Below are 115,343 nucleotides of genomic sequence, written 5' to 3'. Positions count from 1 at the left end.
CCACCGGCGACGAGCACGACGGCGGCCGCCGACAACACCCAGCCCCGGCCCTTGCGGCCGCTCTGGCCGCCCGAGTCGACCGAGGAGGTCTGCGCGGCGGCAGGCAACTGCGACTGTGCCTGCGGCTGCGACCAGGGAGGCGGAGCGCCGTACGGACCCGGCGTGGCCCCTGGCCCCATCACGAAGGGCCCGGGCTGCGCGGCGTGGGACGGGGAGGTGGGGGAGTAGGCCGCGGGGTACCCGTAGCCGCCGGAGCCGGCAGGTCCGAAGCCGCCGGAACCCACGGAACCGTCGGTGCTGGAGCCGACGGGCCCGAAGCCCTCGGGTCCCGCGGACCCGGCAGCGCTGGAGCCGACGGGCCCGTAACCGCCGGACCCCGCGGACCCGTAACCGCCGGAACCCACAGGCCCGAAACCGCCGGAAGCGTGAGCGCCCGGAGCCGCCCCAGCCCGGGCCTGATCGGCGCCTTCGGCCCGAGCCGCGATCCCCGCCGCCAGCTCGCCCGGCAGCCACGCGCCGGACGTGAACCGTGCTTCGTCACCGCGGTTCGTCTGGATCGTCGACACGGAGCGTATGACCTCCTCGACGGAAGGCCGCTCGGCGGCGGGCTTGCGCAGACACCGGGCCACCAACTCCCGTATCTCCATGGGCACGCGGCTGAGGTCGGGCTCCTCGTGCACCACCCGGTAGAGCACCGCGTGCGGGTCGCCCTCCCCGAAGGCCGCGACGCCGGTCGCCGCGAACACAGCGGTCTGCCCGAGGGCGAACACGTCGGCCGAGGCGAGGGCCTCACCGCCGAGCACCTGCTCCGGCGCCATGTAGGCGATGGTGCCGAGGGCCGTACCGCTCTGCGTCACCGACGTGGTGTCCGCGGCCCGCGCGACACCGAAGTCGATGACCCGTGGGCCGTCCGCGGCGAGCAGCACGTTCGACGGCTTGAGGTCCCGGTGCACGATGCCCTCGCGGTGCACCGCCTGCAGGGCCTCCGCGACACCGGCGATCAGCCGCAGCACGGTGTCGACAGGCAGCGGCCCATGGTCGCGCACCGCGTCGGCGAGGGACGGCCCCGGCACATAGGCGGTCGCGCACCACGGCATGGATCCCTCGGTGTCGCTGTCCACGACCGGAGCCGTGTAGAGCCCGTGCACCCGGCTCGCGGAGGCCACCTCAGCCCGGAACCGCTTGCGGAACTCGGGGTTCTCGGCCAGCTCAGGGCGGATCACCTTGACCGCGACGGCCCGCCCGCCCGGCGTGTGCGAGAGGTAGACACGCCCCATGCCGCCGGCACCGAGCCGTGCCACCAGCCGGTAGCCGCCGACGACTTGAGGATCACCGTCCTCCAGTGGCTGGAAACTCCCCGTATCGGGCCCACCGTTGCTCAACACGCGCCACTCCACCCCGTGATCTGCTCTCTGATGCCCCATTGCATCACGGGCCCCTCGTGTCCCGCCCGCTGGTGGAGTACTCGTGGAACTTGCTCAGACCCGGACCGCCCCGCCTTCGACGGGATTGTTAGCCTTGACCGTGATCGATTTCCTCATACACGGTCGAGTACGCGGCCGAGGCTCGCGATGAGCGTCGTCGACTCCTTCCCGCTCGGTGCCGCGACCACGCTCGCCGAACTCGCCCGGGACCCGCATCCGCGGCTGGCACTGCTCCGCGCGCAGGAGCCCGTCTCCTGGCTGCCCGAGCTGAACGGCTGGCTGGTGACCCGCCGCGACCTCGCGCTGAGCGTGATGCGGGACGCCGAGACCTTCACCGTCGACGACCCCCGGTTCTCCACCGCACAGGTCGTCGGCCCGAGCATGCTGTCCCTGGACGGTGACCGGCACGCCCGCCACCGCGAGCCCTTCACCGCTCCCTTCCGCCCTCGGGAAGTGCGTGAGGGCTTCGCCTCGTTCATCGAGCAGGAGACCGACCGGCTCATCACCGCACTGGAACCCGCGGGCGCCGTCGAACTGCGACGTGCCTTCGCCGGCCCGCTGGCGGTCGCCGTCGTGACCGAGGCGCTCGGGCTCGTCGGCACCACCGCGGCCACGGTGCTCGCCTGGTACGACTCCATCGTGGGCGCGGTGTCGGACATCACCGCCGGACACGAGGCGGGACCGGCCGGCCCGGCGGCGTACGCGCAGTTGCGCGCCGCGGTGGAAGCCACGGTCGCGGACCGGGGCGCCGACTCGCTCCTCGGTTCCGCCGCCGGGCGGCTGACGCTGCCGGAGGTGGCGTCCAATGCCGCGGTGCTGATGTTCGGCGGCATCGAGACCACCGAGGCGATGATCACCAACGCGCTGCTGCACCTGCTGCAACGCCCTGACCAACTCGCCCTTGTCCGGGCCGACTTCGGCCTGCTGGACGGCGCGATCGAGGAATCCCTGCGTCTCGAACCCGGTGCGGCGGTCGTGGACCGCTACGCCACCAGTGACACCGCCCTCGGCCCGGCCACGATCCGCCGAGGCGAATTGGTCACGGTCTCCCTGACGGGCGCCAACCGTGACCCGGCCGTCTTCCCCGACCCGGACCGGTTCGATGTCCGCCGCGAGAACGCGCGCCTCCAACTGGCCTTCGCACACGGCCCGCACTACTGCCTCGCCGCGCACCTCGCCCGTCTGGAGACCCGCATCGCCCTGCAGCACCTGCTCGAACGCCTCCCGGCCCTGCGCCTGGACCCGGAGCGCCCCGCCGCCGCGCAGGGACTGGTCTTCCGCAAGCCCCCAACCCTGCATGTGCTGTGGGACAGTCCCGCCTGACCGGCGGACGGTGTCATGAGAACAGGGCGTCCAGGTCCGGCTTCTTGTCGCCGAAGATCCCGTCCTGCTCACCAAGGGAGGCCAGCTTCTCCAGAGAGGGCATGTCGACCTGCGTCGGCCAGTCGGGCAGCGTCAGCTTCTCCATCACCCCGCTGTCGATCTTGGTGTAGACGGTGAGGATCTGGCGCGCCTCCTCCGGGTGTTCGGAGGCGTACTCCAGCGACTCGGTCATCGCCTCGGTGAACTTCTTCACCAGGTCGGGGTTCTCCTTGGTCAGCCTGGTCGTGGTGAAGTACGTCGCGAGAGTGAGCCGGGGGTCGGTCTCGGCGAACGGCGCCGCCACGACGCGCGCACCCTGGGACTTGGCGATCGTCTGCGCCGGTTCGCCCATCCAGGCGGCGTCCACCCGACCGCCGTCCAAAGCGGCCGGCATCTGGTCGAACGGGATCTCCACGAACTTGACCTTCGAGGCGTCGCCGCCGTCCTTGCGTACCGACTCGCGCACCGTGGTGTCCCCGATGTTCTTCAGGGTGTTCACCGCCACCGTCTTCCCCGCGAGGTCCTTGGCCGACCTGATGGGGCTGTCCTTCCTGACGGCGACACCGGTGACGTCGGTCGTGGTGTTTCCGGTGGTGGTAGCCCCGTTGACGACCGACTTGACCGGCACTCCCTGGGTCTGAGCGAGCATCAACGACGTGGTGTTGCTGAACCCGAACTGGAACTGTCCGCTCACCACACCCGGAATGATCGCGGCACCGCCCTGGGCGCTTTCCATCTTCAGCTCGATGCCGCGGCTGCTGAAGAAGCCCTTCTTCTGGCCCAGGTAGAGCGGCGCCACATCGACGATCGGGATGATGCCGACCTTGACCTGTGCCGTCTTGTTCCCGCCCGAGGACGACGAGCCGACGGTCCCGGCGGACGAGGATCCGCATCCGGCCGCACAGACGACCGTCAACACTGCTGTGGCAAGCCCGAGAATGCGCCTTTGCATGGGGCCTCTCCTGACAGAACGAGGATGAGTGTGTGCGTTTCGCGCGCCAATACGTAGGGAGATCAAGGGATTTGAGCGGAGTTGCTGGGCTCGTGTGGGCTGACGCCTCCCACGGCGCCCCCAAGGGGCGGTCGGATGGAAGGCCGGAGGTGCGACGGAGTGATTGCCTGCGGTGGTCGCCCGAGCGGCTCGCTGATCGCGACGACCCATGTTGTGCAGCTAGTTGACGGCAGTAACGTACACGCCTACTTTCGCGGTGTCATGCCCCTGGGACGCAACGGCTGCCCTGCCAAGGGGCGTTGATGCCGGCCCGGCCCCGCTGCCCCGACCAGTGACGCGCAGGGCGGCCGTATCCTCAACGGCGTGGACGAGAGGTGGCCGACGTGGACGACAGGTACCCCATGGCCTGGCCGGATTCCCCGGGTGGCACCCCATTGCGCCCTCAGTCGCTGATGCTCGCCTTCTTCGGCGACCATGTTCTGGGCGAGCACCCGCTGTGCGTGTACTCGGGCAGCATCATCGACGTCCTCGGCCGCGCCGGTGTCGGCGAGCAGGCCGTCCGCTCCACCCTGACCCGCATGGTCAACCGCGGCCTGCTGCAACGGCAGCGCCAGGGGCGCAAGATGTACTTCGGCCTGACCCCGCACGCGACGCAGATCCTCCACGACGGGGGCAAGCGCATCTGGAGGACCAGCGCCGTCAACGACGACTGGGACGGCACCTGGACCCTGCTCGGGTTCTCCCTCCCCGAGTCGTGGCAGCGCCAGCGCCACGACCTGCGCTCCCGGCTCAACTGGTCCGGCTTCGGGCCCCTTTACAGCGGGCTGTGGATCGCTCCCGGTGACGTCGACATCACCGACATCGTCGGCGAGCTCGGTCTCGCCGCCCACGTGAAGATCTTCCATGCCCGTGCCGACGATGCCACCGACATCGACCTGATGATCCGCGACGCCTGGGACCTGGAAAGCATCGCCGCCCGCTACATCACCTTCGACAAGAGGTGGAGCGCCTACCTCGGGAACGGCTCGGGCGACCCGATCGCGACCCGTCTCAGGCTGGTCGCCGAGTGGCTGGGCACCATTCGCACGGACCCGCGCCTTCCGGCCCGGCACCTACCGCCCGACTGGCCCGCCCGTCCGGCGGAGGAGACCTTCAGGCGCGTCGCGGCCGAAACCGGGGCCCCTGCCCTCCAGATGGCGGCCGAACTCCTGGAGACGACACCGCTAGGGACTTCCTGAACCGTCTGGAGTCGGGTCGATGCTTCGCGCGGCCTCACCTCGCCGTCTCTCAGGCCGTCGACCGCCGGACATGATGGGATGTGGGGATCAGGCTGGTGTAAGAGGTCCGGGGTTTTGGGGTGGGGGCACTATGAGGCTTGTGCCTGGGCTGTCCGGCGGCGTCGGCGAAGGTGTGGGGGCGGCGGCCGGCAGCCGGGCGCCGGACGCTCCGCGGGGGCCGAGCGCCCATGCCCATCTTCTGTTCGTGCTCGGTGAGTACGCCTTGGATGAAGGCACCGGCGCCTGGACACAGACCATCGTGGACGCTCTCGGCCTGGTCGGATTCGAGGAGAAGGCCGCCCGGAAGGCCTTGTCCCGCAGCGCCGCCGACGGTGTGGTGGTCTCGCGGCGAGTCGGCAGGCGGGCGCGCTGGCAGCTCACCCCGAGCGGCCGGGAGACCCTGCTTGCCGCCCAGGAGCGGCTGTTCGCGCCCGGCCCGGAGCGCGACTGGGACGGCGAGTGGCTGCTCTTGCTGACGAGCGTTCCGGAGAGCGACCGGCGACTGCGGCATCGCCTGCGAACGTCCCTGGGCTGGGCCGGTTTCGGCTCCTACGGGCCCGGCCTGTGGATCAGCCCGCACCCTTCGCGCGCGGACGAGGCCCGCGAGGTCGTGCGCTCCCTGGGCGACCAGGTGGAAGGCACCCTGCTGCACGCACGCCTCGACGACTCCGCCGAACGGCACCGGCTGGTCGCCCAGGCCTGGGACATCGCGGAACTGGACGCCCGGTACCGGGCCTTCATCGAACGCTTCGCCGCAGGCCGGCCGCACTCGCCGGGCGAAGCGCTCACCGAGCTGTTGCACCTCAACTACCAGTGGCGGCGCCTGCTGCTCGCCGACCCGGGGCTGCCGCCGACCCTGCTGCCGCCGGACTGGAGCGGCGAGCGGGCCCGCCGCCTGCTCCTGGACCGCCGCGCCAACTGGCGTGAAATCGGGCGTACTTGGTGGGAGCAGCGGGAGGCCGCGTCGGGCGTGGCTCAACCACAGGAGTAAATGCGACACAACCTTGACCTCACATCCACAGCAGTGTCCAATGTGCCTCGCCGCACTGTGGCCCCTTCCCCCTTCCCCTTTGTGCGGCGAGAGGCGGTACTCCACGTGAACCGCACCAGAGAGGCGTTACGAAGGCGCCGGACGACCGTGGTCGCGGCGCTCCTGCTGACACTGATCGGCCTGAGTCCCGGCACCGACTCCACGGCCGCCGCCGCGGAGGCACGGCGGGCGAACGGCGGCCCCATTCCGCCGGTGACGGACTGCGCCGATCTCGCCACTGACGGCACGACCGAAAGCGACCTGGCGGCCGTCCCGGACGCACCCACCCGGATCACCTCCGCCACAGTGGTCGAGGCCACCGCGACCGTACCGGCGTACTGCTTCGTCAAGGGCTACGTCGCCCCCCAGGTCAACTTCGAGCTCAAGCTGCCGCTCAGCACCTGGGAGGGCCGCTACCTGCAACAAGGCTGCGGCGGGCTCTGCGGATACATTTCCGCGACCACCTTCCCGACCGCGCCGGACCCGGCCTGCGAGGCCCAGGCCGGCGGGGACTTCGCGCTCGCCGCGACCGACGACGGCCACACCTCACCGGGCCCCTTCAGCGCCGAGGGGTGGGGTCAGGACCAGCAATTGCGGATCGACTTCGGGTACCGGGCGGTCCACGTGGTCTCCGTCGCAGCCGAGGCGATCATGAAGGAGTACTACGGGACGCCCCCGAGGTACTCGTACTTCAACGGCTGTTCGGACGGCGGCCGCGAGGGACTGATGGAGGCCCAGCGCTACCCGGAGGACTTCGACGGGATCATCGCCGGTGCCCCGGCCGCCTACATGCCCTTCCTCGCGAGCGAACACACCGCCTGGGTCGCCCGTGCCAACACCGGCGCAGACGGGCGGCCCGTCCTCACCGCGGACAAGCTCCCGGGTCTGCACTCCGCCGTCCTCACCGCCTGTGACGGCGACGACGGCCTGGTCGACGGCCAGATCGACGACCCGCGCACCTGCGACTTCGACCCCGCGTCGACACAGTGCCCCACCGGCGTCGACCGGGCGGACTGCCTCACCCCCGCCCAGGTCACGGCTACCCGGAAGCTGTACGCGCCGCCGACGGACGAGAACGGCCGACTGCTCTACCCCGGCCGCGAGGAGCCGGGCTCGGAGATCTCCTGGGCCGGCCCGCCGATCCCGTGGATCACCGCGCCCCCGGGCGTCCCCACCTTCGCCCCCGTCACCGCGGACAACTACCTGCGCTACCTGGCATTCCCGGTCGGCACGCCCGGTGTGCCGCTGGCGGACTGGGAGTTCACATCGCAGAACTTCGCCAAGCTGCTGCCGGAGCAGCGCACCATCGCCGCGCTCGACCCCGATCTGAGTGAGTTCCGCGACGCCGGCGGCAAGTTGATCCTCTATCACGGGTGGGCCGACACCCTGATCCCGCCGACCGGCACCACTAACTACTACCGGGCCGTCCAGGACAGCATGGGCGGACCGGCGGCCACCAACCGCTTCGCCCGCCTGTTCATGTTCCCCGGCCTCTACCACTGCACGGGGGGCGGGCCTGGACCCGACAACTCCGACCTGGTCCACCAACTGGTCGGGTGGACCGAGCGAGGGGCGGCACCGCAGAAGATCATCGCCACCCAGACCGACGCCAACGGCAATGCCACCCGCACCCGGCCCGTGTACCCCTATCCCACCGTCGCCAGGTACAAGGGCACCGGCAGCATCGACGAAGCCGCCAACTTCGCCCCGGCGCCTCCGGCCGGCCGACCCGACGACCACGTCGACTGGCTCGGCAGCGACCTGCTGAACTAGCCTTCCCGACCCGGTCGGGAAGCTATAGATCGAGCGTCAGCACCGGCGAGGCCGACCGGCTCACGCAGATCATCATGGTGGTGGCGGTGGGGCGTTCGGACGGGTCGATCACCGTGTCGCGGTGGTCGACCCGTCCGGCAGCCACCGGCGTCTCGCAGCTGCCGCAGTAGCCCTCCTCGCAGGAGTAGGGCACGTCCGGCAGTTTCTCCCGGACGACCTCCAGCACGGAGCGGTCGGCGGGCACTGTCATCCGTAGTCCCGAACGGCTGAGCACCACCTCGAACTCACCGCTCTGCGCGCCGAGTTGATCCGGTGGCCCGGAGGCGGCGGTGAAGCGTTCAAGGTGCGGGGTCCGGGGCGGGCCGAACGTGCGGCACAGGGCCGTCACCGCGTCGAGCATCGGCTGCGGGCCGCACGCGTAGACGGCGTGAGCCGGCGGGGCGGCCGAGATCTCGGCCGCCAGGTCCGGCAGACCTGCCTCGTCCTGTGGCACGAGCAGCACCCGGTCCCCGCCCAGCGCCGCCAACTCCTCCGCGTACGCCAGACGTGACCGGTCACGGGCGCCCAGGACCAACCGCCAGGGCAGGCCGCGGGCGGTGAGCTCCCGGGCCATCGGCAGCAGCGGCGTGACGCCGATGCCGCCTGCCAGCAGCAGATAGCCCGCCGCGGGGATCAGGGGGAAGCGATTGACCGGCCCGGTGACCTCCAACTCCCGCCCCACGAGCGCGGTTTCGTGGATCTCCCGCGACCCGCCGCGCCCTTCGGGCACCCGATGCACGGCGACCGTCCACGCCTCGTTGTCCGCCGTTTCTCCGCACAGCGAGTAGGCCCGCCGCAGCCCCGAGGGCAGGGTCAGCTCCACATGGGCACCGGGCTCCCAGGGCGGCAGGGCGCCGCCGCGGGGCCGCGTCAGCCGCAGTTCCAACACGTCCTGGGCGACCCAGCGGGCCTGCCGGACCAGCAGACGATGAGTGGCCGACGCCGTCATGGGCCCTCCGTAGGTGTCAGAAGACACGGAAGTACTCCCGCTGCTCCCAGTCGGTGACCTCCTGGCCGAAGCGGGCGAGCTCGGCACGCTTGATGCTCGCGTAGTACGCCACGAAGTCCTTGCCGAGCCGGTCCGCCAGCGCCTGGTCCGCCTCCAGCGCGTCGAGGGCCTCGCCCAGCGAACGCGGCAACGGTTCGGCCCGGGTGGCGTACGGCTCGTCGGCCGCCGGGCCGGGGTCGAGATCGCCGGCCACACCGTCGAGCCCGGCGGCGAGTTGGGAGGCGAGATAGAGGTACGGATTGGCGGCTGGCTCCCCGATCCGGTTCTCCAGCCGTGTCGCTGACGGACCGTCACCGACCACGCGCACCATCGCCCCGCGGTTGTCGCGCCCCCACACCGCGCGGTCCGGGGCCAGCGACATCGAGCGGAACCGCTTGAAGCCGTTGAGGGTCGGCGTGGAGAACGCGCTCGTGGCCCGCGCGTGCCGGAGCAGCCCGCCCAGGAAGGCGGTCCCGTACGGCGACAGCGGCGGGCCCGACTCCGAACTGCCCGGGTCCTCGGGGGCGAAGAGCGCGACGCCGTCCCGCAGCACGCTCTGGTGCAGATGCCAGCCGCTGGAGAAGACCCCGGGCAGATGGGGGCGGCACATGAAGGTGGCGTGGTGGCCGTGGCGGGCGGCGACCTGCTTGACGGCGCTGCGCAGCAGCACCATCGCGTCGGCCGTGCCCAGCCCGTCAGCCGGCTGAAGCGTCAACTCGACCTGGCTCGGACCGAATTCGACCTCCATGCTGCGCAGCGGCAGCCCCAGGCCCTCGATGTTCGAGCGCAGGACGTCGAGAATGGGGTCGAGTTCGTCGTACCGCAGCTCGCTGAGGTACTGGTAGCCGTGATTGAGCATGCCGACCTCGGGCGCGGCGCCGGGCTGGCCGAGATCTCCGGGACCCAGGCGGGGGTCGTCGAGCCGGAAGAGGTGGAACTCCACCTCCAGACCGGTGCGGTAGGTCAGCCCGTCTGCCTGGTGGAGGACCGAGCGCAGCAGCCCGCGGGTGCACAGCGGGACCGGCCCTCCGGAGGTGAAGCGCAGGTCGCACAGCAGCCAGCCCGTCCCCGGCGACCACGGCAGCATCCGGAAGGTGAGCGGGTCGGGCACCATCACCATGTCGGCGGCGCCGCGCAGTTCGGGAAGTCCGAGCGGCGTCTCCTTGGTGAACAGCGGGAACACCGTCCGCCCGGAGGTGTCCTTGGCGAGGAGCGACGAGGCGATGCCGGTGCCCTCGCGCAGCACGTTGGGCAGTTCGCCGACGGTGACGGTCTTGCCGCGCAGCAGACCGTGCTGATCGGCGAAGACCACCCGTACCACCGTCATTCCGCCGGACTCGGCGCGAGCGAGTATCTCGCCCGCCGCAGCGGTCTGTTCGGCGCTCCACAGGCCATGGCGTTCGACGAATCCCATGCCGTTCAGCCGTCCGTTCCCAGCGGGTGCGCCCAACTGCTTTCAGCGCGCTGTTTGGCGGTGACGGTCGTCCAGTGCTCCTGCCAGCCGTCGGTGGGGCCGATGCCGTCGAGGGTGACCGGACCCTGGATCCGCCCGGCCTGCTCTGGGGGCTGCACCAGAGGCGGGTCTTCGCCGCGTTCGACGGCGGAGACGGCCTCGCCGAGCATCCGGCGGTACATCACGATGACCTTGTCGGAGCGGCCCAGGTGTTCGCGGGTGCGGTCCTGGATCGCGCCCTGCCCCTCCACCGCCCACTGGTCGTGCACGTTGATGTCGGTGCCGAGACCGGTGTACGTGGTCGTCCGCTGTTCCGCCGGGTCGTAGCCGTAGTTGTTCGCGCGGCCGAAACGCGGCCGGTAGTCGGGCAGGGTGACCGCGCCCACCCGCTGGCGGCGCATCTCCTCCTGGTCCACCGGACCGCCGACGCTGGTGAACAGCGCGTACCAGTAGCAGGAGGTGTCGTCGATCGGTACGTGCCACTGGGTGATCGCCGTCTCCGCGTCGAGCGGGATGTGGAAGGCGTGCGGGAACACCTGGTGGGTGATGCGGACATGGGTGCGGCTGCCGTCCATCGGCCGGCCCTGGGTGTCGGTGCCGTCGAGGGTGCGCAGGGCGGTGATGCGGATGCCGTACGGGGTGCGGACGGCGTCGATGTCGGGCCGGCCGTACTCGCGCAGAATCTTCGTCATCGGCAGGTCGGTGCCCTGCGAGGCGGCGCGGAACTGCTTGCCGTAACTGTCCTCGGGGTCCTCGTCCTGGAAGAACCGGTGGAGGTAGGAGGCGTGCGCAGGGTCGATACCGACCTCCAGGGCCTGGAGCCAGTTGCACTCGAGGAGGCCCTTCCAGGCGAAGGCGTGGTCGGCGGGCGCCCGGAAGCAGTCCAGGGCGGGCAGTTCGGGAGGTTCGCCGGGACCGAGGTAGCCCCAGATGATGCCGTTGATCTCACGCACCGGGTAACTGCCCAGCCGGACACGGGACTTGAGCGGGCTGCCCAGGGGCTCGGCGGGCGTGTCCAGGCAGGAGCCGTCGCGGCCGAAGAGCCAGCCGTGGAAGCAGCAGCGCAGCCCGCCGTCCTCCAGCCGGCCGAGCGCCAGATCGGCGCCGCGATGCGGGCAGCCGCGGTCGACCAGCCCGAGTTCACCGCTGTCGTCGCGGAACAGGACCAGGTCCTGGCCCATGACCTTGGGCGCCACCAGGGGCCGTACGCCGTCCAGTTCCTCGGTCAGGGCGATGGGCTGCCAGTAGCGGCGCATCCAGTCGCCGGCCGGGGTGCCGGGCCCGGTCCGGGTGAGCCGTACGTTCTCTTCCTCGCGCATGGGATGCCTTTCTGTCGCTGGGAGGATCCGGTGTTCAGCCGCAGCAGTGGTCCGGCTCCGCGGGCCCCGGCGCATGGCAGGAGACCGGTGCCGGCACGTCCAGCGCCGGATTGCGGTCGAAGAACCCGTCGGGCTCAAGTCGCAGCCGTGCCCTGGCCACCGGCATCACCGGCCACTCCTCGGGACGCGGGAAGTGGTGCGAGCCGACCGTGGCCCACAGCACCAGGTCCGTGCCGTCCAACGACCGGTTCTCCTCCTGCCACTTGTGCACACCGTCCGCGCCCGGCTCGGCCTGGTTGGGGTACTCCCCGGCGACGAACCGCCGGTCCGGGTCGTAGGCGGTCGCCCACAACTGCCGCCCCACGAACGGGGCTCGGCGGGCGCACACGCTGTCCTCGCGCACCGGCAGCACCGCCGTGTTCTCCAAGTGCACCCGGTAGGCGGTCGGTTCCCCCATCCGGTTGCGCGCCTCGGTGCTCTCCACGCGCCAGTGCAGCGCGCGCGACGGATCGGTGCGCCGGCCGCCCTCCGCCTCGCTGAGGATCGGACGCAGCACGGTCCGGGCGGCGTTGCCGTACGGGTCGAGCTCAGGGTCGGTCTCGTGCTCGGCGGTGACCTCGACGAGCCGGTTGCGGGGGCCGTCCACCGCCATGTCGAGGCGGACGCTGAAGAAGTGCTGGTGGTTGGTGACCGCGACGTTCGGGGCGACCCGCCGTGCGTACGGAGTCTCCTCGCCCTCGACCACACCGGTGGCGGAGAGGATGCCGGTCATCTTGATCTCCAGCATCACCGAACCGTCCTGGTACAGCGACCAGTAGAAGCCGTAGTCGTAGTTGGCGACCGTGGCGAACGCCGAGATGATCAGGCGGCGGGAGCGGCGTACCTCGGTGCGGCCGGTGCGGCCGTCGTGGTGCTTCCACAGGATGCCGTCGTCCTCCTCGTGCACGCAGACGGCGTTCGGGATGAGCCGGGGGACGCCGTCGCCGCCGAGCACCGCGGCGTCGAAGTACTGGATGACGCCCAGACAGTCGCAGCCGAGGGCAAGGGAGTTGGTGAGCGGGCCCGCGCCGTACTCGCCCCAGTCGAAGAAGTTCTTGCGGTACTGCGTGGAGGCGGTGTCGAAGTAGGGGACGTACATCTCGTTGACGGCGGCACGCCGGATCACCTGGCGCGGGCCCTTCCCGGCCGCGTCGAAGGTCAGGTCGTGCAGTACGAGGCCTTCGCGGTGGCTGAAGCCGACCCGCACCGACCAGCCCTGCCAGTCGATCCGCTGACCGGTGACGGTGAAGCTCGGCCCTTGCGGCTGGACGACCTCCAGCGGCTTCAGGCCCGCCCGCTCGGGCACCACTCCCGCGGCGAACACCCCGGACTCCTCCGACAGCGGGACCACGCCGTGGTCCTCGATGTGCAGGATCTCCATGGTCTCCATGTCGATGATCGGCACCACGCCCTGCACCGGGCGGGCGTATCCGTTGTCGTTCTCGGAGGTGCGGTGCCAGACGCTGCCCCAGGTCAGCCTGCGGCCGGCGTACTCGGGCGGTTCGAAACCGCCGATCGACTCCGGGTCAACCATCACCAGCGACACGTCGTGGATGCCGCGCAGGGCGAGGGCCTCCCGGAAGCGCGGGTCCGCCCGGCAGGCGGCCGCGGCCTGCCGGGCCTCCTCGGAGGAACAGCCCGGACTGCGCACGTCGAGCTCGAACCAAGTGGTGCTCCGCGCCTTGTCGCCGAGTTCGAGGCCGACCTCGTAGGCGATGCGCGCAGAGGGGCAGATCACGACCGCACGGGCGCGCCGGGCCTCGCCGGGGGCGGCGACGCGGGCGTGGTCCTCGTCGAGGGTCACGCCCCAGAAGCGCGCGTCCTCGGTGACCCGGGCGTCGGCCCGCAACACCTTTGCCGCGGTGGCCAGTTCGGCGGTGGTGAGAGGGTCCAGCGGGTGTGGTGCCTCGGCGGGTACGGGTTCGGGGGCGAGGGTGCTCACAGGGTGTTTCCTTCCAGGAGATGGAGCTCGGTTCCGCCGTCGGCGCGCGGATCGGCGGCACCGTCGAGGCGGCCGTCGGCGGTCAGCCGTACGGCCTGGGTGTGACCGGCCAGATCGGTGCGGCCGGGCGCGATCACGACCGGCACCGCCGACGGGAACGCGGTCGTGGCGGCCGGCACTGACCCGGGCTCGGCCAGCAGGGTCCCCGTCTCGTGGCCGATGTCGCGGGCGCCGGTCACCCAGCGCGGGCGGTCGAGGACGGCGGCCGGGTCGGCGTCGGGATCCATCAGGTCGGGCACGGTCTGGGCGAGGATCTGCGGCTGGGCCCGGCCGCCCTGGCAGCCGGCGGCAAGGAGCAGGCCGGCGGACCGGCCGAGGACGGGGCAGAGCGTGTGCGGGGGCCGCAGCCCCGGCCCGATGAGGGCCGGATGGCCGGGCAGCAGGCTGAACGCCGAACCCCGGTTGTGCAGCACGATGCCCGTGCCCGGATCGCAGATGCCGGAGCCGAAGGTCTGGTAGACGCTCTGGATCAGGGAGACGGCCAGCCCGGTCGAGTCCACGGCGGTGATCGCGACGGTGTCCCCGGCCGGCCGGAACGGCGGCTTCGGCGGCAGCGCACCCGCGAGCGGAGCCGGGTGGAGAAGCCCGTCCAGGTCGGGCGTGCCGCCGCGGGGATCGCCCAGCAGCAGGTCACGGGCCGCCGAGGCGTCCTGGCAGCGGGCCACCAGAACACCGGTCCGCTCCGGGTCGGGGAGCTTCGCGGCGGCGTTCGCGGCCTCCAGTACGGCCAGCAGGCTCGCGCCCTGGCTCGGCGGGGGCGTGGCCCACCAACGGGTACCGGCCACGTCGAGCACCAACGCCTCGACGCTCTCCGCGCGGTGGGCCGCCAGGTCGCTCGCGGTCAGCGGACTGCCGGCCCGGCGCAGCCCGTCCACCAGCGCCTCGGCGACCGCTCCCCGGTAGAAGGACGACGGATCGTCCGCGAGTGCTCGCAGTACGGTGGCCAGGCGCGGTTGCGGGAAGGGATCACCCTCGTCGAGCGGCGCCCCGCCGGGGCCGGTCAGCAGCGCGTCGAGCCCGGGATCCTCGCCGATCCGCGAGGCCCGCTCGCGCACGGCGCGCGCCAGACCCGCCGAGACGGTGGCACCGTCGTCCGCCAGTGCGGCGGCGTCCCGCAGTGCCGCGGCCAGGGCGCCCGGTGTGCCGTACGCCCCGGCGAGCGCGGTCCAGCCCGCCACCACGCCCGGCACGGTCACTGTCTGCGCGCCCTGCGCGGGCATCCGTCCGTCAGCCGCGCGCAGCGCCTCGACGTCCACGTCCTGTGCGGCGGCCCCGGCCGACAGCACCGCCCGCACGCCCCCGTCGGGGGAGTGGACGAGGGCGATCAGATCGCCGCCCAGGGAGCACTGGTGGGGGTAGACGACGGTGAGTGCGGCGGCCGCCGCCAGTGCCGCGTCCACCGCGTTGCCGCCCCGCCGCGCCGCCTGCCGGGCGGCCGTCAGCGCCGCCGGGTGCGGTGCGGCCACGATCAGCCCGGAGCGGGTGGTCACGCCTCGTCCCTCGGCAGGAGCACGGTGCGCGAGGGGGCGGCCTCGGCGCCCTGCAGCGGCAGGGGGAGGGAGAGCATGTCGTACACCCCGGCCGGTGTGTGCAGCAGGTCGACCACTTCAAGGATCAACACGTCCGCGCCGCACAGCAGTTGGTGGGTCTCCCAGTGGGTGGTGTAGGCCACTGCCTCTATGCTCAGGTAGTCGATGCCGGCGGTGCGCACCCCGGCCTCGATGAGGCGTTCAGCGCCGTCCGGGGCCAGCCCGACCCACTGCCGGGCCTTCCACGGACTGCGGAGTACGCCCTCGGAGTTGCTGGTGCGCAGCAGCACCCGCTCCTCGTCGCCGAGACCGGCCGCGTCGAGGTCGGCTGCGGTGATCTGCTCCTTCACATGGGTGAGGTCAAGCACCCGTGCGGTGCCGTTGAGCGCGGAAAGGTCGAGCCGGTCGACCGTCTTCCCGCCGTCGATGAAGTGGGCGGGGGCGTCGATGTGGGTGCCCGTGTGGGCGCCGATGCGCCAGCGGCTCACGTTGGAGGGATCGCCCGCGGTGCGGGACTCGACGATCTCCACCTCGGGGCGGCGGCCCCAGTGCAGCATGCCGGGGTGGATCGGGACCGACACGTCGATGGCCTTGGCGAAGTCAAGAGTCATGCATTGCTCCCATTGGATGCGGATATCATGGAAGTGGATCCAAAATTGAACGGCTATTGAACGGCTGAGGATGCCGGCGGCCGCGTGGCAAACTGCTCCACCACCGCGCACCCGCCGACCGACCCCGAGAAGGGCTTGACCGACTCCGATGACGCCCCAGACTGACGACGGCCCCCTCGTCGACGACATCGCGGCCCGAATCCGCGCGCGGATCATGAACGGCGAGCTGGCGATCGGCAAACCGCTGCGCCAGGCGGCGCTGGCCACCGAGTTCGGGGTCAGCCGCACCCCGGTGCGCGAGGCGCTGCGTCAGCTGCAGAACGGCGGGCTGATCGAGATGCAGCCCAATCGCGGCGCGGTGGTCCGGGTGCCCGCTCCGTGGGAGGTGCGCCAGGCCTACGAGGTGCGCGCCGAGCTGGAGGCACTGGCGGCCCGGCGTGCCGCATCCCGCATGACGGAGCGTCAGCTCACCGCGCTGCGCGAGCACAACGCCGTCCTGCGCGAGGCCGCCGAGCGGGCCGCCGGTGAGCAGACAGCCGGCGGCAGCCCCGCCACCACGGCCGCCAACGACTGCTTCCACACGGTCGTCTGCGAGGCGGCCGACAACCCCTGGCTCAGCCGGATGATCGACCGGATCAACGAGACCTTCCCGCGCAACGTGTCCTCGCTCGCCCTCGCCGGCGACGAGCGCCACCGCCAGCTGAACATCCGTGAACACGAGGCGCTCATCGACGCGTTGACCGCCCACGACGCCGACCGCGCCCAGGAGGTCATGCGCGAGCACGTCATCAACGCCGGGGAGCATCTGACGGCCTGGTACGAGCGCCGCTCCCAGACCGTCTTCCACGGCTGAGTGGATTCCGGGTGCCCCCCCGGCGGTGTCCTTCACCGGGCGCTCCCGGGAAACAGCCGGGCCGGGGACAGGAAGTCCAGGTCCGGGCGAGCGGTCCCGCACACGAGATCGGCCAGCGCCTCGCCGAGCGCGGGACCGAACTTGAAACCGTGTCCCGAGCAGGCCGACGCCACCAACACCTGGGGCACGCCCGGTACCTCGCCGACCACGAAACGCCGGTCGGCCGTCATCGTGTAGAGACAGGTCAGGCTCTCGGTCACCGGACCGGCGCCGGGCAGCACCTGTGCCACCGCCTCGGTGAGCAGGGCGAGTTCGGCCCCCGTCGCGGGCGGGCGGGCCGCGTCCGGATCCCAGTCCGGGCCGCCGTCCAGGCCCGCCTTGAGGCCGCGGCCGTCGGCTGCCGGGAAGCCGTACAGCAGCCCTTGGGGCAGATCCACCGAGAAGCTGCCCAGACCGGCCCTGCCCAGCGGACCCGCAGCGTCGGCCGCGAAGTAGGCGTTGACGATACGAGTGACCGTCAGATGCGGGGCCAGCGACGGGACTTGGGTCGCCGTCCAGGGTCCTGTGCACAGCACCAGACGCCGGGTACGCAGCACACTGTCGGCGGTGCGCACCACGACCTGGTCGCCGTCGGGCTCCCAGCCGATGACCTGGGTGCCGTCCAGGACGGCGGCTCCTGACCGTTCGGCCAGGGCGAGTTGGGCCCGCAGGGTCTCCTGTACGTCGATGATCCCGGCCCGCGGATCGTGCACCGCACCGAACCCGGCGGGCAGCCGCAGCCCCGGGAAGATCCGTGCCGCCTCCTCCGGACCGACCTGCCGGCAGCCGGGGCCGCGCAGCGGATCGGGGCGGTCCAGCGGCGCCGCGTACAACCCCCCGGTGATGTCGACCAGTTGGGTCCTCGCGGCCTTCTCCAGTTCCTCCCAGGCCTGGTACGCGGTGTCCACCAGACCGTCCCAGTCGGGGTGCGGATAGGCGCGCCGGATCATCCGGGTTGCCCCGTGAGAGGAGCCCAGGTCGTGGCCCAGGGCGTACTGCTCCAGGCCCAGGACGTCGAGTCCGCGCGCCGCCAGTCGGTGCAAGGTGGCACCGCCGTGCACGCCGAGTCCGACCACGATCGCGTCACGGAGCCGGGATTCGGGGCGCCCCGAACGGGGCGCGGTGGCGGGAGACGCCGTTGCGGAACCGGTGGCGGAAGGGCTGCCCTGCGAGGCCGTGCCGCCGTGCGCACGGCTGATCTCGTGCACCGCCTCCACCAGCGCGTCCAGGTCCGCGTCGTCGTTGTAGACGTGCACCGAGGCCCGTACCACCTTGGTCAGGCCCCGGGGGTCCATGTCCCAGCGACCGTGTGCCGCCGGTACGGCGATCAAATGGACCCGGCGGCGGGCGAGTTCGCGCTGCACGTCGGTGGGGTCGAGCCCGTCGACCACGAAGGTGACGATGGCGCCTCCCGCGGCCGGCGGGTCGGTGACGTGGACACCCGGCAGCGCGGCGAGGCGTTCCCGGAGTGCCCCGGCGACCGTCGCCAGGTGCCGGGCGACGGTGTCGACGCCCAGGGCGCTCAGATCGGCCAGCGCGGCACCCAGGCCGAGGCGCAGGGCGTGCGCGGCCTCCCACAGCTCGAACCGCTTGGCGTCCGGCACCAGTTCCCAGCTGCGTTCGGCGAGCCACCGGGCACCCCGGACATCGGGAGCCTCGGGGGCGAGCCGGTCCAGGAGGGGACGGCGGACGGCGAGCACCCCGGTGCCGCGCGGAGCGCGCAGGAACTTGCGGCCGGTCCCGACGAGCAGGTCGCAGCCGAGGGCGCCCATGTCGACCGGCAGCTGACCGAGCGACTGCGTCGCGTCCAGCAGGAAGGGCACTCCGTGGACCTGGGTCAACGCACCGATTCCGGCGGCCGGTTCGACGAGACCGGAGGAGGTGGGCACATGGGCCGCGGTCACCAGGGCGGCGGGACCGGTGCGCAGCGCCGTCTCCAGGGCCTCCAGATCCACCGCGCCGTCCGGGCCGTTGGGCAGCAGCTCGACCCGTACACCGTGGTCGCGTTCGGCCGACAGCAGGTGCAGTGCGCTGCTGACATAGCTGGAGCGGGCGGCCAGCACCCGGTCCCCGGGGCGGAGCCGCAGCGCCGACACCGCTCGCTGCCAGCCTGCCGTCGCGCTCTCGACGAGGGCGACCTCCTCCGGCCGTGCGCCGAGGAGTTCGGCGACACGCGCGTAGACGGCGGCCAGGGCGGGAGCGGCGTGCTGGGCGGCCTCGTAGCCCCCGGACAGGCTCTCCGCCCTGAGGTGGTCGATGACCGCCTCGACCGTGCCGGTGGCGAGCAGGGCCGCGCCGGCGGCGTTGAAGTGGTGGCCGGTGAAGGAGCCCGGCGTGCGGGTGCGTTCGGCCGCGACGTCCAACGGGCGGGCCGCCGGAAGGGGCGCTGGCGCCGGGTGCGAGGAGGGGGTCCGGGTCGTCACGGGGGCGCTCACAGGGCGATGGTGATGCTCTTGAGCTCGGTGAACCCGTCGACGGCGGCGTCGCCGAGGTCCCTGCCGAGGCCTGACTGCTTCATCCCGCCGAAGGCCACGGCGGGGTCGAACTCGTTGTAGGTGTTCACCCATACGGTCCCGGCCTCCAGCGCGGCTGCGATGCGGTGGGCGCGCGCCAGACTGCCGGTCCACACACCGGCGGCGAGCCCGTACTCGGTGTCGTTGGCCAGCGCGATCGCCTCCTCCTCGCTGTCGAAGGGGATGACCGTGGCGACCGGGCCGAAGATCTCCTCCCGGGCGATCCGCATGTCGGGGGCGACCCCGGTGAACACCGTCGGCCGCACGAACCAGCCGGGACCGGGGAGTGGGTCGCCGCCGACGGCCACCTCGGCGCCCTCGGCGCGGCCCAGTTCGACATAGCCGGTGACCCGGTCGTACTGCTCCTGGGACACCAGCGGACCGATGTTGATGCCGCCCTCGAGACCCGGGCCGATCCGCAGCGCCTCCACCGCGGGAACCAGCCGGTCGAGCAGCTCCTTCACGACCGTGCGCTCCACCAGCAGCCTGCTCCCCGCCGTGCACATCTGCCCGGAGTGCCCGAACACCGCGCGTACCGCGGCCGGGACCACCGCGTCCAGATCGGCGTCCGCGAAAACGATGTTGGGCGACTTGCCGCCCAGTTCGAGGGTGAGCCGCTTCACCGAGGGAGCCGCCGCGGCCATGATCAGCCGCCCGACCTCGGTGGACCCGGTGAAGGACACCTTGGCGACATCGGGATGCGCGACCAGCTCCGCACCCGTACGCCCGTCACCGGTCACGACGTTGACCACCCCCTCGGGCACGCCGGCCTCAAGGCAGAGCGCGGCCAGCCGCAGAGCGGTGAGCGGGGTCTGCTCGGCCGGCTTGACCACGACCGTGCAGCCGGCGGCCAGGGCGGGGGCGACCTTCCACGCCGCGATCATGAAGGGGAAGTTCCACGGCAGGACGGCGGCGACCACGCCGACCGGCTCACGCACGCTGTACACGTGCCGGTCCGCGGCGGTGGCGTGCACGGTGCCCGTCAGCCGGGTCGGGGTGGCGGCGAAATGGCGGATGGCCTGCAGGCCCAGCTCCACATCGCCGCGCGCCCGCTCGATGGCCTTGCCGTTGTCCAGCGTGTCCAGGACCGCCAGCTGCTCGGCGTCACGCTCCACCAGGTCGGCGAGGCGCAGTAGCACGTCACGGCGCTGCCGGGGCGGCAGCCCGCGCCAGCGGCGGTCGCGATGCGCGGCGGTGGCGGCGGCGACCGCCGCGGACACCTCCTGGGGTCCGGCCTGGGCGATGGTGGTGAGCTGCTTCCGGGTGGCGGGGTCGAGCACCGGGATGCGCTCCCGCGCGCTGCCCGTGGTCCACTCGCCGCCGATGAGCATGGGCTCGCAGTCCGGCAGGTCGGGGAGCGTGATGCTGGGGTCCAAGATGTTCTCCTTCTGGGTCGGATCGCCGCCCTGCGCCGGGGAGTTGAGCCGCACCGTCCCGCCCGGCGCCGTGGACTCGAGCCGTGGCGTCGCGCCCGGCGCCGTGGACTCGGCTGTCGTTTCCGGTGCCGCCGTCACGCGTGCCGACCGGGACGGTGGGCCGGGTCCGGCCACGGCTCGCGGACCGCCGCGGAGACGGCCCGGGCGGTGGTGAGGACGCAGCGGTCGAACTCCGCCTCGCCGTGCTTCGCGTCGGCGTCGGTCACGTCCCGGCCCCACACCCCGGTCTCGCTCACCTGGTCCATCCGGTAGTCCCAGAAGGAGTCCACGTCGACATGCGAGGTGGCCCGGTCCATCCGGACCAGCTCCGGCGCCAGATGCAGCATCACGGAGGTCTCGAAGAAGTTGGCGTGCATCAACGCCCGCCCGTAGGTGACGTGTCCGTCGACCTCGGGCCCCGGATACATCGTCACGTACCCCAACGCCCTGACCCTGGCGTCTCGGTGACGGACCCTCAGTTTCTCGGCGGAGACATCGAGCGCGCCGTTGTTCCAGATGTGTCCGTTGAGCAGGATGAACTGCCGTACCCCGGAGGCGTACAAGGAGTCGATGACGTCCTCCACCACGGCGATCATGGTCTCCGGGCGCAGCGCCACCGTCCCGGCGAAGCCGCCGTGGGACGCGGAAACCCCGAAGCTCAGGGGCGGCAGGACGGGCACGCCGGTCAGGGCGGAGACCCCCAGGGCGACGGCCTCACCGATCCGGGTGTCCACCGAGAGCGGAAGATGGGGGCCGTGCTGCTCGGTGGCGCCGACGGGGATGATGACGGCGTCCTGGGCGGCGGCGGTGGACTCGGCCTCCTGCCAGGTCAGCTCCTCCCACAGCACCGGGGAGCCGGTTCCGCCGAACCGGGCGGTGAGTTCGGGGACGTCGAGGCCAGTGGGTACGGTGCGTCCGTACGGCCCGGGAATGGTGGCGGGCATGGTTCTCCTCTGCTGGGGGCCGGTGGCGCTCACCACTGGCGACGGCTCTTCTCGGGCAGCAGGTCAAGGGCGCGCAGCGGGACGGGTTCGTCGTCACCGACCGTGGTGACCCACACGGTGGCGTCCGGGCAGTAGTCGCTGATCAGCTCGCGGCACACCCCGCACGGGGCGATGATCCGGAACCGGCCCGCCGGCTTGATCTGCACCGAGACCACCGAGGTGACGCTCAACGGCTCCCCGGCGGGCAGGGCGCCCCGGGCGGTTCCCATGGCCACCCCTTCGGCACAGATCGAACTGCGGCGGCAGGAGCCCTCCACATGGACACCGGTGTGCACCTTCCCGTCCGCCGTACGCAGCGCGGTCGCCACCTCATGACGGCCCGACTGCCAGACCCGGGTCAGCAACTCCTGGGCGGTGGCGAGGAGTTCGGCGTCCGCCGCGCTCATCGACAGCGGAGCGGCCACAGGCCGGACGTCCGTGGCGCTCATGCCGGCAGGCCAAGGAGCCGGGCCATGTTGCCGCCCTCGATCAGCGCCCGGTCCTTCTCGTCCTCGACCGCCTTCGCGATCTTCATGCGCTCCAGGTCGAAGTCCGAACCGGGCCACTCACTGCCCATCAGGATCTTCTCGGGCCCAAGGCGCGCGTAGGCGCGCTTCACATCGCTCATCAGGGTCGCCGACGTCTCCAGGTACACGTGCGGCTGCCGCTCGGCCACGATGATCGCCTCCGGCACGTTCCACACCGCCCCCATGTGCGCGATGACGGTGGGCACCTCCGGGTGGTCCCGGGCGATCTCCTCGATGGCCAGCGGCGCGCAGAACGCGTCGTCGAGCGCGTTGATCAGGACCAGCAGTCCGCGCCGGGCACAGGCCTCGAACACCGGATCCAGGAGCCCGTGGTCGGCGACGTGGTAGCCGTGCAGACTCGGGTGCAGCTTCAGCCCCACCAGGCCCGCGTCGGCCATCCGGTCGATCTCGTCGAGCGCGTCGTCGGCCTGCGGCATCACCTGCCCGAAGCCGAAGAACCGGTCCGGGTACGCGGCCACCAGCGAGGCGATGAAGTCGTTCTCGATGCGCTGGGCGAGCGAGCACACCATCGCCATGTCCACCCCCGCGGCGTCCATCCGGTCGAGGATGCGCCGCGGCTCGAAGGGTGTGTACGGCGGCGGGGCCTGGCCCTTGCGCGCTCCGGTCAGGTAGTCCGAGCGACCGCGGACGTCCTGCGTGGTGTTGTACGCGTCGATGATCAAAGCGTTTCGACCTCACTCACTGGACTCGGGGACCGGGTGGACTCACCGGTCACCAGGGGCAGATGGCAGCGGACGCTGCGCCCGGGCGCGATCTCGCGCAGCTCGGGCCTGCTGACACGGCACTCCTCCGTCGCGAAGGGGCACCGGGTACGGAACAGACAGCCCTCCGGCGGATTCGCCGGATCGGGCAACTCGCCCTCCAGGACCTGCTGTTCACGGGGTACTCCCGGCCTCAGGACGGGAACGGAGGACAGCAGAGCGCTGCTGTAGGGGTGCGCGGGCCCGGCGAAGAACGCGTCCCGGGAGGCGATCTCGACGATCTGGCCCAGATACATGACGGCGATCCGGTCGGCGATGTGCCGTACGACGCCCAGGTCGTGCGAGATGAACAGCATCGTCAGGCCCCGGTCCCGCACCAGGTCCGACAACAGGTTCAGCACCTGCGCCTGGATCGACACGTCCAGTGCCGAGACGGCCTCGTCGGCCACCACGAACTGCGGCGAGGAGGCGAGCGCCCGTGCGATGCCGATGCGCTGGCGCTGACCGCCGGAGAACTCGTGCGGCCTGCGCCCGCCGGCCTCGGCGCCGAGCCCGACCAGATCGAGCAGCTCGGCCACCGCCTTCGCGGCCTCGGCCCGGGAGGCACCGCGCGCCCGCAGCAGCGGTTCGGCGACGATGTCGGCGATCCTGCGCCGCGGATTGAGCGAACCGAACGGGTCCTGGAAGACCATCGCCAGCTCGGCCCGCGTACGGCGCAGCCGTCGTCCCCGTAGCCGGGTGAGATCCAGGCCGCCGAACTCGATCCGGCCCGAGGTGGGTTCGATCACCCGCAGCAGGGCCCTGCCCAGCGTGGACTTGCCGCACCCCGACTCGCCGACCAGGCCGAGGGTCTCACCCCGGAGGATGTCGAGGTCGACGTCGCGCAGCGCCCTCACGCGGCCACCGGCCCGGCCCGGGTACTCGACGCGCAGTGCGCGGGCCTTGATCAGCGCGGCGGTCATGCGCTGCCTCCCTGGGCGCGGGCCGTGGCACGGGCGGAGGCGGGCAGCGCGCAGGCGTCGAGATGCCCGTCGGCGCCGTGCCGCTGCCGCAGCTCCGGGCGCTCGGCGCACGCGGCGTGGACGAACGGACACCGGGGCGCGAACGCACAGCCGGGCGGGCGGTCCACACCGGTCAGCGGACTGCCCGGGATGGTGGGCAGCCGTCGCAGGACCGGACCGTCGATCGGCGGCACCGAGCCGAGCAGCCCCATCGTGTAAGGGTGCTGGGGGCGGAACAGCACGTCCTCCCGGGGCCCCTGCTCCACGATCCGCCCGGCGTACATGACGGCCACCCGGTCGGCGACCTCGGCCACGACTCCCAGATCATGGGTGATCAGGAGTACGGCGGTGCCGTGGTCGCGCTGGACCCGCTTGAGTACCGCGAGGACCTGGGCCTGGATCGTGACGTCGAGTGCGGTGGTGGGTTCGTCCGCGATCAGCAGGGCCGGGTCGTTGGCCAGGCCCATGGCGATCATCACGCGCTGCCGCATGCCGCCGGACAGCTGGTGCGGGTAGGCGCGCGCGGCGCGCTCCGGGCCTGCGATGCCGACCTCGCCGAGCAGTTCCACGGCACGGGCCGTCGCCTGCGCGCGCGGCACATCGCGATGCGCGCGGATCATCTCGGAGACCTGGGCGCCCGCCCGGTGCAGGGGGTTGAGAGCGGCCAGCGCGTCCTGGAAGACGACCGCGATCTCCTTGCCGCGCACACCGCGCAGTTCACGCTCCGAGGCCCCGATCAGGTCGCGGCCGCCGAAGTCCGCCGTGCCGCTGATGTGGGCGCGCGGGCCGCGGTTCAGCCCGACCAGACTCATCGCCAGGGCCGACTTGCCGGACCCCGACTCGCCCACCAGCGCCAGGACTTCGCCCTGCCGCAGGGTCAGATCCACGCCGTCCACGGCCGGCAGACGGCCGCCCCCGACCTCGAACCGGACGCGCAGGTCGCGGATTTCCAGCACGGGCGTGGGCCCGGGTGCGCTGGCTTCCGGCGTCTGCTCAAGAGTGGCGGTCACGAGTCGGTACCCACCGCGAGCGCCGCCGCGTGGATCAGGTCGGCGACGCGACGCGGCCACACGAGCGTCGTGTAGTGACTGCCCGGCACATGCTCGACGGTCGCCTTCATCCGCGCCGCCATGTCGTTCTGGATCTCCGGGCGCAGCGTGCGGTCGTCGTCGGCGACCAGGTACCAGCTGGGCAGGGTGCGCCAGGCCGGCGGACCGGACGGCTCGGTGAAGATCAGGTTCTCCGCCTTGCGGCCCTCCGCCTCGACAACGGCCCGCTGCTCGGCGGAGAGATCGGCGCCTATCTCGGCCCAGAACTCCTCGCTCGGCTCCGACTTCCACTCACCGTTCGGGCCGCGCCGCATGTACTTGGAGATCTCGGCCGGTTCGTACCGCTCGACGATCTCGTTGACGGTCTCGCCCTCGTCGGGACCGAACGCGGCGATGTACACAAGGCCCTTGACCCGCGGGTCGCGGCCGACGTTGCTGATGACCGCACCGCCGTAGGAGTGCCCGGCCAGCAGCACGGGACCCGACGTCTCCTCCAGGACGGACGCGGTGTTCGTGATGTCGTCCGACAGAGAGGTCATCGGGTTGGTGACGGTCGACAGCCGGTGGCCGAGGGCGGTCAGCAGGGGTGCCACCGCCGACCAGGTCGTCGGCCGTCCGCCGGCACCGTGGACCAGCACGATGTCCATACGGGTCATCCTTTCCGTAGCCGCGGGTCGAGGACCGTGTAGAGCAGGTCCACCGCGTGGTTGACCAGGGTGAACAGCAGGGCGATGGCGAGTGCCGCGCCCTGGACGACGGGGTAGTCGCGCTGGAGGACGCCCTGTACGAGGAGGCGGCCGACACCGGCGTACGAGAAGACCGTCTCGGTGATCACCGAACCGCCGAGCAGGGACCCGAACTGGAGCCCCAGGACGGTCACGATGGGCAGCCAGGAGTTGCGCAGCACGTGATGGCGGATCACCACGCCCTCGCTCAGGCCCTTCATCCGGGCGGTCCTGACGAAGTCGTCGTCCAGCACCTCCAGGACCGAGGCGCGCACGATCCGCGTGATGAACCCGGCCATCGACAGCGCGAGGGTGACGGCGGGCAGGATCAGATGCTGGATCCAGGGCCACACCAGCTCGGGGCGGTCCTGAAGGATCGCGTCGAGCAGCACGAAGTTGGTCGTCGGGTGGTAGTCGAGCGAACTGGGCAGCCTGCCCAGGACCGGCAGCCAGCGCAGCCAGACACCGAACACGACGATGCCGAGCACCCCGAGCGCGAACCAGGGCAGCGAGAAGCTCACCGTGGCCACGGCCCGGGTCGCCGTGTCGATCCAACGGCCCTTGCGCAGAGCGGCGATCACGCCTGTGACGACACCGAGCAGGACCGCGATGGTCATCGCCGCGAGCGTCAGCTCGATCGTCGCCGGGAGGGCGTCTCCGAGCAGCCCCAGAACGCTGTTGGACCCGAAGAACGAGGTGCCGAGCCGCAGGTGCACCAGATCGTCGAGGAAGGTGCCGTACTGGGTGAGCAGCGGCTGGTCGAGCCCGAGGGCCTGGTTGACGCGCTCCTCGTTCGCGGACACCTCGGCCGCGGACAGGCCGTTCCCGCCGCCCGCCGCGAGCGAGGTCGCCGGTGAGCCGGGCAGCAGGCGCATGGCGAGGAACACCAGGCTGGCCAGCGCGAACAGCACGACGGGGATGACGGCAAGACGTCGCAGGACCAGCATGGTGACGCCCGTGGCCCACTTGGGCATGTGCAGAAACGGGGCGGTGCTCGTGGAGGCGCTCATGCGGCCCCCCGCGGGTCGAGCGCGTCGCGCAGGTCGTCGCCGACGAAGTTGCAGGCGACGACGAACAACAGGGTGAACGCCGCGGGGAGGATGACCAGTCGGGGCGCGGAGTAGAGGAACTCCTGTCCCGCCTGGACCATGTATCCCCAGTCGGGCTGCGGCGGCTGGATGCCCAGGCCGAGATAGGACAGGCCGGCCGCGAAACCGGCCGCGACCGAGAGCGTCATGACGACCTGGGCGAGCATCGGTCCGGCGATGTTCGGCAGCAGTTCCCGCGCGAGGATGCGCGGGGTGCGGGTGCCGCCGAGCCGGCAGGCGACGACGTAGTCGCGGGCCGCCTCGCGTGCCGTCAGCGCGCGGGCCAGCCGGGCCAGGCCGGGTGCGAGCGAGACGCCGATGCCGAAGACCAGGCTGACCGTGCCGGGACCGGCCACCGCCACCAGCAGGATGACGAGCAGGATGGACGGGAAGGCGAGGGCCAGATCCACCAGGCGCATCAGGACCTGTTCGACGACACCGCCGGCGTACCCGGCGATGAGCCCGATCCCGGTGCCCGCGACGGCGGCCAGCGCGGTCGCCGCGAACGACACGAGCAGCAGCGGGCGGGCGCCGTGCACGAGCCGGGCCAGCTCGTCGCGGCCCAGGTCGTCCGTGCCGAGCGGATGACCCGAGGAGCCCAGGGGCAGCAGCGCCGAAGGGGTCTGACGCAGCGGGTCGGCCTGGACCAGGAGCGGGCCGACGGCCGCCACCAGGACCAGGGCGATCAGGACGAGCCAGGCGAGCACGGCAGGCCAGGACCGTGCCACCCGGCGACGACGCAGAGCGGCGAGGACGGCACGCCGTGCTGCGGGGGCCGGGGGCGGGGGTGGGACGGCCGCGGTCGGGACCGCGGTGTCAGACACTCGCTTTCTCCATGTAACAGCGGTGGTTGGACAGCGCACTGGTGTTCATGTTCTTCACGTTCGAGCCGCTCACCACGAGGTTGGCGAAGCAGGCCAGCATCGAGAGCACCATGTAGTCCTCCGCCCAGCGACGCTGGATCCTGGTGTAGGCGGCCGTGCGCTGCTTGCCGTTGGGGAGGTTCTTGGCCGTTTCCAGGTCCGCCGCGAGCGAGTCGACGCCGTCGAGGGTGTCCATGCCGGTGATCGTCGCGCCGTACAGCCCGGTGGGGCTGGCCATGGCGCCGACCATGTCGTTGGCGTCGGGGACGTAGGTGTTGCGCTCCCAGATCATCAGGTCGTGGTAGTCGTCGTCGCCGTCGAGGAGGCGGGTGAAGTAGGTGGCCGGGTCGACGGAGGTGGTGGCCACCTTGAACCCGACGTCGGTGAGGTTCTGGGCGACGATCTGCGCGGCCTTCGGGTGCCAGGAGTCGCTGGCCGCCATCAGCCGGATGGTCCGGCCCTCCGCGCCCGCCTCGGCGATGAGCTTCTTCGCCTGGGCGGTGTCCTGGGCGCTCAGGTCGGCGAGGCCGGCGTCGTAGTCGCTCTGCGCGGGCGGGATGGCGTATCCCCCGGGCAGGGCGCCGACGCCGTAGAACGCCTGGCTGAGGATGGCCTTGCGGTCGATGGCGAGGTTGATCGCCTTGCGGACCTTGAGCTCGGGGACGCGCCGGGCGTCGATCATCAGGATGGCGTTCGCGCTGTACGGCGTCTTGTAGACGGTCACCGAGTCGTCCTTGCGCAGCTGGGAGGCCGCCGAGTACGGGGTGAACTGGGTGGCCGATATGTCGCCGCTGAGCAGGGAACTGACGATGGTCGACGGGTCCTGGACCTGGCGCAGCACCAGCCGGTCGACGGGCGGTCTGCCGAGCCGGAAGCCGTCGAAGGCCTCCAGGGTGATGGACTGGCCGGAGGTGGCGGCGGAGAAGGCGAAAGGACCTGTGCCGACGAGGTGCTTGCCGATGTCGGCGCCGTACTTCTTCAGCGCGGCCTTGGAGATGATGCGGCCGCCGATGTCGGACAGCTGGCCGAGCGTCGTACGGTCCGGCTTCTTGAGGACCATCTTGACGGTGAGGTCGTCCGGGGCGGTCAGCGAGGCCACGTTCGCGCCGAGGTCGGACAGCGGCCGGGTGGCGCCCTTGGGAAGTGTCTTGTCGTTCTCGTCGAACTGCCTGCCCAGGCTGGCCAGCACGTCGGCGGAGGTCAGCGTGGTGCCGTCGTGGAACTTGACGCCCTCGCGCAGGGTGAAGGTGTAGGTCAGCTGGTCGCCGGAGATCTTCCAGCTCTTGGCCAGGTCGGGGGTCGGTTCGTTGGTCTCGAAGGAGATGAAGGTCAGGCCCCGGCAGATGCAGTCGACGGCCATCCAGTCGCCCAACGAGGTGTAGAACGCCGGGTCGTTGACGGCACTGGTGGCGTCGATGCCGAGCGTCAGGGTGCCGCCCTCGCCGCTTCCCCCGGCGTCGTCGGCCGCGGCACCGCAGGCGCTCAGCAGGGCGGGGAGCCCGAATCCGACTCCCACTCCGAGGAGCCCCGCACCGCGGAGCATGGTGCGGCGGGACACCGCGGTTGATCCATGTGACTGGTCCGGCTGGTCCGGCATGTGGCCCTCCTTGGGCACCGATCCTCAAAGAGTGGATCTCATATTAGCGAAATTGGATCCAATGTCATGCTCGGTGGTCGCAGATTCCTTCTTGTGTCCCACGCGTTAAAGGCGCGTGAACCGAGCTGTGAGAGCGCGCAGCCCGTCAGCGGTCGTGGCGGCGCATCAACTCCGGCCAGACCACGGGGTCATGACCGGGAACGAGTTCGTAGCCGCGTTCGGCGGCGATGCTCTTGAGCCGGCGGATGGGCTCCACCGTCCGCGCGGGATCGACCCCGATGGATGCGCCGATGGCCCGCTCGTGCTCGATGTTCTCGGTGAGGTCGGCGGCGTCGAAGGCGAACACGAAGCCGCCGCCGTCCGCGAGGTCCACCACGAAGCTCTGGTGTCCGGGTGTGTGCCCGGCGGTCAGTACGGCGGTCACCCCGGGGGCGATCTCCATGTCCCCGTCGGCCTGTTGCCAGTCGATACGGGGATCGTCGAAGTCGACCCGGAAGATCGAGTGGCGCTCCACCTCCGGCTGCCCCGAGAGTCCGTAGGCCAGCTCCGCGCGCTGCACATGCACCGGCACCCGGCCCGCGAAGTGCTTCAGCCCGCCCGCGTGGTCGGCGTGCAGATGGCTGACGGCGACCGCGTGGATCGAGTCCATCGCGATGCCGGCCGCGTCAAGGGCTTCCTCCAGGGGCTCGCCCGGGCCCGGCAGGATGGGCCGGTAGGCGGGGGAGGCGTAGAAGCGGCGTCGCAGCGCGGGGTCCCGGATCAGTGCCGTGTTGAACCCGGTGTCGAGCAGCAGCCAGCCGCCGTCGCACTCCAGGAGAACGGCGGGCACCGGTTCGCGCAGCCGCTCCTCGTACGGGGCGCCGTACACGGAAACCGACTTGGGGAGTTCCTCCCAGCCGAGCAGCAGCGGCACGATCCGCCGCACGCCCCGTAGTGTCACGTGTAACCCCTTGCTGGTAGAGAGGATCTAGCACCGGGAGAACCTCGACTTCAGGATCCATAATCTAGGTATCTGGATCCAAAAGTAGGTTGCGGGAAGGTAAAAACGCCCGCACACGGCAAACGCCTCCGTGCCCCGGGCGAGCGGGGGCACGGAGGCGAGCGACGACTACGACGAGGTCTGGCCGGTCACGTCGGAGATCCTCCACCGTTGGTTGGACCCGGAGTTCGGGGTCCACATCGTGACGGCGGATCCGTCGGCGGTGGCCTGGCCACCCACCTCGAGGAGCCCGCCGGTGGCGGCGTTGACCAGGGTCCAGGTGCCGTCCCCGGTCGTCGACGCGATCCACTGGACGGCCTTGTCGCACGGGCCGGTGTCCGCCTCCAATACCGGGGCGCCGTCACGAACCGCCAGGCGCTTCCCTTCCGCCGGGTTGGTGACCACGTACCGCTGCCGGTTGCCGGTGTCGCCGCCGATCGGGCGCAGTTGCCACTGCTGACCGGTGCCGGCCGCGTCCGCGCCCGCGGTCCTGATGACGAGCTTGGTGCCGTCGGCCGCCACGGTGAGCGCCTTGCCGCTCTGCACGCCGGTCAGCTCGTAGGTGTGGCCCTTCTGCAGCAGGGCGGCATCCTTTGCCACGCCGGACACGCCCTTGACGAGGAAGGAGGTCACGGACTGTGCGGGCACGGTGATGGTGGCCTGTCGGCCGGTGACCGCGACGGGGGCCTGCCGTGCGAGCTTGCCGTCGGCGCTCGTCACGACGGGCGTCACGGTGGCGTTGCGGGCGATGTGACCGAACTTGGACAGGTCGATCGTGACCGCGCGGGACTCGGTGGTGCTGTTGACGTGGACGACGGTCGCCGCGTTGCCCTTCTTGGCGACCGCGGCGGTACTGGAGGTGTCGTCGGTCTTGATCAGCCGGTCGCCCGGCTTGATGTAGTGCGTGAAGTTGCGGGCGGTGTCGAACTTCGTGTTGGTGTAGATCGGGCAGGTGGCCAGGGTGTCCGCGGAGGTGCAGCTGAACGACAGTTGGACGCTGCCCCAGTTGCCGCCCTTGGCCGACTCGCCGCCGGGCTTCATGTTGTCGTAGTCCTCGACGGGCTGCCAGAACACCCAGGCCTTGGGCTCCAGTTCGCGCAGGTCGTTGACCATCTGCTGGGCGAGGCCGAGGCCGGGCCGCATGTCCGTGAAGCTCTGCCCGTCGCCCCAGTCGCCCTCGACCTCGCTCATCCACAGCGGCTTGTCCGCCGCCTTGGCCAGGTCGCGCACGGTGGTGCGCTGGCCGGTGCCGTAGGTGTGGACGTTCATCTGGCCTACGAGATCGCGTACTTCCTGGGGGTAGGAGTTCCAGTTCTGTGCGAAGAGACTGGAGTTGGTCTCGTCCATCGCGGAAATCTCGGTGCCGGTCTTCGCCTTCTTCAGCGCGGGGTCCAGCGCGTCGATCACCTGCTGCTGGAGCGCGGGGCCGATGTGAGCCCCTTCCTGGCGGCCGCCGACGGGCTTGCCGTCGGCTCCCAGACGCGTGCTCCAGTAACCCGTGTTGGGTTCGTTGAACGGGTCGAGGGTGTCGACCTTGATGCCGTGCGCCTTCTCCAGCCGCTTGGTCGCGCCCGCGAGATAGGCGGCGAAGTCGTCGACGGAGTCGGCCTTGAGCTGGTCGGCGGTGGCGTTGAACCCGCCTGAGACGTAACCGCTGTTGGTCATGAACCAGGGCGGCGAGTTGCTGAACGTCTCCCAGTGGGTGATGTCCTTCTTGATCCGGTCCACCCACCAGCGCTGGGTGGCGTCGGCGTCCGGGTTCCAGTCGGCCGCGTCGTCCGCGCTCCACCAGTCGGTGTCCTCGCGGGTGGTGCCCTCAGGTGCCTGCCACCAGCCCTCGACCGCTCCGCCGGCGCGCAGGTAGTCCTGCACGTCGGGGGCGTTGCCGCCGCCTATGTTGTAGCGGGCGATGTTGAGGGCGAGGCCGTCGTCGCCGAAGAGCAGGTCGGCCAGCTTGTCCCGGATCTCCGGCGGGTAGTCGCCGGTGGCATTGGCGAACCAGACCAGGCTGGTGCCCCAGCCTTCGAAGCTCTCCGCCTTGTACGAAGGGTCGGGCTGGACGGTGACAGCTGCCGCCGTCACCGTCTCCGCGCTCGTCGGCGGAGCGGTGACCAGGGCTGCCCCAGTGGCCAGAGTGGTGACTGCGATGGTTCCCAGAAGCCGTCTTGTGCGGGTACGGCGTGCCAATGTGTGCTCCCAACTCATAGAAGGTCGCTGCAATGGACCGCCGTGCCCCACGGGCACAGGGCACGACGGTGTACCCCTCGGATCAGGGGGGTCAGGGAGCGGGCTGTCGCAGTACGGCGACCTCCCGCGGCGGCAGGACGAGCGAACCGTCGGCCTCCGCGCGGCCGACCAGCACGTCCCCGGCGAGCCCGGGCAGCGGCACCGGCTCGTCGGTCCGGTTGACCAGGAAGAGATAACGGCTGCCGCTGCCGCTTCGTACGGCCAACTCGACGCGTCCTCGGGCGACTTCGGGCAGCTCGCTCTCCACGCCTGCGTGGGCGAGGAGCCCCGGGAGGAGACCGGTGAGGCCGTCCGCTCCGAGCCGGGTGGAGATGTACGCGGCCGAACCCCCGCCCACCGCACGGCGGGTGATCGCGGGGCGCCCGGCGTACGTACCGCTGCGGTAGTGGGCCAGCACTTCCGCCTCGGGGTCGGTGACGCTGATCCGGTCGGTCCACAGGGTGCCCGTGGCGGCGCCGTCGAGTTCGACCGATTCGCCGTCGAGCAGCGGACCGAACTCCTCGATGCGGATGCCGAGCAGGTCGCGCAGGGCTCCCGGGTAACCGCCGAGCCAGATGTGGTCGTTCTCGTCGACGACGCCGGAGAAGTACGTGGTGACCAGGTGGCCGCCGTGCTCGACGTACCGCGTGAGTTCCTTGGCCAGCGCCGCGGGGACCATGTGCAGGACGGGTGCGATCAGCAGGTCGTAGCGGCCGAGGTCGGCCTGAGCGGTGACGACGTCGGCCCGGACGCCGAGGGCGAGGAGGGCGGAGTACCAGTCGAGCCCCTCCCGGCGGTAGTCGAGGAGGTCGGTGGGGTGGGAGTCCTGCTCACTCGCCCACCACGACTCCCAGTCGAAGACGATTCCGACGCGGGCCGGCTCACGCTCGGTCCCGGCGACCGGAGCCAGCGTCCGCAGGGTCTGCCCGAGGCCGGTCACGGCACGGAAGACCTCGCTGTCCGATCCGGCGTGCGGCACCATCGCCGAGTGGTACTTCTCGGCGCCGGCCGCCGACTGGCGCCACTGGAAGAAGCACACGGCGTCGGCGCCGTGCGCGACGTGCACCAGCGAGTCACGGGCCAGGTCGCCCGGCCGCTTGGCCACGTTGACGGGCTGCCAGTTGACGGCGCTCGTGGAGTGCTCCATCAGGAACCACGGACGTCCGCCGGAGATGCCGCTGACGAGGTTGGCGGAGAAGGACAGCTCGTCCCGGTCCTGGGGGCCGGGCATGACGTAGTGGTCGTTGGAGACGAAGTCGATCTCGCCTGCCCAGTCGGCGTAGTTCATCCCCTTAGTACCGCCCATCACCATGAAGTTCGTGGTGACCGGAACCCCGGGCGTGATCTCGCGCAGCAGGTCCCGCTCCACGCGCAGATGCTCCTTCAGCGCGTCGGAGGAGAAGCGCTTGAAGTCCAGCTGCTGCGTGGGGTTCGGGTGGGAGGCGGCAAGACGGGGCGGCAGTATCTGCCCCCAGTCGCTGTACTTCTGGGACCAGAACGCGGTGCCCCAGGCGTGGTTGAGGCCTTCGAGCGTGGTGTAGCGGGCGCGCAGCCAGTCGCGGAAGGCGCGGGCCGCGTCGTCGGAGTAGTCGTAGACGTTGTGGCAGCCCAGCTCGTTGGAGACGTGCCAGGCCACCAGCGCGGGATGGTTCGCGTACCGCTCGGCCATCTTCCGCACCAGGCGCAGCGCGTGGGTGCGGAAGACGGGCGAGGTGGGGCGCCAGTGCTGCCGCGCCCCCGGCCACACCGTCTCACCGGAGGCGGTCACCGGGAGGATCTCCGGGTGTGCCGTGGTGAGCCAGGGCGGCGGGGACGCGGTGGCGGTGGCCAGATCGACCCCTATGCCGCCCGCGTGCAGCAGGTCCATGACCTCGTCGAGCCACCCGAAGTCCCACTCGTCCTGGGCCGGCTGGATGCGGGCCCAGGAGAAGATCCCCACGGAGACGACGTTGACGCCGGCCTCGCGCATCAGCCGTACGTCCTCCTCCCACACCTCACGAGGCCACTGCTCGGGGTTGTAGTCGGCGCCGTAGGCGAGGCGGGGGGTGTCACCGTCCGGCCCGTGCAGCTGGGACAGGAGGGTGGAGATCATGGTGGTCCTTCCGGTGTGTCGCGCGAGGGAGGCGTGAGGGAGTACCTCGGCTACTCGACGGTGAAGCCCTGTTCCTTGCCGTACTTGATGGAGGCGTCCTGCCAGGTCTTCAGGCCGTCGATGAGCTTGGTGTCGGAGACGTACGCCTTGCCGACGGTGTCGTTGAAGATCGAGTTGGCGTACTGCTGGAAGGGCAGGTACGACCAGTCGTCGGCGACGTTGGCGGCGGAGTCGGCGAAGATCTCGTTGGCCTTCTGGCCGCCGAAGTACTCGAACTCCTTGTTGAGGAACGCGGAGTTCTGGAGCTCCGCGGTGGTCGCCGGGAAGGCGCCCTCGTCGATGCGGGTCTGCACGCCGGCGCCGGAGTTGGCGTACTCGACGAAGGCGTAGGCGAGTTCCTTGTTCTTGCCCAGCGTGGGCAGGGTCAGGGAGCTGCCGCCGTTCTCCGCGCTCGCCTTGTCGCCCTTGGTCCACTGCGGCATCGGGGCCGCGCGCCAGTCACCGGCGGCGTTCGGCACGCCGGTCACGAAGTTGGCGGGCATCCAGGCGCCGGTGGTGAGGGTGGCGATGGTGCCGTCGCCGAGACCCTTGTACCAGTCGTCGGTCCAGCCGTTGATCGGCGAGACGAGCTTCTCGTCGATGAGCTGCTGCCAGGTGTCGGTGTACTTCTTGGCGCCCGCGTCGTCGAAGTTGACGGTCACCTTGGTGCCGTCGACCTTGTAGGGACGCGAACCGGCCTGCCACAGCATGCTGGTGGTGAAGCCGGCGTCGCCGGCGTCGTTGGCGATGTAGACCTTGGGGTCGGCCTTGTGCAGCTTGCGGGCCGCCTCGACGTACTCGTCCCAGGTGGTCGGGACCGCGATCTTGTACTTGTCGAAGATCTTCTTGTTGTAGAACATCGCCATGGGGCCCGAGTCCATCGGCAGGCCGTAGACCTTGTCACCGTCGCTCACGGCGTTCCACGGACCCGGGGTGTACTTGGAGGCGAGCTTGTCGGCTCCGTAGGGGGCCAGGTCGCTGAGGCCCTTGGTGAGGGAGTACTGGCTCAGCGCGAAGTACTCGACCTGTGCGACGTCGGGCACGCCCTTCCCGGCCGAGATGGCGTTCGACAGCGCGGTGTAGTGCTTGTCGCCGGACCGCTCGCTGACGAGGTTGATCTTGACCTTGGGGTACTTCTTCTCGAAGTCGGCGGCGACCGACTTGAGCGTGGGCTCCCAGGCCCAGACCGTGACTGTGCCGCCCTTCTTGAGGGCCGCCTGGATGTCCGAGGCGGAGACCGGCCCCGTGCCGGAGCTGTCGTCGTCGGAGCCGCCGCACGCGGTCGCACCCAGGGCGAGGACGGAGAGGAGGGCCATGCCGCGCATCAGGCGGCGAGTTGTTCTGCGCATGGAGGTGCTTCCACTTCTTTGTGGGCGGGACAGGGTGAGGGTGAATGAGGTGGGGCTGAGGGTGTGGGGCTTGAGGGTGGGCTATTCCTTGACGCTTCCGGCGGCGAGCCCGGACTGCCAGTACCTCTGCAGCAGCAGGAACGCGACGATCAGCGGCACGATGGTGAGCAGCGAACCGGTGATCACCAGGTTGAAGATCACGTCACCGCCGATCGTCTGGGCCTGGTTGTTCCAGGCGTCCAGGCCCAGGGTCAGGGGGTACCAGTTCGGGTCCTTGAGCATGATCAGCGGCAGGAAGTAGTTGTTCCAGGTCGCGACCGTGGTGAACAGCAGCACGGTCACGGTGCCGGGGGCGAGCAGCGGCATGGCGACCTGGAAGAAGGTGCGCACCTCGCTCGCTCCGTCGATGCGGGCGGCCTCGAGGAGTTCGACGGGGATGGCCTCGGTCGCGAAGACCCACATGAGGTACAGGCCGAAGGGTGAGACGAGCGAGGGGATGATCACCGCCCACGGCGTATCGGTCAGCCCCATCTTGCTGAACATCAGGAAGGTGGGTACCGCGAGGGCGGTTCCCGGGACGGCGACGGCACCGATGACCACGGCGAAGACGGCGCGCTTTCCGGGGAAGTCGAACTTCGCCAGCGCGTAGCCGCCCAGGATCGCCAGGAGGGTCGCGCCGCCGGCGCCGAGAACGACGTACAGCAGGGTGTTCAGCAGCCAGCGGACGAAGATGCCGTCGTGGTACGTGAACGTCTGGCTGATGTTGTCCCAGAGGGCGAAGTCACTGCTGAACCACAGTCCGGAGGAGTCGGCCAGCCCTTCCTGGGTCTTGGTGGCGCTGATGACCAGCCACACCAGGGGCACCACGGTGTAGAGCAGGATCAGGCCGGTGAGGACGGTCAGCAGCACGCTGCGCTTGCGGCGCCCGGGAGTGTGCTTGCGGGGTGTGCGGAGTCGGGGCGCGCCCTTGGCCGAACCGGCGGCCGGGGCGGATGCGGACTGGGAGGCGGTGGTGACAGGGCTGCTCATCGTTCACGCTCCCTTGCGCATGCCGCGGAGCTGCACGACGTACGCGATGACCATGGTGATCAGGCCCATGATGATGGCGACCGCCGCGGAGTAGTTGTGCTGCTGGCCGTTGAAGGACAGCGAGTACGTGTAGAAGTTCGGGGTGAAGTCCGTAGTGATGGCGTTTCGCGCCAGCGGCCGCAGGATGCTCGGCTCGTTGAAGAGCTGGAAGCTGCCGATGATCGAGAAGATCGTCGCGATGACGAGGGCGCCGCGGATGGCGGGGAGCTTGATGGCGGTGATGATGCGGAATTGCCCGGCGCCGTCGATCTCCGCCGCCTCGTAGAGGGAGTTCGGGATGACTCGCAGCGCGGAGTAGAAGATCAGCATGTTGTAGCCGACGAACTCCCAGGTGACGATGTTGCCGATCGACGCCAGGACCAGGTCGGTCGAGAGCGGGTCGGGCATGGTGACGTCGAAGGCCGAGTTGATGTCGCCCACCAGGCCGTACTTCGTGCCGTACATGAAGCCCCACATCAGGGTGGCGACCACGGCGGGCACGGCGTACGGCAGGAAGATCGTGATGCGGAAGAAGTCCGTGCCGTAGAGGCGGCCGCTGTCCAGTGCGAGGGCGAGCAGCAGGGCGATGCCGAGCATGATCGGCACCTGTACGGCCAGGAAGAGCGCCACCCGGGTGAGGGAGGACCAGAACTGGTCGTCCTGCAGGGCCTGTTGGTAGTTGTCCAGGCCGACGAAGCTCGTGCCGCCGATCAGTTGGTCCCTGAAGAGGCTGAGGTAGATCGAGTACACGATCGGCGCCAGGAACACGAGGGCGAACACCGCCACGAAGGGGCCGATGAACCCCCACCCCGTCCAGGAACGGCGGTCCCGTTTCGACGGCGGTCGGTCGTGTGGTGTTGCCGCCGCAGGGGGCTGAAGCGTCGTCATGTCGTTCCTCGCTCGTCCATCTCGGAACCGGCGTCGCACGGCGCCGCGATGTTTGCGTAAACATCTCCCTCCGGGATGAGCCGTGGGCTGTTATGTTTACGTAAACATCTGATGGCGGCATGTCTACACTGCCCCAATGTCGGTGGTCAAGAGTCGTCTGATGTAACGGCAATTGCGACCTGGGTAACAAGGGAGACAGGTGGATACCGCGGACAGCGCCTCGGCGAGTACGGAGCGGATACGCGTGCGTGCGGAGCAGCGGCCCGGGCGTCGCACCCAGAGGGTGTCCATGGCCGACGTCGCCCAGCTGGCAGGCGTCTCCTCGCAGACCGTCTCCCGGGTGTCCAACGGCTACGCGGGCGTCAACGAAGAGACCCGGCGACAGGTGCTCGCCGCCATGAAGGAGCTGGGCTACCGGCCCAACAGCGCCGCCCGGGCCCTCAAGCGCGGCGAATTCCGCACCATCGGCGTCATCACCTTCAACCTCTCCACCACGGGCAACATGCGCACCCTGGAGGCGATCGCCACCTCCGCGGCGCAGGAGGGCTACGCCGTCACGCTCCTGCCCGTCGCCGTGCCCACCCAGGACGAGGTGCGCGGCGCCTTCTCCCGGCTGGGCGAGCTCGCCGTCGACGCCGTCATCGCCATCATGGAGGTGCACCTCCTGGACGCGGCGACCATCTCCTTGCCGCCCCACGTCCAGGTCGTGGTCGCCGACTCGGACGCCGGTGACCGCTACAGCGTGGTCGACACCGACCAGGCCGGGGGAGCGCGTGCGGCCGTACGGCACCTCCTGGACCTCGGGCACGGCACGATCTGGCATCTCGCCGGCCCCGAGGAGTCCTTCGCGGCGCAACGCCGTGAGGATGCCTGGCGCGCCGGACTCACCGAGGCGGGCTGTGTGCCGCCACCCGTCGTGCGGGGCGACTGGTCGGCGGAGTCCGGCTATCGCGCGGGACTGCGGCTCGCCGACGAGCAGTCCTGTACGGCGGTTTTCGCCGCCAACGACCAGATGGCACTGGGCCTCTTGCGGGCCTTGCACGAGCGCGGCCGGAGAATCCCCGAAGACGTCAGCGTCATCGGCTTCGACGACATCCCCGAGGCCGGCTCCTTCCTGCCTCCCCTGACCACCGTCCACCAGGACTTCGCCGAAGTGGGACGCCTGTGCGTCGAGGGTGTCCTGCGGCGGATGCGGCACAAGGGGGCGGAGCACGGCACCACGCTCGTACCCACGAAACTCGTGGTGCGCGACAGCACCGCACCGGCTCCTTAGTGTCGGGTGCGCTGTCCTGACGTTGAAGTGACGCTCGTGGTAGTCGTTTTGATGGAGTGTCAGGAAATTCGGGGCCCCTGTCAGCGCCGCCGTTCTGCCGCCGCGGTGAGCCTGGCGTTCGCGCTGCCGCCCAACATCTGAACGTGGTCGTTGCCCGGTCGCCCATCGCCGCGAGGGCGGTGGCCGGTCGGGGCGTCGCCATGTCACGAGCCTCTTCAGCTGTGCCGGACAGTGTCCGCCGCCTCCGGTAAAGAGCCCGTCATGAAATACGCGTCACCTACCTTGACACCATACCTACTAAGAAGGTTTCTTGGTCTCAAGGCGACCGGACGTGCAGAGGGGACATTCCGCAACGGGACCGCGGAAGTGCCTCGCTTCGGCCGATCGCACACATCCTTCACGCCCCGCTCCGCACCAGCCCGTCGATCGGGCGGTCGTGCACGGCTGGGCATCGGATCAGGGAGGGCCGCGATGAAGATCGCACCGTTCGACGAGAACGCGTTCAAGATGGACCATCCCCGGGGAACGGTCTCGTTCAACTACCTGCTCATGGGCGACCGGAGCAAGCCCATGGACAACTACCGCTACATCCTGGGCCGCCAGGAGGCCGACTTCCTGATGCCCCGGCACTGCCACACCTTCGAGCAGATCCGCCTGCCGCTGGTCGGCGACATGAACCTGGGCGAGCAGGGCATCCTGCGCGAGGGCGAGGTCGGCTACTTCCCCGAGGGCCAGACCTACGGCCCGCAGGACGACCCGCTGACCGATCCCAAGCAACTGCAGCTCGTCCTGCAGTTCGCCGGGGCCTCCGCGCTCGGCATGGGCGCCGGCCGCGGACGCGGCCCGGACAACAAGGAGGCCCAGGCCGAACAGCGCGCGGTACGCGAGCAGCGGTTCCCCAAGCCGCGCTACAACGGCGTCGTGATCAGCAACCCGGACCACTACAACTGGCTCCCGGTGACCGGCTGGACCGGCGTCAAGCACAAGCCCATCGGCACCTACACCGAGCGGCAGTTCTGGATCGAGTTCCTCAAGATCGACGCCGGCGCCGAATGGGTCTCCACCAGCGAGGACGCCAAGCGGCTGATCGTGGTGCTGTCCGGTACCGGCGCGGCGGAGGGCACCGAGGTCGGGAAGCTGGGTGCGGTGGACGCCGATCCCGGGGAGAAGGTCCGCTTCGCGGCCACCGAGGAGCTGATCCTGTTCACCATCGGCCTGCCCCCGATCCAGCAGCCCGTCGAGCCCGACGACGACAAGTTCGTCGTCTCCCTCACCGACGGCGGCATCCGGTTCGAGAACGCCAAGGACGCCGCCGACGGCTGAGCCCGGCCGTACGCCGACACGGGCCTAGCGCGCCGCCCGCTCTCACCGTCCCCGGTGCGGAGCCACCCTCCGATGTGGCGAGCGGCCACTTCCCTCGGCGCGCACGTCGAGAGGGCGCCTCGGACTCCACACGAGGAGTGCCCCCGCCCCACCTGCTCCATCCGATCACTCCCTCACCGGCAAGACATCACCGGCAAGACAAAGGAGCGACAGACATGAGTGGACTCAGCACGACCCAGGCTTCGGAAATCGTGGACGCGGCACTGAGCCACGCACGTGAGCTGGGCCTGCGTCCCCTGACGGTCACCGTGCTCGACCCGGGCGGGCACCCGAAGGTCGTCAAGCGCGAGGACGGTGCGGGCATCCTGCGCCCGCAGATCGCCCACGCCAAGGCATGGGGCTCCCTGGGCACCGGCCAGGGCGGCGCCGTCGGAGCCCGCCATGCCACCCGCGACCCGGCCTTCTTCGCCGCGCTGGCCTCGATCTCCGAGGGGCGGATCGCCTCCTCCAAGGGCGGTGTGCTGATCCGGGACGAGCACGGCGAACTGCTCGGTGCGGTCGGCGTCAGTGGCGACCGGCCCGACAACGACGAGGCCGTCGCCGTCTTCGGAGTGGAGAAGGCCGGCCTGGTCGCCGACGCGGGCTGACCGCGCTGCCCCGACCGGGGCGCCCCGTACCCCCACGGCATCGCACTCGCCGTACAGCCAATCGCTTTCGGCGGAGTCGAGAACTTCCAACCGCCTCTTGCTCGGCCCACAGGGCAGCACTGGCTTCCACGACCGGCACTTTCAGGAGATTTGCCGCAGGTCGGGGGCCCTGAATTCTTCGAATTGATTCGTTCGGCTAGGCGGAATCCACGAAATCGGTGGCGGGACGGCCGCCGAATATTCGTACGCCCCGACGGCTGGACGTGGACGCGATGCGGATCGAAGAATTCCGGACCAAGCCGTGTGAGAGTCCGAGAGCCGCGAGACCGGGACCTGCAGAGTCGCGAGATAGGGACCTGAAATGAACAACCGAAGCAGCGTCGCTTCATCGAAAGCACTGTCCGGCACCGCGAGACGGCGCATGGGCGGGATCACGGCGGCGATCGCGCTGACCGCGGCCGCGGGCTGCGCCGGCAACACCAACCCCGGCGCAGGCGAACAGATCACCGTGTCGGTCTCCATAGCGGCGCCGGCGAACGCCCCGATCTTCCTTGCCGACGAACTCGGATATTTCGAGGACGAAGGACTCGACGTCAAGGTGCAGATCATTGCGAACGCCAGCCTGCAGATCGCTGCCGGAAAGGTGCAGTACGGCGCCGTCAACACCTCCACGGTGATCCAGGCGGCGGCGCAGGACACGAAACTGCAGCAGGTCTGTGTGACGCAGGTGGACCCCTCCTACATCCTCGCGGTGAGCGATGTGGCATGGGAGCGGAACAACATGAACGACTCCATGTCGCTCAAGGAGATGCTGGCGGCCCTGGAGGGCGAGAACATCACGGCGATAGGTGGCCGCACCGTCAATCCCGGTGCGAAGTTGCTGGAGAGCCTGCTGAAGAAGGAGGGCCTCCCCGCGGAGTCGATCGGCGTGCTCTCGCAGGCCAGCACCGCGGCATCGACGGCCGCGTTCCAGAAGGGCCAGGTGGGTCTGGTCTTCCAGCCGCAGCCGATCCCCGACCAGGTTCTTTCGGTGGCGCCCGGCCGCATCATCTACGACACCGGGAGTTCCGACCTGTTCTCCGAACTGGACGGGGTCTCCTGGTCGGGAATCGGTTCCTCGAAGACCTACGCCGCCGAGCATCCCGACATCAGCGAGAAGATCTGCAACGCCATCGGCAAGGCCAACAACTACCTGGACGAGAAGCCCGAAGAAGCCGCGAAGACCCTGCACAAGGACATGAACTCGTTCGACGAGGACGTCCTCGCGGACAGCATGGAGACCTACAAGTGGGCCAAGGACGCGGCCATGAGCGAGGAGCAGTTCGCGAAGAGCGTCGAAGTCCTCGCGAAACTCGGCATGTTCGAGCAGCCGTCCGCCGAAGTGGTCGACGGTGCCTACACGTCGGACTACCAGAAGTGAACCGGTGCGGAACGTCCGCACAGTCTGTGCTGACGCCGGGACAGGGACGAGTCGGAGGAAATGATGCAGGATCTCGGTACTGAGCGGCCGGCGGTGATCCTCGGGGATCTCACGCACCGGTTCGTGACTCCGGGTGGGGAGATGATGGACGTCCTCCGGGACGTGTCCGTCACGGTCCGCGAGAAAGAGTTCTTCACGGTCGTAGGACCCAGTGGGTGCGGAAAGAGCACCTTGCTGAACATTGCGTCCGGTCTGCTCCAGCCGACCGACGGGACCATACGGTGCCTCAAGGGCGACCGGGAGTTGCAGAAGCTGGAGATCGGATACATCACCCAGGACTCCAATCTCTTCCCCTGGTTCACCGTGATCGAGAACATCATGATGCCGCTGGAGATCCGCAAGGTTCCCAAGCAGGAGCGGGTCGAGCGCGCCAGGGAATGGATCAAGATCGTCGGCCTGGAAGGCTTCGAGAACCACTATCCGCGGCAGCTCTCCGGCGGTATGCAGAAACGCTGCTCCATCGCCCGCACCATGGTCTACGAGCCCGAAGTACTGCTCATGGACGAACCCTTCGGCGCGCTCGACGCGATCACGAAGCAGACGATGCAGAAGACCGTTCTGGACCTGTGGCAGCGGCGGCAGACCTCGGTCATCTTCATCACCCACGACCTGACCGAGGCGATCGCCCTCTCGGACCGTGTCGCGGTCATGACGGGCCGCCCCGGCCGGATCCGGCAGACGGTCGACATTCCCCTCGCACGGCCCAGGGACGTCTACAACATCACCGGTCAGACGGGTTTTCAGGAACTGCGGCAGGAACTGTGGAGCCTGCTCGAAACCGACATCGAGACCGATCTCAAGGCCTGAGGAGAAGGAGAGCACGATGGCTGTCATCGGCGATCAGGAGCCACTCAGCATGCGACGGGGCCGGGTGGTCCGGCCGAAGAGTTCCAAGGGGCGTCCGCGCGGACGCCACGGCACGAAGATCATGCTCGGGCAGTTCGGCATCGTGCTGCTGTTCCTGGGGGTCTGGCAGCTCCTCAGCGGCCGGGTGATCGACTACTTCCTCATCAGCAACCCGGTCGACGTCGTGGTCAAGCTGTACAACGTCCTCGGGGACAGTGCGATGCACGGCCACATCATGGCCACCGCCCAGGAGTTGGTGCTGGGGTGGGCGCTCGGCGCGTCCGCGGGCGCCGTGGTGGGCTGGGCGCTCGGCGCGGTCAAGACCGCCGGCGAGATCATGGAGCCGATCCTCAACGCGATCAACGGGATCCCCAAGGTCGCCCTCGCACCGATGATGCTGCTCTGGTTCGGCCTCGGCATGGGCTCGAAGATCGCGATCGCCAGCATGATCGTGTTCTTCCTCGTCTTCTTCAACGTCTACGCGGGCATGCGCAATGTGCCGAAACCGCTGGTCGAGGTGGCCCGCGCCATGGGTGCGTCGCGCATGTTCGTGGTGCGCAAGGTGGTTCTGCCCTCCGTCAGCGTTCCGCTGTTCGCCGGGCTGAAGGCAGGTGTGTCGTTCGCGATGATCGGCGTCATCGCCGGCGAGTTCATCTCGGCCGACAAGGGCCTCGGCTACTACTCCATGACCTCGACCCAGCAGTTCGACCCGTCCGGACTGTTCGCCGCGCTGGTGATCATCGTGGCGATGGTGGTGCTCGGGAGCTCGCTCATCGGTGTCTTCGAGCGCCGGGCGCTGAAGTGGCAGCGCGACTGACCGGATCACGCGGCTGAGGGAGCCCGGGGGCCGTGGAACGGCTCACCGGGCTCCGACAGGGCCCGTAGGGAAGAACACCAAGACACTTGGAGAGGGTCGTATGCCTTCCTGGGCGCCGAGTTGCGGGGGCGCGGAGTGAGCGGCCGCGGCATCGTCGTCAAGCAGACGACGGCCGTCAGCGTGGTCTACGTCGCCGCTGTCTTCCTCAACGTGATGGACACGACGATCGTCAACGTCGCCCTGCCGAGCGTCGGCCGCGCGTTCTCGGTCCCGTCCACCTCCGTCGACGCCGTCTCCATCTCCTACCTGGTCAGCCTCGCGGTGTTCATTCCGGCCTCCGGCTGGCTCGGTGACCGGTTCGGCGGGAAGCGGATCCTGCTGACGGCCCTAGCGGTGTTCACGCTCGGGTCGGCGCTGTCCGGGCTCGCGACGAGCCTCGGTGAACTCATCGCCTTCAGGCTGCTCCAGGGAGCGGGCGGCGGCATGCTCGTGCCGGTCGGCATGGCCATGATGCTGCGCAGTTTCCCGCCGGGGGAGCGCGTTCGCGTCTTCGCCGTACTCAGCATGGCGAACGCCGTCGCCCCGACGATCGGTCCGTCGCTCGGCGGCCTGCTGGTGACGGAGTTGTCGTGGCGCTGGGTGTTCTTCGTCAATGTCCCGGTGGGCTGCGCCGCGCTGGTGTTCGGTGCGCTGTTCCTCCGCAACTCCGTCGAGCGGGAGCCGGGACGGTTCGACCTCCTGGGGTTCCTGCTCGCGGCGGCGGGTCTGGGCCTGGCGATGTACGGGCTGTCGCAGGGACCCGATCTGGGGTGGACGGCCCGTCCTGTGCTGGTCGGCCTGGTGGCCGGTGCGGCGCTGCTGGGAGTTCTGGTGGTCGTCGAGTTGCGTTCCCGCGCGCCGCTGATCGACATCCGGCTGTTCCAGGACCGGCTGTTCCGCTCGGGGAGCGTCGTCATGGCACTGGAATCGGTCGCGTTCCTCGGGGTGATCTACACGGTGTCGCTGTACCTCCAGGACGGGCGGGGACTCAGCCCGCTGGCCTCCGGCCTGAGCATCCTGCCGCAGGCCCTGGGCGTCATGACCGGCTCCCAGGTCGCCAGCCGGTTGCTGTACCGGCGGCTCGGACCGCGCCGGCACCTTGTCGTCGGCGTGCTCGGGTCGAGCCTGTCCATGGCGTTGCTGGCGGTGTTGAGCGTCCACGGCCCCCTGTGGCAGGTGTGGGTGGTCCTCTACCTCGTGGGTTTCGGGGTGGGCCAGGTGTTCGTGGCGACCCAGGCGGCGTCCTTCGCGACGGTCTCGGCCGCCGCGTCCGGACGGGCGGCGACGCTGTTCAACGCCGGTCGCAGGCTCGGCGGTGCGGTGGGCATCGCCGTGGCGACCACCGCCCTCGTTCTCGTGGGCGTGGACTCGCCCGCCGACGGACAGCCGGCCGGAGACGGCGCCGCCTACCGGGTGGGGTTCCTCGTCGCTGCGGCGGTCAACCTGCTTGCCCTGCGGGCGGCTTGGGTGGTCCGCGACGCCGATGCGGCGAGCACCATACCCGAGGCGCGTCGGCGGCGCCCACGCCGAGCCCGGTCGGGGTGAAGGACAGCCGGGACCGCGCGTGACCTCCGCTTCGGTGGGCAGGTAGGAAACCAATTTCCTATGGGATTGCGAGTATTGAGCCTCGGTTCGATGGTGCGGGCAGCCGTGTCGGGCCGCACGGTCGAAACTCTCTGGACGTGCGGTAACCGCCCCCGAAAGCCCTCAAGTCGCCGACTTTTGTCGGATGTCTTGACGCGGATCAGTGCCTGAAGGAGCATCGCTGCGCAAATATCCTATGGAATTCGGGTGGAGTTGTGACGTCATACCTCCGTATTGGACCCTTCTTGTCCGGTACTGTCGCCGCAGCGGTGCTCGCCGGTGCCTTGACGGGATGCACCCTGAAGAACTCCGGGGAGCCGGCCGCCGGGAGCACGGCCACCGCGGCGGGCACGGGGAACGGGTCGGCCGAACTGGCCGACGGGTCCGCCGTCAAGGTCGCGCTCGTCCCCGGTGGCGCTCACCCGTACTTCCAGGTGTGGAAGACAACGGGTGCCGTCGCGGAGAAGGAGTACGGGCTCGGGGACCTGACGTTCAACGAGACCGCCGAGTGGGACCAGCAGAAGCAGAACAACCTGCTGTCCACGCTCGCGGCTCGCGGGTACAACGCGTTCGGCGTCTTCGGTGTCTCGCCGACCGACATCAACAGCACCTTCGCCGACCTCAAGTCGCAGGGTTTCGCGGTGGCTTCACTCGCCTCGTGCCCAGCCGGTGACGTGAACGAGGCGGACTTCTGTCTGTCCACCGATGTCGAGGTCGCGGCCTACCGGGCCACCCAAGCGGCGATCAAGGCCATGGGCGGCAAAGGCTCCCTGGTCCACCTGACCGGCAACAACGTCGACGCCAACACCCAACTCCGGATCAAGGGCGTGGCGAAGGCGGTGGACGAGACGAAGGGGAAGGTCAAACTCCTCCAGACGGTCACCGACATCGACAAGGACCTGCAGACCGCGCAGAAGGCGGTGTCCGACCTGCTGGCCGCCAAGGGCAACGAGATCCAGGGCATCGTCACCACCGCGTACAACCCCGCGGTCGCCGCGGCCGGAGCGGTCCAGAGTTCGGGATCGAAGGCGAAGGTCGTGGCCATCGACGACGACGCCAAGATCATCAGTGCGATCAAGGACGGCTCGGTCAGCGCCACGGTCGTGCAGAACCCGGTGGGGCAGGCGGACGTGGGCACTTGGGCGCTCGCTCTGCTGCAGAGCAAGCAGTGCGTGATGCGTGATCCGGGCGTGGTCGTCGACTCCGGATCCTTCGTGGTCACCAAGGCGAATGTCGCCGACTACGACAAGGAGCAGGAGAGCAAGACCGACGACCTCAAGAAGCAGTTCGCCGACGAGCTCCTCAACTGCGGCTGACCCGAACGCCGCCACGCACACGCTGCGCCGACACGGCCACCGCCGCCACGCACACACCGCGCCAACACGGCCGCCGACCACAGCCATTGACCAGGGAGACCCGGACACCCCCATGAGCATCATCACGACCGCCACGGCCAGGCTGGCCGACATCCCCGTGGAGCAGAACCGCACCGACGCCGTCCAGGCGTTCATCAAGCAGGAGACGATATTCGTCGACCTCGCCACCGACGACGGCCTGGCCGGCATGGGCTACAGCTACACCATCGGCACCGGCGGCTCCTCGGTCCTCGCGCTGCTCAACGACCATCTGCTCCCCGCCCTGCCCGGGCAGGACGCCCGTAACGTCGAGGCCCTGTGGCAGCGGCTGTTCGCCCGGACCCGGGCGACCGCCGTCGGAGCCATCACCTCGCTGGCCCTCGCCGCGGTCGACACCGCCCTGTGGGACCTGCGATGCAAGCGGGCCGGCGAGCCCCTTTGGCGGCTGGCGGGCGGCCACCGCCAGGAGATACCGCTGTACGACACCGAAGGCGGCTGGCTGCATCTGAGCACCGAGGACCTGGTCAAGTCGGCCGTGGCGGCCCGCGACGCCGGGTGGGCCGGCGTCAAGATCAAGGTGGGCAAGCCGCACCCGGCGGAGGACGTCGAACGGCTGCGCGCGGTCCGCGAGGCCGTCGGGTCCGCGCTGCACATCATGACGGACGCCAACCAGTCCCAGACGCTGTCCTCGGCCGTGCGACTGGCCTCGGCGCTCGAACCCCATGGACCGTTCTGGTTCGAGGAACCGATGCCGGCGGACGACGTGAGCGGCCACGCGCGCCTCGCCCGCGCCACCAACGTACCGATCGCGGTGGGGGAGACCCTCTACTCGCTGGGGCAGTTCCGCCAGTACCTGGAGGCCGGAGCGGCCTCCGTGGTGCAGGTCGACGCGGCCCGCGTCGGCGGCATCACCCCCTGGCTGAAGGTCGCCCACCTGGCAGAGGCGTACAACGTCATGGTCTGCCCGCACTTCCTGATGGAACTGCACGTGAGCCTCGCGGCGGCCGTGCCCAACGGCATGTACGTCGAGTACATCCCGCAGCTGAGGGCCGTCACCCGCACCGAACTGACCGTGCGCGACGGGCGAGCGGTGGCGTCGGACGAGCCGGGCATCGGCATCGACTGGGACCACGACGCGATAGACGACCGGAGGGTGGCATGACCACGACCTCATCGCCACCCGCGGACACCGACCGGCCTCCGGTGTCACAGCGCAAGACTCCCCGTCGGCGCATCCTGGCCCCTCAGCAACTGGGCCTGCTCGCGCTCACCGTCGCGCTCGTCGTCCTCTTCGGCCTGCTGCGCCCGGCCTTCTTCGACGCCAGACTCGTCCTCTTCCCGCTGCTGCGCGACATCTCGACCCTGACCGTGGTGGCACTGGCCCAGATGGTGGTCCTGTCCGTCGGACACATGAACCTGGCCGTGGGCCGCATGGCCGCGTTCGGCGCCCTGTTCGCCGGGTTCGGCTACGACCGGCTCGGACTGCCGCTGCCCGTGGGCCTGTTGGTCTGCCTCCTGGCGGGAGCCCTGATCGGCGCCGTGACCGGATGGATCATCGCCCGCACCGGCGTGAGCTCCTTCGTGGTGACGCTCGCCATGGACTTCGCCCTCCTCGGGCTGGTGTCCCTGCTGTACTCCTCGCTCACCGACAACGCCGCCTTCACCAGCACACCGTCCGGGATGACGGAGCTTCGCCAGTACTCGCTCGCCGACATCTGCGTCGGTCCCGTCTGCGGCTCACCGGCGATTCCGCAGATGGCCCAGTTCACCGTCCTGGCCCTCGTCGGGCTCGGCTTCCTCTACCGCTACACCCGTACCGGCAGGGAACTCCTGCTGACGGGTGCGAATCCGGCCGCCGCGGAACTGTCCGGCATCCCCACCGCCCGCCGCGTCATCACGGCCCACATGCTGTCGGGTCTGCTGGCCGCGCTCGCCGGGTTCATGGCCGCCGTCAGCACGGGAACCTTCCGCGCCTCCATCGGGGACGACTTCATGCTGCCGTCGTTCCTCGGCGCCGTCCTCGGCGGCACGCTGCTCACCGGCGGCGTCGTCTCGGTCATCGGCGCTCTGCTGGGCACCTCGCTGGTCGGCGTCATCCGCAAGGGCCTCGACCTGCTCGGCGTGGGGCTGGAGAGCCTCAACATCTACCTCGGCTGTGTGCTGCTCCTTGCCCTGTCCGCCGACCGGGTGCGCCACATCGTCAGCTACCGAAAGGTGGTGCGCTCGACATGACGACCCCCACAACTCCCCGTGCCTGGAAGGCCGAAGCCCTCGCCTCGCTGCGACGCTTCTCCCGCTCCACCTCCCTGACCCTGCTCTGCGTCGTCGTGGCCGGGTACATCGGTCTGGGTGTGGCGTCCTCCGGCTCGTTCTTCGAAGGCAACTCGGTCCGCACCTTCCTGCAGTACCTGGCGACCCCCATCCTCATCGGTCTCGCGCAGATGGTCTGCCTGTGCGTCGGACAGCTCAACCTCGCGGTCGGCGCCCTGGGCGGATTCACCGCCTGCGCCATGGGCGTTCTCATGGCCGACTCCGGTGTGCCGGCCGGCCTGGCCGTCGCGATCGGCGTGCTGATGGCCACGGCGATCGGCGCTCTCACCGGTGTGTTCATCGTGGTCACCCGTATCAACGGGTTCATCGTCACGCTCGGCACCATGACCATCCTGCTGGGCGCGCAGTACCGGCTGGCCGGGACCCGTACCGTCGACGGCTACTCCGCCACCCTGCGTGATCTGGGCACGGCCGCACCCGCGAACATCCCGCTCGTCCTCGTCACGGCACTGGTCGTGGCCGCCCTCCTCGCCGTGTTCATGCACCGGGGCATCGCGGGACGGCGACTGCTCGCGGCGGGCGGCAATCCGCTGGCCGCGCGGCTCTCGGGCATCTCCACCGACCGTCAGATCGTCCTGGCCCACACGCTGTCCGGCCTGCTGATCGGAGTGGCCGCGCTGATCGCGACCGCGTCGCTGCCCGGCGTCAACCGCAGTGTCGGCGGCGACTGGCTCCTCCCCAGCTTCGCCGCCCCCATCATCGGCGGTGTGGCCCTGACCGGCGGGTCGGTGGCGGTTCTCGGGACCGTACTTGCCGCCTTCGTCATGCGGCTCATCGACAGCGCACGTGCCGAGTTCTCGCTGGACCCGAGCTGGGTCAAGTTCCTGATCGGCGTCGTCGTCCTCGCCACGGTCGTCGGCGGCCGCCTCCACCAGTCGCACCTCAGCACCGCACGCCCGCACCAGGACGGGAAACCGCCCACGCCCCCCGACAAACGGGCGGCGCCCGCCACCACCCTGCCGAGCACCGGGGGTGCCCAGTGAGCGACGTACTGCTGGAGTGCGAGGACATCGTCAAGGTCTTCCCCGGGGTGCGCGCCCTCGACCAGGTGGCCCTGCGCCTGAAGGCGGGAACCGTGCACGCCCTTCTCGGGGAGAACGGCGCTGGCAAATCGACCCTGATCAAGGTACTGACGGGGGTTCACGCCCCGGACGGCGGCCGTCTGCTGCTGCGCGGCGACGAGGTGCATCTGCGGACCCCGCTGGACGCCACCCGGGCCGGCATCGGCGTGGTGCACCAGGAGCGCAACCTGATCCCCGCCTTCTCCGTGGCGGAGAACATCACGCTCCTGAAACCCCCCTCACGCCGCGGGCTCATCGACCGCGCGGCCATGACCGGCCCGGTGGAACAGTGTCTCCGGGAGGTCGGGCTCGACCTGGACCCGCACACGGTCGTCAGCGAACTCTCCGTCGCCCAGCAGCAGTTGGTCGAGATCGCCAAGGCGCTCCACACCGACAGCCGGGTACTCCTGCTGGACGAACCCACCGCGTCCCTCTCGCCCCAGGAAGCCGAGCGGCTATTCGAGGTGATCCGGCGGCTGACGGAACGGGGCACCTGCGTCGTCTTCGTCAGCCACAAACTGGAGGAGGTGTTCGCGGTCTGCGACACCGTCACCGTGCTGCGCGACGGGCATTCCGTACTGCGGTCGGCGCCGCTCGCCGAGCACACGCACGACGAGATCGTGAGTCTGATGGTGGGCCGCACCCACGAGGCCTCCGAGCTCTCTCCGCGGACGGTGGACCCGGCCGCGGTGCCGGCGCTCTCCCTCACGGGCGTGGCCACCGCGGCAGGCCACACCGACATCGGTCTCGAGGTGAGACCCGGAGAAATCGTCGGGCTGTACGGTCTCGTCGGCGCCGGCCGCAGCGAACTGGTCCGGGCCGTCCTCGGCCTCGAACGCGTCACGGCCGGAGAGGTCCGTGTTTTCGGCGAGTCGGCGAGGATCTCCTCCCCACGGCAGGCGCTCCACGAGTACGGCATCGGCTATCTCACCGAGAACCGCAAGGAGGAAGGCGTCTTCCTCGAACAGCCGATCCTGCGGAACATCACCGTCACCGTGTGGAAGAAGCTGGCGCAGGCCCTCGGGTACGTCTCCGACAAGCGCGAGAGAAGCGTCGCCGAAGACCTCGTGGAACGGCTCGGCATCCGCATCGCCTCACTGGAGCAGAACGCCGGTGAACTCTCCGGCGGCAACCAGCAGAAGGTCAGCCTCGCCAAGTGGCTGGCGGCGGACACCCGGCTGCTCGTCGTCGACGAACCGACCGTCGGTGTCGACGTCCGCACCAAGCACGCCTTCCACGAACTGATCTGGGAGCTCGCCCGTGACGGCCTGCCCATCCTGCTGATCAGCAGCGACCTCGGAGAGATGGTGACGCTGGCCGACCGCATCGTCGTCATGGCGGACTACCGGATCCGCGGAGAGACCAGGAACGAACACGACTACGAGCGGATGAGCGGCCAGGTCATCCGCCTCATCCACGGACAGGGGAACGAACCGCTCGACTCGGGCCGCAGTGTGCAAACCCCTATATGATTCTCAGGCATTACTTGACCCGGAATGCTCAAGGGAAGGCGGGACATGCTGTCGGACGAGCCTCACGCTCACGCGCCGGAGGGTGCGGCCACCGAAGCGGTCCCGCCGCCCCGGGTCCTGCCTCAGCGCCAGGTCCTGGCAGACAGTGTGTACGAGGCCATCAAGGCGATGGTGATGGACCACAAGATCAAGCCGGGGGCCCGGGTGGGCATCGAGGCGCTCGCCCGCTACCTCGAGGTGTCGCCCACGCCGGTGCGCGAGGCCCTCGCCCGGCTGGAGGCGGACGGCCTGGTCACCAAGCGGTCCCTCGCCGGCTATCGCACCACCGACCTCCTCACCGTCGAGGGCATCGAGGAGCTCTTCGAAATGCGGCTGCTGCTGGAACCGCACGCCGCGGCGCTGGCGGCCGAGAGGGCCGGTGAAGCCCAACTGGACCGCATGGAAGCGCTCTTGGAGGAGATGCGGGGCGAGCCCGAAGAAGGCGGGAGCTATGCCGTGTACGGCCGGTTCGCCGCCCTCGACCAGCAGTTCCACGACGCGCTCGCCGCGGCGTCGGGGCGCGGTCTCCTCGCGGACGCCGTCGAGCGGCTCCACGCACACCTCCACATCTTCCGCGTCAGCGCCATCGCGGGTGCGGGCCCGGCGACGGTCGCCGAACACGACCGGATCCTGCGTGCCGTACTCAGGCGCAACGCCGACCGTGCCGCACAGACCATGCGGGAACACCTGCAGAGCAGCCTGGAACGCCAGTTGATCTGCATGCGCGAAGACAACTGAGCCGGCGGACGCCCAACAGGCACCCCATCAGTGGGCTTCAGTCCGCGATCGCCTCGGCCACCTCGGTGAGCGCCGCGAGGCTGTGGCCGCTCACGAACGTGTCGCAGTAGGGGAGCGCGGCGGCCATCCCGCCCGCGCGCGGGGCATAACCGGGCGCCGCCTTGCGGGGGTTGACCCAGACGATGCGGTGCGTGAGCCGAGCCAGACGGGCCATCTCGCGTCCGACGGCGCCGGGGTCCTCGCCCTCCCAGCCGTCGGAGAAGATCACCACCACGGCGCCGCGCGCCATGCCCCGGCGGCCGAACCGGTTGTTGAACTCGGCCAGCGCATGGCCGATCCGCGTGCCGCCCGACCAGTCGGACGCGGCGGCGCCCGCTCGCCGCAGTGCGGCGTCCACACCGGCCGGGCCGGTGTGCCGCAGTAGCGGAGTGAGCCGGGTGAGCCGGGTGGCGAAGACGAATGCCTCGGCGGCCACCCCGGCCGCCGCTCGCGGAAACAGACGCAGATAGGCGCGGGTGTACGGCTCCATGGATCGGGAGATGTCGCACAGCAGCACCAGCCGTCGCCGCCGCAGACGGTTGCGGCTGCGGGCCAGCGGCACCGCCTCGCCCCCGGTGCGCTGCCCGACGCGCAGGGTACGGCGCAGGTCGATGCGGCGACCCCGGCGGTCGGCCTCCCGGCGGCGGCTGCGGCGCAGCGGCGCGTTCACCACCAACAGGGCCAGCAGCCGGTCGAGTTCGGCCAGCTCGCCGGGTTCGAGGGCGGCGAAGTCCTTGTGCGCGAGGACCTCGGCAGCGCTGCCCACCGTCCGCAGTTCCTCCGTACGCCGGTCCTTCGAATGGTCGCGGTCCGACACTCCGCCGAGACTGCCCTGCGGCACCGGCGCGTTGGCCGGGTCCCGACCGATTCCGGACGGCACAGCGACCCGCCCGGGCTCGGGACCGTACTCGGCTCCCGACAACGGCGGGGCCTCCCGACGGACGGCGACCGAACGCGGAACCCCCGCGAAGACCGCGTCGAAGACCAGGTCGAACGGCGCGATCTGCTCGCGACCCGTCACGAAGGCCAGCCGTGCCGCCCAGTACAACGCCGTACGGTCCACCGGCGGCAGCAGCCGCAACGCCTCCAGGAACCGCACCGACCGCTCCGGTGTCACCGCCACCCCGGCGCGCCGCAGCTCCTCGCCCAACCGACCACCGAACTCGGCCTGGTCGAAGAGAGGAACGGCACCGGGTTTCACGGCTGCCGGTCCGCGACCAGCCAGCCAAGACCGCGTTCCCGTGCCAACTCCTGGTCCTCCCGGTACTTGAGCAGGGAACCGAGGGTGCTCCGGGCGACATCCGCGTCGAGTCGGGGCACACCGAGCAGGTTCAGCGCGGAGATCCAGTCGATGGTCTCCGCGATACCCGGAGCCTTCTGCAACTCCAGAGTCCGCAGCCGTCGTACGGCGGCCGCGACCGCGACCGCCAGCTCCCGCGATGTCCCGGGCACCCGACGGCGCACGATCTCGACCAGCCGCTCGGTGTCCGGATAGTCGATCCAGTGGTAGAGGCACCGGCGCTTGAGCGCGTCGTGCAGATCACGGGTGCGGTTGGAGGTGAGCACCACGACGGGCGGCACGGTGGCCCGGATGGTGCCGATCTCGGGGATGGTCACGGCGGCTTCGGCGAGCACCTCCAGGAGGAACGCCTCGAAGTCGTCGTCGGCCCGGTCGATCTCGTCGATGAGGAGGACGGCGGGTGCGGGCCCCGGGTGGGTCAGCGCGGCGAGCACGGGCCGTCGGAGCAGGTAGTCCTCGCTGAACAGGTCCGCCTCGGTGAGCTGTTCGTGCCGGGCCTCCGCGAGCCGGATGCCGAGCAGCTGCCGCGGATAGTTCCACTCGTACAGCGCCTCGGCGGCGTCCAGACCGTCGTAGCACTGCAGCCGGATCAGCGGGCTGCCCAGTATTCCGGCCACCGCCTTGGCCGCCTCCGTCTTCCCGACGCCCGCCTCGCCCTCCAGAAGCAGCGGCTGGGGGAGCCGCAGGGCGAGGAAGAGGGCGGTGACCAGACCGTCGTCGGCGAGATAGCCCAGTGAGTCCAGCGCGGCGCGCAGACTCCCCACGCCCGGCAGGCAGCGCTCGACGAATTCGCTCACGAGGTGTCGGCCTCCGGGTGACGGGCGGTTTCCTCGTAACCGGCGGGGTCCTCCTCGTATGCGGCACGGCAACCGGCGCAGCAGAACCAGCGGCGGTCGCCGCCGCCCGCCTCGGAGTACGGGGTGTTGTCCGCGACGGCGACCGTCATGCCGCACACGGGGTCGACGGCCGTCAGGGATTCCTCCGTCTCCGGGGACCGACCGCTCACCGCCTGGATGACCTCCGCCAGGATCGACACGGCGACCTCGCCCGGTGTGCGGGCGCCGATCCACAGTCCCGCCGGGGTGTGGATCCGCGCGCGCTGCCCGGCGTCGAGATCCAGCCCGGCCAGCACCGCGGCCCCACGCCTGGGGCTGGCGACAAGACCGATGTACGGCACCTCCGCGCGCACCGCCGACAGCAACACCGGTTCCTCGTCCCGGCCGTGCGAGGCGATCACCACTGCCTGGGTCCCGGCCAGCGAGTCCGGGGTGATGCCGTCGACGCCGGCCGAGGTGATGTCGTAACCGAGCACCGGCCCGAAGGCGGCCAGGGAGCGGGCGATGGGGGACTCACCCACGACCACCACACGCGGCGCGGGCCGCAGCGGCTCCAGGAAGATCTCCAACTCCCCGCCGGACAGGCAGGGGTTGGCGACACGCACCGCTCCCTCTTCGACAAGTGGCTGCCCGGTGCCGTCCGTTGTCTCCTCCGGCGAGATGCGGAGCAGCAGCGACTCGCCGCTCCGCAGGGTCCGCAGCGCCTGGACCCGTACCGTCGCCTCCGCGCAGACGCCGCCGACGAACCCCTCGATACGGCCGTCGGCGAGGACCAGCGCGATGTCGCCGGGCCGCGCGCTCGCCGGACGGCGGGCGCGTACGACCGTGGCCTTGACGAACGGCACATGGCGTCCCGTCAGTTCGGCCATGCGTGCCTCAAGCAGGGGTGCGCCGGGGCTCATTGGGGCGCCTCCACCTCGCCGTGGCGCATCGCCTGCCACACCCGGCCCGGCGTCAGCGGCATGTCGGCATGGCGTACGCCGATGGCGTCGAGGACCGCGTTGACGACAGCCGGCGGCGAACCGACGGTCGCGGACTCGCCGATGCCCTTGGCGCCGATCGGATGGTGCGGGGAGGGGGTGACGGTGTGGTCGAGTTCCCAGGCGGGGACCTCAAGCGCGGTCGGCAGCAGATAGTCCATGAAGGAGCCGGAGAGGCAGTTGCCGTCCTCGTCGAAGCTGATGAGCTCCATCAGCGCCATGCCGACCCCGTCGGCCAGACCGCCGTGCACCTGCCCTTCGATGATCATGGGATTGATACGGGTGCCGCAGTCGTCCACGGCGATGAAGCGCCGCACCTTCACCGCGCCCGTGCCGGAATCGACGTCGACCACACAGACGTACGCACCGAAGGGGTACGTCAGATTGGGCGGGTTGTAGACGGTCGTCGCCTCCAGATGACCCTCCATCCCGTCCGGCAGCTCCAGCGAACCGTGCGCGGCGAGCGCGATCTCCTGGATCGTCTTCGTCACCGCAGGGTCCCCCGCGACCGACCAACGGCCCTTCGTCCACTCCAGATCGTCCGGGTGGACCTCCAGCATGGCGCCCGCAATGATCCGCGCCTTGTCCCGAACCTTCCGCGCCACCACGGCAGCGGCCGCCCCTGACACCGGAGTTGAGCGGCTGCCGTACGTACCGAGCCCGAACGGCGTCTGGTCGGTGTCGCCGTGCACGACGTCGATGTCCTCGGGCGGGATGCCCAACTCCTCGGCGACGATCTGCGCGAACGTCGTCTCGTGACCCTGCCCCTGCGTCTGCACGCTCAGCCGGACCACCGCCTTGCCGGTCGGGTGGACCCGCAGTTCGCAGCCGTTGGCCATGCCGAGGCCCAGGATGTCCATGTGTTTGCGCGGCCCCGCGCCGACCGTCTCGGTGAAGAACGAGAGGCCGATGCCCATGAGTTCACCACGGGCGCGCTTCTCGCTCTGCTCCTTGCGCAGTTCCTCGTACCCCGCGAGATCCAGGGCCTTGCGCAGACAGGCAGGGTAGTCGCCGGAGTCGTACGTCCAGCCGGTCTTGTTCTCGTACGGGAACTGCTCCGGGCGCAGCAGGTTCCGCATCCTCAACTCGGCGGGATCGGCGCCGAGTTCGGCGGCGAGGCAGTCCACCATGCGCTCGATCAGGTACACCGCCTCGGTGACCCGGAAGGAGCAGGCGTAGGCGACGCCGCCGGGGGCCTTGTTGGTGTAGACGCCGGTGACGTGGCAGTGCGCGGCCTCGATGTCGTAGGAGCCGGTGAAGATGTGGAAGAAGCCGGCCGGGTACTTGGTGGGCTGCGCGGTGGAGTTGAACGCGCCGTGGTCGGCGAGGACCTTGACCCGTACGCCCAGGATCTTCCCGTCCCGGGTCGCGGCGATCTCGCCGGTCATGTGGTAGTCGCGGGCGAAGGAGGTGCTCATCAGGTTCTCGGAGCGGTCCTCCATCCACTTCACGGGCCGCCCGGTGACGATCGAACCGACGACCGCGCAGACGTATCCCGGATAGATGCCGACCTTGTTGCCGAAACCGCCGCCGATGTCCGGTGAGACGACCCGGATCTTGTGTTCGGGGATCCCGGCCACCATCGCGTAGAGGGTGCGGTGGGCGTGCGGGGCCTGGGTGGTGGAGTAGAGGGTGAGCTTGCCGTCGACCGGGTCCATGGAGGCGACCGCGCCGCAGGTCTCCAGCGGGGCCGGGTGGACCCGCGGGTAGAGCATGGTCTGCTCGACGACGACGTCGGCACGCTCGAACACCTCGTCGGTGGCGGCCTTGTCGCCCGCCTCCCAGTCGAAGATGTGGTTGTTCGTCCGGCCTTCCAGGTCGTCCCGGATGACGGGCGCGTCCGCGTCGAGGGCGCGGCGGGCGTTGACGACCGGGTCCAGCGGTTCGTACTCGACGTCGATCAGCTCGATCGCGTCGCGCGCCGCGTAGTGGTCCTCGGCGACGACGAACGCGACCTCCTGGCCCTGGAAGCGCACCTTGTCGGTGGCGAGCACGGCCTGTGTGTCCATGGACAGGGTCGGCATCCAGTCGAGGCCGAGGCCGGCCAGGGTCTCGCCGGTGATCACGGCCTTGACCTTGGGGTGGGCCTCGGCGGCCGAGGTGTCGATGGAGACGATGCGGGCGTGCGCGAACGGGCTGCGCAGTACGGCTCCGTGCAGCATGCCGGGCAGGTGGATGTCGTCCACGTAGTGGCCCTTGCCGCGGACGAAGCGTGGGTCCTCCTTGCGCTTCATCCGGCCGAAGCCGATGGGCCTTTCGTTGGTCGTGGTCATGGCTGACTCCCCGCGGCCTCGGCCTCGTTGCGCGCCGCCCACTGGATGGACCTGACGATGTTCAGATAGCCGGTGCACCGGCACAGCTGGCCGGAGATGGCCTCGCGGATCTCCTGCTCGGACGGATCCGGGTTGCGGTCGAGGAGTGCCCGGCCGGTGAGCATCATGCCCGGGGTGCAGAACCCGCACTGGAGGCCGTGCTGTTCGATGAAACCCTGCTGTACGGGGTCGAGTTGGGCACCGTCCGCCAGGTCCTCGACCGTACGGATCTCGTGTCCGGCCGCCATGACGGCCAGGACCGTACAGCTTTTGACGGGCTCCCCGTCCATCAGCACCACGCACGTACCGCAGTTGCTGGTGTCGCAGCCCCAGTGGGTGCCGGTCAGTTCCAGGTCGTCGCGGAGGAAACGCACGAGCAGATGACGGGGCTCGACCTCCCGGGTGTGGTCCTCGCCGTTGACGCTGACGGTGATCCGCATGTACGTCACGCCTCCCCTGTCGTGGATCCGGCGGCCCGGGCTCGGACGACCGCCCGCCGCAGTGCCCGCCTGGTGAGTTCGCCGGCCAGATGCCGCTTGTACTCCGCGCTGCCCCGGCCGTCGGTGACCGGCGAACAGCTCTCGGACGCCATCCGGCCCGCCTCCTGGTACAGCGCCTCGGACGGTTCGCTGCCGTTCAGCAGGGTCTGGACGGCGTGCAGGTTCAGGGCCCCGGCGCCGACAGCGGCCAGGCCCACGCCCGCGTCGGCGATCCGTCCCCCGCGCAGGGTCAGTGCGGCGCCCGCGGCGGCGACGGCCCAGTCACCGGCCTTGCGCTCGACCTTCTCGTACGCGCTGCCCGCCCCCGGCAGGACCGGGATCCGCACCTCGACGAGCATCTCCCCGACGCCCACCGCCGTTTCGTACGGTCCTTGGTGGAAGTCGGCCATGGCGACGATCCGTTCACCGTCCGACCCGCGGATCACGGCGCGGGCGTGCAGCGCGCCGCACACCGCGGACAGGTCCTCCGAGGGGTCCGCCTGGCACAGGGAGCCGCCGATGGTGCCGCGATTGCGGACCGGCGGATCGGCGATCACCCTCTCCGCGTCGTGGACGATCGGGAAGTGCCGGCCGACCAGCTCCGATTCCAGCAGGGTGCGGTGCCTGGTGAGCGCACCGATGCGCAGTTCGGTCCCGGCCAGTTCGATGTGGTCGAGCTCGTGCAGGTCGTTGATGTCGATCAGGACCTCGGGGCCGGCCAGCCGCAGCTTCATCATGGGCAGAAGGCTGTGCCCGCCGGCCAGCACCCGTGCCTCCTCGCCGTAGCGCCGCAGCAACTCCAGGGCCTCGTCCACGCTTTCCGCGCGCTGGTAGTCGAACGAAGCGGGTACCTGCACGGCACGCTCCCTCCCGGACCGGGTCCGCCCGGCCGGCCCCGGGATGGATGTCCGGGGCCCGCGCGCGAGGAACCATCCGTCGATTGAGGACCCGAACCGGTGTTCGGTGGTCCGGGGGAACTTTCGCGCCACCGGACGCGGTGGTCAACGGCGACTGAAGCGAATGCTTAAGACACCTGCGCAGAGCGGGGTCCAACCGGTCGGACAGCGGTTGTAATGGCGGTCATGACGCTGACTCAGCTCCGCGCGTTCGTCACGGTGGCCCGCCTCGGCTCCGGCAAGGCCGCCGCCGAGTCGCTCGGCGTCACCGAGGCGGCGGTCTCCGGTGCGGTCGCCGCCCTGCGCCGCGAACTCGGTGACGTGCTCTTCATCCGGGCCTCCGGCGGGATCAGCCTCACGCCGGGCGGCAGACGCCTCGCGGCCGGTGCCGCCGAGATCGTCGGCCTCGCCGAGGAGACCCGCCACCGGGTGCGGCAGGCGAGCTCCAGTACCGCGCACCTGCGGGTTGCGTCCACCGAGGCCGGTGCGGAGCAGGTGCTCCCCGCGCTGCTCGCGGCGTTCGGGCGGCGCCAGCCCGACCTGGACGCCGACACCCTCGCCGTGCCGGTCGCGGTCTTCGGCGACCTGCTCCGCGACCGCCGGGCCGATGTCACGATCGGCCCGGCGCCGCACCGCGAACCGGCCATCGAGTCGATACCGTTCCTGCGCTTCCAGCTGGTGGTCGTGGCGGCACCGGATCACCCGCTGCGACACCACCGGCGGCTTGCACCCGGCCAACTCGCCCACGAACCATGGTTACTCGGTCCGGCCGGACTCGACCCGGACACCCTGTCCGGCACCTTCCTCTCCCATATCGGCGTCGAGGCGACCAAGGCGAAGGCCTTCCCCAGCGTCACGGCCTCGCTGAACGCGGTGGCCGCCGGGGCCGGGCTGTCCATCGCCTTCCTGCACGTGGTGCGGGACGAACTGCGGCGCGGGTCACTGGCCGTGCTCGATGTCTCCGGCGCCCGGCTCGGCGGCATGCTGTACGCGAGCGCGCTCACCGGCGAACGGAGGTCGACGACCGCCGCCGCGCTGTGCCGGTTCGTCACGACGCCGGCCGCGACGCAGGCGGTGCTGACCCAATCCAAGGGGGTTCCCATGAACGAGTTCCGCCCGCCGGTCCATGTCACGATCTGGAGCTGAGGGTCTTTCACCGGCTCCGACGGTCTCTCACCGGCTTCGACGGTCTCTCGGCGTGTCTTAAGCAAACCCTGAAGAACGCATTGACGCCCTGGCGGGGCGTGCCCATCGTGTGTCCGTCATGGACTTCACCAACGAGTTCCGAGTGAACCTGCCCGCCGACCAGGCCTGGGCGCTGCTGACGGACGTGGAGCGGATCGCCCCCTGCATGCCCGGCGCCCAGCTCACCGGCGTGGACGGCGACGCGTACAACGGCCTCGTGAAGGTCAAGGTCGGTCCCATGACCGTCCAGTACAAGGGCGTCGTCTCCTTCGTGGAGAAGGACGGCGAGGGGCGGACGGCGGTCCTTCACGCGCGTGGCCGCGACACCCGCGGCCAGGGTAACGCCGACGCCCGGGTCACCGCCCGGCTGACCCCGGACGGCGACGGAACACGGGTGGCGGTGGACACCCGGCTCACCATCACGGGCAAGATCGCGCAGTTCGGGAAAGGGATGATCGAGGAGGTCAGCGGCAAGCTGCTGACACAGTTCGTAGACAACCTGGAGGGGCAGCTCGCGGCCGAGAAGCGGGAGGGGCAGGAGCCGTTGCCCGAGGCCGAGCCGGAGTCCGAGCCCGAGTCCGGATCAGGGGCCTCGGCGGAGACCGCTCCAGCCGCCCCCGCGTCGGACGGCGTCCGCCCCTCGGAAGCCCCCTCCGTCCCCCGCCCGTCGGCCACGGCCGCGCCGGAACCCCTCGACCTGATGAGCGTTGCCCGGGGCGCCCTTCTGAAGCGCGCACTCCCGGCCGTGATCGTCATCGCCGTGATCGTCATCGTGCTCGTTGTCTGGCTCACCGCGGGCTGAAGCCCAGCGGACATCAGGTTTTTTGAGGGGTTCTCGCCCCATAAGCCGAGCTTATGAGGTCATAGATCGAACCCGGCTACTGACTTAGGCTTGCCTTAGTTTAGGCTTCCCGGCGAGTTCGTCTGTTGTCGCTCGAAGGGAACCTGAACATGCCTCGCCCTCTGCGGGTAGCCATTGTCGGAGCCGGCCCTGCCGGGATCTACGCTGCCGACGCGCTGCTGAAGTCCGCAGTGGCGGCGACCGAGCCCGGTGTGTCCATCGACCTCTTCGAGCGGATGCCGGCCCCCTTCGGCCTGATCCGCTACGGCGTCGCCCCCGACCACCCGCGTATCAAGGGCATCGTCAAGGCCCTGAACCAGGTGCTCGACAAGCCCCAGGTCCGCCTCTTCGGCAACGTCGACTACCCGGGCGACATCAACCTCGACGACCTGCGCGCCTTCTACGACGCGGTGATCTTCTCCACGGGCGCGACGGCCGACCGGGCGCTCGACATACCCGGCATCGACCTCGACGGCTCGTACGGCGCGGCGGACTTCGTCTCCTGGTACGACGGGCACCCGGACGTTCCGCGGACCTGGCCGCTCGAAGCGGAGAAGGTCGCCGTCCTCGGCGTCGGCAACGTCGCGCTCGACGTGGCACGCATCCTCGCCAAGACCGCGGACGAGCTGCTGCCCACCGAGATCCCGCCGAACGTCCACGAGGGCCTCAAGGCCAACAAGGCGCTGGAGGTCCACGTCTTCGGCCGCCGCGGCCCGGCGCAGGCGAAGTTCAGCCCGATGGAGCTCCGCGAGCTGGACCACTCCCCGAACATCGAGGTCATCGTCGACCCCGAGGACATCGACTACGACGAGGGCTCGATCACGGCCCGGCGCAGCGAGAAGCAGACCGACATGGTCGCCAAGACGCTGGAGAACTGGGCCATCCGCGACGTCGGCGACCGGCAGCACAAGCTCTTCCTGCACTTCTTCGAGTCGCCCACCGAGATCCTCGGCGAGGACGGCAAGGTCGTCGGCCTGCGCACCGAGCGCACCGCCCTCGACGGCACCGGCAACGTCAAGGGCACCGGCGAGTTCAAGGACTGGGACCTCGGCGCCGTCTACCGTGCCGTCGGCTACCTCTCCGACAAGCTGCCCAAGCTGCCCTGGGACGTCGACTCGGGCACGGTCCCGGACAAGGGCGGCCGGGTGATCCAGGAGACCGGCGAGCACCTGCAGTCGACGTACGTCACCGGCTGGATCCGGCGTGGCCCGGTCGGTCTGATCGGCCACACCAAGGGCGACGCCAACGAGACGGTCGCCAGCCTCCTCGACGACCACGGGAACGGCCGCCTGCACACCCCCGCCGAGCCCGCCCCGGAGTCCGTGGACGCGTTCCTGGCCGAGCGCAACGTCCGCTACACCACGTGGGAGGGCTGGTACCGCCTCGACGCCGCGGAGAAGGCGCTCGGCGAACCGCAGGGCCGCGAGCGCGTGAAGCTCGTCGAGCGCGAGGAGATGCTGGACGCGAGCGGCGCCTGACACCTGGGTACGGGTGTGCTCGGCACGCGGACGAGGCGGTCACCGGAACGGAAGTTCGGGTGGCCGCCTCTTCCTGATCCGCGAGGCGCCGCCGAAGGCTGTCGATCCCGGTGTTTCTTGTTCGACGTAGGAGTGAGAACAGGAAACGACGGACAAGGGAGTACGACCATGCCGAAGCTGCGCGTACACAACGTCACGATCTCGCTGGACGGCTTCGCCGCGGGCCCCAACCAGCGACTCGAGTACCCGCTCGGCGAGGGCTTCGAGGAGGACATGCACGCATGGATGTTCGCCGCGATGCGTGACCGGGCCGAGGGCGGGACGGGGATCGACGTCGACCACGTCGCCCGCAGTGAGGAGAACATCGGGGCCACCATCATGGGGCGCAACATGTTCGGGCCCCAGCGGGGACCGTGGGAGGACGAGACCTGGCGCGGGTGGTGGGGCGACAACCCGCCCTACCACAACGACGTGTTCGTGCACACGCACCACCTGCGGCCCTCGCTGGTGATGGAGGGCGGGACCACGTTCCACTTCACCGACGAGCCCGTCGAGGCGGTGTTGGAGCGGGCGTTCGAGGCGGCGGCGGGCAAGGATGTGCGGATCGGCGGAGGGGCGGCCACCGTTCAGCAGTATCTGCGCGCCGGTCTGATCGACGAGCTGCACTTCGCCATCTTCCCGAATCTCCTCGGGAGGGGTGAGCGCCTGTTCGACAACCTGGGGGACGGGGTCGACGGCTACCGGGTCGCGGAGCTGGTCAGCTCACCGGCCGTCACGCACGCCGTGCTGATGCGTCGCTGACGTGCTCCCGCGGACGAGTGTCAGGGGCCGCAGCAGGCCGACCCGGGCGCGCCCGCCCGCAAGCCGTCCATGACCAGGTCCAGCAGTCGTTGGGCGCGCGGCTGCCACTCGCCGCCCGGGTCGATCATCCAGAGGCCGGCGATGGCGAGCACGAAGTCGTCGGGGGTCACTCCCGGGCGGATGGTGCCCGCTTCCTCGTTCGCCTTGAGCAGGAGGGTGATGGCCGAGGTCATCGGGCCGTACCCCACTTTGGCCAGGGTGCCGTGCGGCGCGCTCGCGGTCTTGCGCAGTGCGTCGGCCAGGCCGGCCTTGGCCATGGCGTACTGGGCGAAGCGGTCCATCCACTCGCGCAGGGCCAGGTCGGGAGCGCGGGTCTCCAGGAGTTGGGCCGCGGTGTCGGCGACCTGCTGCACCTCGTAGCGGTACACCTCGAGGACGAGCGCCTCGCGGTTGGGGAAGTTGCGGTAGAACGTCCCCTGCCCGACGCCGGCCTTCTTCGCGATCGCGCTCAGCGGGGCGTCCGCCGAGCGCGTCAGCTCCGTCAGTGCCACTTCGAGGATGCGCTCGCGATTCCGCTGCGCGTCCGAGCGCAGGGGAGCGCCCTTGTCGTTCGGGTCCGTGTCGTTCATGTCCTCGTCGGGCCGCACTCGTCCTCCTTCCGGCCGGGTCTTGCTAACCGGACAGCTGTCCGTTAGGTTCGTGGTTACCGGACAGCTGTCCGCTTAGAGTCCACTGTAGCGGCAGATCAGGCCAGTGTGGCCGGTCGATGTCCATCGCCACCGACTCCTTCACCCGTATCGCTACGCGAAAGAAGGCCGATCATGGCCCCCTCGACGTCGAGCGCCATCACCCTGAACATCAACGGGGAGAAGCACACGCTGCCCGTCGACCACCGCACCACCCTGCTCGACGCGCTGCGCGAGCGTCTAGACATGACCGGCACCAAGAAGGGCTGCGACCAAGGGCAGTGCGGTGCCTGCACCGTGCTGCTCGACGGACGCCGGGCCCTCTCCTGCCTCCAGCTCGCGGTCGCCGCCGAAGGGCGGACGATCACCACCATCGAAGGGGTGGCGGACGGTGAGCGGCTGCATCCCGTGCAGCAGGCCTTCCTCGACCTCGACGGTTACCAGTGCGGCTACTGCACACCGGGGCAGATCTGTTCCGCCCTCGCGGTGATCGAGGAGCACGCGGCTGGCTGGCCGAGCGCCGTGACCGCCGACGTGCGGCCCGAAGCGGGAGTTCCGGAACTCACGGCCGACGAGATCCGCGAGCGGATGAGCGGCAACCTGTGCCGCTGCGGAGCCTATGTGTCGATCGTGGAGGCGGTCGCGCGGGCCGCGCAGGCTCAGGCGGCCGAGACCGACACAGAGGAGGCGGCGGCATGAGGGAGTTCGACTATCAGCGTGTGTTCGACGTCTCCGGCGCGGTCGCCCTGCTTGGCGCCGACCCCGAGGCGCGCTTCCTCGGCGGCGGTACCAACCTCGTGGACCTCATGAAGGCCGGCGTGGAGCGGCCCGCCCGGCTCGTCGACGTACGAGAACTGCCCCTCGACCGGATCGAGTTCACGCCGGACCACGGTCTGCGCATCGGCGCCACCGTCACCAACAGCGACCTGGCCGCCCATCCCGAAGTGCGGCGCCACTACCCGGCGTTGGCGCAGGCCGTCCTGGCCGGCGCCTCCGGACAGCTGCGCAACATGGCCACCGTCGGCGGGAACCTGCTCCAGCGCACCCGGTGCGGCTACTTCACCGACCTGGCGAAACCGTGCAACAAGCGTGCTCCCGGCAGCGGTTGTCCCGCCATCGAGGGGGAGCACCACAACCACGCGATCCTCGGCGCCTCCGAGCACTGCGTGGCCACCCACCCCTCGGACATGGCGGTCGCACTCGCCGCCTTCGACGCCGTCGTCCGCTACGAAACGGCGGACGGGCCGGGCGAGTTGCCGCTCGCGGAGTTTTACCTTCCGGTGGGAGACACCCCGCACCTGGAGACGGCCCTGCCGCCCGGCGCACTGATCACCGGCGTCACCCTGCCGCCGGCGCCGGTGGCCGCCAACTCCCGCTACCGGAAGGTGCGCGAGCGTGCCTCGTACGCCTTCGCGATCGGCTCGGTCGCCGCCGCTCTCGACGTCCGGGGCGATGTCGTACGTGAAGTGCGCCTCGCCTTCGGTGCGGTGGCGTCCCGGCCATGGCGGGCCCGGGAGGCGGAGCGGGTGCTGACCGGGGGACCGGTGAGCGCCGCCGCGTTCGCCGCCGCGGCCGACGCCGAACTGGCCGCCGCCGAAGAGCTGCCGCACAACGGATACAAGGTGACCCTGATGCGCAACCTCGTCGTGGCCGTGCTGACCGAACTCGCCGAGGAGGCGACCCGATGACGACGCCGACCGCGACGACCGGAACCACCGCCGTGACCCGAGCCGTCGGCACCGCCCACACACGTGTGGAGGGCAGGGCCAAGGTCACCGGAGCGGCCCGCTACGCCGGGGAGATCCCGTACGCCGAACTCGCCCACGGCTGGCTGGTGTTGTCGACCGTGGCCCGCGGCCGTATCCGCTCGGTGGAGGACACCTCCGTCCTCGGGATGCCCGGCGTCCTCGCCGTCCTGCACCACGGGAACGCCCCGCGCCTCGACGGGAACTACATGAGCGCGTTCGGGCCGCCCGACCCGGTTCTCCAGCTCTTCCAGCACGACCGCGTTCCCTTCGTCGGCTGGCCGGTGGCGCTGGTCGTCGCCGAAACGCCCGAGCAGGCGAGGGAGGCCGCCGAGGCGCTGGTGGTCCAGTACGAGAAGGAGCCGCACGACGCCGCGTTCTTCGCCGGGCGCCCGGGGATGTACACACCGGAGAACGCGGAGACGGCGAAAGGGGACCTGGAGTCCGAACTCGCCGCGTCCGCCGTCGTCGTGGACGCCGAGTACGGCACACCCGAGGAACACCACAGCCCCATGGAGCCGCACGCGGCGATGGCGCGCTGGGACAACGGCCGACTCGAAGTGGTCGACTCCAACCAGGGCAGCGGGTTCGTGGCCGGCGAGCTCGCGAACCTGTTCTCGCTCGACCCGGACTCGGTACGCGTGCGGTCCGAACACGTCGGCGGCGGCTTCGGATCCAAGGGGACCCGCCCGCACTCGGTCCTCGCCGTGATGGCGGCGACCGTCCTGCACCGCCCGGTGAGAGTCGTACTGACCCGCCGTCAGATGTTCTCGCTCGTCGGCTATCGCAGCCCCACCGCACAGCGCGTCAGGCTCGGCGCCGACACCGACGGGCGGCTGCGCGCGTTCGACCACCAGGCCGAGTCCTTGACCTCGACCGTCCATGAATTCGTCGAGTCGAGCGCGAACTTCGGGCATGCGATGTACGGCGCCGACGCGCTCCACACGGTGAACCGTGTCGTACGGCTCGACGTGCCGACCCCGAGCTGGATGCGTGCGCCGGGCGAGGCGCCGGGCTCGTTCGCGGTGGAGTCCGCGGTCGACGAACTCGCGGAGAAGTGTGGCATCGACCCGATCGCCCTGCGCGTACGGAACGAACCGGCCGTGGGGCCGGTCTCCGGGATGCCGTTCAGCAGCCGCAACGTCCTCGCCTGCTACCGGGAGGGCGCCCGCAGGTTCGGCTGGGTGGACCGCGACCCGCGTCCCGGCATTCGCCGCGAAGGGCGCTGGCTGCTCGGTACCGGCATGGCGGCGTCGGCGTTCCCGACGCTCTCCGCCCCCTCCACGGCGGCCGTGACGGCGGAGGCGGACGGCACCTTCACCGTACGGATCACCGCGGCGGACATCGGGACCGGGGCCCGCACCGCGCTGACCCAGATCGCCGCGGACGCGCTGGAAATCGGACCCGGCCGGGTCCGAGTGCGAATCGCCGACAGTGACTTCGGCCCCGCGATGATCGCCGGCGGCTCCATGGGGACCCGCTCCTGGGCCTGGGCGATCAACGTCGCGGCGAGCGAGCTGCGGGGCCAACTGGCCCTGGGCGGCGGCATTCCGCCTCAGGGGATCACCGCACGGTCCGACACCTCCGAGGCCGTCGGCGCGCTGACGAAGAGGGAACGGAACGCCTTCGGGGCGCAGTTCGCCGAGGTCGCCGTGGATGTCACCAGCGGTGAGGTGCGTGTACGGCGGCTGCTCGGCATCTTCGCCGCGGGCCGGATCGTCAACCCGCTCACCGCACGAGGCCAGTTCATCGGCGGGATGGTCTGGGGACTGTCCATGGCGCTGCACGAGGAGGCGATCAGGGACCAGGCCTCGGGCGGCCATGTCGGCGCCGACCTCGCGGGCTACCACTTCGCCGCGCACGCCGACATCCCGCCCATCGAGGCGGACTGGGTGGACGACCCCGACCCCGACGACCCCGTCGGGATCAAGGGCATCGGTGAGATCGGGGTCGTGGGCACCGCCGCGGCGATCGCCAACGCGGTCTGGCACGCGACCGGAGTCCGCCACCGGAACCTGCCGATCCGGCCCGACCGCGTGCTGACGGCGACTGCGGGCGGACATGCTTGACCTCGCCGACCAGTTGCACCTGTGGGCCGAGGAAGGCCGGGACTTCGCCGTCGCCACCGTGGTGTCCGTCGGCGGCAGCGCGCCACGAGGTCCCGGCGCCGCCCTCGCCGTCGACAGCCACGGCACGGTCATCGGCTCGGTCTCCGGCGGCTGCGTCGAAGGAGCGGTGTACGACCTCTGCGTCGAGGCGCTGCAGGACGGCCGCACGGTGCTCGAACGGTTCGGCTACAGCGACGAGGACGCCTTCGCGGTGGGCCTCACCTGCGGCGGGGTCATCGAGGTCCTGGTCACTCCGGTGCGCGCGGACGCGGAGGTGTTCAAAGCGGCCCTCTCAGCGGCCGCACGAGGGGAGGCCGCGGCGGTCGCCCGGGTGATCCGGGGCCCGGTCGAACTCCTCGGCAGGGCGATCCTGGTCCACGCCGACGGTTCGTACGAAGGCGGTCTCGCCGGCCCCCGCCCAGCTGATCGCGACGATCTCCCGGCGCTGGACCGGGCGGCGGTGGCGGAGGCCCGCGCGATGCTGGACACCGGTCGCACCGGCACGGTCGAGGTCTCGGAGGGCGGATCGAGCTGCCCCGGCGGAGTGACGCTGTTCGTCGAGACGAGGGTGGAGCCGCCCCGCATGATCGTGTTCGGTGCCGTGGACTTCGCGGCGGCGCTGGTGCGGGCCGGCAAGTTCCTCGGCTACCACGTGACCGTGTGCGACGCGCGACCCGTCTTCGCCACACGCCTCCGCTTCCCCGAGGCCGACGACATCGTGGTCGACTGGCCGCACCGCTACCTCCGGAGCACCGGGACCGATGGACGCACGGTGCTGTGCGTGCTCACGCATGACGCCAAGTTCGACATTCCACTCCTGGAGACGGCCCTGCGGCTGCCGGTCGCCTTCGTAGGCGCGATGGGCTCGCGCCGGACTCACCAGGACCGTGACCGCCGACTGCGCGAAGTCGGCCTCACCGACGGTGAGTTGGCCCGCCTCCGGTCCCCGATCGGGCTCGACCTCGGCGCCCGTACACCCGAGGAGACCGCCCTGTCCATCGCGGCGGAGATCGTCGCGGCCCGCCGAGGAGGTACGGGCGTTCCGCTGACCGGCTCGGGGACGCCCATCCACCGTGACCTGGACGGGAAGCAGGCCGGTACCACTGAGGAAGCCGCGTGACCCGGTGTCGGAAGGCGCCGGACGCCGAAGGCGGGCAGTTCAGGAAGCCGGAGTCGAGTCCACGAGCCAGTCGTACGCTGCCCGTGCGGTGAACTCGGCCTGGCCGCCACGCAGCAGCAGGCCGGCCGTGGCGAACCCCGGGTCGTCGGCCTGCGCGGCGACGTAGGGGATGGCGATGCAGCGCATGCCGGCCGCGTGCGCGGCGGCGGCGCCCGGGGCGGCGTCCTCCAGGACCACGCAGTCGGCCGCGGCCGCCCCCAGGCGGCGTGCCGCCTCCAGGAAGACGTCGGGTGCGGGCTTGCCGTGGGCAACCTCGTCGGACGAGACGACGGTCGGCAGGTGGGAGGCAAGGCCCGTGCCCGTCAGGATCGCCTCGATGGCCTCGGGTGAGGAACCCGAGGCCACGGCCATCGGGACGCCGTCGCCGGCCAGCAGTTCCACGAACTTCCGCATCTCCGGGTACACGCGGGTGGAGGCGCGGGCCAGCTCCAGATAGCGGCGGTTCGTGTCCGCGAGCAGGGTGTCGAGCGGGGCCGTCAGACCGTAGCGCTCCTGCCAGAGGGCGAGCGTCTCCTGGGTGCTGATGCCGATGTAACTCTCGTGGTCCGACCAGGTGAAATCGGTGACGCCGTACTCGGCGAGCGTCTGCCGGCCCGCCTCGAAGTAGTTCGGTTCGCTGTCCACGAGTGTTCCGTCGAGATCGAAGATGACCGCGGTGTCGGCGAGAGTGCTCATGGGGTCCAGGATGCCAATGATCAGCTCCATGCCGGGCAGCCCCGTGGCTGCACCCCGCGCGGCCGGTCAGTTCTTCGCGGCGCGCCCGATCGACTCCACCAGCGGCAGCAGCCGCTGCGGCACGCGCTCGCGCAGGGCCACTTCCGTGCGGGTGCGGACGACGCCCGGCATGCTGATCAGCGCCTGGATCACGTCCTCCAGGTGCGCGTTGTCCCGCGCCACGACCCGGGTCAGCAGGTCACCGCCGCCTGTGATCGAGAACGCCTCGATGATCTCCGGTACGGCGGCCAACGCGTCGCCCACGTCGTCGAGATGGCCCTGCGTGACCTCGATGTGCACGAAGGCGAGCACGGGGTGGCCGAGTGCCGCGGGGGAGAGGGCCGGGCTCGTGCCGGTGATCACTCCGTCCCGCTCCAGCCGGTCGAGGCGGGCCTGAAGGGTGCCGCGGGCGATGCCGAGCATGCGGGCGTACTCGCGCACGCTGGTGCGTGGCTGCTCAAGGAGCAGCCGCAGGATACGGGTGTCGAGCTCGTCCACGGCCATGGTCCGTCGGCCTCCCGTCGCCTCGGGTGATCATTACCGACTGTACCAATGGCTCAGCTCCAGGCGAGCCCGCTGAGTCAGGACCGGGCGCGGAAGGTCACCAGGGCAGGAAGGCGTGCACGTCCTTGCCGTCGGGCCGCAGCACCACACTGACCTGGTCGCACAGGGTGTGAACGAGGTGCCAGCCGATTCCGCCTCCGCCGTGCAGCGGGCGGCAGGGGCGGGGTGCGGGCGGGGTGGTGCTGCTGTCCCGCACGGTCACATGGACGCCGTCGAAGGTGCGGCGCATGTGGAGTTCGAAGGGGCCGGGAGCGTACTGGACCGAGTTGGCGACCAGTTCCGTGACCACCAGCAGGATGTCGTCCCAGTGCTCGGGCGCGCTGGGCGGTGACGCCCGGGAGAGCGCGCTCAGATAGCTCTCCGCCGTGAGACGCGCATCGGTCACGTCGCGCAACTGGCCGGCAAAGGAGCTGGAGAGCGTCTCGATCGCCTCCTGTGACGGTTTCCTGTCCCCACTCGGATCGCTTGCCATCTGGCCTTCCCCGACCTTGCCGCCGGGATCGGCACCGTGGAGGGCGGGGCCTCAGGCGACCGCCGGGTCAAGGAGCCCCGTGCGGAGGCGCTTGATGATGCGGGTGATCAGCCGGGAGACGTGCATCTGGGAGATGCCGAGCTCCTTGCCGATCTGGGCCTGGGTGCGCTCCTCGACGAACCGCAGGTGGACGATCAGGCGCTCGCGTGTGTCGAGTTCGGCGATCAGCGGAGCCAGCGAGTGGAAGTCCTCGACGAGCTGGAGCGAGGGGTCCTCCTCGCCGATCAAGTCGGCCAGGACGCCTTCGCCTTCAGCCGCGCCGGTCCCGGCGAGTGCCGCGTCGAGCGACGTGGAGGCGTACGCGTTCGAGGCCTTGCGGGCCTCGATGACGTCCTCCTCGGACAGGGACATGAGCTCGGACAGCTCGCGGGTGGTCGGCATACGGCCCAGCCGGGTCCGCAGCTCCTCCGTGGCCTTGGCGAGCTCGACGCGGGCTTCCTGCAGGCGGCGCGGTACGTGCACCGCCCAACTGGTGTCGCGGAAGAAGCGCTTGATCTCGCCGACGATGTAGGGGACGGCGAAGGAGGTGAACTCGACCTCTCGGGTGAGCTCGAAGCGGTCGATCGCCTTGATCAGGCCGATCGTGCCGACCTGGACGATGTCCTCCATGGAGTCGCCGCGGCTGCGGAAGCGGGAGGCGGCGTAGCGGACCAGGGAGAGGTTCATCTCGATCAGGGTGTTGCGCGCGTACTGGAATTCGTGCGTGCCCTCTTCGAGCATGGCGAGCCGGTCGAAGAACTGGCGGGAGAGCTCGCGCGCGTCCTTCGGGTTGACCTTCGAGGGGTCGTCGATGACCGGAAGCTCCGACTCGCCGCCCACCTCGCCCGCTTCGGCCGTCCGCTGTGCCGTGGCCGTTGTCTCCAGCGCCCTCACGGCTGCCATGCCGTCCACCCCAAATCCCCGAAGGTTTTGATGACATAGCCCGGATGCCCCGGTTGGCGGAGATCACTCCCCCCACGCCGCTGAAATGTCGGGACGGCCCGCGGTGGCACGGTCGGCCCTTCGGTCCCGGTGCCGGTCCGGAGTGGCCGAGTACCCTGGGGCGCCAAAAGCTGGGGCTGACGCGGCGTACGACGGGCGCCGGGAGGTGGGGGTGGAGAATGGCGTACGGCGATGACGAGTTGGCGGCGAGAGCAGTCGCCCCGTCCGACCTCGGCGGAGCCGCCCTCCGGCTGTACACGCTCCATGAGCGTCCGGGTGTACGGCTGGTCGGCGAGATCAGCCCGTCCACACGCCTCGTCTGGCGGCAGGCCCTTGAACAGCTGGCCGGCCGACACGACCACGTCTGCTTTCTGGAACTGTCCGCGATCACCTTCGTCGACGTCGCCGGTGCCTCCGAACTCGCGCGCACCGCACGGGCGTTGCACGAAAGGAGGCGTCTGGTCCTGGAACGGCCGCCGCCCGAACTCCCGCGGATCCTCGAGCTGTTCTGGCCGGAACTGCGGACGATCGAGGTGGCGGCATGACGAATGCGCCCACCCGGACCGAGCCTTTCGCCCATCCCGCGCTGCTCTACCGCAGCGACCAGGAGTACCTGGCCGGGACCGTGCCGTTCCTCCTGGACGGCATGGCCGCCGCGGAGCCCGTCGCGGTGGCCGCACCCGCCCCGCGGCTGGAGCTGATCCGGGCGGAGCTCGGCGCCGCGGCCGCCGAAGTGCACTTCTTCGACCTGACGCGGGCCGGGCGGAACCCCGGCCGCATCATCCCGTCGGTCCTGCGCTCGTTCGCCGACGCCCGGACCGCCGGCCGCGTCCGCATCATCGGCGAGCCGATCTGGCCCGGCCGCACCGCGGTGGAGTATCCGGCCTGCGTTCAGCACGAGGCACTGATCAACGTGGCCTTCCAGGGCCGTGACGTGACGATCCTCTGCCCCTACGACGCGCGGGCTCTCCCCGCCGACGTGATCGCCGACGCGCACGCCACGCATCCCGTCGTCATCGACGGGGGCCGGGAGCGGGCCAGCACCGCCTACGCGCTAGAGCGGGTGCTCGCGCGCTGCAACGAGGCGTTGCCTCATCCGCCAGGAGCGGCGACGGTCCGCTTCGACTCCGATGCCCTGCCGACCTCTCGCGACTTCGCGGTGCGCGAGGCACGGGAGCGGGGGATGAGCGGTGCCCGCGTGCAGGACCTGGCCCTGGTCGTCGCCGAGCTGACGACCAACAGCGTGGTGCACGGCGGCGGTTCGGGAACGCTGCGGATCTGGGCCGAGAGCGAGCAGATCGTCTGCGAGGTGCAGGACAACGGGCACCTGGCAGACCCGCTGGCCGGCCGGCACCCGGTGCGTATCGAACAGCTGGGCGGGCGCGGCCTGTTCCTCGTCCACTTCCTCTCCGACCTCGTCCGCGTACACACCGGCGAGGACGGCACGACGGTCCGCAGTTACGTCGCCCGGACGTGACCCGCGCTGCCTGGCGCATTCGACCGAACGCGGACATCGGCCGCCGCGATGATCCGTTGGCCGGATACTTGACCGCGATCAACCTCCTGGAGTGGGCCAATGGCCCAGTGATTCGGGCACCGCTTGAGCCGTTGTGCCTATGGATGCTTACCTGTGTCGTATCCATGCGTAGATCGGCGCCGCGCAGCGCCGGACCGGCAACGAGGCCGGACCGGACCGCGGCGCTTCGTCGTGTCCGCGAGCACCCGCCACCCAGGGGCGCCCGCGCCGCGGCGGAAGGTGTTGAGGGGGGCGGCGTTCCGCCGTGAAGAGGATGCTCGTGGCTCCGGATCCGGGGCGTGTCAGGCTGAGGAACTCGTGCCGTGCCGTCCTCGGCATCGGCCTCGCCGTCGCCGTGGCGGAACTCGCCGGGCTGTCCCTGACGGCCTCCATCACCGGGGGGCTGGCGGCCCTGCTCGCTCTCTTCACGGTCGCCGACGCGACGGTGCGCGCCCAGCGGATGACCACCGCTCTGCTCCCGGCCGCCGGATTCCCAGTACTGGCCATGGCCACTCTCCTGCACGGTGTGCCCCTGGCCCGGGACGCCGCCTTCCTGCTGGTCGTCTTCGGCGGGGTGTACGCCCGCCGCTGGGGCCCGCGTGGACATGCGCTTGGGATCTTCGCGTTCATGAACTTCTTCGTCACGCAGTTCCTGCACGCCGTCCCGGCGCAGCTGCCCGAGCTGTACGCCGCCGTGGGCCTGGCCCTCGGTGCCGCGGGCCTCGTACGTTTCGTGCTCTGGCCCCTGGAGCGCGGTGCGGCGCCGCCCGCCCCCGCGCCCCGGCCGCTGCCCGGCACCGGACTGGCTCGCCCCACCACCCGGCAGGCCTTCCAGGCCACGGCGGCCTGCGCCTTCGCCCTGGTCGCCGGTCAGGCGCTGTCCCAGGAGCGCTGGTACTGGGCCGTCGGCACCGCCTGGTGGATCTTCGTCAACACGGTCTCGCGCGGTGAGACCCTCGTCCGCGGATTCCGCCGGGTGCTGGGCACGGTCGTGGGCATCGTCGTCGGCGTCCTGATAGCCATCCCGCTGCACGGGGCGCCCGCCCCGACCGCCGCCCTGGTCGCGGTCTGTGTCTTCGGGATCTTCTACACGGCCGCGGTCTCCTACAGCTGGATGGTGCTGGCGGTGACGGTGATGGCGGGGTTGCTCTACGGCCTGCTGGGAGTCCTGGACCCCGGCCTACTCGTACTGCGTCTGGAAGAGACCGCCATCGGCGCGGTGGGAGCCACGCTCGCCGTGATTCTCGTGCTGCCGGTCACCACCCACGCCACGAACGACGCATGGATCCAGCGCGCGCTGAGGTGCGTCCACGCGGCAACCGCCGAAGCCGCCGCCCGCCTCGCGGGCTCGCCGACAGCGGATCCCGCACCGCACGCGGCCGAACTCGAAGTGCTGCTGGCCCGTGTCCGGATGGCGCTCGCTCCGCTGGTGCACCCGCTCAACCCGTTCCGCGCACGCAAGGCCCGGGCCGCCCAGGTCATCTCGCTGCTGGACGGCTGCGCCCGCGAGGTGCGCGGCCTGGCGGCCGTCGCCGCGGACCCGGATGCCAGCCACGACAGCCGCCTCGCGGCAGCCTGCAGCCGCGTCAAGGCTGCCGTGGAAGCACTGACCATCAGCGAGGAAGGCCGCCGCGGGCCCACAAGGACCCTCGGCACTCTGCCGCATCCCGCCGCCACCGAGCAGCAGCCCGCCCTCGCCCACCTGCACAGCCTGGAGCGGGCCCTCGCCGAACTAGAGGTGCCCCTGCGCAGCTCCCGGCACTCGCCCCTGGTCGGCGCCTGAACAGCGGTTCGCGTCGGCGTGCTGACCCCGTTGATCGAGCGGGTCGGCACGCCGGGCAAGGCCGCACCGCCACGCTGACGACGGCGGCGGTCGGACGGCGGGCAGCCAGCGCGTGTGCGGACGCAGCGCCGTGCGATGCAGCGCTTGAGGCACTGATAGGGCGCGTACGGATGACCTCGCGCCCTTGGTGTGGTCCGTCACCTGGAGGGGGCGCGCGAAGCGGCTGACGCCCGCCAGGTCCTGGCCTCGCTCGGTGACGTCCCCGCGCGATACGCGATCTTGCGACCCCGCCGCCACCCCGGACACCCGCACAACGCGCGCCTGACGGCCGTGTGCCGCCGTATCAAGGCCGGTGCGGGGGGACGTGGTGGCGTCGCGCCGGAACGCGCGCTGGTGGCCGACGCGGGCGCCCCAGGCTCGCACCCTCGGCGCTCGCGAACGTCCACGCTCCGGAGCGCGCACTCCGGCGCACTGCTCACGCCCACCGAGCGCCTCCCCGCTCCATGACACCTGACGTCGGGACATGGACACCAAACCCCGGAATGGGGCACTTTTCCGGCCACAAAGAGGGTGGATCAGCGCACCGGCCGGGTAACTCCGCGGCTATCAGACGCACGGAGCCCGCGGACCGTGCGGGAGCGGCCTGCGGGCGGAACCCCTTGGGGGTGGCGCCATGCGGAATTTCCCTCGCGGAACCGGACACGGGGAGCGTCTCGTCGACGACGGGAACACGGGGCTCCGGGCGCCGAGGGACGAGGAACCGGGCGGGTGGCTGGAGCGGGCTCAGGGCGGCCGTGTGGGAGAGGAAACGGTCCCAGGTGGCCGCGGGCCCGGGAGCACGCGTCCGGGCGGCCACAGCCCAGAAGGCGCGGCTACGGGCGCGCAATACGTGCAGGTCGGCCCAGAGACCTGCCCATGGCCGACGGACGGCCGGCCTGCTCAGGCGACAGGCCTGCGGGAGCGGTCGGTCGGGGACGCTGAGGGCTCCCAGGCCTCCCGAGACGTCACCGGCCCACCCGCACGGATCCCCTCCGGCCACCCGCCCGCTCCGTACGAACTCCACCGCGCCGCGAGCGAGTTCCTCACCCTCCGCCACTCCGAGGAACGCCTGGGGGACCCGGCCCGGCGGATCGCCGCCGCGCACAAGGAGATCGCGGAGACAGGGACGTACCGCCACACCACCGAGGAACTCGTCTTCGGCGCGCGCGTCGCCTGGCGCAACGCCAACCGGTGCATAGGGCGGCTCTACTGGCACTCCCTGTGCGTACGAGACCGCCGGGACGTGCGGGACACGCCGGATGTCGCCGAGGCGTCGGCGGACCATCTGCGGGAGGCGACCCGCGATGGCCGGATCCGCGCGCTCATCACGGTCTTCGCACCCGACGAGCCAGGGCGCCCGGGGCCGCGGATCTGGAACGAACAACTCATCCGGTACGCCGGCTACGCACGCCCGGACGGAGGCGTGACCGGCGATCCGCGCAACGCGGGCCTCACCGCGCTCGCCCGGCGACTCGGCTGGCCCGGCGGCCCAGGCACCCCCTTCGACGTACTGCCGTTGGTGATCCAGGGCGTCGACGACCGGCCCCGCTGGTTCGCGCTGCCGCCGGACACGGTGCTCGAAGTGGAGCTCGCGCACCCCGAGTACACCTGGTGGCGCGCGCTCGGACTGCGCTGGCACGCGGTGCCCGCGCTCGCCAACATGTGCCTGGAGATCGGCGGCGTCTGCTACCCGGCCGCGCCCTTCAACGGCTGGTACATGGGCACCGAGATCGGCGCGCGCAACCTCGCCGACACCGACCGCTACGACCTCCTGCCGCACATCGCCGACCGCCTCGGCCTCGACACCCGCACCGACCGCTCCCTGTGGAAGGACCGCGCGCTCGTCGAACTCAACCGCTCCGTCCTGCACTCCTTCGACCGCGCCGGCGTCACGGTGACCGACCACCACACCGAGTCCCGGCGCTTCCTCACCCACCTCGGCCGTGAGGAGCGCAAGGGCCGCCGGGTCGGCGCCGACTGGTCGTGGATCGTGCCGCCCATCTCGGGCAGCGCCACACCCGTCTTCCACCGCACGTACGAGGCGGTGGAGCGGCGCCCCGCGTACGTCCACCACCCGGAGGCACACGAACGGGCCCGCGGCACCGTCCTGGTCTAGACCGCCGATCTTGGACTGCTACCGTCGCCCCGGACAACGCGGGAGCGAGAGGGGTCAGCGGTGGCAGACGGCTTCAGGCGGCAACAACGGGCGTTCATCGGCTCGTTCACGGCGGCGGGAGGCCTCGGCGTCCTCACCGCGACCATGGACCCGGTCAGCGGCGCGCTGACCGTGCTGAGCGCGGTGGACGGCGTGCCCGACCCGTCGTACCTCGCCCTGTCGCCCGACCGGGACACGCTGTACGCGGTCAGCGAGACAGCCCGCGGCGCGGTGGCCGCGTACCGCGTGACCGGCGACAAGCCGGAGCTGACGGGGACACTCGTGACGGTCGGAGGCAGCGGCCCGACGCACCTGAGCGTCTTCGCCGGACACGTGCTGACCGCCAACTACGGCTCCGGCAGCGTCACCGCCGTCCCCGTCCGCGCCGACGGAGGGCTCGCGGGCGCCGCCTCCAGCGTGCTCCAGCACACGGGCTCGGGCCCGCACACCCCGCGCCAGCACGGCCCGCACGCCCACCAGGTGCAGCCCGACCCGAGTGGGCGATGGGCGGTCAGCGTCGACCTCGGCACGGACTCCGTGCGGGTGTGCGCGCTGGACGGCGGAAAGCTCACGCTGCACCGCGAGATCGCGCTGCGCCCCGGCTCCGGACCCCGCCACCTGGCCTTCCACCCGGGCGGCGGACACGCGTACGTGCTCAACGAACTCGCACCCACCGTCACCGTCTGCCGCTGGGACGCCGCCGAAGGCGCGCTGCGGCCCGTCGGCGAGACGCCGGTGCTGTCCGGTGCCAGGGACGGCGACGCGTACCCGTCGGGCATCGTCGTGTCGCCCGACGGCCGCTTCGTCTGGACCGCCACACGCGGCCAGGACGTCGTCTCCGTGCTCACGCCCGACGCCGTGGGCGAGGGGCTGCGCCTGGTCGCCACGGTGCCCTGCGGAGGCACCTGGCCGCGTGCGCTGGCCCTCGACCCCTCCGGGCGCTTCCTGTACGCCGCCAACGAGCGCTCCGGTGACGTGACCTGGTTCGCGGTCGACCCGGACACCGGCGTACCGAGGCGGGGCGGCTCGGTAACGGCTCCCGCGGCGTCCTGCGTGGTCTTCGGCTGACCTCGCCGCGGCACGCACGCGAAGGGCCCGCTCCTGCCGCAGGAGCGGGCCCTTTCGCGTTCTCGGTGGTGCCGGGCTCAGCGCACCGGCGCCCCCTGCGGCTGCTGCGGGGCGATGCCCAGCGCCGCCGTGTACTTGGCAAGCGCCAGCTTGCCGATCGCCGGGTACGGGCCGAGCGCCTCGGCGGCGGCGCAGCCCGCCTCCTTGGCAGCCGCGTCCAGCAGACCCGCGTCGAGCTCCGGACCGATCAGATAAGGCGCGAGCGCCAGCTGCTGGGAACCCGAGTTGCGGAGCTGCTCGGCGGTGGCCGCGATGGCGCCCTCCTCGTCGAGCGCCGCCGCCATCACCGGCACGGCGAGCCGCGCGGCCAGCAGCATGCCGGTGATCCCGGCCGCCTGCACGGCGTCCTCGCCACCCACGGAGGCCAGGATGATGCCGTCCGCGGCGGTCGCCACGGTGAACAGCCGGGCACGGTCGGCACGGGCCAGACCCGCCTCGGACAGGCGCACGTGCAGCCCCTCGGCGAGCAGCGGGTGCGGGCCGAGCACATCGGCCAGGTCGGCCGCGACACGGCTGTCCATGACGGCCTGGCGGATCCGGCGCAGCAGCGCGTTGTCCGGCCCGGCGAGCAGGGGCACCACGACGGCCACGGGCCCGTCCGGCGCGGCCACGTCCGCACCGGCGGCACGGGACTGCTCGAAGCGGGCGGCGCGCTCCTCGGAGGCGCGGACCAGCACGGACTGCAGCGAGGGGAACTCGGCGTCGTCCCCGTCGAGGTACCCGATCCGGGCGTCGAGACCGGGGAGCTCGGAGCGCGCGATGCTCACGACCTCCTCGGTGAGGCTGCGTATGGCCGCGCTGGGGGTGCCCGGTACCGCGAGGACGAGCGCGGGCGCGCCCTCGGGAGCCACCAGGGCTTCCGGGCGGCGGTGCCGTCCGGGCTGGCGGGGTCGCGGCATTCGTACTGGCAGGCCGGACGCGGGCCCAGTGGGGGAGCTCATGGCGCCGCATGTTACTGGTTTCTTGGGTTCCCCTGTTCGGGGAGGGTGCAGGTGAGCGGTATCCGTCCGCTTTTGTCTGATGAGTTACGTAAAGATCAGAGGTGATCAGTATGGCGGGACTGTCCCCCGGCCTCTTTGGTCACCACATGCAACATCCGCCGGTCGCGCGGGAGTGTGAGCTCGTCGTTCGCAAGGGCGACCGCGATGAGCACGGCTCCGCGCAGCGGGTCACCGGCGGCCGGTACCTGCCGGGCTTGCGGTAGTTGCTCCCGCAGTTCCTCCCTCAGAGGTACGAGGAGAGGGGCACCCAACTTGAACAGGCCGCCGGTGAGGGCGACTTGGGGATCCCCAGAGCCGGGGCAGACGGCGGCCGCCGACTCGGCGATGCTCCGCGCGGCCGAGCGCAGGATGTCCGCCGCCACCTGGTCGCTCTCGGCGCAGGCCGCCACTTCGGGTGCGAAGGAGGCGAGCACGGCGGGCCGGTCGGTCCGCGGATACAGCTTGCCCGGCAGGCCCGGTATCGGACCGAACATCTCCTCGGCGCGCGCCCGCAGCGCCGCCGATCCGCCACGGCGCCCGTCGAAGGCCCGGACGGCCGCGTCGAGACCTGCCCGGCCGATCCAGGCCCCGCCGCCGCAGTCGCCGAGCAGATGGCCCCAGCCGTCGGCCCTCCGCCAGCTCTCCAGGTCCGTGCCGACCGCGATCATGCCGGTGCCCGCGGCGACGACCGCTCCCGGCCGCAGGCCGAGCGCGCCCATGTAGGCGGTCACCCCGTCGGCGGCCAACGCGAGCCGTGTCACGCCCAGTTCACGCTCGAGCGCGGACGGCAGCTCGGCGCGCAGCTCGTCGCCGAGCGTGGCCAGGCCCGCGGCTCCGACGGCGACCGCCCCGAGTCCGCCGATCCCCGCGTCGGCCATCAGCTGCCGGGCCGGCGGCAGCAGTTGCTCCAGCAGATGACCGGCGTCGATACCGCGCGGGCCGGTGCGCACCGGTTCCTTCGACGTCAGCGGAACGCCCTGGACCTCCCCGCGTACGGCGAGTGCCACGCGCAGCCCCGAACCCCCCGAGTCCACCGCCAGCACACCGGGCGGCGGGCCGGCGCGCGTCACGGCAGGCGCCAGTCCACCGGCTCGGCTCCCTGCCCGGTCAGCAGCTCGTTGGCCCGGCTGAAGGGCCGGGAACCGAAGAAGCCGCGGTCCGCGGACATGGGGGAGGGATGGGCGGATTCGACCGAAGGCAGTTCGCCGAGGATCGGGCGCAGATTGCGGGCGTCGCGGCCCCACAGGATCGACACCAGCGGGCGTCCGCGCCCGGCCAGCGCGCGTATCGCCTGCTCGGTGACGTCTTCCCAGCCCTTGCCGCGATGCGCGGCGGGACTGCGCGGGGCCGTGGTGAGCGCTCTGTTGAGCAACAGCACGCCCTGCCGCGTCCAGGGCGTGAGGTCGCCGTTGGACGGCTGGGGCAGGCCCAGGTCGGTGTTGAGCTCCCGGAAGATGTTGATCAGGCTGCCCGGCAGCGGTCTCACCTCGGGCGCGACGGAGAACGACAGACCCACTGCGTGCCCCGGCGTGGGGTACGGGTCCTGCCCGACGATGAGGACGCGCACCTCGTCGAAGGGCTGCTGAAAGGCCCGTAGGACGTTCGCCCCCGCCGGGAGGTAGGTGCGTCCCGCGGCGATCTCCGCGCGCAGGAAGTCGCCCATCTCGGCGATCCGCCCGGCGACGGGTTCCAGGGCTTTCGCCCAGCCCGGTTCGACGATTTCGTACAACGGTCGTGGTGCCACGGGCGTCACCCTACTGCCGTACACGCGGCGGAGATCAACCGGTGGCCGAAGCGCGACCGAGGATGACCGTTCAGTGGACGAACAAGGCGCCTCCTGGGCGTGGTTGTGCGCGGGACGGGACTGAGCGTCCTCCTGGACATGGTGCGTGTGCTCACGGTCATGGTTGTGCGGGACCTCCTGGGTCTCAGTCGATGACCGCGGCGCGCACGCAGAGGACGTCGGGCAGATGCGAGGTCAACTGCTGCCAGCTGTCCCCGTCGTTCGCGGACGCGTACACCTCGCCGTTGCGGTTGCCGAAGTACACGCCCGCCGGGTCCGCCCCGTCCGTGCACAGGGCGTCACGCAGCACCGTGCCGTAGTGGTCCTCCGTCGGGAGGCCAGCCGTCAGCGGCTCCCAGCTCTTGCCCGCGTCGGCGGTGCGGAAGACGCGGCAGCGGTGCTCCGCGGGGACGCGGTCCGCGTCGGCGTTGATCGGGAAGACGTATGCCGTGTCACCGCGGTGCGGATGCGTGGCAGCGGCGAACCCGAAGGTGGAGGGCAGGCCCTCGCCGATGTCGGTCCACTGCCCGCCCCCGTCGTCGCTGCGGTACACACCCCAGTGGTTCTGCAGATAGAGGCGGTCGGGAGTCACCGGGTCCTGTGCGATCTTGTGCACGCACTGGCCGAACTCCGGGTTCGGATCGGGCAGGAACACCGCGGACACACCGGAGTTGGCCGGCGTCCAGCTCGCGCCGCCGTCGTCCGTGCGGAACACTCCGGCCGTGGAGACGGCGACCGTCACCGCGCACGGGTCCCGCTTGTCGGTGATGACGGTGTGCAGTCCCTCCCCGCCACCTCCCGGCACCCACTGCGACCGCGTGGGGTGCTCCCACAGCGGACGCACGAGCTCGAAGGATTCGCCCCGGTCCTCCGAGCGGTACAGCGCCGCCGGTTCCGTGCCCGCGTACACCACGTCCGGCTCCGCCGCGGCCGGGTGCAGCTGCCACACTCGCTCCAGCGAAGCCCCCGTGTCCTTGGGGAACTTGACGGCGGGCTGCGCCGGCTCCGCCCACGTACGGCCCAGGTCGTCGGAGTGGAAGACGGACGGGCCCCAGTGCGCGCTGTCCCCTCCGGCCAGCAGCCGCGGCGTCCCGCCCCGGGTGTCGATCGCGACCGAATACACGGCCTGCGCGTTGAAGTACGGACTCTCGTCGAACTCCCAGGCGCCACTGCGCCGTCGTCCGATGAAGAGCCCCTTGCGGGTGCCCACCGTGAGCATTACGTCGGCCATGCCGACCACCTCCGCGACGTCGATGTCTCAGATACGGGCCAGTCTGCACCTCGCCACTGACAGTCACCTCTGGACTTCTTGTTTCCGCAGGTCAGAAGGGTCTTATCGGCGGTCGTCCGGGTTTTCCGGCGGTCCTCGCCGGGCGCGGACGGGAGGTGGGGGAGATCCTGAAACGGACGGGTCGACGGAGTCGGCGTGAGCATCGCGGGGACCGGTCGCGTATGGGAGGGGGATGTGGCGTGTCCGTGCGGTCGTGAGGAGGATGCCGAGGATGCCAGTCAAGGCGGCCTTGCGTGTTCCGAAGGTGTGGCTGTGGCGATGGCGGCGCAATCCACTGCGGCGTCGCAGTGACGCCCTGGAGGCATGGATCGTGCTCATCGCCTGGACGCTCACCGTGTTCGGCGGGGTGTTCATCGGCCTTGCGGCCACTCAGTCCGTGGAGCACGGTCTCGCCCAGCAACGCGCCGAGTGGCACTCCGTCCCGGCGCGGCTCACCGCGGACGCACCGGACTCGGCCCCCACGGAGTCCGGCGCCGACCGGGTCTGGGCGAAGGTCAGCTGGACCGCGCCGGACGGCTCCGTACGCGCCGGCCAGGCACGGGTGTCCACCGGCACCACCGCGGGCACCCCGGTGACCGTCTGGACGGACTCCGACGGCCGCCTCGTCACCAGGCCCGCCACCGCGTCCCAGGCCCAGCTGCGGGCCTCTCTGGTGGGTGTCCTGGTCGGCGTGAGCGCGGCGGTCGTGCCCTTCGTCTGCGGACGGCTCGTACGCGGCCGCCTGGAACGGCGGCGCATGGAGCAGTGGGACGAGGAGTGGGAGCGGTTCGGGCCGCTCTGGGGGCGGCGGACCACCTGACCTGACGGGGAAGGTCGGGGAAGGTAAGGCGGTGGTGAGAATCGACGTGCTCGCGGACCGCCCGATGCGGTGGACCCGAATGTGCCGCACTGCGGCCGGTTCGCGCCCGGCGCGCGGGGCCAGACACCGGGCATGTCGATGTCGAGTGGTGCCATTGATGCAGGTCACGGCCGTGACATCAGGTCCGGCCGATTGTCGTGCCCCAGGTGCGACGTGACAGAGCGCGGCGCGAGCGGCGCCCTTGGAGCAGCTCGCGCATGCCCATTGCGTCCGGCTTTGTCTGCCTCTGGCGTCTAACTTAGGCATGCCTACACTAAGCCCGCTTCTGGCCGTCCGGCCGTGAACTCGCTGCTGTGGAGAGGCCTGTGGTGTGGGACGACGCGTTTCCCAGCTTTCTGATCGGTCTGCGTGAGGGCCTGGAAGCGGGACTGATCGTCTCGGTGCTGGTCGCCACGCTCGTGCGGTCCGGCGAGCGAGCCCGGCTTCGGCACGTGTGGACGGGAGTTGCCGCCGCCATCGGGCTCTCCATGAGTTTCGGCGCGATTCTGACCTTCACCGCGGCGAACCTGTCCGGGACGGCGCAGGAGGCGTTCGGCGGCACGCTCAGTCTGATCGCGGTCGTGTTCGTCACCGCCATGGTGTTCTGGATGCGGCGCTCGGCCCGGACCTTCGCCGGCGAGATCAAGGAGAAGGTCACCGCCGCGTTGGGCATGGGCGCGGGCGTACTCGTCGTCACCTCGTTCCTCGCCGTCGGGCGCGAGGGGCTCGAGACCGCGCTGTTCCTGTGGACCACGGCGCAGGCCGCGGGGAGTTCGTCCGGCCCGCTCACCGGTGCGGCGGCCGGTCTGCTGATCGCCGCGGGCCTGTGCTGGGGCCTGTACCGACGGGCCCTGCACATCAATCTGACGCGGTTCTTCACGATCACCGGCGCTGTGCTGATCGTCATCGCCGCGGGCGTCCTCGGGTACGGGATGCGCGACCTGCAAGAAGGCGGGGTCCTGCCGGGCGGCACGGCGTATGCCTTCGACCTGTCGGCACACCTCGATCCCGGATCCTGGTACGTCACCGTCGTGCAGGGCACGCTCAACCTCACCCCGCAGATGACCTGGCTTCAGGTCGCGGCCTACGGCGCCTATTTGGCGGTCGTGATGACACTGTTCGTACGGGGCGTACGGGGCGTACGGGGCGTACGAGGCACCGCCTCCGCCAAGCCGAAGCCGCAACCGCAGATGGAGCCCACGCCGGCGAACCCCGCGCCCCCGGAGGCCATCCCCACGGCCGACGGCCCCACCCACTCCCCGACCCCCCACCGCATCCCCCGCTGGACCCTCCCCGCCGCCCTCGTCTGCGTCCCGGCCCTCGTCGCCGGCGTAGCCGTAGCGGTGAGCGACGGAAAGCCCGTCTCGGGCACGCCCGTCATCGAGGTCTCGGCGGCCGACTGCGGCAAGGGATTCACCGCACCGAAGCCGGGCCGCCAGACCTTCCAGGTACGCAACAGCGGCAGTCGTACCTCGGAGATCTATCTCATCGACCCGGTCAGCAACGCCGTCTACGGCGAGGTCGAGGGCATCGCCCCCGGCACCACCCGCGCCCTGATCGCCACCGTCGGCACCGGCTCGTACGCCTGGCGGTGTGTCCCGAGCGGCGGGAAAGCGGTCACCTCGGCCGCCGTCACCGTCAGCGGCGGCTCCACCAAGGCCGTACTGCCGGTCTCGGAGAAGGACCTCGCCGCGCCGCTGGCCGCCTACCGGAAGTACGTCGACCAGGGCCTGGCCGACCTGCTGGCCAAGACACGCACCCTGCAACGCGACATCGACGCCAAGAAGCTCGGCAAGGCCCGCGGCGACTGGCTGCCCGCACACGAGCAGTACGCCTCGCTCGGCGCCGCGTACGGCACGTTCGGCGACTGGGACGCGAAGATCAACGGCCGTACGGCGGGACTCGCGGGCGGGGTCGACGAACCGGCCTTCACCGGGTTCCACCGGATCGAGTACGGCCTGTGGCACGGCGAATCGGCCGCCGCCCTCGCGCCCTACGCCAAGCGGCTCAGCTCCGATGTCGCCGCCCTGCGCGAGGACTTCCCGAAGGAGGACTTCGACCCCGGCGACCTGCCGCTGCGCACCCACGAGATCCTGGAGAACACCCTGCACCGCGAGTTGAGCGGCTCCGCCGACTACGGCAGCGGCACCGAACTGGCGACCACCGAGGCCAACCTCGACGGCACCCGCGAACTGCTGAGCCTGCTCCGCCCGTTGATCGACAAGCGCGACGCCGAGGTCACCTCCGACGTCGACACCTGGATGGGGCGCACCGAGCGCCTGGTCCTCGCCCAGCACGGCAAGGACGGCACCTGGACGCCGCTGGGCAGGCTGTCCACCGTCGACAGGCAGCGACTCGACGGCTACCTCGGCCAGTTGCTCGAGGAACTCGCCCCGATCCCGGACCTCCTGGAGATCCGCAAGGCCGCGTGAGCAGCGCCCCGCCGGCGTCGACCGTCACCACCGCAGCACCGGGACCCATGCGCCCGCAGGAGAGGACCTCCCGATGACCAACCCGAGCCAGGACCAGGACCGAGCCGCGCGGGGCTGCCCCTTCGGCCGCCGTACGTTCGCCAAGTCCGCGCTCGGCGTCGGCGCGGCAGGAGCAGCCCTCGCGGGCGCCGGTCTCGCAGGGGCGGCGATGGTCGGCGGAGCCACCCCGGCCGTGGCGGCGACCGGCGGCGGCAAGGTGGCGTTCCACGGTGCCCACCAGGCCGGAATCACCACCACCGCGCCCAAGGCCGCCGCCTTCGTCTCCTTTGACGTCATCGCCGAGACCGGAGCCGAACTCGCCGACCTGCTGCGCACGATGACTGAACGGGCCCGCTTCCTCACCACCGGCGGTACCCCCGACGACCTCGGCGTCGGCGCACCGCCCTCCGACAGCGGCCTGCTCGGTCCCGACCTGCCCGCGGACGACCTCACCGTCACGGTGGGCGTCGGCGCCTCGCTCTTCGACGACCGTTACGGGCTGGCCGATCGGACGCCGCGCCACCTCAAGCCGATGCGCACCTTCCCCAACGACAACCTCGACGCCGCCGCCTGCCACGGCGACCTGTTGCTCCAGCTCTGCGCCGCCAACTCCGACACCGTGCTGCACGCCCTGCGCGACATCGCCCGCCACACACGCGGTGCGATGCAGATCAAGTGGCGCGTCGACGGCTTCCAGAACCCGTCCCGCCCGACCGGCACGCAGCGCAACTTCCTCGGCTTCAAGGACGGCATCGCCAACCCCGACACCGCCTCCGCCCGCGAGATGGACAAGCTGGTCTGGGTCACCGACACCGCAGGCGAGCCGCGCTGGGCGGTCGGCGGCAGCTACCAGGTCGTCCGTGTCATCCGCATGCTGGTGGAGTTCTGGGACCGGGTCTCGCTCACCGAGCAGGAGAAGATGATCGGCCGCCGCCGCGACACGGGAGCCCCGCTCGACGGCGCACGTGAGACGGACATCCCGCACTACACCAAGGACCCGCAGGGCCAGGCGATCCCGCTCGACGCCCACATCCGGCTGGCCAACCCCCGTACGGCGAAGGCCGATACGACCCGGATCCTGCGCCGCGGCTACAACTACGACCGGGGCGTCGACGAGGCCGGCAACCTCGACATGGGGCTGGTCTTCTGCTGCTACCAGCAGGACGTGGTACGCCAATTCGAGGCGACCCAGGAGCGGTTGATCGACGAGCCGCTCGTCGACTACATCAGCCCCACCGGCGGCGGCTACTTCTTCGCCCTGCCCGGCGTGCGGAACCACTCGGACTGGCTGGGCCGCGCGCTCCTGACGGGGCACACCTCTTAATGCATATGATGCGCAGGTGCGTGAATACTGCATAAGAGCGGCCACCCCTGACGACCTGGACGGCGCGCGTGCCGTGATGCTCGACACCGTCTACCGCGACTTCGGTACGGGGTACGTGCCGCGCTGGCACGGCGACATCATCGACCCGTGGGACGCCTATCTGGCGCCCGCGCGGCACGTGCTGCTGGTCGCGGTCGACGAGCGGGACGGCACGGTCGTCGCGACGGCGGCGCTCGACTCCCGGGGGCCGGCTCATCCCCCCAACCCCCGCCACCTCGCCGAGCGTTACCCCTCGGGCGAGACCGCCCAGCTGCGACGCGTGTACGTGCGTCCCGAACACCGGCGGCGAGGCCTGGCCCGGCGTCTGGTCGCCGAGCTGCTCGACTTCGCGGCCGCGGACGGCGGCTATCGCGCGGTGTACCTGCACACGGACCCGGCCGTACCCGGCGCCGAGGCGTTCTGGCGGTCGCTGGGCAAGGTCGTGTGGGACGAGCGTGTGGAGCGGGGGTGGGGCGACGGGATCGTCCACTTCGAGATCCCCACGGCTACATGAAAAGCATTTTCATGTAGCCTGCCAGTCGTACCTGCCCTCCGCCCTGTGAAGAACGAGGACCATGCGCTCCGTCCCCCGCCGTCGGCTCGTCGCCGGACTGCTGCTCGCCCCCCTTCTCTCCGGCTGTTTCGCCACCTCCGGCGGCGAAACAGCGTCGTCGGACTCCGCGGACGGCACCCGCCTGCGGGTCGCGCTGGCCTTCCCGCCCGCCGAGAACTTCTCCCCGCACGGCGCCGACGCCACCATCCTCAGCCGGCTCGGCGTCACCGAGGGCCTGACCGCGCTGGACGCCAACGGCACCGCGATACCCGCGCTCGCGGAGTCCTGGACCCGCGAGAACGACCGCAGTTGGCTGTTCACCCTGCGCGAGGCGACCTTCCAGGACGGCACCGACGTCACCCCGTCAGCCGTCGCCGCCGCGCTCACCCACGCCGCCGAGGCGAAGGTGGTGCCCGCCGCGCTGACCGGGGTCGAACTGACCGCGAAGTCCGCGGCCGACGACCTGGTCCGGGTCACCACGGCCGACCCCGACCCCGTACTGCCGCTGCGGCTGGCCGGCCCCGGCCTGGCCGTACTGTCCACCAAGGCGTACGGGAAGCAGGGCGCCGTCAGTCCGGTCGGCACCGCCACCGGCCCCTTCGAACTCACCGCGACCACCGGCACCACGACGGCCACCCTCGACCGCTTCGACGACTACTGGGGAGGCCGCGCCCAAGCCTCAGGCATCGACGCCAAGTTCGTCGCCGACGGCACGGCCCGCACCAACGCCCTGCGCACCGGCGAGGTCGATCTCGCCGAGGCGATTCCGGTCTCCCAGGCCTCCTCCCTCGACCGGGGCATCGCTCGCGAGACGGCCACGACCCGCACCACGAGCCTTTACCTCAACACCAAGTCCGGTCCGTTCAAGGACGCGCGGGTGCGGGCCGCCGCGCGTACGGCGGTCGACACCTCGGTGCTCGCCGACGGCGTCTACGAAGGACACGCCGACCCCGGCGCCGGTGTCTTCGGCCCCGCCGTGACCTGGGCCGAGGGCAAGCGCGTCACCCCGGCCGACCGAACGAAGGCCGCGGACCCCGACGGCACCCCGGTGACCCTCGCCACCTACGACAACCGGCCCGAACTGCCCGAGGTCGCCCAGGTGCTCAAGCAGCAGCTGGAGAAGGCCGGCTTCAAGGTGAAGCTGGAGGTGCGCGAGTACGCACGCCTCGAAAGCGACGTACTGGCCGGGAAGTTCGACGCGTTCGTCTCCGCCCGCAACACCATGCTCGACACCGGCGACCCCGTCTCGATCCTCGCGAGCGACTACACCTGCGACGGCGGCTACAACCTCGCGCTGCTGTGCGACAAGCAGGTCGACAAGGCCGTGGACCTCGCCGCGAGCGCGAGCGACACCGAGAAGCGGCAGGACGCGGCGATGGCGGCGGAGGCCGAGATCCTCGGCACCGACGCGGTCGTCCCGCTCGTCCACCAGCGCGTCATCACCGGCGTCGCTCCCTCCGTACGGGGCGTGCTGCTCGACCCGTACGAGCGCCGCCTGGTCGGCACGGGCACCCGCGCCTGACGACACCGTGCGGACAAGGAAGACACTGCTCGGCGGTGGCCCGGTGCTGCTCTGGCGCACCGCCCTCACCGCACTCCTGCTGTGCGGAATCGGCCTGCTGCCCTGGCTGTCGCGCACCGATCCGGCGCTCACCGTGCTCAAGGCGCGGTCGGCGGAACGCACACCGACGCCTGAGGTGTTGGCGGCCGTACGCGACGAACTCGGCCTGGACGCCGGGCCGTTGCGGCTGCTCGGGCAGTGGCTGGGCGGACTGCCGCACGGTGACGCTGGCCGTTCGTGGATCTCCGGCGCCGAGGTACTGCCCGGTGTCGGGCAGGCGCTGGGCGTCTCGCTGCTGCTGATGTCCGGGGCGCTCGCGGTCGCGGCCGTCACCGCGGGCGCGGTGTGCGCCCGCACGCTGTGGCGCGGATCGAGGGGCGGGCTCGCCGGACGCCCGTCCGGTGGCGGTGGCGCAGCGCTACTGGCGGCGCTGCCCGAGTTCCTGACCGCGTCGGTGCTGGCCACCGTGGTGGGCGTACAGCTCGGCTGGCTGCCCGCCCTCGGCTGGTACGGGCCGCAGTGGATGGTGCTGCCCGCGCTCTCGCTCGGCCTGCCCGCCGGGGCGGTGCTCGGACGCCTCCTCGCCGACCTGCTGCCCGGCGCCTTCGCCGAACCCTGGGCGCTGGCCGCCGCGGCGCGGGGGGTGAGCGGCCGGAGCATCGCGTGCCAGTCGCTGCGCCGTTGCGTGCCGGGTCTGCTTCCGAACCTGGGGCTGTTCGTGGTCGGCCTCACCGGCGGCGCGGTCGCCGTGGAGCAGATCTTCGACATCCCCGGGCTCGGCAGGACCACCCTCCAAGCCGCCCTCGCCCAGGATCTGCCCGTCCTCCAGGCCGGAACCCTGGCGCTCGTCCTGCTCGCCGCCACCGCCGGACTGCTCCTCCGACTCGGGGCCCGGCTCCTGATCGGGCCCGCACTGCGGGACGGCGCCCTGCCCTCGCTCCACGGCGCGGCAACGAACAGGCCCACGCCCACGCGAGGACCGCTCCTCTACGCCGTCACTCTGCTCGGCGTGATCGGACTTGGTCTGCCCCGCGACCCGCTGGCCCTGGACACCGCGGCCCGCCTCCAACCCCCCTCCTGGACACACCCGTTCGGCACCGACGCCCTGGGCCGCGACATCCTCGCCCGCGTCTCCCACGGCGCGCTCGACACCCTCGCGCTCGCCCTCGCGATCAGCGCCGCCGCCCTGCTGACCGGCGTACTGCTCGGCCTGCTGCCCCGCTTCTCCGGCCCGCTCGTCGACACCGTCAACGCATTGCCGTCCGTCCTCGTCGCGCTCCTCGTCACGGCGGCCGCCGGAAACGGCCCGGCGACGCCCGCACTGGCCGTGGCCACGGTCGCCTGGGCCCCGCTGGCCGCCCACACCTCAGCCCTCCTCCGCCAGGAGCGCGCCACCACACACCTGCTCGCCACCCGAGCCCTTGGCGCCGGCCCACTCCACCTCCTCCGCCACGAACTCCTCCCCGCTGTCCTGCCGCCCGTGACTCGCCACGCCCTGCTCCGCCTCCCCGGCGTCGCGCTGGCCCTCGCCGCCCTGGGCTTCCTCGGCCTGGGCGCCCAACCCCCGTCTCCTGAGTGGGGCCTCCTCCTCGCCGAGAACCAGCCGTACGCCGAACGCGCCCCCTGGGCGGTCCTGGCCCCGGCCGCCGCACTCGCCCTGCTGGGCGCGCTGGCGGTGACGGCGGCGGACGGCGTGCCACGGCGGCGCGAACGGGCCAACTCGCCTGTCTCTACAACGACGAGCCGCCGACAGGAGCGGTAGCGTCGCTCTCGTCGCGTCAACGTCAACTTCTGCACTGCTTGTACTCAAGGCACTGCGACGGGATGGTCAGGCAGCGTCACTTGGCGGAGGTCATTGACTCTCTTCCAAGGTCCGCTGCATCGGACAGAGCAGGGCACCCCTGGCCCAACCTCGCTCCTGCCGGACAGGCTGACGGCCACCGCTAGACGAGCAAGTCCTATGTGCTCAGTGATCGAATGCGATGAGGGAGCGCATGATGGGTGCTCCGGTCTTGTGGTTGCGCCAGATCGCGGCGGCCATGGCGAGGATGCGCTGGGCGACGCGGACGGCAACACCCTCGTGAGTGCGGCCGCCGTGCTGTTCCAGGCCCAACTGTCCCTTGAGCGTGTCGTTAACAGACTCAATCAGCTGACGTACGGACTTGAGCAGTCTCTCGCCCTTGCGCTTCTTCTCCCGCTTGAACGATGGCCTCAGCAGCTCGATGCCCCGCATCGCGAGATGGTTCTTGAACTCCTTGGAGGCGAAGCCCTTGTCGGAGATCAGGAGGAGTCCGGGCCTGTCTGTGACCAGGCCGGCCTCGACGTCAAGCATGGACTGCAACACTTCGCGCTCGTCCATCTTCGGGTTCGCAAGGGCCCACAGGATCGGCATGCCAACCGGCGTGCAAACCAGGTACAGGCGTAGGCCCCAGAAGAACCGGGAGTGGGACGCGCAATACCCATATCCGGCCCAGCCCGCCATCTCCGAGCGTTTCGCTGTCGGCCGGGACATCCCACACGGCACTGGTGTCGAGTCGACGATCCACTGGTTGTCGAACCAGAAGTCCGTGTCCACAGCGAGCATCCGTATCGCCTTCTTCACCAGTGGCAATGCCGCCTTGAGGCGCTTGTTGTACCCGGACTGCTGCGGCAGGTACGGGAACATCGCGGCCAAGTGCGTGTGCGCGTACCGCAACCAGCGCGTCTCGGAATGGAAGCCGAGCAGCGCCTGCGCGACCGCGAGGGTGACCAGCTCGGCATCGGACAGCTGCGGCGGCCTGCCCGTCCAACGGCTGGCTTCCAGCTCATCATCGACCTTCACGTACAGCGCGGTCAGCAGAGTGTCCAGGTCATTCGTCACGCAACGATCTTGGACAACGTCTCTGTGTTCCCGAACGGACCGCCAACCTGATACGGCTGGGGCGGACTCAATGCTTGACCAGCCACAAGACCCGGTCCCACGACAGAAGGTGGTACACGACCAGCACCCCGGCGAGCATCACGGCGAGAGTGCGGGTTCCCGCCGCGTACAACGCCGCCGCACCACCGAAGAACACAGCCAGTTCCAGCAGGAACCGCAGCGGACCAGGTGTCGCAATCACCGTCTTGCCGGACCGGGATGCATCGTCTGGGGTGGCGAAGACTCCCCACAGCACGGCCACGACCAGGGGAACGGCAACCACGCAGACGTATCGCAGGGAACCAGGTACGGCAACCCATGCCCAGAGCCCGAAGCACACCAGAGCCACCAGCTCCAGCACGAACCTCACACCGAGTGACAACGGGTGAAAGCCATACCCGGACGACATACGCGCAGTTCCTTCCGTCGCAGCCCTTCCATGATCACAGACCGCCGCACGGGAAGTTCAAGAACCACCAGATCAGACGTCGGACTTATTCATCTAGAGCTGGCCGGGGAAGGTCCGCCAGTGCCCCGGGCGGCACCCAGCCTCTTCGTCTTGCCCGGGGTGGGTACTGAGACGCCCGGTCAGCTGCTGATCACCGGGGGAGACAACCCCGACCGGCTTCGATCCGAAGCGTCCGGACTTCGTCGCCAGACGCACGGCCGAGGGCATGTCCACCAAGGACATCATTCGGAGCCTCAAGAGGTTCGTGGCCCGCGAGGTCTACAGGCGCCTCAGGAGCGCAGGCATCCTGAACACGGCAGGCTTGGCCGGAGCCGGATCATGATGCCGGTCGACTGCTGTCAGCGTCATCGAGGTCGAGGTCGAGCGACGCGGCCGCGGTCAGCCGCTCGACGAACGTCCGGAAGTCCGCGGCCAGCGGGAGCTCCGTGTTGCCGTCCACGTCGAACCACGTCACGGACGGCTCCCCGCGCTCTCCGCATGCCCGGTAGTCGAGAGCGATCCAGCAGTGACCATCACCGGAGAGCAGAACCAGAGGAGACGGAAGACCCCACTCCTCAACCAAGTAGGGCGAGTCCAGCAATGACAGCCGGCCGTCGTGACGACCGATGCCCATCATGTCGTCGAGCGGAACATGATTCTCGCTCCACGAAGTCGGCACATCGGTCGGGAAGGCGTTCCACACCTCCGCCACCAGGCCGCCATTCTGGACCCGAAGGATCTCCAGCAAAGACGCCGGCAGCCGGACACCGAGCCGATGCTCGGCATCCTGAACGACCGCGTCGGCCAACGGCGGCTGAACCCCATACAGGCCCTCGCCCCAGAACGTCGCCTTAACCTCATCAAACCGAGCCACGAACGCATCCTATGGACTCCGCGGATCGCCTTGACGATCTATAGGAGCTTCAGCGGGCCGCGTCCCCGGATTTGCTGAAGGTGGCGGGTGGGTGACGCGGCCAACGCTCATGTCACCCACCCGCCACCCTCAGCAACAGCTTCCCCGTGCTTGTCCGCGCCCCCATCAGCCGATGGGCCTCGCCCGCCTCCGCCAGCCCGAACTCCGCTGTCACCGGCAGCGACGCCACCCCGTCGACCACCGTCCGGAACGCCCGCTCGGCGATCGTGCGCAGCTCGTCCGGCGCCGTCTGCGCCAAGGTGAGGATGGAGAACCCGGCGACGGACAGCGCGGTGGGGTAGAGCTCCGGCTGTCCCACCTGCCACGGCTGCGCCGAGCTCGCGTTGCCGAAGGAGACCAGGCGGCCGAAGGGGGCGAGGGACGCGAGGCTGCCCCGCAGGGTCTCGCCGCCGACCGGGTCCAGGGCCAGGTCCACCCCGCGACCGCCGGTCGCGTCCCGTACCTCGTCCACGAAGGAGGTGGAGGAGCTGACGAAGACCTCGTCATAGCCGTACTCCAGCGCGAACTTGGCCTTGGCGGCGCCCGACACGACTCCGTACACGGCCCCGGCCCCCGCCGCCTTCGCCAACTGCCCGGCCACGGTGCCCACTCCGCCCGCCGCGCCCTGCACGAGCACTGTCTCGCCGGGTTGCAGCCGTCCCACGCTGTGCACGAGCGCGTACGCCGTGGGCAGCACGGTCGGCAGGGTGGCGCCGGTGCGCAGGTCCACTCCGTCGGGCAGCGGGAAGACGGTGACGGCGTCGGCCACGGCCACCTCCGCGTATGCGCCGTCGGCCGTCAGGGCGGCGACCTCCTGGCCCACCCGCAGCCCCTGGACACCGGTGCCGAGCTCCCTCACCCGGCCCGAGACCTCAAGTCCCGGACGGAAGGGGAGGCTTGGTACTCGGTAGCCCTCCGAGCGTGCCTTCAGGTCGGCGAAGTTCACGCCGACGTAGGCGACATCAATGCTCACCTGGCCAGGACCGGGTTCCGGGACCTCCGCCTCGACGACCTCCAGGACCTCGGGACCGCCGTACTCCTGGAACTGGATCGCACGCATGGCACACCCCTCGTGAGTGTTCAACCGCTCTGACTGTTCAACCGAAAGCGAACACTCGGGAGTGTATGGTTTTCATCGAACACTCGGCAAGTAGTGGCGGAGGAGGCGGGCGTGTCGGAGCGCACCAGTCATCGGGCGGCACCCGAGCACACCCACCCCGACGAGGTCCCGATCCTGACCGCTCTCGCCGCGCTCGCCGATCCCGTACGCATCACGCTCGTACGGGAGTTGGCGGGATCAGCGGTGTGGACCCGCAGCTGCGGAAGCTTCGACGTGCCCGTCGGCAAGGCGGCCCTCAGCCACCACTTCACCGTCCTGCGCGGCGCAGGCCTCGTCGAGCAGCGCGACGAGGGTCCCAAGCGCGTCAACCGCCTCCGCCGCGAGGAGTTCGACACCCGCTTCCCGGGCCTGCTCGCCCTGGTCCTGCGCACCGACGGGCCCTAGCCGTCAGGACGATCTGGCTCAATCCCGGCGCAGAGATCAACCTCGTCGCCGCCGTGGCCGCGGAGGACCTTGTGCAGACCAAAGTCGATCCCTCAGCTCGGTGCCCGGGTGCTCGCCGAGATCGGCGACGACCGCACACGGTTCGCCGACGCCCGAGGCCTCAAGGCGTATGCCGGCTCCTCGCCCGTCACCCGAGCTTCCGGCAAGAAGTCATCTATCACCCGGCGCTGGGTGAAGAACGACCGGCTCAACCACGACGGTTAGCTCTGGGCCTTCTCCGCGATCACCGCCTCACCAGGCGCTGAAGCCCACTACCGGCGCCGTCGCAACAACCACGCAGACTGGCACGCCGCCGCCCAGCGCAACCTCTTCAACCGCATGATCGGCCAGCTCTACCACTGCCTCCAACAGAGCCATCGATATGGCGAGGCACTGGCCTTCCCAGCTCCACCCGACGAGGTGGGCTCACCGGCAGCGATCGGAAGCATGCCTAACGGGGCAGCCGGTCCAGCACAACACGGAACCTCTCCCGCCCGGCCGTGACGCTCGCGTTCCACAGGCATGAGGCGTCACCGCTCAGCGAGAGGGACTGGAGCCGTTGTTCCTCGGCGAGAAGGCTGGCACCCACCACGTTCCGGTCCAGCATCCCCATCGAGGTGAGCGCCGCATGGCCGCAGGACACCGCGTCATCAGCACTTCCTGAGCCGTGGGCCAGCAGGGCGTACCGCAGGCAGAGGACAGCGAAGAAGGCGTAGGTGTCGGCGACATCAGTGATCCCCTCCTCGTCCGGCTGAAACTCCGGGAACCGCTCCAGCAGGCGTACGCGCTCGGCGGCGCCGGCGAGCGGCCGGTCGGCATGCCAGAGATCACGCACGGACTCCGCATAGAAGTCCAGGTCGGCTTCCCGCCCCGGCGCGCCCGCCCGCAGGCCCACGAACAGTGGCGCCATGCGTTCGGTGCAGGCGGAGACATACAGGCGAATCGCCTCGCCGCCACCGTCACGAAGCGCCTCCGCGACGGCCTCCTCGACCAACGTCTCCACGTCCCACCCTTATCCCGCTCGAGCAGATCGACAGGTTACACAGCGGACTGACGGCCACAGCTTGACGAGTTGGGACCCTGAGGTGTCTATGCGGTCAGAGCACTGGCAACGGGTTTCGCGGGTGAGGGAGCCGGGCCCGTCCCGTCAGACGGACCGGTGGTACTGGTCCGGCACATGCACCTCGGCCCCGAGTTCGCGGGCTGCGAGACGGGCGAAGGACGGGTTGCGGAGCAGTTCGCGGCCCAACAGCACTGCGTCCGCCTCGTCGTTGGCGAGGATCTTCTCGGCCTGTTCGACGTCGGTGATGAGGCCGACGGCGGCTACGGACAGCGGCGTCTTCGCCTTCACCCGGGCGGCGAAGGGGACTTGGTAGCCGGGCCCGACCGGGATGCGTACACCGGAAGCGTTGCCGCCCGTCGAGACGTCCAGCAGGTCCACGCCGTGTTCCTTGAGCTGGGCGGCGAAGCGGACGGTGTCGTCCGCGGTCCAGCCGTCCGCCTCCAGCCAGTCGGTGGCGGAGATGCGGAAGAAGAGCGGCTTGTCGTCGGGCCACACCTCGCGTACGGCGTCGACGACTTCGAGGGCCAGGCGGGTGCGGTTCTCGTACGAGCCGCCGTAGGCGTCGGTGCGGTGGTTGGAGTGCGGGGAGAGGAACTCGTTGATGAGGTAGCCATGGGCGCCGTGGATCTCGGCGATCTCGAAACCGGCCTCCAGCGCGCGCCGGGCCGCGTCGGCGAACTGCCCGACGATCTCCCGGATCTCGGCGACGGTCAGCTCGGTCGGCACCGGGTGGCCGGCGGCGAAGGGGAGCGGGCTCGGGCCGAGCGGCTGCCAGCCGTGCTCGTCCGGGCCGACCGGCGCGCCGCCCTTCCAGGGCCGCTCGGTCGATGCCTTGCGGCCGGCGTGGGCGAGCTGGATCGCGGGAACGGTGCCGTGGCTCGCCAGGAAGCGGGTGATGCGGCGGAACGCCTCGACCTGGGTGTCGTTCCAGATGCCGAGGTCGTACGGGCTGATGCGGCCCTCGGGGGAGACGGCGGTGGCCTCGACGATGATCAGGCCGGTCCCGCCGGTGGCGCGGGCCGCGTAGTGAGCGAAGTGCCAGTCGTTCGGGGCGCCCGTCGACGGCCCCTCCGGTGCGGCCGAGTACTGGCACATCGGGGGCATCCACACCCGGTTGGGGGTGGTGACATCGCGCAGGGTGAAGGGCTGGAAGAGCGCGCTCACGGCGGACTCCATTCGTCGCGGGGCCGGTGTACGCCTCGTACGATAGGCATCGTAGTACGGTGGATGTCAAACTACGAGAGGTCTCGTACAATGAGGGTCCCCGACGATGTGGAGTCGCCGTGACGACCGCCGCCCCCGCCCCCAGCAGTCGCGACCTGCCGCACCCCGCGCGCGAGGAGATCCGGCTGGAGTCGGTGCTGCACGCGCTCTCCGACCCCATGCGGCTCCAGGTCGTGCGAGAGCTCGCCGCCGACGGCGACGAGCTCTCCTGTTCGCACTTCGACCTGCCCGTCACCAAGTCCACGACCACGCACCACTTCCGGGTGCTCCGCGAGAGCGGGGTGATCCGGCAGGTCTACCGGGGGACGGCCAAGATGAACGGCCTGCGCCGGGACGACCTGGACGACCTGTTCCCGGGACTCCTGGACAGCGTCCTCGCCGCGGCCATGCGGCAGGCCGACCGGTTGTCCAGGGCCTAGGCGCCGGCTGAAGCGGCCTCCGGTTCGGTGGCGGGAGCGGGCGAACCGGCCTTGCTCGGCAGGTGGTTGAAGAGCAGATTGAGGACGATCGCCGTCAGGCACCCCGCGCTGATCCCGCTGTTCATCACCGTCTGGAACCAGTCCGGGAACTTCTCGTACACCGTCGGCACTCCGACCGGCAGCACGCCGATGGCCACCGAAACGGCCACGACGGTCAGGTTGTGGTTGTCCTTGAAGTCCACCTGGGCCAGCGTCCGCAGACCGCTCGCGGCGACCGTCCCGAACATCACCAGACCCGCGCCGCCGAGCACCGGCGCCGGTATCGCCGCGACCACCGCGCCCAGCTTCGGCAGCAGACCGAGCAGCACGAGCATTCCGCCCGCGGCGGCGACCACCCAGCGGCTGCGGACCCGGGTCATGCCGACGAGGCCCACGTTCTGCGCGTACGCCGTGTAGGGGAAGGTGTTGAACACCCCGCCGAGGACGGTCGAGAGGCCGTCGGCCCGCAGACCGTCGGCGAGCGACTTCCGCTCGATCTTCCGGTCGGTCATCTCGCCGACCGCGATGAGGTCACCCGTGGTCTCGGTCATCGTCACCAGCGCCACGACCAGCATCGAGATGATCGCCGAGGCGTGGAAGGTGGGCGCCCCGAAGTGGAACGGCGTGCTGATCCCGACCCAGTCGGAGTCTCCGACCCCGCCGAAGTCCGTGAACCCGAACGGCACCGCGACCGCGAGACCCACCGCGATACCGATCAGCACCGCGATCCGGCTCAGGAAGGCCGGCGCGAACCGCTGCACACCCAGCACCACGGCCAGTACGAAGCCCGCGAGCGCCAGGTTCTTCGGCTCGCCGAAGTCCGCCGCGCCCGCGCCACCGGCCGCCCAGTTGCCCGCGACCGGCAGTAGCGAGACCCCGATGATCAGGATCACCGTGCCCGTGACGAGCGGCGGGAAGAAGCGGAGCAGCCTCCCGAACACCGGTGCCAGCAGCACGATCGCGAGGCCCGCGACGATCACCGACCCGTAGATCGCGGGCAGTCCGCCGCCGGTCGTCCCGATGAGCACCATCGGCGAGACCGCCGCGAAGGTGCAGCCCTGCATGATCGGCAGCCGCACCCCGAAGCGCCAGAAACCCACGCACTGGATCAGTGTCGCGATCCCGCACACCAGGAGATCCGCGGTGATCAGATACGCCAGGTCGGCGGGCGACAGCTTCATCGCCCCGCCCACGATCAGCGGAACCGCCACCGCCCCCGCGTACATCGCGAGCACGTGCTGGAGCCCGAAGGCGGCCAACTGGCGTACGGGTGGGACCTCGTCGACGGGATGCACGGGTGTGGTGGTTGCCATGAGCACTCCAGGAGCGGGCGGGGACGCGGGGGGCAGCACCAGACCGTAGGTGACTTGAACAGTTTGTTGATTTCTGGCTTGTTGCCGATGTGTGTCATACCCACGGACTTGCCACCGACTCTGCTACGACCCCGGCCTGCGACCCCGCTACGGTCCCCGCCCGCGCCCCAGTCACGATCCCCGCCTGCGCTCCGCTAGGACCTCGCGGTCCGTGCCGCATCGAGCAGCGACGTCCAGTCCGGCAGCTTGACCACGCCCCGCCCGAGCGAGGCCCCGAGCTCCGCCTCGGCCCGCTCGATCGCCTGCCATCCGGCCCACTCCACCGGCGTCAGTCCCTCCGCCCGCAGCGCCACGAGCGGGTCCTCGGGCAGTTCCCGTCGTACGAGCGCGTCGGCGTCCTCGAGCAGCGAGGTCACCGTCTCCTTGGCGCACGGCCGGTTGGTGCCGATGACGCCGGTCGGGCCGCGCTTGATCCAGCCCGCCACGTACTCGCCCGGCGCGATCGCGCCGTCCCGCACGACCCGCCCCGCGAGATGCGGCACCGTGCCGTGCTCCGCGTCGAACGGCAGCCCGTCCAGCGGTACTCCGCGATAGCCCACCGAGCGCAGCACCAACTGTGCGTCGATGTCCTCGTACCGCCCCGTGCCCGTGACGCCGCCGTGCCCGTCCGGCACCGTCCGCTCGAAGCGCACGGCACCCACGCGCCTGCCGTCGCCTTCTCCGCCGTCGCTCCCACCGTCGGCGAGCAGTTCCACGGGGCGCAGGAAGAAGCGCAGCCGGATCCTGCGCGGGGCACCGTGCGGCGGCGTGGCGGCCCAGCCCCGCAGCACCTCCACGTTCCGGCGGTTGGCGGCCGGCAGTCCGGCGGGTTCGTTGTACTGCGGATCGAGCTCCAACTCCCGGGGATCCACGATCACTTCGGTGTCCGGCAGTGCGCCGAGCTCGCGCAGCTCCTTCGTGGTGAAGCGGGCCTGGGACGGTCCGCGCCGCCCCACCATGCTGATCTCCGTCACCTCGCTCGCTGCCAGCGCGGTGAGCGCCGTCTGCGGCATGTCGGTGGGGCTCAGCTCGGCCGCGCCGCGGGCCAGGATCCGGGTCACGTCGACGGCCACGTTCCCGACGCCGATGACCACGGCCGACCGTGCGCCGAGCACGAAGCCGTCGGCCACGGAGTCGGGGTGCGCGCTGTACCAGGACACGAACTCGGTCGCCGACCAGCTGCCGGGCAGCTCCTCGCCCGGCACTCCGAGGTGGCGGTCGGTGGCGGCGCCCACGCAGTAGACGACCGCGTGGTACAGCTCGCGCAGCCGGGCCGCCGGCAGTCCGTCCGGGCCGATCCGGACGCCGCCCAGGAACCGCACCCGCTCTTCCTCCAGGACGGCGCGGAGGTTGTTCTGGAGCGACTTGATCTTCTCGTGGTCGGGGGCCACGCCGTAGCGCACCAGGCCGTACGGGCAGGGCAGCCGGTCCAGTACGTCCACCCGCACCCCGGGAACCTGACTCTGCTGGACGAGGCCCTGGGCGGTGTAGACCCCGCTGGGACCCGAGCCGACGACGGCGACACGCAGCACGCGGAACTCCTTATCCGAAACCCGAACAGTCCGAGGAGATCGCTGATGGTTCCAGGATCGCACCACCCGTGCTCCGCTGACAGGGTCGGCGCGCGGCTCGAGCGTGCGTGTCCGTTCGTATGGAATGTGATCATGCGGTTACGTTCCGTATGTGCTAGAAGCATCCTCCCTTAATCCGTCCGATCGCCTCAACCTCTCCGACCGCTGCAGTCCGGACGGTGCCGTGTCCGTGCGGCCCGCGTGGGAAGTGCGTGAGAGCGCAGGTGTCACGTCCTGGTTCGAGGTCCGGCTGGCCTTCGCCGACGGCGCACAGGTCGACGTGCTCGCCGTGGTGTCCGAGGGTGACGTCTCGATCGAGGACGTACGGACCCAGCCGCCGCTGTCCCTCGGCGATCTCGACCTGCTCGCCGAATGGATCGAGGAACCGCTCTTCGAGGCGTGCGGCGCGCGGACCGCGCCCTCGCAGGAACCGTTGAGCGAGGAAGGGCCGTCGCGCCGTGCCCGGCCCGCGTGGCCGCGCGGCATCGAGGGCCGTCGGCTCGTCGCCGAGGAGTACCTCGCGGCTCAGGGCGAGGGCCGCGATCCGGTGCTCGCGGTGATGTGCGCGACCGGGCACAGTCGCCGCAGGTCGCTCAAACTGATCGCCGGGGCGCGCGACGCCGGTTTCCTGACGCCTCGTCACACGCGCCGCTAGGCGGGGCGACGGTCAGGCGCAGTAGTTGGGCGCGGCATCGAGGGCGCAGAGGCTACGACATGTCGCGCATCCTGCTGATCTCGCTCGTCTGCTGCGCGATCACGTCGTCGGCCATTTCCTCGATCTGGATGTTGTTGCCCTGGGCCTTCACATCCGTCGCCATCGTGATCGCCCCGTCGTGATGCGTGATCATCAGCTTCAGGAAGAGTTCGTCGAACGCCTTGCCCTTGGCTGCGCGCAACTTCTTCAGCTGCGCCTCCGTCGCCATTCCGGGCATCGCCTCGTGTGCATGCTCAGTGGCGGTCTTCTCGCCGTCGTTCGCCTTCAGCCAGCTCTCCATGGTGGCGATCTCCGGTCCCTGTGCGGCCGTGATCCGCTCGGCGAGCGCCTTCACCGCGCTCGACTCGGCCTGTTTCGGGGCGAGTTGCGTCATTTCCAGCGCCTGTGTGTGATGCTCGATCATCTTCTGCGCGTACGCGATGTCCGCGGAGTTGGGGGTGTCGTCGTCGGTCCGCTGCTTCGCGGCGTCCTCGGCGGAAAGTGTCTCGGCCGCCTCGCCGGGCTTGCCGGGCACGATCACCGAAGGCCCGCTGCTCGTGGGGGACTTGGCCTCGGAACCGGAGTCACACCCTCCCAATGTCAGCACCACGACCGCCAGCGACGCTGTGACCAGGGAGGTGTGGGACGGACGGCGGAAGAGCACAGCGACCTCCTGCGGCACACGAATGGGCGGACACCTCAAGGGTGTTGATGACCGTCCTAGCACGCTTGCGAACCTGAGTGATCAGAAACTTTCATTACGACTGCGTTGCCGTCTGTTGATCTGTGCATGGTGAAGACGATACTGCGGGGTGTGCGTGAACCGTTCAACTGCGAACGGCTACAAGGGAGGAAGCAGTGACCCTGTTGAAAGACCCCCGAACGCGGCACAGACGTCTGGGAGTTGCACTGACCGCGGCCGGACTCCTGGCCGCGCTGCTCACCGCCGGACCGGCAGCCGCGACCCCCGACCCCGGGGACAGCCCCGCCGTGCAGGAGAAGGTCTCCCAGAGCGACGCAGCCGTCGCCGAGGCGGCCATAGCGAGTGGCGAGATACCCGGGCAGGACGAGATCGTCACCTCGGACAACATCGAGCACCTCGTGAACATCCCCAAGGAGGCTCTGCCCAACTTCAATTCGGACCTTGCCTTCCAGGGCAACTACGCCTTCGCCGGCAACTACGACGGCTTCCGCATCTTCGACATCAGGAACCCGAAGGCGCCCAAGACGGTCGCGCAGGTGCTCTGCCCGGGCTCGCAGAACGACATCTCCGTCTCGGGCAACCTGCTCTTCCTGTCCACCGACTCCTCGCGCAGCGACAACTCGTGCGCGAGCACCTCGCAGCCCGCGACCGAGAAGTCGTCGTGGGAGGGCATGAAGATCTTCGACATCAGTGACAAGGCGAACCCCAAGTACGTCGCCGCCGTCGAGACCGCCTGCGGCTCGCACACCCACACGCTGGTGCCGGAGAAGAAGAACGTCTACGTCTACGTCTCCTCGTACTCGCCGAGCGCCACCTTCCCCGACTGCCAGCCGCCGCACGACGGCATCTCGGTCATCAAGGTGCCGCGCAGCGCCCCCGAGAAGGCGGCAGTGGTGGGCTTCCCCGTCCTCTTCCCCGGTGAGGGAACGGACGGTGGCGGCAACCCGGGCTCGCCCACCAACCCAGGCGTCTCCAAGACCACCGGCTGCCACGACATCACGGTCCTGCCGTCGAAGGACCTGGCCGCGGGCGCCTGCATGGGCGACGGCATCCTCTTCTCCATCAAGGATCCGGAGAACCCCAAGGTCATCGACAGGGTCCAGGACAACGTGAACTTCGCGTTCTGGCACTCGGCGACCTTCAACCAGGATGCCGACAAGGTGGTGTTCACCGATGAGCTGGGCGGCGGTGGCGCGGCCACGTGCAACGCTGCCATCGGTCCGAACCGCGGCGCCGACGGCATCTACGACATCGTTGGCAAGGGTGACAAGCGCAAGCTCGTCTTCAAGAGCTACTACAAGATCCCCCGCTACCAGGCCGACACCGAGAACTGCGTCGCCCACAACGGCTCGATCATCCCCGTCGAGGGCAAGGACATCATGGTCCAGGCCTGGTACCAGGGTGGCGTGTCCGTCTGGGACTTCACCAACTCGGCCAAGCCGAAGGAGATCGCCTACTTCGAGCGCGGCCCGCTGAGCACCGGCACGCTCTCGGTCGGCGGCTCCTGGTCGGCGTACTACTACAACGGCTACATCTACTCGAACGACATCGCCAAGGGCTTCGACGTACTGAAGCTCAGCGACCGGCGCACGGACCCGGCGAAGCGCGTCAAGCTGCGCGAGCTCAACGTGCAGACGCAGCCGGACTACTTCGACTGACCGTTCAGCCGGTCGGACTGGCCGTCGGGCTGCGGACCGGACCCATCGTCGGTCCGCAGCCCGGTCGCGAAGAACCGTGACAGGTCCGTGTCGTACGTCCCGCCGGGCACCTCGGTGTCCGGCGGGACACCCGACTCCCAGTCCAGGCGGTACCGCTTGAACAGCTCGGCCCGCAGCGTCGGGATCGGCATCGGGACGCCCGGCACCAGGGCCGCGTACACCGCACCCATCAGCAAGGCACGCAGCATCGGATAGTCGGCGGCGGCGTCCGGCGAACCGTAGCGGGCGACGGTGTCGCCGAGCAGCTGCGCGAGACGCTGCTGATCCGGGCACTGCACGAATCCCTCGGGCTGGAGGATCCCCGCCATGTGCTGGCGCATCAGCACGGGCTGATCCCGGGCGAGTCCCAGAATCGCGTCGATGGCCCGCGCCATCCGCTCCCGGCCGTCCTCGGTACGCGGCTCGCGCTCCAGCGCCTCCTCCAGCGTGCGGTGCATCAGCCGGTGCACGGCCGACTGCACGAGCTGGCGTTTTCCGGGGAAGTAGTACGACACAAGGCCGCGCGCCGATCCCGCGCGATCCGCGATGTCGCCGAGCGTCGTCGCCTCGAAGCCCCGCTCGCTCACCAGCTCCACCGCCGCCTGCAGGAGCCGCTCGCGGGAACGCCGCCGCAACTCTTCATTGACGGAAGGGCTGCGCGGGGACATCCTGAAACTCCTGCGTTGACTGGCTGTCAGCCAACTATACTCAACGCGTCCGGACCGAGACCCTCAGTGGGCGGCTCCGGGCTGCCGTTCGCCTCGGGTGACGCGGGGGATCATCCGAGGCGGACGTGCGGGGCGGGGGCGGCCTCCTTAGAGTGGGTTGGAGTGCCGAGGAGGCGGGTGGACATGGATCAAGATCAGATCCTGGCCAGGATCACGGCGATGGTGGACGACGAACGACGCCTGCGCGACGCCCTCGCGTCCGGGCAGATCGACAGCTCGACCGAGCACGAGCGGCTCGGGCAACTGGAGCGCGACCTCGACCAGTGCTGGGACCTGCTGCGCCAGCGGCGTGCGAAGTCCGAGTTCGGTGAGAACCCGGATGAGGCCAGGGCCCGTCCTTCCTCGCAGGTCGAGGGCTATCAGAGCTGAGGCGGCGGTTGCAGGAGCGGCCGAGAGCGCGGGCCGCGCCGGGACGTCAGCCGATCAGGCCGAGAATCGGCCGCAACCCGTCCGGGCGCTCGGTCACCGGTAGATGGTCCACGAAGTGCACGGCGCAGCCCAGGGCCGCCGCACCCCCGTCCGCGCGGCGGTCGTCCCCGACCATCAGCGTGTCCTCGGGGGCGATGCCCAGCGCGTCGCAGGCGGTCGCGAACAGCCGCGGATCCGGCTTCTGGATGCTGTGCTCGTACGACAGGACGTACGTGCCGACGTAAGGGTCGAGGCCGTGCGCGCGGAAGACGGGCCGCAGATCCCAGCCGATGTTGCTGACCACACCGACCGCGACCCCGCGCTCGCGCAGCGCGCCCAGCACCTCTTCCGCGTCGGGGTAGGGCAGCCAGGCGTCCGGGGTCATGTGGCGGTCGTACAGCACGTCATGCAGCCCGGGATCGGGCAGTGCCACGCGTCGGGAGAGCCCGGTGTAGGCGGCCCGGTGCAGCTCGGCGCTCTCGTCCCGGATCGCCCACACGCCGCTGAGGCCGTCCGGCACCGGCTGTGCCGGGGAAGCGCCACCGGGGAGCGCGCCGACCGACTCCAACTCCTGGGCCGAGCGGACCAACTCCGTCTCGGGCAGGGGGATGTCGGCCTCCGTGAGCGCCGCCCGCAGCCAGGACTCGGTCGATTCGACGCGGAAGAGCGTTCCGGAGAAGTCGAAGAGCACGCCTTTGATCGTCATGAGGGTGATCCTTCGCGGCGGGCCCGCACAGGTCAAGGCCGTCCCGAGGAGACCCACCGCTCGTACGAGGCGACCGCCAGTGCCACAAGGAGCGCCCCGAGAAGCCAGCCGCCCACCACGTCCGACGGCCAGTGGACGCCGAGCCAGACACGGGTCAGACCGACGCCCACGACGGAGACCACGGCCACGGCGAGCGCCGTACGACGCAGGGCGCGTCCGGCGCCGTACAGGTGGAGCAGCCACAGCAGCAGCCCGCACACCACCGTGGCCGTCATGGCGTGGCCGGAGGGGAAGGCCGCGTAGTGGGCGGAGTCCACGGGGTCGGGCCAGACGGGGCGTTCGCGGCCGATCGCCGACTTCAGCCCCTGCTGCACCACTGTGCCCACCGCACATGTGACCGCCACCCACAGGGCCGGCCACCATGCGCGGTGCCTCCACATCAGCCAGACCACGGCGGCGGCAGCCACAGCGCGCATCGTCCACGGGTCCCACACCCAGTCCGTCAGGATGCGGAACGCATGGGTGAGGCCGGGGTCGTCGACCGCCCAGCGGTGCGTGGTGCGGGCGATGTCGCCGTCGAGGGCGAGCAGCGGATCCCAGGAGAACGCGACCAGCAGGAGAAGCAGCACGGAGGGCACGGCGAGAGCCGCCGCGGCGAGCGCCGCGCTGCGCGGGCCTGGCGGGTGGGGATGGGGAGGCGAGTCGACGTGCGGGGGGTGCATGCGGTGATCCTCGCCGACGTGCGGGTCCGGAGGCCAACCCGGGGGCACACGGGGTGTCCCGCGCGGCGGTACGCGGCGAGCCCGTGCCCGGCCCCGATGCTCCGCCATGATCCGGCCGGACAGGTTCTAGCTCAGCGCCCGCAGCCCCGGTACGAAGGTCACCAGTAGCGGGATCACCGGCACCAGCGCGGCCGCCGCCGTCAGTCGCAGGCGTCGCGCCGCCGTGAGCCGGTCCGGGGGAGTGAGCAGGCGGTGGACGCGCTGCGGGACATGGGCCTGCGGGGTCGGGCAGGGGCCGAACACGCCCCGGTCCTCGTTGAGTTCCACCAGGGCGAGCGCGATGGTGAGGCGGCCGAAGCGGCGCGAGGCCATGTCGTCGGCGGAGAGTTCGACCAGGCGGTGCATCTCGTCGCGGAACGCGGCGAACACCGGAACCTGCGGGAATCCGTTCGCCAGCGCGCCGGAGCAGTGCAGCAGCCAGTCGTGCCGTGCCCGGGCGTGCCCCTGCTCATGGGCGAGCACGGCATCCAGCTGACGCCCCTTCAGACGGCGCAACGCGCCGGTGGTGACGACGAGTTGGGGTGCGGCGCCGGGCAGCCACCAGGCGTCCGGACGCACCCCCTCCAGAACCACCAGGCGGTCGGCGCCGGGCTCCTCGCCGGGCAACAGCGGTGCGCGCAGAAGGAGTTCGTCGCGGCTCTGCCGACGGCGCGCCCGGGCCCGTACGACCTCGGTCACCAGCATCGCCGCGGTCCATGCGCCACCGCACGCGAGCGCCACGGCGGTTGTCGCGGCCCAGGGGCTCCCGGAGCTCAACGCGTAGGCGTCCACGACCGAGTGCGGCGCCGGACCGAACACATGGCCCCGTACGACCACCCAGGCGGCGGCCGCGCTCAGCGTCATCGACAGCGCGCAGCAGAGCAGCACGGCCGCCACCACGCACTGCCACACCCACAGGGCGACCACCGGTTCGCGGTCCGGCCAGTCCGCCCTGGCGAGCAGTCGCGGAGCGACCACGGCGGCCAGAGCGCCGAGCAGCAACAGTGCCGCGGGGACCATCATGGTCGAAGCCTATGAGCGGGGTGTCGCCGGAGGATACGGCCCGCGACGGCAAAGTGACGTACGCCACGGTTTCGTTGCGGCCGTTTCCCGTGGTCCGGGAGGCGTCGGTTTCAGAGCGTGACCAGCATGGCCAGCATCGCGATCCCCATGGACAGCCGGCACGCCTGCGACAGTTCGGGGCGGTCGGCCCAGCCGACGGTGCCGGTTCCGCCGGCCGCCGTGGCCATGGGCAGCAGACGCAGGCCCGAGCGCAGCACGTAGCCGCTGAAGTAGAGCAGGAGCACCCCGGTCAGCAGCGGGACCCCCGAACCGCCCTGGACGTGGTGACCGGGAGATTCGGCCATCACCCCCGCCATGTAGACCATCGCGCAGGCGCCCATCAGATGGTGCACGTGGTGCGGGCTCGTACGGGCCGCCCACAGGGTGCGTACCGCCGCCGCGCCGAACACGGCCGCGTAGGCGAGCCAGGCCCAGCGCGGTGGCGCGGCCACCGCCGCGGGCACGGCCATCGCGGCCATGCCGAAGCCCATGAGCGCCTCGCCGCCCGCGGTGCGGCGCTGCTCCTCGACGGAACTGCGCATCCGCAGCAGGCAGTAGGCCCCGGTCGCCGCGCACAGCGCGACGAGCAGCCAGCCGGGCGAAGCCGGTCCGTGCATCGTGCACCTCCCCGCTCGACGGCATCGGGCATCGGGCATGGGTATCGGACAGTCGGTCAGGGCATGCCCGGCCCGGACGGGGCGCAAGCGAGCGCAAGGGTGTAAACGGGGGAGCGTTGCGAGCGCACCGCAGGTGAGCCGGCACAGTGAGCGAAATGCTTCACGAGTAAAACACCTGCTAAACTTGTGGTCATGAGTAGTGCGATCCCTGGCCCCCCGCGTGTACGCCGCCTTCCGCTGGCCGGTGTGCTGCGCGTCGGCCGCCCCTCCGACATCTGGTTCAAGCCCGCGCTGAGCGTCGTCGCCTCGGTCGCCCCGCTGAATCTGACGCTCGTGGCGCTCGGCAGGCTGGACCTGGCGATGTACACGATGGCCGGGTCGCTCTGCGCGCTCTACGCCCACAACCGCCCCTACGCCGCCCGGGCCCGCACCCTGGCCCTGGTCGTGCTCGGCATGCTCGGCGGTCTCGCCGTCGCCCTGGTCACCGCCTCGCTCTCCACCGACGCCGTCGTGCTGGTCACCGTCGGAGCCCTGCTCGCCGCCGCACAGAAAGTGCTGTGCGACGCCACGCGCATCGGCCCGCCCGGGCATCTGATCTTCGCCTTCATCAGCTCCGCGTCCCTGTTCACGCCCGGGACCCTGGGGCAGGTCCCCGGCCATCTCGCGCTGGCCGCCACGGGAGGTGCCTGGGCCTGGCTCGTCGGGATGGCCCCGGGGCTCGTCCGTCCGCACGGGCCGGAGCGCCGCGCCACAGCACACGCGCTGAACGCCGTGGCCGCGTACGCCGGGACGCGGGGCAGCGGTGAAGGCGCCGCCCGTGCCCGAGCCGCCGCGGTCGCCGCCGTGCACGGGGCCTGGGAGTCACTGCTCTCCACCGGCGCCCGCTCCGCTCCGAGGCGCGCCCTGGAACGGCTCGTCGTACGTGCCGAGATCGCCCTGGCCGCGCCCGCCGCCACGGAGCCCGAGCGGCTGCGCGGCTGGGCCCGCGAGCTGCGCGGCAACGGGCCGGTGCCGCGTCCGGACGACCTCGCGGACGCCGCCGACCAGCTCTTGGGCATGGAGGCCGAACTCGCCTTCGGGAAGCGGTCGTTGCTGCACCGCCTCGGCCCACTCGCGCCCATCGCCCTGCGCACCGCACTCGGCTGCGCCCTCGCCGGATACGCCTCGCTCGCTCTCGGCGTCGGCCGCCCGTACTGGGCGCTGGTCACGGCCGCCTCGCTCTACCAGGCCAACGTCACCCTGACCTGGAGCCGGAGTGTGCAGCGCGTCGTCGGCAACCTCGTCGGGGTGCTGGTCTTCGCGGCGGTCTTCCCGCTCGCCCACCTCGGGAAGGCGGTCCTCGTGCTCTGCGTCCTCGCCTGCGCCTTCGGCGCCGAAGCGCTGATCAGCCGCAACTACTGGCTCGGCACCATCTGCGTGACGCCCATGGCTCTGCTGATCACCGAGTTCGCACAGTCCCAGCAGCCCGGCGAACTGATCACCGACCGAGTCGTGGACACCCTCGTCGGCGCGCTGATCGGCTTCGCGGCCGCGGTCGCCGTCACCAACCGGCGGGCCGGTGACCGCATCGAGCAAGCCCTCTCCGCCGTGGAACGCGCCCGCGAGCACGCCGCACGGGTCCTCGCCCGCGACCACCCCGAGCCCGGGGCCCTGGAGTCCGCCCGCCGCGGCCTCGCCGCCACCGTCGTCGACCTCCGCGCCACCGCCGACACGGCGGCCGGCGAATGGTGGCAGCGCGCCGTGCCGGGGGACCGGGTGATGCCGGTCGAACACGCCGCACACCGTACGCTCGCGGCGACGGTACGACGGCAGGGACTGCACTCCTTGGAGGGCGCACAGGCATGACGGCAGCGGACGGGCGGACGACGGACGGGGACGCCCATGCGAGGCGGGCGGAGACGGAGAACGCCGACGTCGGCCGTGCGGGCGACGCGGCCGTCCGCAACCGCCGCGCGGAGAATTCGGGCCTGGGCCCCCGGCGGGCGGGGGCCGAGAGTACCTCTGGCGGGCGCACGGAAACCGGGGATGCCGTCCACGCGCGCGGGGGCAAGATGACCAGCCGGGCCGCGGGAGCGGAGCGGTCGCACGGCCGGACCGCACAGGCAGCGACAGCGGGCTCCCCCGCAGTGGGCCCGACCTGGCCCCGGGACACCATGGCGGCGGTGGTGCGGCAGTGGCAGACCGTGCGGCCGGACCTCGACACCGGGCCCATGGAGATCATCGGCCGTATCAACCGCTGCGCCGCGCTCCTCCAGCAGGCGGAGGACGCGCCGCTGCGCCGGGCCGGACTCACCCGCCCCGAGTTCGACGTCCTCGGCACGCTGCGACGGACCGGGCACGAGCTGACCCCCAGCGAGATCGCCCGGGAGACGTTCTCCTCCGGGGCCGCCGTCACCAAGCGCCTCAAGCAACTGACCGAGCGAGGCATGGTCGAGCGGCGCGGTGACACCCGAGACCGCCGGGTCGCCCACGTCCGGCTGACCGACGAGGGACGCGAGCTCGTCGACGGCATCCTCCCCGAGCAACTCGCGTACGAGACGACAGTCCTGTCCGGGACCGACCCCGACCGGCAGCGCGAACTGGCCGAACTGCTGGGCGAGTTGCTCGGCCAGCTGGAGGGCCGACTGGGAATGCCGCGCGCCTGACCCGCTCGGCTCCTGAACGGGGGGACTAAATCTCCTCGCCCGCCGCATGGACGCCGAACGCAGCCCCCTGCGGGTCCCGCACCACGGCGATCCGGCGGCCGTGCGACACGGACATGGGCTCCATGAGCAGGTGGCCGCCCGCCTGGAGGGCGGCGTCCGCAGTGGCGTCCACGTTCTCGACGGTGAAGTAGGGCATCCAGTGCGAGGGCACCTCGTGCGGGAACTTCTCGTCCATGGTCACCATGCCGCCGAAGTCGGCGCCGTCGACACCCCACTGCGTGTAGTGCTCGGAGGCGTTCACGCTCCAGCCGAACACCGTCGTGTAGAACTCGGTGACCCGGTCGGGGGCGCGGGTCAGCAGCTCCACCCAGCCGAGGGCGCCCGGCGCGTTGAACAGCCCCGCGCCGGCGAAGGACCGTGCCTGCCACAGCTGGAAGGCCGCGCCGCCCGGGTCGAAGGCGACGGCGAAACGGCCGATGTCGAACACGTCCATGGGGCCGAGGACCACCGTGCCGCCGGCCGCCTGCAGCGCTGCCACGGAGGCGTCCGCGTCGGCCACCGCGAACGAGACGCTCCAGGCGACGGGCTGCGACTCCTGGTACAGCGGCGACAGGGCGGCGACCGCGGCGTCGCCGAGGTGCGCCACGGTGTAGCCGCCCGCCTCCTGGCGCGGGTCCGTCTCCGGGCGCCAGCCGAACAGGTCGGCGTAGAAGCGCTTGGCCGCTTCGAGATCGCTGGTCCCCAGCTCCGTCCAGCAGGGTCCGCCGGTCACCGGCCTGTCGAGCTTCATGAGGTTCCTTCCGCAGCGAGCCCCCTGAAAACGCTAGTCCCGGGCCGCTGCGGCGGCCATCCGGGGCCCGGACCCGCGCCGGGGCGGACGCAAGCGCGGCCGAGCAACGCCGGGCCTCAGGGGCGGTAACGCAACGGGTGGTCCGCCGGGATCTCCACGATCACGATCTCGGTGCCGTCCGGATCCGCGATCCACATCTCGATCAGCCCCCACGGCTCCTTCACCGGCGGTCGCAGGACCTCGACATCGGCGGCAGCCAGTTCCTCGTGCGCCGCCGTCGCGTCCGCGACCTGGAGCCACAGCTTGAGCGCGGGGGACGGCGGCGCCTCGGAGCGGCCCGCGACCTCCAGGAAGCCGCCGCCGAGGAAGTAGACGGTCCCGCGTTCGGGCCCCGTACCGAACTCGCGGTAGACGGCGAGGCCCAGCTTCTCGCCGTAGAAGGCACGGGAGCGCTCCGGGTCGGTGGGGCGCAGGAGGGTTCGGCTGCTCAGTACATGCACCATGCAGCCGAACCCTAGGGGAGAGTTAGGCTCGTCGGTGCCGAGCCGCGCCACCGAACGGAGAACCGCTCCATGGACACCACCGCCTCCACCGGACTGACCTTCCGCGATGCCATCGACAGCGATGTGGACGCTCTGGTGGCGCTGATCGAGTCGGCGTACCGCGGGGACTCCAGTCGGGCGGGCTGGACCACCGAGGCGGACATCCTCGAAGGGCAGCGGACCGATCCGGAGGGCGTGCTCGCGGTCGTCAAGTCACCCGACAGCCGGCTGCTGACCGTCGAGCGGGACGGCGCGGTCGTCGCCTGCTGCCAGCTCGAACACCGCGGCGACCACGCCTACTTCGGCATGTTCGCGGTCAGCCCCGCACTCCAGGGCGCGGGCCTCGGCAAGGTGATCATCGCCGAGGCGGAGCGGCACGCGCGCGAGACCTGGGGCGTCGCGGAGATGCACATGACGGTGATCTCCGTACGCGATGACCTCATCGGCTGGTACGAGCGGCGCGGCTACCGCCGTACGGGAAGGATGACGCCCTTCCCGTACGGCGACGAGCGCTTCGGCGTCCCGCAGCGCGACGACCTGCAGTTCGAGCTGCTGGTCAAGCCGCTCGCATAATCGTTACGGCAGTTGTGCCGATCATCCGGTCACGCCGTGAAGCGGCCGGTGCGCTTGATCTCGGGATAGTCGGTGGTCGCGCCGTCCAGTTCCAGGGCGCGGACCAGCCGCAACTGGTCCTGGGTGTTCACCACCCAGCCGATGATCCGCAGGTCGGCCTTGCGGGCGTGCTCGACGACCTCCAGGGTCAGCCGGCGGATGTTGAGGCAGACGGTCGCGGCGCCGACGTCCACGGCGCGGTCCACGACGTCGGTGCCGTACCGGCTCGCGATCAGCGCGGTGCGGGCGCCCGGCACGAGCCGGGCGATCTCGTCGACCGCCTCGTCGTGGAACGAGGACACCTCGACCCGTCCGACCAGGTCCCGCCGGTGCATGACCTCGGCCAGTGCCCGTGCCGCCGCCACGTCCTTGATCTCGGCCTGGAGCGGCGTCGGGATGGCGTCGAGCACCTCCTCGAAGACGGGAACGCGCTCACCGCGCCCCGCGTCCAGCGTGCGCAGCTCGCCGAGTGTCTTCTCGGCGATCGGCCCCGACCCGTCGGTCGTACGGTCCACTTCGGCGTCGTGCATGACGACGAGGGCGCCGTCCTTGCTCAGATGCAGATCGAGTTCGATCAGGTCGAGGCCCGCCTGCTGGGCGGCGATGAAGGAACGGAGGGTGTTCTCGGGTTCGACACCCATCACTCCGCGGTGACCGATGGTGAGGAAGTTCAAGACGTGACTCGCTTCCGTCGACGGCGGCTCGGCTCGCGCGTGGTTCCGACGGCGGCGCCCACGCGGCAAGGCCGCAGCCTAATGGCCCTGCCGTGTGATGTACCCGCTCGTACGCGGGCCAATGGGCCCGCCGGTCAGGGCGGACACGCCCCGTGCCGCCGGACCGGGTCACTCTGCGGTGGGCGAGTCCCGGCCACGGTTGACCCGGGGCGACGCCGACGCCTCGCATCGCGGCACGCAGCGGAAGTAAGCGCCTGCACCGTTTCTGGCAGGAAAAAGAGCGGTGAACAAGCGGGTGCGCAGGATAATGTCCCGAGTTCCCACTTGTGGGAAGGAACTACGTACGCATACGGTGTTCTTACGCGAGGTTCTCCTGTGGAGGGTGGGACATGACGGAAATTCTTGTGCAGGTAGGTGCGGAGGAGCAGGTTCCTCCCGTGGCCAGGGTGGTGGAACACCCGGCATGGCCTGCGCTCAAGGATGCCGTGGAGGAGATCCGGCCGTGGCAGGCCAAAGACGGCTCCATCGACTTCGACGCCGAGGGCGCGCCGGACACGTCCGACGCGGATCTGGCCGTACGCCGTGCCATAGACGCCATCGAGCGGCTCGCCCCGCTGCTGCCGCACGACGCCGCCTATCACGAGGCGCTCGTGAAGGACCTGCGCCGCTGGGCCGACGCGGGGTTCAAGGTGCCCGACTTCCTCGACTCGCTGCTGGCCTTCCAGCCCGCCGCGCACCGTGAGGACGGCCTCCAGCACCTGGTCGTCTTCCCGATGTACACGCAGAACGGCAACCCGGACCGCAACTTCGAAGCGGTCGTGCTGCGCATGGTGTGGCCCGACTGGCTGGCCGAGCTGGAGCGCACCCGCTACGACAACCCGCTGTTCTGCGGCATCACCTTCGAGGACTTCACCGCCGGATACGACACCAACTCGGCCGTCCTCTTCCCGGAGACCATCGCGGTGCGCGAGGCGCCCGAGCGCTTCTCCTGGGGCGGCATCTTCTGCGACCGCGAGGCCGCCCGCTTCCGCGCCGTCACCGAAGCCGCCGTGGACACCCTCGGTCTGCAGCTGCCCGAGGACATCGCCGCGATGGTCGAGGACCAGGCGCGCTGCGAGCAGGCCTTCGTGCTCTGGGACATGGTCCACGACCGCACCCACAGCCATGGCGACCTGCCCTTCGACCCGTTCATGATCAAGCAGCGCCAGCCGTTCTGGATGTACGGCCTGGAGGAGCTGCGCTGCGACCTCACCGCCTTCAAGGAGGCCGTGAAGCTGGAGGCCGACGGCTTCCCGCAGGGCCGTGACGTGCAGTACGCGGTGCTCTTCGACCGGATGTTCCGCTTCCCGGTGACCG

General features: G+C 70.6%; 103 protein-coding genes and 1 pseudogene (2 of these 104 cut by a window edge). 47 read left to right on the top strand and 57 right to left on the bottom strand.

Translation table 11 applies throughout. The features are described 5' to 3' along the window. Positions 1-1,385: the 5' portion of a serine/threonine-protein kinase gene (locus tag OG219_RS06940; RefSeq protein ID WP_266823944.1), read on the bottom strand. The gene continues 652 nt to the left of window position 1, outside the view; the window shows 1,385 of its 2,037 coding nt (coding positions 1-1,385); the start codon lies at positions 1,383-1,385; the stop codon falls past the left edge of the window. A gap of 186 nt (positions 1,386-1,571) precedes the next feature. Here OG219_RS06940 and OG219_RS06935 point away from each other — a divergent pair, with 186 nt between their 5' ends. Then, positions 1,572-2,747, top strand: coding sequence for a cytochrome P450 (locus tag OG219_RS06935; RefSeq protein ID WP_266823942.1), 1,176 nt, complete (start codon positions 1,572-1,574; stop codon positions 2,745-2,747). A gap of 13 nt (positions 2,748-2,760) precedes the next feature. Here OG219_RS06935 and OG219_RS06930 read toward each other — a convergent pair whose 3' ends face one another. Next, complete coding sequence (locus OG219_RS06930; RefSeq protein WP_266823940.1) at positions 2,761-3,738, bottom strand: ABC transporter substrate-binding protein; 978 nt, start codon at positions 3,736-3,738, stop codon at positions 2,761-2,763. Between the two features lie 401 nt (positions 3,739-4,139). Here OG219_RS06930 and OG219_RS06925 point away from each other — a divergent pair, with 401 nt between their 5' ends. The 3 genes from OG219_RS06925 to OG219_RS06915 all read left to right on the top strand — a co-directional run bounded on the left by OG219_RS06925 (position 4,140) and on the right by OG219_RS06915 (position 7,818). Further along, positions 4,140-4,976 (top strand): PaaX family transcriptional regulator C-terminal domain-containing protein, encoded by an 837-nt coding sequence (locus OG219_RS06925; RefSeq protein WP_266836025.1) that lies wholly within the window; start codon positions 4,140-4,142, stop codon positions 4,974-4,976. Positions 4,977-5,106: 130 nt separating this feature from the next. Beyond that, entirely contained in the window at positions 5,107-6,006 is a 900-nt protein-coding gene (locus OG219_RS06920; protein ID WP_266823938.1) for a PaaX family transcriptional regulator C-terminal domain-containing protein, read from the top strand. A 105-nt stretch (positions 6,007-6,111) separates the two neighbouring features. Then, positions 6,112-7,818, top strand: coding sequence for a tannase/feruloyl esterase family alpha/beta hydrolase (locus OG219_RS06915; protein ID WP_266823936.1), 1,707 nt, complete (start codon positions 6,112-6,114; stop codon positions 7,816-7,818). 22 nt (positions 7,819-7,840) lie between these two features. On the opposite strand, the gene OG219_RS06910 is transcribed toward OG219_RS06915, so the two are convergent. The 6 genes from OG219_RS06910 to OG219_RS06885 are packed head-to-tail and all read right to left on the bottom strand — an operon-like array spanning position 7,841 to position 15,798. Further along, on the bottom strand, positions 7,841-8,806 hold the full coding sequence (locus OG219_RS06910) for a PDR/VanB family oxidoreductase (RefSeq protein ID WP_266823934.1): 966 nt from the start codon (positions 8,804-8,806) through the stop codon (positions 7,841-7,843). Positions 8,807-8,822: 16 nt separating this feature from the next. After that, complete coding sequence (locus OG219_RS06905; RefSeq protein ID WP_266823932.1) at positions 8,823-10,259, bottom strand: glutamine synthetase family protein; 1,437 nt, start codon at positions 10,257-10,259, stop codon at positions 8,823-8,825. 5 nt (positions 10,260-10,264) lie between these two features. Then, the gene (locus OG219_RS06900) at positions 10,265-11,617 is read right to left on the bottom strand and encodes an aromatic ring-hydroxylating dioxygenase subunit alpha (RefSeq protein ID WP_266823930.1); all 1,353 of its coding nucleotides are present in this window, start codon (positions 11,615-11,617) and stop codon (positions 10,265-10,267) included. Positions 11,618-11,651: 34 nt separating this feature from the next. After that, complete coding sequence (locus tag OG219_RS06895; RefSeq protein WP_266823928.1) at positions 11,652-13,598, bottom strand: primary-amine oxidase; 1,947 nt, start codon at positions 13,596-13,598, stop codon at positions 11,652-11,654. Further along, positions 13,595-15,148 carry a gamma-glutamyltransferase gene (locus OG219_RS06890; RefSeq protein WP_266823926.1) on the bottom strand — a complete coding sequence of 518 codons (1,554 nt, stop codon included), beginning with the start codon at positions 15,146-15,148 and terminating at the stop codon, positions 13,595-13,597. The genes OG219_RS06895 and OG219_RS06890 overlap by 4 nt, the downstream gene beginning before the upstream one ends. Next, a complete protein-coding gene (locus OG219_RS06885; RefSeq protein ID WP_266823924.1) occupies positions 15,145-15,798 on the bottom strand; it encodes a cyclase family protein in 654 nt (217 codons plus the stop codon). Before OG219_RS06885 ends, OG219_RS06890 begins: the two co-directional genes overlap by 4 nt. Before the next feature lie 148 nt (positions 15,799-15,946). Between OG219_RS06885 and OG219_RS06880 the strand changes: the two genes are divergently transcribed. Beyond that, positions 15,947-16,651: a GntR family transcriptional regulator gene (locus tag OG219_RS06880; RefSeq protein ID WP_266823922.1), complete on the top strand. Its 705-nt coding sequence runs from the start codon at positions 15,947-15,949 to the stop codon at positions 16,649-16,651. 32 nt (positions 16,652-16,683) lie between these two features. On the opposite strand, the gene solA is transcribed toward OG219_RS06880, so the two are convergent. From solA to OG219_RS06795, 17 genes are all read right to left on the bottom strand, one after another. Further along, positions 16,684-19,125 carry an N-methyl-L-tryptophan oxidase gene (gene solA, locus OG219_RS06875; RefSeq protein WP_266823920.1) on the bottom strand — a complete coding sequence of 814 codons (2,442 nt, stop codon included), beginning with the start codon at positions 19,123-19,125 and terminating at the stop codon, positions 16,684-16,686. Then, a complete protein-coding gene (locus tag OG219_RS06870; RefSeq protein ID WP_266823919.1) occupies positions 19,122-20,579 on the bottom strand; it encodes an aldehyde dehydrogenase in 1,458 nt (485 codons plus the stop codon). The genes solA and OG219_RS06870 overlap by 4 nt, the downstream gene beginning before the upstream one ends. A 134-nt stretch (positions 20,580-20,713) precedes the next feature. After that, on the bottom strand, positions 20,714-21,562 hold the full coding sequence (locus tag OG219_RS06865) for a creatininase family protein (protein WP_266823917.1): 849 nt from the start codon (positions 21,560-21,562) through the stop codon (positions 20,714-20,716). 29 nt (positions 21,563-21,591) lie between these two features. Continuing rightward, complete coding sequence (locus OG219_RS06860) at positions 21,592-22,050, bottom strand: cytidine deaminase (protein WP_266823916.1); 459 nt, start codon at positions 22,048-22,050, stop codon at positions 21,592-21,594. Beyond that, positions 22,047-22,811, bottom strand: coding sequence for an amidohydrolase family protein (locus OG219_RS06855; protein ID WP_266823914.1), 765 nt, complete (start codon positions 22,809-22,811; stop codon positions 22,047-22,049). Before OG219_RS06855 ends, OG219_RS06860 begins: the two co-directional genes overlap by 4 nt. Then, positions 22,808-23,812 carry an ABC transporter ATP-binding protein gene (locus OG219_RS06850; RefSeq protein ID WP_266823913.1) on the bottom strand — a complete coding sequence of 335 codons (1,005 nt, stop codon included), beginning with the start codon at positions 23,810-23,812 and terminating at the stop codon, positions 22,808-22,810. The genes OG219_RS06855 and OG219_RS06850 overlap by 4 nt, the downstream gene beginning before the upstream one ends. Beyond that, complete coding sequence (locus tag OG219_RS06845; RefSeq protein WP_266823912.1) at positions 23,809-24,861, bottom strand: ABC transporter ATP-binding protein; 1,053 nt, start codon at positions 24,859-24,861, stop codon at positions 23,809-23,811. Before OG219_RS06845 ends, OG219_RS06850 begins: the two co-directional genes overlap by 4 nt. Then, positions 24,858-25,547, bottom strand: a complete 690-nt coding sequence (locus OG219_RS06840) for an alpha/beta hydrolase (RefSeq protein ID WP_266823911.1) — start codon at positions 25,545-25,547, stop codon at positions 24,858-24,860. The genes OG219_RS06845 and OG219_RS06840 overlap by 4 nt, the downstream gene beginning before the upstream one ends. 5 nt (positions 25,548-25,552) lie before the next feature. Continuing rightward, positions 25,553-26,635 (bottom strand): ABC transporter permease, encoded by a 1,083-nt coding sequence (locus OG219_RS06835; RefSeq protein ID WP_266823909.1) that lies wholly within the window; start codon positions 26,633-26,635, stop codon positions 25,553-25,555. Beyond that, a complete protein-coding gene (locus OG219_RS06830) occupies positions 26,632-27,537 on the bottom strand; it encodes an ABC transporter permease (RefSeq protein ID WP_266823907.1) in 906 nt (301 codons plus the stop codon). The genes OG219_RS06835 and OG219_RS06830 overlap by 4 nt, the downstream gene beginning before the upstream one ends. Continuing rightward, on the bottom strand, positions 27,530-29,173 hold the full coding sequence (locus OG219_RS06825; RefSeq protein ID WP_266823905.1) for an ABC transporter substrate-binding protein: 1,644 nt from the start codon (positions 29,171-29,173) through the stop codon (positions 27,530-27,532). The genes OG219_RS06830 and OG219_RS06825 overlap by 8 nt, the downstream gene beginning before the upstream one ends. Positions 29,174-29,318: 145 nt before the next feature. Beyond that, positions 29,319-30,113 (bottom strand): N-acyl homoserine lactonase family protein, encoded by a 795-nt coding sequence (locus OG219_RS06820; RefSeq protein WP_266823903.1) that lies wholly within the window; start codon positions 30,111-30,113, stop codon positions 29,319-29,321. Positions 30,114-30,281: 168 nt separating this feature from the next. After that, positions 30,282-32,339, bottom strand: a complete 2,058-nt coding sequence (locus OG219_RS06815) for a glycoside hydrolase (protein WP_266823901.1) — start codon at positions 32,337-32,339, stop codon at positions 30,282-30,284. A 91-nt stretch (positions 32,340-32,430) separates the two neighbouring features. Beyond that, positions 32,431-34,470, bottom strand: a complete 2,040-nt coding sequence (locus tag OG219_RS06810) for a beta-galactosidase (protein WP_266823899.1) — start codon at positions 34,468-34,470, stop codon at positions 32,431-32,433. Positions 34,471-34,520: 50 nt separating this feature from the next. Next, a complete protein-coding gene (locus OG219_RS06805; RefSeq protein ID WP_266823897.1) occupies positions 34,521-35,858 on the bottom strand; it encodes an ABC transporter substrate-binding protein in 1,338 nt (445 codons plus the stop codon). Positions 35,859-35,939: 81 nt separating this feature from the next. Beyond that, positions 35,940-36,887, bottom strand: coding sequence for a carbohydrate ABC transporter permease (locus tag OG219_RS06800; protein ID WP_266823895.1), 948 nt, complete (start codon positions 36,885-36,887; stop codon positions 35,940-35,942). A gap of 3 nt (positions 36,888-36,890) precedes the next feature. Next, the gene (locus OG219_RS06795; protein WP_266823893.1) at positions 36,891-37,814 is read right to left on the bottom strand and encodes a carbohydrate ABC transporter permease; all 924 of its coding nucleotides are present in this window, start codon (positions 37,812-37,814) and stop codon (positions 36,891-36,893) included. A 199-nt stretch (positions 37,815-38,013) separates the two neighbouring features. Here OG219_RS06795 and OG219_RS06790 point away from each other — a divergent pair, with 199 nt between their 5' ends. The 13 genes from OG219_RS06790 to OG219_RS06730 all read left to right on the top strand — a co-directional run bounded on the left by OG219_RS06790 (position 38,014) and on the right by OG219_RS06730 (position 52,819). After that, positions 38,014-39,087: a LacI family DNA-binding transcriptional regulator gene (locus OG219_RS06790; protein WP_266823891.1), complete on the top strand. Its 1,074-nt coding sequence runs from the start codon at positions 38,014-38,016 to the stop codon at positions 39,085-39,087. A gap of 471 nt (positions 39,088-39,558) precedes the next feature. Then, entirely contained in the window at positions 39,559-40,410 is an 852-nt protein-coding gene (locus OG219_RS06785; RefSeq protein WP_266823889.1) for a hypothetical protein, read from the top strand. A 215-nt stretch (positions 40,411-40,625) separates the two neighbouring features. Then, positions 40,626-41,057 carry a heme-binding protein gene (locus OG219_RS06780; RefSeq protein ID WP_266823887.1) on the top strand — a complete coding sequence of 144 codons (432 nt, stop codon included), beginning with the start codon at positions 40,626-40,628 and terminating at the stop codon, positions 41,055-41,057. Positions 41,058-41,418: 361 nt separating this feature from the next. Beyond that, positions 41,419-42,477 carry an ABC transporter substrate-binding protein gene (locus tag OG219_RS06775; protein ID WP_266823886.1) on the top strand — a complete coding sequence of 353 codons (1,059 nt, stop codon included), beginning with the start codon at positions 41,419-41,421 and terminating at the stop codon, positions 42,475-42,477. 60 nt (positions 42,478-42,537) lie between these two features. After that, entirely contained in the window at positions 42,538-43,344 is an 807-nt protein-coding gene (locus tag OG219_RS06770) for an ABC transporter ATP-binding protein (RefSeq protein WP_266823884.1), read from the top strand. Between the two features lie 16 nt (positions 43,345-43,360). Next, positions 43,361-44,200: an ABC transporter permease gene (locus tag OG219_RS06765; protein ID WP_266823882.1), complete on the top strand. Its 840-nt coding sequence runs from the start codon at positions 43,361-43,363 to the stop codon at positions 44,198-44,200. Between the two features lie 135 nt (positions 44,201-44,335). Further along, complete coding sequence (locus OG219_RS06760; RefSeq protein ID WP_266823880.1) at positions 44,336-45,784, top strand: MDR family MFS transporter; 1,449 nt, start codon at positions 44,336-44,338, stop codon at positions 45,782-45,784. Positions 45,785-46,068: 284 nt separating this feature from the next. Continuing rightward, positions 46,069-47,139 carry a substrate-binding domain-containing protein gene (locus OG219_RS06755; protein ID WP_266823878.1) on the top strand — a complete coding sequence of 357 codons (1,071 nt, stop codon included), beginning with the start codon at positions 46,069-46,071 and terminating at the stop codon, positions 47,137-47,139. A gap of 112 nt (positions 47,140-47,251) precedes the next feature. Continuing rightward, positions 47,252-48,340, top strand: coding sequence for a mandelate racemase/muconate lactonizing enzyme family protein (locus tag OG219_RS06750; RefSeq protein WP_266823876.1), 1,089 nt, complete (start codon positions 47,252-47,254; stop codon positions 48,338-48,340). Beyond that, positions 48,337-49,410, top strand: a complete 1,074-nt coding sequence (locus OG219_RS06745) for an ABC transporter permease (RefSeq protein ID WP_266823874.1) — start codon at positions 48,337-48,339, stop codon at positions 49,408-49,410. Before OG219_RS06750 ends, OG219_RS06745 begins: the two co-directional genes overlap by 4 nt. Further along, entirely contained in the window at positions 49,407-50,492 is a 1,086-nt protein-coding gene (locus OG219_RS06740) for an ABC transporter permease (RefSeq protein WP_266823872.1), read from the top strand. The genes OG219_RS06745 and OG219_RS06740 overlap by 4 nt, the downstream gene beginning before the upstream one ends. Next, complete coding sequence (locus OG219_RS06735; RefSeq protein ID WP_266823870.1) at positions 50,489-52,042, top strand: sugar ABC transporter ATP-binding protein; 1,554 nt, start codon at positions 50,489-50,491, stop codon at positions 52,040-52,042. Before OG219_RS06740 ends, OG219_RS06735 begins: the two co-directional genes overlap by 4 nt. Before the next feature lie 45 nt (positions 52,043-52,087). Then, on the top strand, positions 52,088-52,819 hold the full coding sequence (locus tag OG219_RS06730; protein WP_266823868.1) for a GntR family transcriptional regulator: 732 nt from the start codon (positions 52,088-52,090) through the stop codon (positions 52,817-52,819). Positions 52,820-52,856: 37 nt separating this feature from the next. Here OG219_RS06730 and OG219_RS06725 read toward each other — a convergent pair whose 3' ends face one another. The 6 genes from OG219_RS06725 to OG219_RS06700 are packed head-to-tail and all read right to left on the bottom strand — an operon-like array spanning position 52,857 to position 59,622. Further along, positions 52,857-54,059 (bottom strand): VWA domain-containing protein, encoded by a 1,203-nt coding sequence (locus tag OG219_RS06725; RefSeq protein WP_266823866.1) that lies wholly within the window; start codon positions 54,057-54,059, stop codon positions 52,857-52,859. Continuing rightward, positions 54,056-54,955 carry a MoxR family ATPase gene (locus OG219_RS06720; protein WP_266823864.1) on the bottom strand — a complete coding sequence of 300 codons (900 nt, stop codon included), beginning with the start codon at positions 54,953-54,955 and terminating at the stop codon, positions 54,056-54,058. The genes OG219_RS06725 and OG219_RS06720 overlap by 4 nt, the downstream gene beginning before the upstream one ends. After that, positions 54,952-55,896, bottom strand: a complete 945-nt coding sequence (locus tag OG219_RS06715; RefSeq protein ID WP_266823862.1) for an XdhC family protein — start codon at positions 55,894-55,896, stop codon at positions 54,952-54,954. Before OG219_RS06715 ends, OG219_RS06720 begins: the two co-directional genes overlap by 4 nt. Then, positions 55,893-58,247: an aerobic carbon-monoxide dehydrogenase large subunit gene (locus OG219_RS06710; protein ID WP_266823860.1), complete on the bottom strand. Its 2,355-nt coding sequence runs from the start codon at positions 58,245-58,247 to the stop codon at positions 55,893-55,895. The genes OG219_RS06715 and OG219_RS06710 overlap by 4 nt, the downstream gene beginning before the upstream one ends. Next, entirely contained in the window at positions 58,244-58,726 is a 483-nt protein-coding gene (locus tag OG219_RS06705) for a (2Fe-2S)-binding protein (protein WP_266823858.1), read from the bottom strand. Before OG219_RS06705 ends, OG219_RS06710 begins: the two co-directional genes overlap by 4 nt. Positions 58,727-58,731: 5 nt before the next feature. Continuing rightward, on the bottom strand, positions 58,732-59,622 hold the full coding sequence (locus OG219_RS06700) for a xanthine dehydrogenase family protein subunit M (RefSeq protein ID WP_266823856.1): 891 nt from the start codon (positions 59,620-59,622) through the stop codon (positions 58,732-58,734). Positions 59,623-59,847: 225 nt separating this feature from the next. Here OG219_RS06700 and OG219_RS06695 point away from each other — a divergent pair, with 225 nt between their 5' ends. The 4 genes from OG219_RS06695 to OG219_RS06680 all read left to right on the top strand — a co-directional run bounded on the left by OG219_RS06695 (position 59,848) and on the right by OG219_RS06680 (position 63,966). Further along, positions 59,848-60,807, top strand: a complete 960-nt coding sequence (locus OG219_RS06695; protein ID WP_266823854.1) for a LysR family transcriptional regulator — start codon at positions 59,848-59,850, stop codon at positions 60,805-60,807. A 118-nt stretch (positions 60,808-60,925) separates the two neighbouring features. After that, positions 60,926-61,648, top strand: coding sequence for an SRPBCC family protein (locus OG219_RS06690; RefSeq protein ID WP_266823852.1), 723 nt, complete (start codon positions 60,926-60,928; stop codon positions 61,646-61,648). A 149-nt stretch (positions 61,649-61,797) separates the two neighbouring features. Then, a complete protein-coding gene (locus OG219_RS06685; RefSeq protein WP_266823850.1) occupies positions 61,798-63,165 on the top strand; it encodes an FAD-dependent oxidoreductase in 1,368 nt (455 codons plus the stop codon). Positions 63,166-63,333: 168 nt separating this feature from the next. Beyond that, positions 63,334-63,966, top strand: a complete 633-nt coding sequence (locus tag OG219_RS06680; protein ID WP_266823848.1) for a dihydrofolate reductase family protein — start codon at positions 63,334-63,336, stop codon at positions 63,964-63,966. Between the two features lie 20 nt (positions 63,967-63,986). On the opposite strand, the gene OG219_RS06675 is transcribed toward OG219_RS06680, so the two are convergent. Continuing rightward, positions 63,987-64,595 (bottom strand): TetR/AcrR family transcriptional regulator, encoded by a 609-nt coding sequence (locus tag OG219_RS06675; protein WP_266836024.1) that lies wholly within the window; start codon positions 64,593-64,595, stop codon positions 63,987-63,989. Positions 64,596-64,787: 192 nt separating this feature from the next. On the opposite strand from OG219_RS06675, the gene OG219_RS06670 reads away from it, so the two are divergent. From OG219_RS06670 to OG219_RS06655, 4 genes are read left to right on the top strand one after another with little or no spacing between them, the layout of a single operon-like run. Continuing rightward, the gene (locus OG219_RS06670) at positions 64,788-65,351 is read left to right on the top strand and encodes a (2Fe-2S)-binding protein (RefSeq protein ID WP_266823846.1); all 564 of its coding nucleotides are present in this window, start codon (positions 64,788-64,790) and stop codon (positions 65,349-65,351) included. Beyond that, positions 65,348-66,340, top strand: a complete 993-nt coding sequence (locus OG219_RS06665) for a xanthine dehydrogenase family protein subunit M (RefSeq protein ID WP_266823844.1) — start codon at positions 65,348-65,350, stop codon at positions 66,338-66,340. The genes OG219_RS06670 and OG219_RS06665 overlap by 4 nt, the downstream gene beginning before the upstream one ends. Beyond that, a complete protein-coding gene (locus tag OG219_RS06660) occupies positions 66,337-68,466 on the top strand; it encodes a xanthine dehydrogenase family protein molybdopterin-binding subunit (protein ID WP_266823841.1) in 2,130 nt (709 codons plus the stop codon). The genes OG219_RS06665 and OG219_RS06660 overlap by 4 nt, the downstream gene beginning before the upstream one ends. Then, on the top strand, positions 68,459-69,625 hold the full coding sequence (locus OG219_RS06655; RefSeq protein ID WP_266823839.1) for an XdhC family protein: 1,167 nt from the start codon (positions 68,459-68,461) through the stop codon (positions 69,623-69,625). The genes OG219_RS06660 and OG219_RS06655 overlap by 8 nt, the downstream gene beginning before the upstream one ends. Before the next feature lie 39 nt (positions 69,626-69,664). Here OG219_RS06655 and OG219_RS06650 read toward each other — a convergent pair whose 3' ends face one another. The 4 genes from OG219_RS06650 to OG219_RS06635 form a co-directional block, all read right to left on the bottom strand. After that, a complete protein-coding gene (locus OG219_RS06650) occupies positions 69,665-70,360 on the bottom strand; it encodes an HAD family phosphatase (RefSeq protein WP_266823837.1) in 696 nt (231 codons plus the stop codon). A gap of 66 nt (positions 70,361-70,426) precedes the next feature. Further along, positions 70,427-70,903 (bottom strand): Lrp/AsnC family transcriptional regulator, encoded by a 477-nt coding sequence (locus tag OG219_RS06645; protein WP_266823834.1) that lies wholly within the window; start codon positions 70,901-70,903, stop codon positions 70,427-70,429. 97 nt (positions 70,904-71,000) lie between these two features. After that, a complete protein-coding gene (locus OG219_RS06640) occupies positions 71,001-71,435 on the bottom strand; it encodes an ATP-binding protein (RefSeq protein ID WP_266823833.1) in 435 nt (144 codons plus the stop codon). A gap of 51 nt (positions 71,436-71,486) precedes the next feature. Then, positions 71,487-72,377, bottom strand: coding sequence for an RNA polymerase sigma factor SigF (locus tag OG219_RS06635; RefSeq protein WP_266823831.1), 891 nt, complete (start codon positions 72,375-72,377; stop codon positions 71,487-71,489). Between the two features lie 218 nt (positions 72,378-72,595). Here OG219_RS06635 and OG219_RS06630 point away from each other — a divergent pair, with 218 nt between their 5' ends. The 5 genes from OG219_RS06630 to OG219_RS06610 all read left to right on the top strand — a co-directional run bounded on the left by OG219_RS06630 (position 72,596) and on the right by OG219_RS06610 (position 78,977). Beyond that, the gene (locus OG219_RS06630) at positions 72,596-72,961 is read left to right on the top strand and encodes an STAS domain-containing protein (RefSeq protein WP_266823829.1); all 366 of its coding nucleotides are present in this window, start codon (positions 72,596-72,598) and stop codon (positions 72,959-72,961) included. After that, positions 72,958-73,893: an anti-sigma factor RsbA family regulatory protein gene (locus OG219_RS06625; protein WP_266823827.1), complete on the top strand. Its 936-nt coding sequence runs from the start codon at positions 72,958-72,960 to the stop codon at positions 73,891-73,893. Before OG219_RS06630 ends, OG219_RS06625 begins: the two co-directional genes overlap by 4 nt. 313 nt (positions 73,894-74,206) lie before the next feature. After that, positions 74,207-75,715: an FUSC family protein gene (locus OG219_RS06620; protein ID WP_266836023.1), complete on the top strand. Its 1,509-nt coding sequence runs from the start codon at positions 74,207-74,209 to the stop codon at positions 75,713-75,715. A gap of 1,024 nt (positions 75,716-76,739) precedes the next feature. Next, positions 76,740-77,870, top strand: a complete 1,131-nt coding sequence (locus OG219_RS06615; RefSeq protein ID WP_266836022.1) for a nitric oxide synthase oxygenase — start codon at positions 76,740-76,742, stop codon at positions 77,868-77,870. Positions 77,871-77,930: 60 nt separating this feature from the next. Then, complete coding sequence (locus OG219_RS06610) at positions 77,931-78,977, top strand: lactonase family protein (RefSeq protein ID WP_266823825.1); 1,047 nt, start codon at positions 77,931-77,933, stop codon at positions 78,975-78,977. 77 nt (positions 78,978-79,054) lie between these two features. Here OG219_RS06610 and OG219_RS06605 read toward each other — a convergent pair whose 3' ends face one another. From OG219_RS06605 to OG219_RS06590, 4 genes are all read right to left on the bottom strand, one after another. Next, complete coding sequence (locus OG219_RS06605) at positions 79,055-79,978, bottom strand: sirohydrochlorin chelatase (RefSeq protein WP_266823824.1); 924 nt, start codon at positions 79,976-79,978, stop codon at positions 79,055-79,057. Positions 79,979-80,073: 95 nt separating this feature from the next. Continuing rightward, positions 80,074-81,087, bottom strand: a complete 1,014-nt coding sequence (locus OG219_RS06600; protein WP_266823822.1) for an N-acetylglucosamine kinase — start codon at positions 81,085-81,087, stop codon at positions 80,074-80,076. After that, complete coding sequence (locus OG219_RS06595; RefSeq protein WP_266823820.1) at positions 81,084-81,761, bottom strand: uracil-DNA glycosylase; 678 nt, start codon at positions 81,759-81,761, stop codon at positions 81,084-81,086. The genes OG219_RS06600 and OG219_RS06595 overlap by 4 nt, the downstream gene beginning before the upstream one ends. 184 nt (positions 81,762-81,945) lie before the next feature. Continuing rightward, positions 81,946-83,031 carry a sialidase family protein gene (locus tag OG219_RS06590; protein ID WP_266823818.1) on the bottom strand — a complete coding sequence of 362 codons (1,086 nt, stop codon included), beginning with the start codon at positions 83,029-83,031 and terminating at the stop codon, positions 81,946-81,948. A 271-nt stretch (positions 83,032-83,302) separates the two neighbouring features. Here OG219_RS06590 and OG219_RS06585 point away from each other — a divergent pair, with 271 nt between their 5' ends. The 6 genes from OG219_RS06585 (at position 83,303) to OG219_RS06560 (ending at position 91,639) form a co-directional block, all read left to right on the top strand. Further along, a complete protein-coding gene (locus tag OG219_RS06585) occupies positions 83,303-83,890 on the top strand; it encodes a hypothetical protein (RefSeq protein ID WP_266823816.1) in 588 nt (195 codons plus the stop codon). 368 nt (positions 83,891-84,258) lie between these two features. Next, the gene (gene efeU, locus OG219_RS06580; protein ID WP_266836021.1) at positions 84,259-86,361 is read left to right on the top strand and encodes an iron uptake transporter permease EfeU; all 2,103 of its coding nucleotides are present in this window, start codon (positions 84,259-84,261) and stop codon (positions 86,359-86,361) included. Positions 86,362-86,434: 73 nt separating this feature from the next. Then, positions 86,435-87,724 (top strand): iron uptake transporter deferrochelatase/peroxidase subunit, encoded by a 1,290-nt coding sequence (efeB, locus tag OG219_RS06575; protein WP_266823814.1) that lies wholly within the window; start codon positions 86,435-86,437, stop codon positions 87,722-87,724. 16 nt (positions 87,725-87,740) lie between these two features. Next, the gene (locus OG219_RS06570; protein ID WP_266823812.1) at positions 87,741-88,277 is read left to right on the top strand and encodes a GNAT family N-acetyltransferase; all 537 of its coding nucleotides are present in this window, start codon (positions 87,741-87,743) and stop codon (positions 88,275-88,277) included. A gap of 61 nt (positions 88,278-88,338) precedes the next feature. After that, positions 88,339-89,838, top strand: a complete 1,500-nt coding sequence (locus OG219_RS06565) for an ABC transporter substrate-binding protein (RefSeq protein WP_266823810.1) — start codon at positions 88,339-88,341, stop codon at positions 89,836-89,838. Between the two features lie 7 nt (positions 89,839-89,845). Further along, complete coding sequence (locus tag OG219_RS06560; RefSeq protein WP_266823808.1) at positions 89,846-91,639, top strand: ABC transporter permease subunit; 1,794 nt, start codon at positions 89,846-89,848, stop codon at positions 91,637-91,639. A 204-nt stretch (positions 91,640-91,843) separates the two neighbouring features. Here OG219_RS06560 and OG219_RS06555 read toward each other — a convergent pair whose 3' ends face one another. The 4 genes from OG219_RS06555 to OG219_RS06540 form a co-directional block, all read right to left on the bottom strand. After that, positions 91,844-92,737, bottom strand: coding sequence for an IS982 family transposase (locus tag OG219_RS06555; RefSeq protein WP_266823806.1), 894 nt, complete (start codon positions 92,735-92,737; stop codon positions 91,844-91,846). 67 nt (positions 92,738-92,804) lie between these two features. Further along, complete coding sequence (locus OG219_RS06550; protein WP_266823804.1) at positions 92,805-93,137, bottom strand: DUF2568 domain-containing protein; 333 nt, start codon at positions 93,135-93,137, stop codon at positions 92,805-92,807. Between the two features lie 424 nt (positions 93,138-93,561). Then, entirely contained in the window at positions 93,562-94,098 is a 537-nt protein-coding gene (locus OG219_RS06545; protein WP_266823802.1) for an SMI1/KNR4 family protein, read from the bottom strand. Between the two features lie 112 nt (positions 94,099-94,210). Beyond that, a complete protein-coding gene (locus OG219_RS06540) occupies positions 94,211-95,197 on the bottom strand; it encodes a zinc-binding dehydrogenase (RefSeq protein ID WP_266823800.1) in 987 nt (328 codons plus the stop codon). Positions 95,198-95,308: 111 nt separating this feature from the next. Between OG219_RS06540 and OG219_RS06535 the strand changes: the two genes are divergently transcribed. Further along, positions 95,309-95,641, top strand: a complete 333-nt coding sequence (locus OG219_RS06535; RefSeq protein ID WP_266823798.1) for a helix-turn-helix transcriptional regulator — start codon at positions 95,309-95,311, stop codon at positions 95,639-95,641. Between the two features lie 96 nt (positions 95,642-95,737). Continuing rightward, positions 95,738-96,184 (top strand): annotated as a pseudogene (locus OG219_RS06530) (transposase); the annotation flags it as partial. Here the strand turns inward: OG219_RS06530 and OG219_RS06525 are convergent. Further along, entirely contained in the window at positions 96,132-96,683 is a 552-nt protein-coding gene (locus OG219_RS06525) for a hypothetical protein (protein WP_266823796.1), read from the bottom strand. The pseudogene OG219_RS06530 and the gene OG219_RS06525 sit on opposite strands and share 53 nt — an antisense overlap. A gap of 144 nt (positions 96,684-96,827) precedes the next feature. Then, complete coding sequence (locus tag OG219_RS06520; protein WP_266823794.1) at positions 96,828-97,907, bottom strand: NADH:flavin oxidoreductase/NADH oxidase; 1,080 nt, start codon at positions 97,905-97,907, stop codon at positions 96,828-96,830. A 119-nt stretch (positions 97,908-98,026) separates the two neighbouring features. On the opposite strand from OG219_RS06520, the gene OG219_RS06515 reads away from it, so the two are divergent. After that, a complete protein-coding gene (locus OG219_RS06515; RefSeq protein ID WP_266823792.1) occupies positions 98,027-98,386 on the top strand; it encodes a helix-turn-helix transcriptional regulator in 360 nt (119 codons plus the stop codon). On the opposite strand, the gene OG219_RS06510 is transcribed toward OG219_RS06515, so the two are convergent. Beyond that, on the bottom strand, positions 98,383-99,738 hold the full coding sequence (locus OG219_RS06510; RefSeq protein ID WP_266823790.1) for a nucleobase:cation symporter-2 family protein: 1,356 nt from the start codon (positions 99,736-99,738) through the stop codon (positions 98,383-98,385). The two genes, OG219_RS06515 and OG219_RS06510, sit on opposite strands and share 4 nt — an antisense overlap. A gap of 194 nt (positions 99,739-99,932) precedes the next feature. Next, positions 99,933-101,309, bottom strand: a complete 1,377-nt coding sequence (locus tag OG219_RS06505; RefSeq protein ID WP_266823788.1) for an FAD-dependent oxidoreductase — start codon at positions 101,307-101,309, stop codon at positions 99,933-99,935. 223 nt (positions 101,310-101,532) lie between these two features. Between OG219_RS06505 and OG219_RS06500 the strand changes: the two genes are divergently transcribed. Continuing rightward, entirely contained in the window at positions 101,533-102,003 is a 471-nt protein-coding gene (locus tag OG219_RS06500; RefSeq protein WP_266823785.1) for a DUF6214 family protein, read from the top strand. A gap of 52 nt (positions 102,004-102,055) precedes the next feature. On the opposite strand, the gene OG219_RS06495 is transcribed toward OG219_RS06500, so the two are convergent. Further along, entirely contained in the window at positions 102,056-102,706 is a 651-nt protein-coding gene (locus OG219_RS06495) for a DUF305 domain-containing protein (RefSeq protein WP_266823783.1), read from the bottom strand. Between the two features lie 194 nt (positions 102,707-102,900). On the opposite strand from OG219_RS06495, the gene OG219_RS06490 reads away from it, so the two are divergent. Then, positions 102,901-104,403: an LVIVD repeat-containing protein gene (locus OG219_RS06490; protein WP_266823781.1), complete on the top strand. Its 1,503-nt coding sequence runs from the start codon at positions 102,901-102,903 to the stop codon at positions 104,401-104,403. Here the strand turns inward: OG219_RS06490 and OG219_RS06485 are convergent. Continuing rightward, on the bottom strand, positions 104,391-105,110 hold the full coding sequence (locus OG219_RS06485) for a TetR/AcrR family transcriptional regulator (protein WP_266823779.1): 720 nt from the start codon (positions 105,108-105,110) through the stop codon (positions 104,391-104,393). The genes OG219_RS06490 and OG219_RS06485 overlap by 13 nt on opposite strands. 183 nt (positions 105,111-105,293) lie before the next feature. Between OG219_RS06485 and OG219_RS06480 the strand changes: the two genes are divergently transcribed. After that, the gene (locus OG219_RS06480) at positions 105,294-105,539 is read left to right on the top strand and encodes a DUF2630 family protein (RefSeq protein WP_266823777.1); all 246 of its coding nucleotides are present in this window, start codon (positions 105,294-105,296) and stop codon (positions 105,537-105,539) included. A 46-nt stretch (positions 105,540-105,585) separates the two neighbouring features. Here OG219_RS06480 and OG219_RS06475 read toward each other — a convergent pair whose 3' ends face one another. The 4 genes from OG219_RS06475 to OG219_RS06460 all read right to left on the bottom strand — a co-directional run bounded on the left by OG219_RS06475 (position 105,586) and on the right by OG219_RS06460 (position 108,724). After that, the gene (locus OG219_RS06475) at positions 105,586-106,284 is read right to left on the bottom strand and encodes an HAD family hydrolase (protein WP_266823775.1); all 699 of its coding nucleotides are present in this window, start codon (positions 106,282-106,284) and stop codon (positions 105,586-105,588) included. A 32-nt stretch (positions 106,285-106,316) separates the two neighbouring features. Beyond that, positions 106,317-107,006 (bottom strand): phosphatase PAP2 family protein, encoded by a 690-nt coding sequence (locus tag OG219_RS06470; RefSeq protein WP_266823773.1) that lies wholly within the window; start codon positions 107,004-107,006, stop codon positions 106,317-106,319. A gap of 126 nt (positions 107,007-107,132) precedes the next feature. After that, entirely contained in the window at positions 107,133-108,068 is a 936-nt protein-coding gene (locus OG219_RS06465) for a M56 family metallopeptidase (RefSeq protein ID WP_266823771.1), read from the bottom strand. Positions 108,069-108,178: 110 nt separating this feature from the next. Continuing rightward, positions 108,179-108,724 (bottom strand): DUF5134 domain-containing protein, encoded by a 546-nt coding sequence (locus OG219_RS06460; RefSeq protein ID WP_266823769.1) that lies wholly within the window; start codon positions 108,722-108,724, stop codon positions 108,179-108,181. A gap of 192 nt (positions 108,725-108,916) precedes the next feature. On the opposite strand from OG219_RS06460, the gene OG219_RS06455 reads away from it, so the two are divergent. Both OG219_RS06455 and OG219_RS06450 read left to right on the top strand, forming a co-directional pair. Beyond that, the gene (locus OG219_RS06455) at positions 108,917-110,569 is read left to right on the top strand and encodes an FUSC family protein (RefSeq protein WP_266823767.1); all 1,653 of its coding nucleotides are present in this window, start codon (positions 108,917-108,919) and stop codon (positions 110,567-110,569) included. A 308-nt stretch (positions 110,570-110,877) separates the two neighbouring features. After that, positions 110,878-111,369, top strand: coding sequence for a MarR family winged helix-turn-helix transcriptional regulator (locus OG219_RS06450; protein WP_266836020.1), 492 nt, complete (start codon positions 110,878-110,880; stop codon positions 111,367-111,369). A gap of 25 nt (positions 111,370-111,394) precedes the next feature. Here the strand turns inward: OG219_RS06450 and OG219_RS06445 are convergent, their stop codons facing one another. Beyond that, positions 111,395-112,159, bottom strand: coding sequence for a VOC family protein (locus tag OG219_RS06445; RefSeq protein ID WP_266823765.1), 765 nt, complete (start codon positions 112,157-112,159; stop codon positions 111,395-111,397). Positions 112,160-112,275: 116 nt separating this feature from the next. Continuing rightward, entirely contained in the window at positions 112,276-112,662 is a 387-nt protein-coding gene (locus OG219_RS06440; RefSeq protein ID WP_266823763.1) for a VOC family protein, read from the bottom strand. 69 nt (positions 112,663-112,731) lie between these two features. Between OG219_RS06440 and OG219_RS06435 the strand changes: the two genes are divergently transcribed. Continuing rightward, complete coding sequence (locus OG219_RS06435; RefSeq protein WP_266823761.1) at positions 112,732-113,274, top strand: GNAT family N-acetyltransferase; 543 nt, start codon at positions 112,732-112,734, stop codon at positions 113,272-113,274. 29 nt (positions 113,275-113,303) lie between these two features. Here OG219_RS06435 and OG219_RS06430 read toward each other — a convergent pair whose 3' ends face one another. Further along, the gene (locus tag OG219_RS06430) at positions 113,304-113,987 is read right to left on the bottom strand and encodes a glycerophosphodiester phosphodiesterase family protein (RefSeq protein WP_266823759.1); all 684 of its coding nucleotides are present in this window, start codon (positions 113,985-113,987) and stop codon (positions 113,304-113,306) included. 389 nt (positions 113,988-114,376) lie between these two features. Here OG219_RS06430 and OG219_RS06425 point away from each other — a divergent pair, with 389 nt between their 5' ends. Continuing rightward, a protein-coding gene (locus tag OG219_RS06425) for a DUF6421 family protein (RefSeq protein WP_266823758.1) crosses the window boundary here: on the top strand, positions 114,377-115,343 show its 5' portion. Its footprint extends 431 nt past the window's final position; only the first 967 of its 1,398 coding nucleotides appear in the window; its start codon is at positions 114,377-114,379; its stop codon lies beyond the right edge, outside the window.

It is taken from the genome of Streptomyces sp. NBC_00038 (assembly GCF_026343635.1).
In the GTDB taxonomy this organism is placed as follows: Bacteria; Actinomycetota; Actinomycetes; order Streptomycetales; family Streptomycetaceae; genus Streptomyces.
Note: the sequence above shows the minus strand (reverse complement) of the source record. Positions and strands in the feature narration are given on the sequence as shown.

What these genes read in the sequence shown, in the direction of transcription:
- OG219_RS06715 (WP_266823862.1), bottom strand. Translation starts at nt 55,896, where the DNA reads ATGAGCCCCGGCGCACCCCTGCTTGAGGCACGCATGGCCGAACTGACG.
- OG219_RS06475 (WP_266823775.1), bottom strand. Translation starts at nt 106,284, where the DNA reads ATGACGATCAAAGGCGTGCTCTTCGACTTCTCCGGAACGCTCTTCCGC.
- OG219_RS06465 (WP_266823771.1), bottom strand. Translation starts at nt 108,068, where the DNA reads ATGATGGTCCCCGCGGCACTGTTGCTGCTCGGCGCTCTGGCCGCCGTG.
- OG219_RS06840 (WP_266823911.1), bottom strand. Translation starts at nt 25,547, where the DNA reads ATGGACATCGTGCTGGTCCACGGTGCCGGCGGACGGCCGACGACCTGG.
- OG219_RS06460 (WP_266823769.1), bottom strand. Translation starts at nt 108,724, where the DNA reads ATGCACGGACCGGCTTCGCCCGGCTGGCTGCTCGTCGCGCTGTGCGCG.
- OG219_RS06775 (WP_266823886.1), top strand. Translation starts at nt 41,419, where the DNA reads ATGAACAACCGAAGCAGCGTCGCTTCATCGAAAGCACTGTCCGGCACC.
- OG219_RS06685 (WP_266823850.1), top strand. Translation starts at nt 61,798, where the DNA reads ATGCCTCGCCCTCTGCGGGTAGCCATTGTCGGAGCCGGCCCTGCCGGG.
- OG219_RS06910 (WP_266823934.1), bottom strand. Translation starts at nt 8,806, where the DNA reads ATGACGGCGTCGGCCACTCATCGTCTGCTGGTCCGGCAGGCCCGCTGG.
- OG219_RS06905 (WP_266823932.1), bottom strand. Translation starts at nt 10,259, where the DNA reads ATGGGATTCGTCGAACGCCATGGCCTGTGGAGCGCCGAACAGACCGCT.
- OG219_RS06825 (WP_266823905.1), bottom strand. Translation starts at nt 29,173, where the DNA reads ATGCCGGACCAGCCGGACCAGTCACATGGATCAACCGCGGTGTCCCGC.
- OG219_RS06835 (WP_266823909.1), bottom strand. Translation starts at nt 26,635, where the DNA reads ATGAGCGCCTCCACGAGCACCGCCCCGTTTCTGCACATGCCCAAGTGG.
- OG219_RS06850 (WP_266823913.1), bottom strand. Translation starts at nt 23,812, where the DNA reads ATGACCGCCGCGCTGATCAAGGCCCGCGCACTGCGCGTCGAGTACCCG.
- OG219_RS06690 (WP_266823852.1), top strand. Translation starts at nt 60,926, where the DNA reads ATGGACTTCACCAACGAGTTCCGAGTGAACCTGCCCGCCGACCAGGCC.
- OG219_RS06770 (WP_266823884.1), top strand. Translation starts at nt 42,538, where the DNA reads ATGATGCAGGATCTCGGTACTGAGCGGCCGGCGGTGATCCTCGGGGAT.
- OG219_RS06675 (WP_266836024.1), bottom strand. Translation starts at nt 64,595, where the DNA reads ATGAACGACACGGACCCGAACGACAAGGGCGCTCCCCTGCGCTCGGAC.
- OG219_RS06740 (WP_266823872.1), top strand. Translation starts at nt 49,407, where the DNA reads ATGACGACCCCCACAACTCCCCGTGCCTGGAAGGCCGAAGCCCTCGCC.
- OG219_RS06885 (WP_266823924.1), bottom strand. Translation starts at nt 15,798, where the DNA reads ATGACTCTTGACTTCGCCAAGGCCATCGACGTGTCGGTCCCGATCCAC.
- OG219_RS06565 (WP_266823810.1), top strand. Translation starts at nt 88,339, where the DNA reads ATGCGCTCCGTCCCCCGCCGTCGGCTCGTCGCCGGACTGCTGCTCGCC.
- OG219_RS06445 (WP_266823765.1), bottom strand. Translation starts at nt 112,159, where the DNA reads ATGAAGCTCGACAGGCCGGTGACCGGCGGACCCTGCTGGACGGAGCTG.
- OG219_RS06920 (WP_266823938.1), top strand. Translation starts at nt 5,107, where the DNA reads ATGAGGCTTGTGCCTGGGCTGTCCGGCGGCGTCGGCGAAGGTGTGGGG.
- OG219_RS06620 (WP_266836023.1), top strand. Translation starts at nt 74,207, where the DNA reads ATGCTCGTGGCTCCGGATCCGGGGCGTGTCAGGCTGAGGAACTCGTGC.
- OG219_RS06585 (WP_266823816.1), top strand. Translation starts at nt 83,303, where the DNA reads ATGCCAGTCAAGGCGGCCTTGCGTGTTCCGAAGGTGTGGCTGTGGCGA.
- OG219_RS06450 (WP_266836020.1), top strand. Translation starts at nt 110,878, where the DNA reads ATGGCGGCGGTGGTGCGGCAGTGGCAGACCGTGCGGCCGGACCTCGAC.
- efeB (WP_266823814.1), top strand. Translation starts at nt 86,435, where the DNA reads ATGACCAACCCGAGCCAGGACCAGGACCGAGCCGCGCGGGGCTGCCCC.
- OG219_RS06455 (WP_266823767.1), top strand. Translation starts at nt 108,917, where the DNA reads ATGAGTAGTGCGATCCCTGGCCCCCCGCGTGTACGCCGCCTTCCGCTG.
- OG219_RS06485 (WP_266823779.1), bottom strand. Translation starts at nt 105,110, where the DNA reads ATGTCCCCGCGCAGCCCTTCCGTCAATGAAGAGTTGCGGCGGCGTTCC.
- OG219_RS06605 (WP_266823824.1), bottom strand. Translation starts at nt 79,978, where the DNA reads ATGAGCTCCCCCACTGGGCCCGCGTCCGGCCTGCCAGTACGAATGCCG.
- OG219_RS06650 (WP_266823837.1), bottom strand. Translation starts at nt 70,360, where the DNA reads ATGAGCACTCTCGCCGACACCGCGGTCATCTTCGATCTCGACGGAACA.
- OG219_RS06935 (WP_266823942.1), top strand. Translation starts at nt 1,572, where the DNA reads ATGAGCGTCGTCGACTCCTTCCCGCTCGGTGCCGCGACCACGCTCGCC.
- OG219_RS06655 (WP_266823839.1), top strand. Translation starts at nt 68,459, where the DNA reads ATGCTTGACCTCGCCGACCAGTTGCACCTGTGGGCCGAGGAAGGCCGG.
- OG219_RS06660 (WP_266823841.1), top strand. Translation starts at nt 66,337, where the DNA reads ATGACGACGCCGACCGCGACGACCGGAACCACCGCCGTGACCCGAGCC.
- OG219_RS06510 (WP_266823790.1), bottom strand. Translation starts at nt 99,738, where the DNA reads ATGGCAACCACCACACCCGTGCATCCCGTCGACGAGGTCCCACCCGTA.
- OG219_RS06750 (WP_266823876.1), top strand. Translation starts at nt 47,252, where the DNA reads ATGAGCATCATCACGACCGCCACGGCCAGGCTGGCCGACATCCCCGTG.
- OG219_RS06730 (WP_266823868.1), top strand. Translation starts at nt 52,088, where the DNA reads ATGCTGTCGGACGAGCCTCACGCTCACGCGCCGGAGGGTGCGGCCACC.
- OG219_RS06680 (WP_266823848.1), top strand. Translation starts at nt 63,334, where the DNA reads ATGCCGAAGCTGCGCGTACACAACGTCACGATCTCGCTGGACGGCTTC.
- OG219_RS06900 (WP_266823930.1), bottom strand. Translation starts at nt 11,617, where the DNA reads ATGCGCGAGGAAGAGAACGTACGGCTCACCCGGACCGGGCCCGGCACC.
- OG219_RS06670 (WP_266823846.1), top strand. Translation starts at nt 64,788, where the DNA reads ATGGCCCCCTCGACGTCGAGCGCCATCACCCTGAACATCAACGGGGAG.
- OG219_RS06625 (WP_266823827.1), top strand. Translation starts at nt 72,958, where the DNA reads ATGACGAATGCGCCCACCCGGACCGAGCCTTTCGCCCATCCCGCGCTG.
- OG219_RS06640 (WP_266823833.1), bottom strand. Translation starts at nt 71,435, where the DNA reads ATGGCAAGCGATCCGAGTGGGGACAGGAAACCGTCACAGGAGGCGATC.
- OG219_RS06665 (WP_266823844.1), top strand. Translation starts at nt 65,348, where the DNA reads ATGAGGGAGTTCGACTATCAGCGTGTGTTCGACGTCTCCGGCGCGGTC.
- OG219_RS06805 (WP_266823897.1), bottom strand. Translation starts at nt 35,858, where the DNA reads ATGCGCAGAACAACTCGCCGCCTGATGCGCGGCATGGCCCTCCTCTCC.
- OG219_RS06695 (WP_266823854.1), top strand. Translation starts at nt 59,848, where the DNA reads ATGACGCTGACTCAGCTCCGCGCGTTCGTCACGGTGGCCCGCCTCGGC.
- OG219_RS06925 (WP_266836025.1), top strand. Translation starts at nt 4,140, where the DNA reads ATGGCCTGGCCGGATTCCCCGGGTGGCACCCCATTGCGCCCTCAGTCG.
- OG219_RS06810 (WP_266823899.1), bottom strand. Translation starts at nt 34,470, where the DNA reads ATGATCTCCACCCTCCTGTCCCAGCTGCACGGGCCGGACGGTGACACC.
- OG219_RS06470 (WP_266823773.1), bottom strand. Translation starts at nt 107,006, where the DNA reads ATGCACCCCCCGCACGTCGACTCGCCTCCCCATCCCCACCCGCCAGGC.
- OG219_RS06860 (WP_266823916.1), bottom strand. Translation starts at nt 22,050, where the DNA reads ATGAGCGCCACGGACGTCCGGCCTGTGGCCGCTCCGCTGTCGATGAGC.
- OG219_RS06440 (WP_266823763.1), bottom strand. Translation starts at nt 112,662, where the DNA reads ATGGTGCATGTACTGAGCAGCCGAACCCTCCTGCGCCCCACCGACCCG.
- OG219_RS06795 (WP_266823893.1), bottom strand. Translation starts at nt 37,814, where the DNA reads ATGACGACGCTTCAGCCCCCTGCGGCGGCAACACCACACGACCGACCG.
- OG219_RS06630 (WP_266823829.1), top strand. Translation starts at nt 72,596, where the DNA reads ATGGCGTACGGCGATGACGAGTTGGCGGCGAGAGCAGTCGCCCCGTCC.
- OG219_RS06745 (WP_266823874.1), top strand. Translation starts at nt 48,337, where the DNA reads ATGACCACGACCTCATCGCCACCCGCGGACACCGACCGGCCTCCGGTG.
- OG219_RS06435 (WP_266823761.1), top strand. Translation starts at nt 112,732, where the DNA reads ATGGACACCACCGCCTCCACCGGACTGACCTTCCGCGATGCCATCGAC.
- OG219_RS06780 (WP_266823887.1), top strand. Translation starts at nt 40,626, where the DNA reads ATGAGTGGACTCAGCACGACCCAGGCTTCGGAAATCGTGGACGCGGCA.
- OG219_RS06645 (WP_266823834.1), bottom strand. Translation starts at nt 70,903, where the DNA reads ATGGCCGTGGACGAGCTCGACACCCGTATCCTGCGGCTGCTCCTTGAG.
- OG219_RS06880 (WP_266823922.1), top strand. Translation starts at nt 15,947, where the DNA reads ATGACGCCCCAGACTGACGACGGCCCCCTCGTCGACGACATCGCGGCC.
- OG219_RS06800 (WP_266823895.1), bottom strand. Translation starts at nt 36,887, where the DNA reads ATGAGCAGCCCTGTCACCACCGCCTCCCAGTCCGCATCCGCCCCGGCC.
- OG219_RS06540 (WP_266823800.1), bottom strand. Translation starts at nt 95,197, where the DNA reads ATGCGTGCGATCCAGTTCCAGGAGTACGGCGGTCCCGAGGTCCTGGAG.
- OG219_RS06865 (WP_266823917.1), bottom strand. Translation starts at nt 21,562, where the DNA reads ATGCCCGCCACCATTCCCGGGCCGTACGGACGCACCGTACCCACTGGC.
- OG219_RS06705 (WP_266823858.1), bottom strand. Translation starts at nt 58,726, where the DNA reads ATGCGGATCACCGTCAGCGTCAACGGCGAGGACCACACCCGGGAGGTC.
- OG219_RS06785 (WP_266823889.1), top strand. Translation starts at nt 39,559, where the DNA reads ATGAAGATCGCACCGTTCGACGAGAACGCGTTCAAGATGGACCATCCC.
- OG219_RS06635 (WP_266823831.1), bottom strand. Translation starts at nt 72,377, where the DNA reads ATGGCAGCCGTGAGGGCGCTGGAGACAACGGCCACGGCACAGCGGACG.
- OG219_RS06590 (WP_266823818.1), bottom strand. Translation starts at nt 83,031, where the DNA reads ATGGCCGACGTAATGCTCACGGTGGGCACCCGCAAGGGGCTCTTCATC.
- OG219_RS06480 (WP_266823777.1), top strand. Translation starts at nt 105,294, where the DNA reads ATGGATCAAGATCAGATCCTGGCCAGGATCACGGCGATGGTGGACGAC.
- OG219_RS06710 (WP_266823860.1), bottom strand. Translation starts at nt 58,247, where the DNA reads ATGACCACGACCAACGAAAGGCCCATCGGCTTCGGCCGGATGAAGCGC.
- OG219_RS06930 (WP_266823940.1), bottom strand. Translation starts at nt 3,738, where the DNA reads ATGCAAAGGCGCATTCTCGGGCTTGCCACAGCAGTGTTGACGGTCGTC.
- OG219_RS06765 (WP_266823882.1), top strand. Translation starts at nt 43,361, where the DNA reads ATGGCTGTCATCGGCGATCAGGAGCCACTCAGCATGCGACGGGGCCGG.